Annotated in this window: 103 protein-coding genes, 1 other RNA gene and 3 pseudogenes (2 of these 107 only partly in view); 96 read left to right on the forward strand and 11 right to left on the reverse strand. The window is 35.7% G+C overall.

Going from position 1 to position 115,343, the window contains the following annotated elements:
- The 3 genes from flgK to AC4BBX_RS11770 form a co-directional block, all read left to right on the forward strand.
- Positions 1 to 254, forward strand: partial view of a flagellar hook-associated protein FlgK gene (flgK, locus tag AC4BBX_RS11760; protein WP_490454011.1) — the 3' portion only. 1,213 nt of this gene lie to the left of the window's left edge; 254 of the gene's 1,467 nt are visible here — the last part of the coding sequence; the start codon falls outside the window, past its left edge; it ends in the stop codon at positions 252 to 254.
- 4 nt (positions 255 to 258) lie between these two features.
- The gene (flgL, locus tag AC4BBX_RS11765; RefSeq protein ID WP_490454012.1) at positions 259 to 1,293 is read left to right on the forward strand and encodes a flagellar hook-associated protein FlgL; all 1,035 of its coding nucleotides are present in this window, start codon (positions 259 to 261) and stop codon (positions 1,291 to 1,293) included.
- 283 nt (positions 1,294 to 1,576) lie between these two features.
- Positions 1,577 to 2,731, forward strand: a complete 1,155-nt coding sequence (locus AC4BBX_RS11770; RefSeq protein WP_490454013.1) for a flagellin N-terminal helical domain-containing protein — start codon at positions 1,577 to 1,579, stop codon at positions 2,729 to 2,731.
- Positions 2,732 to 3,309: 578 nt separating this feature from the next.
- Here AC4BBX_RS11770 and AC4BBX_RS11775 read toward each other — a convergent pair.
- Complete coding sequence (locus tag AC4BBX_RS11775; RefSeq protein ID WP_490454014.1) at positions 3,310 to 3,414, reverse strand: putative holin-like toxin; 105 nt, start codon at positions 3,412 to 3,414, stop codon at positions 3,310 to 3,312.
- A 284-nt stretch (positions 3,415 to 3,698) separates the two neighbouring features.
- Between AC4BBX_RS11775 and fliD the strand changes: the two genes are divergently transcribed.
- The 35 genes from fliD to AC4BBX_RS11950 all read left to right on the forward strand — a co-directional run bounded on the left by fliD (position 3,699) and on the right by AC4BBX_RS11950 (position 39,441).
- Positions 3,699 to 5,108: a flagellar filament capping protein FliD gene (fliD, locus tag AC4BBX_RS11780; protein WP_490454015.1), complete on the forward strand. Its 1,410-nt coding sequence runs from the start codon at positions 3,699 to 3,701 to the stop codon at positions 5,106 to 5,108.
- Positions 5,109 to 5,423 (forward strand): hypothetical protein, encoded by a 315-nt coding sequence (locus AC4BBX_RS11785; RefSeq protein WP_490454016.1) that lies wholly within the window; start codon positions 5,109 to 5,111, stop codon positions 5,421 to 5,423.
- 16 nt (positions 5,424 to 5,439) lie between these two features.
- The gene (fliS, locus tag AC4BBX_RS11790; RefSeq protein ID WP_490454017.1) at positions 5,440 to 5,805 is read left to right on the forward strand and encodes a flagellar export chaperone FliS; all 366 of its coding nucleotides are present in this window, start codon (positions 5,440 to 5,442) and stop codon (positions 5,803 to 5,805) included.
- A gap of 237 nt (positions 5,806 to 6,042) precedes the next feature.
- Positions 6,043 to 6,810: a MotA/TolQ/ExbB proton channel family protein gene (locus tag AC4BBX_RS11795; RefSeq protein WP_490454018.1), complete on the forward strand. Its 768-nt coding sequence runs from the start codon at positions 6,043 to 6,045 to the stop codon at positions 6,808 to 6,810.
- Positions 6,811 to 6,825: 15 nt separating this feature from the next.
- Positions 6,826 to 7,599, forward strand: a complete 774-nt coding sequence (locus AC4BBX_RS11800) for an OmpA family protein (protein ID WP_490454019.1) — start codon at positions 6,826 to 6,828, stop codon at positions 7,597 to 7,599.
- 51 nt (positions 7,600 to 7,650) lie between these two features.
- Positions 7,651 to 8,493, forward strand: a complete 843-nt coding sequence (locus AC4BBX_RS11805) for a C39 family peptidase (RefSeq protein ID WP_490454020.1) — start codon at positions 7,651 to 7,653, stop codon at positions 8,491 to 8,493.
- 285 nt (positions 8,494 to 8,778) lie between these two features.
- Positions 8,779 to 9,207, forward strand: coding sequence for an RrF2 family transcriptional regulator (locus tag AC4BBX_RS11810; RefSeq protein ID WP_490454021.1), 429 nt, complete (start codon positions 8,779 to 8,781; stop codon positions 9,205 to 9,207).
- A gap of 55 nt (positions 9,208 to 9,262) precedes the next feature.
- Positions 9,263 to 9,574 carry a hypothetical protein gene (locus AC4BBX_RS11815; RefSeq protein ID WP_490454022.1) on the forward strand — a complete coding sequence of 104 codons (312 nt, stop codon included), beginning with the start codon at positions 9,263 to 9,265 and terminating at the stop codon, positions 9,572 to 9,574.
- A gap of 16 nt (positions 9,575 to 9,590) precedes the next feature.
- On the forward strand, positions 9,591 to 11,240 hold the full coding sequence (locus AC4BBX_RS11820) for a V-type ATP synthase subunit I (RefSeq protein ID WP_490455810.1): 1,650 nt from the start codon (positions 9,591 to 9,593) through the stop codon (positions 11,238 to 11,240).
- Complete coding sequence (locus AC4BBX_RS11825) at positions 11,241 to 11,714, forward strand: V-type ATP synthase subunit K (protein ID WP_490454023.1); 474 nt, start codon at positions 11,241 to 11,243, stop codon at positions 11,712 to 11,714.
- A 38-nt stretch (positions 11,715 to 11,752) separates the two neighbouring features.
- On the forward strand, positions 11,753 to 12,337 hold the full coding sequence (locus AC4BBX_RS11830; RefSeq protein WP_490454024.1) for a V-type ATP synthase subunit E: 585 nt from the start codon (positions 11,753 to 11,755) through the stop codon (positions 12,335 to 12,337).
- 555 nt (positions 12,338 to 12,892) lie between these two features.
- Positions 12,893 to 13,894 (forward strand): V-type ATP synthase subunit C, encoded by a 1,002-nt coding sequence (locus tag AC4BBX_RS11835; protein ID WP_490454025.1) that lies wholly within the window; start codon positions 12,893 to 12,895, stop codon positions 13,892 to 13,894.
- Positions 13,887 to 14,201 carry a V-type ATP synthase subunit F gene (locus tag AC4BBX_RS11840; protein ID WP_490454026.1) on the forward strand — a complete coding sequence of 105 codons (315 nt, stop codon included), beginning with the start codon at positions 13,887 to 13,889 and terminating at the stop codon, positions 14,199 to 14,201. Before AC4BBX_RS11835 ends, AC4BBX_RS11840 begins: the two co-directional genes overlap by 8 nt.
- Before the next feature lie 40 nt (positions 14,202 to 14,241).
- Positions 14,242 to 16,017, forward strand: coding sequence for a V-type ATP synthase subunit A (locus tag AC4BBX_RS11845; RefSeq protein ID WP_490454027.1), 1,776 nt, complete (start codon positions 14,242 to 14,244; stop codon positions 16,015 to 16,017).
- A complete protein-coding gene (locus AC4BBX_RS11850) occupies positions 16,017 to 17,396 on the forward strand; it encodes a V-type ATP synthase subunit B (protein WP_490454028.1) in 1,380 nt (459 codons plus the stop codon). The genes AC4BBX_RS11845 and AC4BBX_RS11850 overlap by 1 nt, the downstream gene beginning before the upstream one ends.
- A 3-nt stretch (positions 17,397 to 17,399) precedes the next feature.
- On the forward strand, positions 17,400 to 18,038 hold the full coding sequence (locus AC4BBX_RS11855; RefSeq protein WP_490454029.1) for a V-type ATP synthase subunit D: 639 nt from the start codon (positions 17,400 to 17,402) through the stop codon (positions 18,036 to 18,038).
- A gap of 269 nt (positions 18,039 to 18,307) precedes the next feature.
- Positions 18,308 to 19,069 carry an alpha/beta fold hydrolase gene (locus tag AC4BBX_RS11860; RefSeq protein ID WP_490454030.1) on the forward strand — a complete coding sequence of 254 codons (762 nt, stop codon included), beginning with the start codon at positions 18,308 to 18,310 and terminating at the stop codon, positions 19,067 to 19,069.
- A gap of 441 nt (positions 19,070 to 19,510) precedes the next feature.
- Positions 19,511 to 20,464: an oxygen-dependent tRNA uridine(34) hydroxylase TrhO gene (gene trhO, locus AC4BBX_RS11865; RefSeq protein ID WP_490454031.1), complete on the forward strand. Its 954-nt coding sequence runs from the start codon at positions 19,511 to 19,513 to the stop codon at positions 20,462 to 20,464.
- A 227-nt stretch (positions 20,465 to 20,691) separates the two neighbouring features.
- Positions 20,692 to 21,201 carry an LURP-one-related/scramblase family protein gene (locus tag AC4BBX_RS11870; protein WP_490454032.1) on the forward strand — a complete coding sequence of 170 codons (510 nt, stop codon included), beginning with the start codon at positions 20,692 to 20,694 and terminating at the stop codon, positions 21,199 to 21,201.
- Positions 21,202 to 21,361: 160 nt separating this feature from the next.
- On the forward strand, positions 21,362 to 21,844 hold the full coding sequence (locus AC4BBX_RS11875; RefSeq protein ID WP_490454033.1) for an LURP-one-related/scramblase family protein: 483 nt from the start codon (positions 21,362 to 21,364) through the stop codon (positions 21,842 to 21,844).
- 420 nt (positions 21,845 to 22,264) lie between these two features.
- Complete coding sequence (locus tag AC4BBX_RS11880) at positions 22,265 to 23,350, forward strand: BMP family lipoprotein (RefSeq protein ID WP_490454034.1); 1,086 nt, start codon at positions 22,265 to 22,267, stop codon at positions 23,348 to 23,350.
- Positions 23,351 to 23,434: 84 nt separating this feature from the next.
- A complete protein-coding gene (locus AC4BBX_RS11885) occupies positions 23,435 to 24,370 on the forward strand; it encodes a nucleoside hydrolase (protein ID WP_490454035.1) in 936 nt (311 codons plus the stop codon).
- 605 nt (positions 24,371 to 24,975) lie between these two features.
- Positions 24,976 to 25,842, forward strand: coding sequence for an AraC family transcriptional regulator (locus AC4BBX_RS11890; RefSeq protein WP_490454036.1), 867 nt, complete (start codon positions 24,976 to 24,978; stop codon positions 25,840 to 25,842).
- A 338-nt stretch (positions 25,843 to 26,180) separates the two neighbouring features.
- A complete protein-coding gene (locus AC4BBX_RS11895; protein WP_490454037.1) occupies positions 26,181 to 26,942 on the forward strand; it encodes an amino acid ABC transporter permease in 762 nt (253 codons plus the stop codon).
- Positions 26,939 to 27,745, forward strand: coding sequence for a transporter substrate-binding domain-containing protein (locus tag AC4BBX_RS11900; protein ID WP_490454038.1), 807 nt, complete (start codon positions 26,939 to 26,941; stop codon positions 27,743 to 27,745). Before AC4BBX_RS11895 ends, AC4BBX_RS11900 begins: the two co-directional genes overlap by 4 nt.
- Before the next feature lie 15 nt (positions 27,746 to 27,760).
- Complete coding sequence (locus AC4BBX_RS11905) at positions 27,761 to 28,471, forward strand: amino acid ABC transporter permease (protein WP_490454039.1); 711 nt, start codon at positions 27,761 to 27,763, stop codon at positions 28,469 to 28,471.
- Positions 28,468 to 29,220 (forward strand): amino acid ABC transporter ATP-binding protein, encoded by a 753-nt coding sequence (locus AC4BBX_RS11910; RefSeq protein WP_490454040.1) that lies wholly within the window; start codon positions 28,468 to 28,470, stop codon positions 29,218 to 29,220. Before AC4BBX_RS11905 ends, AC4BBX_RS11910 begins: the two co-directional genes overlap by 4 nt.
- 28 nt (positions 29,221 to 29,248) lie before the next feature.
- Entirely contained in the window at positions 29,249 to 30,475 is a 1,227-nt protein-coding gene (locus AC4BBX_RS11915) for an aminotransferase-like domain-containing protein (protein ID WP_490454041.1), read from the forward strand.
- 249 nt (positions 30,476 to 30,724) lie between these two features.
- Positions 30,725 to 31,702, forward strand: a complete 978-nt coding sequence (locus AC4BBX_RS11920) for an NAD(P)-dependent oxidoreductase (RefSeq protein ID WP_490454042.1) — start codon at positions 30,725 to 30,727, stop codon at positions 31,700 to 31,702.
- Positions 31,703 to 31,717: 15 nt separating this feature from the next.
- A complete protein-coding gene (locus AC4BBX_RS11925; protein ID WP_490454043.1) occupies positions 31,718 to 32,467 on the forward strand; it encodes an amino acid ABC transporter ATP-binding protein in 750 nt (249 codons plus the stop codon).
- 29 nt (positions 32,468 to 32,496) lie between these two features.
- The gene (locus tag AC4BBX_RS11930) at positions 32,497 to 33,666 is read left to right on the forward strand and encodes an MFS transporter (RefSeq protein ID WP_490454044.1); all 1,170 of its coding nucleotides are present in this window, start codon (positions 32,497 to 32,499) and stop codon (positions 33,664 to 33,666) included.
- Positions 33,667 to 33,753: 87 nt separating this feature from the next.
- Complete coding sequence (locus AC4BBX_RS11935) at positions 33,754 to 34,203, forward strand: Lrp/AsnC family transcriptional regulator (protein WP_490454045.1); 450 nt, start codon at positions 33,754 to 33,756, stop codon at positions 34,201 to 34,203.
- A 41-nt stretch (positions 34,204 to 34,244) separates the two neighbouring features.
- A complete protein-coding gene (locus AC4BBX_RS11940; protein WP_490454046.1) occupies positions 34,245 to 35,930 on the forward strand; it encodes an ammonium transporter in 1,686 nt (561 codons plus the stop codon).
- A 242-nt stretch (positions 35,931 to 36,172) separates the two neighbouring features.
- A complete protein-coding gene (locus tag AC4BBX_RS11945; protein WP_490454047.1) occupies positions 36,173 to 37,798 on the forward strand; it encodes a glycoside hydrolase family 13 protein in 1,626 nt (541 codons plus the stop codon).
- A 29-nt stretch (positions 37,799 to 37,827) separates the two neighbouring features.
- On the forward strand, positions 37,828 to 39,441 hold the full coding sequence (locus tag AC4BBX_RS11950; RefSeq protein ID WP_490454048.1) for an alpha-glucosidase: 1,614 nt from the start codon (positions 37,828 to 37,830) through the stop codon (positions 39,439 to 39,441).
- Positions 39,442 to 40,013: 572 nt separating this feature from the next.
- Here the strand turns inward: AC4BBX_RS11950 and AC4BBX_RS11955 are convergent.
- Together AC4BBX_RS11955 and AC4BBX_RS11960 are read right to left on the reverse strand one after the other, a co-directional pair.
- On the reverse strand, positions 40,014 to 40,994 hold the full coding sequence (locus AC4BBX_RS11955) for a LacI family DNA-binding transcriptional regulator (RefSeq protein ID WP_490455811.1): 981 nt from the start codon (positions 40,992 to 40,994) through the stop codon (positions 40,014 to 40,016).
- A gap of 11 nt (positions 40,995 to 41,005) precedes the next feature.
- Positions 41,006 to 42,496: a sucrose-6-phosphate hydrolase gene (locus AC4BBX_RS11960; protein ID WP_490454049.1), complete on the reverse strand. Its 1,491-nt coding sequence runs from the start codon at positions 42,494 to 42,496 to the stop codon at positions 41,006 to 41,008.
- A 215-nt stretch (positions 42,497 to 42,711) separates the two neighbouring features.
- Here AC4BBX_RS11960 and AC4BBX_RS11965 point away from each other — a divergent pair, with 215 nt between their 5' ends.
- Positions 42,712 to 44,646, forward strand: coding sequence for a sucrose-specific PTS transporter subunit IIBC (locus AC4BBX_RS11965; protein WP_490454050.1), 1,935 nt, complete (start codon positions 42,712 to 42,714; stop codon positions 44,644 to 44,646).
- Between the two features lie 102 nt (positions 44,647 to 44,748).
- Here the strand turns inward: AC4BBX_RS11965 and AC4BBX_RS11970 are convergent, their stop codons facing one another.
- Positions 44,749 to 46,932, reverse strand: a complete 2,184-nt coding sequence (locus AC4BBX_RS11970; protein ID WP_490454051.1) for an alpha-galactosidase — start codon at positions 46,930 to 46,932, stop codon at positions 44,749 to 44,751.
- Positions 46,933 to 46,990: 58 nt separating this feature from the next.
- Here AC4BBX_RS11970 and AC4BBX_RS11975 point away from each other — a divergent pair, with 58 nt between their 5' ends.
- The 16 genes and pseudogenes from AC4BBX_RS11975 to abc-f all read left to right on the forward strand — a co-directional run bounded on the left by AC4BBX_RS11975 (position 46,991) and on the right by abc-f (position 62,867).
- The gene (locus tag AC4BBX_RS11975; protein WP_490454052.1) at positions 46,991 to 47,827 is read left to right on the forward strand and encodes an AraC family transcriptional regulator; all 837 of its coding nucleotides are present in this window, start codon (positions 46,991 to 46,993) and stop codon (positions 47,825 to 47,827) included.
- A gap of 221 nt (positions 47,828 to 48,048) precedes the next feature.
- Complete coding sequence (locus tag AC4BBX_RS11980) at positions 48,049 to 49,122, forward strand: Gfo/Idh/MocA family protein (RefSeq protein ID WP_490454053.1); 1,074 nt, start codon at positions 48,049 to 48,051, stop codon at positions 49,120 to 49,122.
- Positions 49,123 to 49,223: 101 nt separating this feature from the next.
- A complete protein-coding gene (locus AC4BBX_RS11985; RefSeq protein ID WP_490454054.1) occupies positions 49,224 to 49,973 on the forward strand; it encodes a sugar phosphate isomerase/epimerase family protein in 750 nt (249 codons plus the stop codon).
- Entirely contained in the window at positions 49,970 to 50,680 is a 711-nt protein-coding gene (locus AC4BBX_RS11990) for a ThuA domain-containing protein (RefSeq protein WP_490454055.1), read from the forward strand. Before AC4BBX_RS11985 ends, AC4BBX_RS11990 begins: the two co-directional genes overlap by 4 nt.
- A 2-nt stretch (positions 50,681 to 50,682) precedes the next feature.
- Complete coding sequence (locus AC4BBX_RS11995; protein WP_490454056.1) at positions 50,683 to 51,651, forward strand: sugar phosphate isomerase/epimerase family protein; 969 nt, start codon at positions 50,683 to 50,685, stop codon at positions 51,649 to 51,651.
- A gap of 28 nt (positions 51,652 to 51,679) precedes the next feature.
- Positions 51,680 to 52,711 (forward strand): Gfo/Idh/MocA family protein, encoded by a 1,032-nt coding sequence (locus AC4BBX_RS12000; RefSeq protein ID WP_490454057.1) that lies wholly within the window; start codon positions 51,680 to 51,682, stop codon positions 52,709 to 52,711.
- Positions 52,712 to 52,792: 81 nt separating this feature from the next.
- Positions 52,793 to 53,305 carry a PTS sugar transporter subunit IIA gene (locus AC4BBX_RS12005; protein ID WP_490454058.1) on the forward strand — a complete coding sequence of 171 codons (513 nt, stop codon included), beginning with the start codon at positions 52,793 to 52,795 and terminating at the stop codon, positions 53,303 to 53,305.
- A gap of 537 nt (positions 53,306 to 53,842) precedes the next feature.
- The gene (locus AC4BBX_RS12010; RefSeq protein WP_490454059.1) at positions 53,843 to 54,571 is read left to right on the forward strand and encodes a GntR family transcriptional regulator; all 729 of its coding nucleotides are present in this window, start codon (positions 53,843 to 53,845) and stop codon (positions 54,569 to 54,571) included.
- 10 nt (positions 54,572 to 54,581) lie between these two features.
- Positions 54,582 to 55,967 (forward strand): PTS transporter subunit EIIC, encoded by a 1,386-nt coding sequence (locus tag AC4BBX_RS12015; protein ID WP_490454060.1) that lies wholly within the window; start codon positions 54,582 to 54,584, stop codon positions 55,965 to 55,967.
- Entirely contained in the window at positions 55,964 to 57,154 is a 1,191-nt protein-coding gene (locus AC4BBX_RS12020) for an SGNH/GDSL hydrolase family protein (protein WP_490454061.1), read from the forward strand. The genes AC4BBX_RS12015 and AC4BBX_RS12020 overlap by 4 nt, the downstream gene beginning before the upstream one ends.
- Before the next feature lie 353 nt (positions 57,155 to 57,507).
- On the forward strand, positions 57,508 to 58,593 hold the full coding sequence (gene serC, locus AC4BBX_RS12025) for a 3-phosphoserine/phosphohydroxythreonine transaminase (protein WP_490454062.1): 1,086 nt from the start codon (positions 57,508 to 57,510) through the stop codon (positions 58,591 to 58,593).
- The gene (locus AC4BBX_RS12030; protein ID WP_490454063.1) at positions 58,594 to 59,778 is read left to right on the forward strand and encodes a 3-phosphoglycerate dehydrogenase family protein; all 1,185 of its coding nucleotides are present in this window, start codon (positions 58,594 to 58,596) and stop codon (positions 59,776 to 59,778) included.
- 119 nt (positions 59,779 to 59,897) lie between these two features.
- Positions 59,898 to 60,341 (forward strand): annotated as a pseudogene (locus AC4BBX_RS12035) (DUF3290 family protein).
- Positions 60,342 to 60,353: 12 nt separating this feature from the next.
- Positions 60,354 to 60,982: pseudogene (locus tag AC4BBX_RS12040) on the forward strand (DUF421 domain-containing protein).
- A gap of 78 nt (positions 60,983 to 61,060) precedes the next feature.
- Positions 61,061 to 61,219 (forward strand): hypothetical protein, encoded by a 159-nt coding sequence (locus AC4BBX_RS12045; RefSeq protein WP_490455829.1) that lies wholly within the window; start codon positions 61,061 to 61,063, stop codon positions 61,217 to 61,219.
- An 82-nt stretch (positions 61,220 to 61,301) separates the two neighbouring features.
- Positions 61,302 to 62,867 carry a ribosomal protection-like ABC-F family protein gene (abc-f, locus tag AC4BBX_RS12050; RefSeq protein WP_490454064.1) on the forward strand — a complete coding sequence of 522 codons (1,566 nt, stop codon included), beginning with the start codon at positions 61,302 to 61,304 and terminating at the stop codon, positions 62,865 to 62,867.
- Between the two features lie 59 nt (positions 62,868 to 62,926).
- Here the strand turns inward: abc-f and AC4BBX_RS12055 are convergent, their stop codons facing one another.
- Positions 62,927 to 63,205, reverse strand: coding sequence for an amphi-Trp domain-containing protein (locus AC4BBX_RS12055; protein ID WP_490454065.1), 279 nt, complete (start codon positions 63,203 to 63,205; stop codon positions 62,927 to 62,929).
- A gap of 120 nt (positions 63,206 to 63,325) precedes the next feature.
- Positions 63,326 to 65,668, reverse strand: a complete 2,343-nt coding sequence (locus tag AC4BBX_RS12060) for an ABC transporter ATP-binding protein/permease (RefSeq protein ID WP_490454066.1) — start codon at positions 65,666 to 65,668, stop codon at positions 63,326 to 63,328.
- A gap of 217 nt (positions 65,669 to 65,885) precedes the next feature.
- On the opposite strand from AC4BBX_RS12060, the gene AC4BBX_RS12065 reads away from it, so the two are divergent.
- From AC4BBX_RS12065 to AC4BBX_RS12125, 13 genes are all read left to right on the forward strand, one after another.
- Positions 65,886 to 66,371, forward strand: coding sequence for a MarR family winged helix-turn-helix transcriptional regulator (locus AC4BBX_RS12065; RefSeq protein ID WP_490454067.1), 486 nt, complete (start codon positions 65,886 to 65,888; stop codon positions 66,369 to 66,371).
- 94 nt (positions 66,372 to 66,465) lie between these two features.
- A complete protein-coding gene (gene pulA, locus AC4BBX_RS12070) occupies positions 66,466 to 68,532 on the forward strand; it encodes a type I pullulanase (RefSeq protein ID WP_490454068.1) in 2,067 nt (688 codons plus the stop codon).
- A 519-nt stretch (positions 68,533 to 69,051) separates the two neighbouring features.
- Positions 69,052 to 70,785, forward strand: a complete 1,734-nt coding sequence (locus AC4BBX_RS12075) for a glycoside hydrolase family 13 protein (RefSeq protein WP_490454069.1) — start codon at positions 69,052 to 69,054, stop codon at positions 70,783 to 70,785.
- Between the two features lie 11 nt (positions 70,786 to 70,796).
- Positions 70,797 to 72,071 (forward strand): extracellular solute-binding protein, encoded by a 1,275-nt coding sequence (locus tag AC4BBX_RS12080; protein ID WP_490454070.1) that lies wholly within the window; start codon positions 70,797 to 70,799, stop codon positions 72,069 to 72,071.
- Between the two features lie 80 nt (positions 72,072 to 72,151).
- A complete protein-coding gene (locus AC4BBX_RS12085) occupies positions 72,152 to 73,453 on the forward strand; it encodes a carbohydrate ABC transporter permease (protein ID WP_490454071.1) in 1,302 nt (433 codons plus the stop codon).
- A gap of 3 nt (positions 73,454 to 73,456) precedes the next feature.
- On the forward strand, positions 73,457 to 74,293 hold the full coding sequence (locus tag AC4BBX_RS12090; RefSeq protein WP_490454072.1) for a sugar ABC transporter permease: 837 nt from the start codon (positions 73,457 to 73,459) through the stop codon (positions 74,291 to 74,293).
- A 100-nt stretch (positions 74,294 to 74,393) separates the two neighbouring features.
- A complete protein-coding gene (locus AC4BBX_RS12095; protein WP_490454073.1) occupies positions 74,394 to 75,098 on the forward strand; it encodes a hypothetical protein in 705 nt (234 codons plus the stop codon).
- A 267-nt stretch (positions 75,099 to 75,365) separates the two neighbouring features.
- Positions 75,366 to 76,034: a response regulator transcription factor gene (locus AC4BBX_RS12100; protein ID WP_490454074.1), complete on the forward strand. Its 669-nt coding sequence runs from the start codon at positions 75,366 to 75,368 to the stop codon at positions 76,032 to 76,034.
- A gap of 101 nt (positions 76,035 to 76,135) precedes the next feature.
- Positions 76,136 to 77,059 carry an ABC transporter ATP-binding protein gene (locus AC4BBX_RS12105; RefSeq protein ID WP_490454075.1) on the forward strand — a complete coding sequence of 308 codons (924 nt, stop codon included), beginning with the start codon at positions 76,136 to 76,138 and terminating at the stop codon, positions 77,057 to 77,059.
- Positions 77,052 to 77,855, forward strand: a complete 804-nt coding sequence (locus AC4BBX_RS12110; RefSeq protein ID WP_490454076.1) for a hypothetical protein — start codon at positions 77,052 to 77,054, stop codon at positions 77,853 to 77,855. Before AC4BBX_RS12105 ends, AC4BBX_RS12110 begins: the two co-directional genes overlap by 8 nt.
- A gap of 108 nt (positions 77,856 to 77,963) precedes the next feature.
- Positions 77,964 to 78,866, forward strand: a complete 903-nt coding sequence (locus AC4BBX_RS12115; protein WP_490454077.1) for a sensor histidine kinase — start codon at positions 77,964 to 77,966, stop codon at positions 78,864 to 78,866.
- A gap of 429 nt (positions 78,867 to 79,295) precedes the next feature.
- The gene (locus AC4BBX_RS12120; RefSeq protein ID WP_490454078.1) at positions 79,296 to 81,056 is read left to right on the forward strand and encodes a glycoside hydrolase family 13 protein; all 1,761 of its coding nucleotides are present in this window, start codon (positions 79,296 to 79,298) and stop codon (positions 81,054 to 81,056) included.
- Positions 81,057 to 81,474: 418 nt separating this feature from the next.
- Positions 81,475 to 82,527: an aspartate-semialdehyde dehydrogenase gene (locus AC4BBX_RS12125; RefSeq protein WP_490454079.1), complete on the forward strand. Its 1,053-nt coding sequence runs from the start codon at positions 81,475 to 81,477 to the stop codon at positions 82,525 to 82,527.
- 564 nt (positions 82,528 to 83,091) lie between these two features.
- On the opposite strand, the gene AC4BBX_RS12130 is transcribed toward AC4BBX_RS12125, so the two are convergent.
- The gene (locus AC4BBX_RS12130) at positions 83,092 to 83,394 is read right to left on the reverse strand and encodes a hypothetical protein (protein WP_490454080.1); all 303 of its coding nucleotides are present in this window, start codon (positions 83,392 to 83,394) and stop codon (positions 83,092 to 83,094) included.
- 638 nt (positions 83,395 to 84,032) lie between these two features.
- Here AC4BBX_RS12130 and AC4BBX_RS12135 point away from each other — a divergent pair.
- From AC4BBX_RS12135 to AC4BBX_RS12205, 15 genes and pseudogenes are all read left to right on the forward strand, one after another.
- Positions 84,033 to 84,800, forward strand: a pseudogene (locus tag AC4BBX_RS12135) (dicarboxylate/amino acid:cation symporter); the annotation flags it as partial.
- Positions 84,801 to 84,864: 64 nt separating this feature from the next.
- Positions 84,865 to 85,935, forward strand: a complete 1,071-nt coding sequence (gene allD / locus AC4BBX_RS12140) for an ureidoglycolate dehydrogenase (RefSeq protein WP_490454081.1) — start codon at positions 84,865 to 84,867, stop codon at positions 85,933 to 85,935.
- Positions 85,936 to 86,161: 226 nt separating this feature from the next.
- Positions 86,162 to 86,647, forward strand: coding sequence for an SRPBCC family protein (locus AC4BBX_RS12145; RefSeq protein WP_490454082.1), 486 nt, complete (start codon positions 86,162 to 86,164; stop codon positions 86,645 to 86,647).
- 297 nt (positions 86,648 to 86,944) lie between these two features.
- A complete protein-coding gene (locus AC4BBX_RS12150) occupies positions 86,945 to 88,624 on the forward strand; it encodes a ribonuclease J (protein ID WP_490454083.1) in 1,680 nt (559 codons plus the stop codon).
- Between the two features lie 332 nt (positions 88,625 to 88,956).
- Positions 88,957 to 90,372: a PTS mannitol transporter subunit IIBC gene (locus tag AC4BBX_RS12155; RefSeq protein WP_490454084.1), complete on the forward strand. Its 1,416-nt coding sequence runs from the start codon at positions 88,957 to 88,959 to the stop codon at positions 90,370 to 90,372.
- Positions 90,373 to 90,466: 94 nt separating this feature from the next.
- Positions 90,467 to 92,542 carry a BglG family transcription antiterminator gene (locus tag AC4BBX_RS12160; RefSeq protein ID WP_490454085.1) on the forward strand — a complete coding sequence of 692 codons (2,076 nt, stop codon included), beginning with the start codon at positions 90,467 to 90,469 and terminating at the stop codon, positions 92,540 to 92,542.
- Positions 92,543 to 92,936: 394 nt separating this feature from the next.
- Positions 92,937 to 93,377 carry a PTS mannitol transporter subunit IIA gene (locus AC4BBX_RS12165; protein WP_490454086.1) on the forward strand — a complete coding sequence of 147 codons (441 nt, stop codon included), beginning with the start codon at positions 92,937 to 92,939 and terminating at the stop codon, positions 93,375 to 93,377.
- Positions 93,378 to 93,379: 2 nt separating this feature from the next.
- Complete coding sequence (locus tag AC4BBX_RS12170; protein WP_490454087.1) at positions 93,380 to 94,516, forward strand: mannitol-1-phosphate 5-dehydrogenase; 1,137 nt, start codon at positions 93,380 to 93,382, stop codon at positions 94,514 to 94,516.
- A gap of 114 nt (positions 94,517 to 94,630) precedes the next feature.
- Entirely contained in the window at positions 94,631 to 95,263 is a 633-nt protein-coding gene (locus AC4BBX_RS12175; RefSeq protein WP_490454088.1) for a GyrI-like domain-containing protein, read from the forward strand.
- A gap of 226 nt (positions 95,264 to 95,489) precedes the next feature.
- The gene (gene nagB, locus AC4BBX_RS12180) at positions 95,490 to 96,191 is read left to right on the forward strand and encodes a glucosamine-6-phosphate deaminase (RefSeq protein WP_490454089.1); all 702 of its coding nucleotides are present in this window, start codon (positions 95,490 to 95,492) and stop codon (positions 96,189 to 96,191) included.
- A 668-nt stretch (positions 96,192 to 96,859) separates the two neighbouring features.
- Positions 96,860 to 97,537: a metal-dependent hydrolase gene (locus AC4BBX_RS12185; protein ID WP_490454090.1), complete on the forward strand. Its 678-nt coding sequence runs from the start codon at positions 96,860 to 96,862 to the stop codon at positions 97,535 to 97,537.
- 7 nt (positions 97,538 to 97,544) lie between these two features.
- On the forward strand, positions 97,545 to 98,876 hold the full coding sequence (locus AC4BBX_RS12190) for a DRTGG domain-containing protein (protein WP_490454091.1): 1,332 nt from the start codon (positions 97,545 to 97,547) through the stop codon (positions 98,874 to 98,876).
- A 19-nt stretch (positions 98,877 to 98,895) separates the two neighbouring features.
- The gene (locus tag AC4BBX_RS12195) at positions 98,896 to 99,846 is read left to right on the forward strand and encodes a DHH family phosphoesterase (protein ID WP_490454092.1); all 951 of its coding nucleotides are present in this window, start codon (positions 98,896 to 98,898) and stop codon (positions 99,844 to 99,846) included.
- Between the two features lie 332 nt (positions 99,847 to 100,178).
- Positions 100,179 to 102,128 carry an N-acetylglucosamine-specific PTS transporter subunit IIBC gene (nagE, locus tag AC4BBX_RS12200; protein ID WP_490454093.1) on the forward strand — a complete coding sequence of 650 codons (1,950 nt, stop codon included), beginning with the start codon at positions 100,179 to 100,181 and terminating at the stop codon, positions 102,126 to 102,128.
- 91 nt (positions 102,129 to 102,219) lie between these two features.
- Complete coding sequence (locus AC4BBX_RS12205; RefSeq protein WP_490454094.1) at positions 102,220 to 102,735, forward strand: GNAT family N-acetyltransferase; 516 nt, start codon at positions 102,220 to 102,222, stop codon at positions 102,733 to 102,735.
- A 112-nt stretch (positions 102,736 to 102,847) separates the two neighbouring features.
- Here AC4BBX_RS12205 and AC4BBX_RS12210 read toward each other — a convergent pair whose 3' ends face one another.
- Positions 102,848 to 103,525, reverse strand: a complete 678-nt coding sequence (locus AC4BBX_RS12210; protein WP_490454095.1) for a hypothetical protein — start codon at positions 103,523 to 103,525, stop codon at positions 102,848 to 102,850.
- Positions 103,526 to 103,756: 231 nt separating this feature from the next.
- Between AC4BBX_RS12210 and AC4BBX_RS12215 the strand changes: the two genes are divergently transcribed.
- Complete coding sequence (locus AC4BBX_RS12215; protein WP_490454096.1) at positions 103,757 to 104,314, forward strand: class I SAM-dependent methyltransferase; 558 nt, start codon at positions 103,757 to 103,759, stop codon at positions 104,312 to 104,314.
- 53 nt (positions 104,315 to 104,367) lie between these two features.
- On the opposite strand, the gene AC4BBX_RS12220 is transcribed toward AC4BBX_RS12215, so the two are convergent.
- Positions 104,368 to 104,946: a polymer-forming cytoskeletal protein gene (locus AC4BBX_RS12220; protein WP_490454097.1), complete on the reverse strand. Its 579-nt coding sequence runs from the start codon at positions 104,944 to 104,946 to the stop codon at positions 104,368 to 104,370.
- Between the two features lie 243 nt (positions 104,947 to 105,189).
- Here AC4BBX_RS12220 and AC4BBX_RS12225 point away from each other — a divergent pair, with 243 nt between their 5' ends.
- From AC4BBX_RS12225 to AC4BBX_RS12245, 5 genes are all read left to right on the forward strand, one after another.
- Positions 105,190 to 106,218, forward strand: coding sequence for a 3-deoxy-7-phosphoheptulonate synthase (locus AC4BBX_RS12225; RefSeq protein WP_490454098.1), 1,029 nt, complete (start codon positions 105,190 to 105,192; stop codon positions 106,216 to 106,218).
- Positions 106,219 to 106,470: 252 nt separating this feature from the next.
- Entirely contained in the window at positions 106,471 to 106,833 is a 363-nt protein-coding gene (locus AC4BBX_RS12230; RefSeq protein WP_490454099.1) for a hypothetical protein, read from the forward strand.
- Between the two features lie 116 nt (positions 106,834 to 106,949).
- Positions 106,950 to 107,318, forward strand: a complete 369-nt coding sequence (locus tag AC4BBX_RS12235; protein WP_490454100.1) for a YxeA family protein — start codon at positions 106,950 to 106,952, stop codon at positions 107,316 to 107,318.
- A 193-nt stretch (positions 107,319 to 107,511) separates the two neighbouring features.
- Complete coding sequence (locus AC4BBX_RS12240) at positions 107,512 to 107,643, forward strand: hypothetical protein (protein WP_490454101.1); 132 nt, start codon at positions 107,512 to 107,514, stop codon at positions 107,641 to 107,643.
- A 125-nt stretch (positions 107,644 to 107,768) separates the two neighbouring features.
- Positions 107,769 to 108,770 carry a Gfo/Idh/MocA family protein gene (locus tag AC4BBX_RS12245; protein WP_490454102.1) on the forward strand — a complete coding sequence of 334 codons (1,002 nt, stop codon included), beginning with the start codon at positions 107,769 to 107,771 and terminating at the stop codon, positions 108,768 to 108,770.
- Positions 108,771 to 108,824: 54 nt separating this feature from the next.
- Here the strand turns inward: AC4BBX_RS12245 and dapB are convergent, their stop codons facing one another.
- The gene (gene dapB, locus AC4BBX_RS12250; RefSeq protein WP_490454103.1) at positions 108,825 to 109,580 is read right to left on the reverse strand and encodes a 4-hydroxy-tetrahydrodipicolinate reductase; all 756 of its coding nucleotides are present in this window, start codon (positions 109,578 to 109,580) and stop codon (positions 108,825 to 108,827) included.
- A 10-nt stretch (positions 109,581 to 109,590) separates the two neighbouring features.
- A complete protein-coding gene (gene dapA, locus AC4BBX_RS12255; protein ID WP_490454104.1) occupies positions 109,591 to 110,472 on the reverse strand; it encodes a 4-hydroxy-tetrahydrodipicolinate synthase in 882 nt (293 codons plus the stop codon).
- Positions 110,473 to 110,680: 208 nt separating this feature from the next.
- Between dapA and lysA the strand changes: the two genes are divergently transcribed.
- The 7 genes from lysA to AC4BBX_RS12290 form a co-directional block, all read left to right on the forward strand.
- Positions 110,681 to 111,979 (forward strand): diaminopimelate decarboxylase, encoded by a 1,299-nt coding sequence (gene lysA, locus AC4BBX_RS12260; RefSeq protein WP_490455812.1) that lies wholly within the window; start codon positions 110,681 to 110,683, stop codon positions 111,977 to 111,979.
- Positions 111,980 to 112,200: 221 nt separating this feature from the next.
- Positions 112,201 to 112,533 carry a zinc ribbon domain-containing protein YjdM gene (locus AC4BBX_RS12265; RefSeq protein ID WP_490454105.1) on the forward strand — a complete coding sequence of 111 codons (333 nt, stop codon included), beginning with the start codon at positions 112,201 to 112,203 and terminating at the stop codon, positions 112,531 to 112,533.
- 115 nt (positions 112,534 to 112,648) lie between these two features.
- A complete protein-coding gene (locus AC4BBX_RS12270; protein WP_490454106.1) occupies positions 112,649 to 113,356 on the forward strand; it encodes a zinc metallopeptidase in 708 nt (235 codons plus the stop codon).
- A gap of 127 nt (positions 113,357 to 113,483) precedes the next feature.
- Complete coding sequence (locus tag AC4BBX_RS12275; protein WP_490454107.1) at positions 113,484 to 113,798, forward strand: hypothetical protein; 315 nt, start codon at positions 113,484 to 113,486, stop codon at positions 113,796 to 113,798.
- A gap of 365 nt (positions 113,799 to 114,163) precedes the next feature.
- Entirely contained in the window at positions 114,164 to 114,682 is a 519-nt protein-coding gene (gene tadA / locus AC4BBX_RS12280; RefSeq protein WP_490454108.1) for a tRNA adenosine(34) deaminase TadA, read from the forward strand.
- Between the two features lie 9 nt (positions 114,683 to 114,691).
- Positions 114,692 to 114,790: signal recognition particle sRNA small type (gene ffs / locus AC4BBX_RS12285), an RNA gene on the forward strand.
- Between the two features lie 190 nt (positions 114,791 to 114,980).
- A protein-coding gene (locus AC4BBX_RS12290; protein WP_490454109.1) for a bifunctional metallophosphatase/5'-nucleotidase crosses the window boundary here: on the forward strand, positions 114,981 to 115,343 show its beginning. The gene runs 1,017 nt beyond the window's last position; the window shows 363 of its 1,380 coding nt (coding positions 1-363); it begins with the start codon at positions 114,981 to 114,983; its stop codon lies off the right edge, out of view.

Consider the following 115,343-nt stretch of genomic DNA (forward strand, 5'->3'; position numbering starts at 1 on the left):
TGACCTTTGCAGAAAGTTATAACAATATCGTAACCAAAAACGGAATTTCCAAGCAACAAGCAGATAACACTGCTGCAGCACAATTAACTTTATTAAACCAATTAGAATACAAAAACGAATCTGTTTCTGGGGTTAATATCAATGAGGAAGTATCCGATGTTATTCGTTTCTCACAAGCTTTCCAAGCGAATGCTCGTGTCATTCAAACCATTTCAGAAATGTTAGATACATTAATAAACCGAACAGGAGTGTAAGAAGATGAGAATTTCTAGTAATGCAACGTATAATGACTTCATCAAAAATCTGGGATCAAATGCTGTCAAAGTACAAAAAACATTAAACCAAATTTCTAGTTTGAAAGAAGTTAGTCAATCTTCTGATAATCCATTGTTGGTTTCTAAAATTATGAATTTGAATGTATCAATTGCTAAAAATAAAACTTTTAATTCAGAGATTAAAGACAGTCAAGGATGGGTGGATACTCAAGCCTCTGCTTTAAAAGGAATCAATGATTCTATGGGAAATATTCGCCGTCTAATCTCTCACTCTGCCAATGGCACACAAGGTGTGGATGAAATTAAAGCCAATAAAAATGAAATCCAACAAGAAATTCAAGGAATGGTTGAAGCCTTGAATACCAACTTTGATGGTCGTTATATTTTTGGTGGGGTCAATACAACTGAACAACCTTTTTCTGTTGTGCGGGGAAATTTTGACGAAAATGGTGATATTGTAGAAGCTCCAGATGGAGAAGAGATTATTGGAATTAAGTATAACGGATCAGATAAAGAAATCACTCGTGAAATCGCAGATGGAGTCAATCTAGTCTTACCAACCGATGGGGGGAAAATTATCGGTGTAGTAGATCCAAATGATTCTGACAAACCATCAGAGATGAATACCTTTTTTAATGATTTGATTGCAAAAATGAATACCTATATTGATGTTGATTCATCAGGTATTCCAAATGATCCAAGTGATCCAGATAGTGAAAAAATTCCAAGAGATAGTCTACTGAGTGGTCTATCAGACAAACTAGATGAACTTGATAAATTAAGTAATACAGTCATTGATTTCCAAACCCAATTAGATGCGATTGCAGTCCGCTTGCGTTCTGCAGGAGATCGTAATGAAGCAGACAAGTTATCATTAAATACCACACTTTCAGAACGTCAAGATGTCGATGTTGCTGAAAAGTACATGGAGTATCAAAACCAAATGCTTGCTTATCAAGCAACTATGTCTATGGGAACTAAAATTATGCAGACATCTATCTTGGACTATGTTCGTTAATTAAAGATAATTTAGAATGTCCTACTTGTGATGGAATCATCACAAGTAGGACATTCTTATTTTTCTAATTAATCGCAAATAAAATAGAAAAAAATAAAATTAACTATTAAACTATCTCAATATGCTCCGATAATTAATAACAGAGGTTAAGCTTCAATAGTATCGCCAAAAATTATTTTAAGAAAATAGAAATTAACTATTAAAACTTAAAAAAAGCTACCGATATTACATATCAGAAGGGTAACCTTAGAAAAAGTGAAAGACAAATTAGGAGGAAACAAACATGAGAATTAATACAAATATCTCAGCTATGAATACTTACGGTCGTTTAACTAACGCTAACGCTTCTAAAAGTAATTCATTAGCGAAATTATCATCAGGACTACGTATCAACAAAGCTGGAGACGATGCTGCAGGTTTAGCAATCTCTGAAAAAATGAAAGGCCAAATTGGTGGATTAAAACAAGCAGTACGTAACGCACAAGATGGTGTGTCATTAATTCAAACAGCTGAAGGTGCTTTAAATGAAACTCACTCTATTTTAGGTCGTATGCGTGATTTAGCAGTACAAGGTTCTAATGGAACTTTAAGCTATGATGACCGTACAGAGATTGATAAAGAATTCAGTCAATTAAAAGATGAGTTGACACGTATTTCTGATACAACAGAATTTAATACAAAAAAATTATTGAATTCAGACGGTCAAAAATTCTCACTTCAAGTTGGAGCAAATAGTGGTCAAACAATGGAAGTAACCATTAATAAAATGGACGCTAAATCATTAGGTTTAGATACAACTGTCTCATTATCTGCAAAAGCTACAGATGTAGCAGATGCTAAAGTTGATTTAGCATCTGCAAAAGGTGCTCATGAGACTGCGCACAAATTGTACTTTGGTGATCCAGAAGGTGCTGATGATGTAAAATTAGGAGCAAAAGGAACTTTTGAAGCGGCTAAAATTGCTTATGAAACAAGTGATAAAGATGCTGCTGCCGAAACTGCTTGGAAATCAGCTGTAGAAGCTCACGAACTTGCTTATAAAGCGTACTTCGGTGATCCAGAAGGTTCAACACCTGCTGAAATAGGAGGAGCAAAAGGAGTTTATGATGATGCTGTTAAAGATTTCAATGAAGCAGTTGAAAGTCCAGGTCGTAAAAATTCATCTGAAGCAATTGATAAATTAGATAATGCAATTGCACGTGTTTCAGCACAACGTTCTGACTTAGGTGCTGCTCAAAACCGTTTGAACCACACTGTTAAAAACTTGACTACAACTCAAGAAAACTTAGCTGAAGCGAACTCACGTATCCGTGACGTTGATATGGCTGAAGAAATGATGGAATTCACTAAGAACAATATTCTTTCTCAAGCTGCTACTTCGATGTTATCTCAAGCAAATGCTATGCCAAACAGCGTATTAGGTTTGTTACAAGGTTAATAACAATTTTTAAAAGCTGGTGGGAAACTACCAGCTTTTTTCTATACATATTTTTTGATAGCTAGAATCTGAGTAACTGTTCAGGAATTGGTAAACTTATTTGAAGATAACAGATGATGGACGTATGTCCTGTATGGTTATATGGTAGGGAAGATAAAAAATGCCGACAAAAAAATCGAAGGAACTGAATACAGGATTTCCCAGTCTAGAAATAGGAATGTTAAAACTGCTTCTACAGATGTAAAGGAAACCTTAAGCATAAAAATGGATGAACCCATAAATTTTGTTGATTTGGGTAACGAAAGGTCAGAGAAAAGCTGAAGAATGGACGATTGATTAATTGATTGATAAATTAGTGCAACGGTATCATGTATTGTTATCTAAGGTAGTTCAAGCTTAATTGGTAAAGTTCTCATCTTATTTGATTATAACGGTTGACGCTTTGTAGTTTTATTTATATAATAAAAATGTAAAGAGGAGTTGCGCTAACAACTCCCCTAACAGCACCGATTAAAGAACGGTGACCTTTAAACTGAATATTTCAAAAAGAAATAGCTAGTTCTCGGTTAAAGTGACGGCTATTTCTTTTTGTCATTTTTAAGCAATTCGACAATCAGCTTAATCAAAGCAATGGTAAACATACCAAAACTTAGAATCAACTGAATTGTTTCCAATGCAGACAAAAGGCGTCTCCCTCAGTTTTTGAAAGTACGATCATACGCACCACCTCACTTTCAATGGATAGCCACCGTCATTAAACTTTACTGTCTACTGTAGTATAACAGAATGACAGTGGTTATAAATAAAATTAAGAGAAAAATACTTCTAAAATAATAAAAAAATTTGGGTTGAGAAAAATTGTCTGCTAAACACAGCGTTTCTCAACTTTTTTTATTTCCTCCTTTAAAAAGAAAAAGAAATGACCGATAATAGTCTTAAGAGATTACATGGAGAGAGGGATATCGATATGGCAAGTATCACAAGTTCATCCGGTATTAGCGGATTATTAGGACAATTTTCAGGCATTGGTTCTGAGCAAATCGACAAGTTATTAGAGGCAGACGCGATTCCCAAAATGCGGGTGCAAAATCAAATTACGGAAGTACAAGGACAAAAGACTGCGTGGAGTGATATCAAAACACGCTTAACTAATTTAATGAAACGAGTGGAAGATTTACAAAAACCAGCGACGTTTCAAAGTAAAAAAATTACCAATTCTGACGATAAAAGCGTCACTATTTCTGGAACGGCTTCGGCTGCAGAAGGAAATTACCAATTAAAAATTAATCAACTAGCAACTTCTAGTAGTTTGCGTAGTACGATTAGACGGGATTCTTCCACAGACGCTATGGCAGTTGCGGGAGAATTACGTTTGACAACTGCCGAATTAAATGAAGATGGGACAGCTAAAGAATTTACCTTTGACATTGCATCAGGCGATTCTTTAAAAGCTGTGGCAGATAAAATCAATGCACAAACGAAAGACTCAAATATTACAGCTAATATTATTGACAACCAATTAGTCTTAACTGACAGACAAACGGGTGAAAGACAGTTTAGTGTTTCTGGAAGTGCAGCAAGTGAATTGGGATTAGATTCCGAGAATTTAACTGCGGGTCAAGATGCGAAATTTACTTTAAACGGGATTGAAATTACTCGTCAATCAAATGCTGTGGATGATGTGGTTGATGGTGTCACTTTCAATTTATTACAAACGACAGAATCTAATGTGTCTCTTTCATTAAAAAATGATACAGCTAAAATTAAAACAGCCGTTAAAGACTTTGTGACACAATACAATAGTTTAATGTCATTAGTTAGTGAAAAAAGTGATGTAGGTGATCCAAGTGCAGATGGCAATAGTACAGGAGCCTTGTCTGGCGATACGACACTGACTCGTTTACAAACAGAATTACGTAATTTGGTGGCACCTTCTTATACGCTAGGTTCTGATCTTCGTGCTTTCCAAGTAGGGATTTCAATTTCTGATCGTCAAGGAACCTTAGCTTTAGATGAAGCAAAATTAGATGAGATGTTAGCCAAAGACCCTCAAGGCGTACAAGATTTCTTCTACAAAAGAGAGACTGTGGACGGAGAAACAAAAACAACGGGTTATTCAGAAAATCTAAGAGTGGTTACCGATAAATATCTTTCTGAAAGATCCGAGAATAAAGGGATTTTAGCAACGAAGTTTGATTCTTATGAAGCAACAATCAAAGATTTAAACCGCCAAGTGACTCGAATTGATGAAATGATTGAAGTGAGAAAAGCACGCTATGTAGATATGTTTAGTCGTTTAGATCAAGCAATGATGAAGGCAGAAGAACAAATGGGCTTTTTGATTAATCAAATTAATTCCTTTAATGGTGGCAACTAGATGGAAGAAACAGATTACGGTAACCGTTTAGCAGAGTTGCTGGTCCAACTGGAAGAAGCAAAAGAAATTAATGCCATTGAAGCGGTACTGGAAGTTAGTGCAGCAACAATTAAAGAGCTTTTTAGCCAACCCGAAGTCTTGCAAGAACATCAAGCAGTTATGAAAAAAATTGTTCATCGTTATCAAGAGATTTTGAAAGAATTGGCAGTGAAAAAACAGGAAGTGACCAAAGAATTGAGTCGCCTAAATAATCCAGCAAAAAAAGCAAATTCGTATCAACAACCCGTCTCTTCAGATTATGAATTTTACTATTGAAAGTAGGCTATCAAAAATGTATCAAAATATGCAAGAAAATTATTTGAAAAACCAAGTGATGAGTGCGTCTCCCAATAAATTGATTGAAATGTTATTGGAAGGGGCAATCAAGAAAATACGTCTAGGAAGTCTAGCGATTGAGAATAATAATATGGCTCAAGCTAGCGAACAAATTATTCGTTCTCAAGATATCGTGATGGAGTTACGTTATTCGATTAATACAGAAGTGGAAAGCCAAATTCCTCAAGACTTAATTGATTTATACGAATATATGTATGATCGTTTAGTACTAGCCAATATTGATAAAGACGTTACAATCTTGGCAGAAGTTCAAAACTTACTTACTGAATTACTGGATACATGGAAACAATTATCGATTTAATTCAATAAAAAAGCTAAGCAAAAACAAGATAAAAATATCCGAACGAGATAGAATGAGTTCTTACTAATTCTAGGTGAAGCTGTGATCAGGAACAATTGGATCTCAGAAGCACTCTTCTATCGTTCGGGTATTTTACTGTAAAAAGCTCAAGTAAGAGTCTATTTTGAAAAATACTTAAAGAAGAAAGAAAGTAACCGATAGTGTTTATAGTAAACATAATCAGGAGGATTAGAAGAAATGGATGTCGTTTTAGTAATTGGTTTTATCTTAGGATTAGCAACACTGCTCTTAGGAACAGTTTTTAATGGAGTTGCTTTAGGAATGCTAGTCAATCCTGCTGCAATGTTTATCGTATTCTTAGGAATTATTGCCGTAATGGTAAGTAGTTATTCAACAAAAGAATTGGCTCGTTTACCTAAAATTTTTGGTGTATTATTTCGTAAAGAAGAAGAAAAGCCAGAAGCTGTCGTTGGTCAAATTGTAGAATTAGCCAATATGGCGAGAAGAGATGGCTTGTTATCTTTAGAAAATAGCGTTCAAAATTTAGAGAATCCTTTTTTGAAAAAAGGAATGGAAATGGTTGTGGATGGAGTTAATCCAGAGCAAATTCAAGAAATTTTAGAAAATGAGATTTCGAGTCTGGAAGATCGTCACTTATCAGCAAATAAAATGTTTAAAACTGCCGGTGCAACTGCCCCGACATTAGGAGTGCTAGGTTCTTGTACGGGGATGATTGCCGCATTAGGTAATTTAGAAGCCGTTGGAGAATTAGGTGGTTTGATTTCTTCTTCTTTTGTTTCCACAGTTTACGGGATTGCTGTAGGGTATTTGATTATGATTCCTATTTCAACTCGACTGGCTGCAAAATCGGAAATAGAAGTACAAGAAATGTATATGGCTATTGAAGGTGTTATGGGAATTCAATCCGGACTTTCACCAAAAACAATCGAACAAAAATTATTCAGTTTAATTGAACCGGACAAACGTCCAGCAAATGAAGCATAAAGGTTGTGAAAGAAAATGCCAAGAAAGAAAAAGCGAGAAGAAGAACTAGATGAACGTTGGATGTTGCCGTATTCTGATATGATGACCTTGTCGCTGTCGTTGTTTATTGTAATGTTTGGTGCCGTTGCTGCAGGTGGGGATCAGTATGATCAGCTAAGTGAACACTTAGGAGACTATTTCGGTGCCTCAACGGGTGGAGACTCGATTTTAGGAAATATTGTGAATCTAGGTCAAACTTCTACAGGAGCGGGTACAGGAGAAGGTAATGGTGCTGCTGATTCAGAACGAACTATTTCATCAGAAACTGCAAAAGAAGCGCAACTATCACAAAAATTAGAAGATCAGAAAATGGCTGAAACACGTGAAAATATTAAAACGGCTTTTGAAGATGCTAATTTAGCAGATGATGTGGAAGTTTCTTTACGTTCTAATGGTATTTATATTTCACTACAAGATAGTATTTTATTTGATGCTTGGAGCGATGAATTGACATCTGCTGTCGAAAAATATTTAGATGTTGTTTCAAATGAAATTAAGGATTTGGATAAAGATATTGTTGTTGCAGGTCATACAGCAGACTTTCCAAGTGCGACAGTTTCTGGATGGGAATTAAGTGCCAATCGAGCGATTTCTGTGATGGAATATTTAGTAGATCAAGAGGGTGTGAATCCAGATCGAATTTCTATCCAAGCTTTTGCTGAAAAACAACCTATCGATAGTGAGCAAACTGAAGAAGCATTTTCTAGAAATCGACGAGTGGAAATCATCGTTAACAAAGATTATGAGTAAAAATTTTTTACAATTTATCGAATACTGTCCTTATATTAGGAGGATTCAGACATGAAAAAAATAGGTATGTTAATAGTGATTCTTGGTCTAGGAGCTGTTGGAATGTATTTTTGGTTTCGAGGAGATACAGATGAGGCAGCGACAAATGAGACCGTTGTTACAGAGGTAGCTGAGGATGAAACGGTTCAAGAACCAGGAAAAGAATTTAAAGAAGAAGCCACTTATACGAGTGACGACCAAATTGTGATTGTACCAAGAGATGAAGCGACAGAAGTTAAAGGGGCACGTAAATTTATCAAAACGATACTTTTAGATGTTCCAATGGAAAAACAATTAGATGAACCCGCTTTAGAAAATGGTGGTGGTGTAACGGCTTTATCTATGTTACTTAGATATTATCGTTTTGACACAACTAAAAATGAACTAGCAGAGATGCTTCCTACTGTTCCGCTTGAAGCAGAAAATGGTTTACACGGAGATCCCACAGAAGCATTTGTGGGCAATATCGCTTCAGGAGAGGCTTTAGGGGTGTATGCTAGTCCGTTAGCCCGAATCGCCCAAGAAGTAGTAGGAGAAGAGTATCATGTGATTGCGGGTGAAATGACTCCCTTTGAAGAGCTATTGGAACAAGTACAAAGGAACCGTCCAGTATGGATAGCAGTGAGTAAAGATTTAAAAATTCCCGATCAGCGCAAAAATAAAACATGGGAAACAGAGAACAAGGTGTTGACTGTTCCTGAATATGTTCATGGTGTTTTGATTGTTGGGATGGATCAGTACCGTGTGTATGTGAACGATCCGTTAACAGATAAGGAAATAGAAATCAAAATTGATGAGATGAAAGAAATCTATCAAAAGATGGGGAGTCAGTCTTTATATTTACGAAGAGGATAAGCAGAAAGCTAAGTCGTTAGACTGAGTTGTCTGCTTTTTTTGTTTTTTTAAGCAAATTAAGACATAAATTTTAAAAAATTACATATATATAGGAAGAAAAAATTTATTTTTTTCGGAAACTTCCTTGACGGTCTTTTTTCTATCCGTTATGCTTTATTTATAGATATTATTTGTCCTCGAAAGAAAATCAGTTATAGGTATGAGCTATCTGAGTGAAAAAAGATCGTTGGAATTGTTTCAACAAGCTTTTTCATGAGCAGATAAATGGATGAAGGAGTAACAAAAATGAAATTGAAAAATAGTTTAGAAGAAGCTTTATATGTTCTTCTAATTTTGTCAAAGGAGACAGAAAATTGTCCGATTAAAGGGGCGATGATTAGTCAAAAGCTAGGCGTTTCTGATTCCTATCTGAAAAAAATTCTACGGAAACTTGTCATAAGCGATATGGTGAACTCGAGCATCAGTAAAGGTGGCGGCTTTGTTTTGGCTAGACCTTTACATGAAATCAGTGTGCTTGATGTTTTTTATGCCATTGAAGGACAGGATTCTTATATTCGTACACAAAATTTAGCAAACCGGGTATACACACATTCTGAAAAAGCAGGTCGAGTAGAGAATAATCTGCTATTGCTTTTTCAAGAAGGAGAAAATTTGTTGAGAAATCATTTGGGGAACCACTCTGTTGCTGATCTATTGAAGAGGTACGAAGAATAATCGTATGTAATTTTTAGTATCACATTTACCGAAATAAAGAGAAGGAGCGAAAAGTATGAATATAGATGTCATTCAGCAATTAGAAAAAGCCGAAGTCGAAGCGTCAAGAATTATTCGTGAAGCAGAAGATCATTTACAACGTTTACGTGATGAAATTCCTGAGACACTTGAAGGTTATTCTAAAGAATTGATGGAAATTGAAAAAGAACGACAGCAAGAAATTACCGAACGTGCGGAAAATGAATTTTCAAGTTTTAATGAACCTCTAGAAAGTCAAACCAAATCTGAAATTCATCAGCTACACAATATTGCTCCTGAGAAAAGAGCGTTGGCGCTTAAAACAATCGTAGAAAAGGTTGTGAATTAGTATGGCTATTGTAAAAATGCAGAAATTTAATTTGATTACTTTTGATGAATTTCAAGAGGATTTATTAGAAAAATTTCAAGATTTTCAAGAAATAGAATTACTTCTTGCAGAACCTTTCTATGAAGGATTGAGCACGCCATTCTCTCGAGTAGAAGTCGATGAAGACTCCAAAGAGATTGAAAAGCAGATTAGTCAAATTAATTGGGCTAGAAGATTTCTAGACCAATACCTTCCTAAAATGAGTATGCTGGCCGCTTTAAGACACCCCCCTAAAAGTTATACTTTACGAGAACTTTCCGAACATACGCAAAACTACGACTGGAAAAAAATTCATAGTGAATTAAGACAAATGGATAAACGTTTACGGTTGATTGAGCAGGACCGTCGAGATACATCAACGGAAAAGTCTGAGGCATTGGCACAGGAAGAAGCATCAATAAAAGAGCAACTTCGAAACAAACGAGAAGAGTATGAAGCGTTAGGTTTAGTTGCCGAATACTTTACTGATTTAGCTATTCGTCGAGATAGTCATGAGTATTTATTAGAATCTAATCATACCGTGAACATCGCTGGTTGGATTCCAGTTGATAAAGCAGAACGATTGAAAAAAACCATCGAATCAATTACGGAAGACAGCTACTTTTTAGATTTTGCTGAAGTAAGCGAAGAAGAGATTGATGATGTGCCTATCTTGTTAAAAAATGGACCGTTAGTGAAACCTTTCGAGGGATTAGTTGAAATGTTTAACTTACCCAAATATGATGAAATGGATCCGACTGCCTTTATGGCACCTTTTTATGTCTTAGCTTTTGGTATGATGGTAGCCGATTTTGGTTATGGATTGTTACTGTTTTTAGCAACAACAATTGGAAAAAAAATCTTTAACTTCAAATCAGGATTACGAAACAGCATCACGATGTTCCAAATTGCTTCAGTACCAACGATGATGTGGGGCTTGATTTACGGAAATATTTTTGGATTTGAATTTTCATTCCAATTATTATCTGCAAGCCAAGATATCACTGAAATTTTAGTATTGGCAGTTACCTTTGGTTACATCCAAATGATGTTTGGTTTGATGTTAAATTTCTATGTGTTATGGAAAAAGAAAAATGATAAGTTACGAGCGATCTTACAAGCGGGCTCATGGATGTTTTTCTTAATCAGTGCCTTAGTGATTGTACTAGGCATGGTCGTTTTGAATAATAGTGATCTACAACGTATGGGTGTTATTGGTCTGATTATTAGTTTAGTTGTTATCGTCATCGGTGGTTCTCTAGATGGAAATACTTTTGCAGGTAAAATTGGTACCGGTTTATATGCTTTGATGGACGTAACTAACTACTTAGGAGATTTAATCAGTTATACACGTTTGATGGCTTTAGGTGTCGCTGGGGGAAGTATCGCAGCAGCTTTTAACTTAATCATTGGGTATTTACCAACACCAGCAAGATTTACAATTGGAATTGTTTTGTTCGTATTATTACACGGATTGAACATTTTCCTAAGTTACTTGAGTGCCTATGTGCATGGTATTCGTCTACAGTACCTAGAATTCTTCGGAAAATTCTTTGTGGGTGGCGGACGTGCATTTAAACCAATTAAAGCAAGTGAAGAATACGTTGAAGTTATATCAGAAGAAAAACAACAGCAGGGGGAAGAATAGATGGAAAACTGGATTACTTTTTTTTATGAGAATGGTGGAATGATTTTTGCGGCCTTAGGAGTTGCAACAGCGACAATTTGTGGAGGAATTGGTTCTACAATTGGTGTAGGTTTAACAGCGGAAGCAGCGGCAGGATTAACAGCAGAGCAACCAGAAAAATTTGGTCAAGCCTTAATTCTTGAATTACTTTCAGCAACACAGGGTTTATATGGATTCGTTATTTCGTTCATGATTTTTTTACAAATGACTGGCGATATTAGTTTAGATCGTGGATTATTCTTATTTGTTGCCTCATTGCCAATTGCCTTTACAGCGATTGCTGCAGGTATGTACCAAGGACGCGCTGCTTGTGCGGCAATGCAAATTTTAGCTAAAAAACCTGAGCACGTAACGAAAGGGATTGTATACGTAGCGATGATGGAAACATATGGGATTCTAGGATTCGTTATTTCATTCTTACTTGTTATGAACTAGGATGCCCGTTCCACTTATTATAAATGAGGAGGGGTAAGATGTCGGATATCACAAAGTTAACAGATAAGATTATCCAAGATGCCCAAGCGCAAAAAGAAAAAATCATCCAAACTGGACAAATAGAGATTGATAATCAAATAGATTCACAGAAAAAACAGTTGGATCAACAATTAGAAGCACGTTTAATGCGTTACGAAAAAAAAGTCCAAGCCGATTTGAATCTGCGTAAATCGGATGCGAATGTTCAATCAAGAAGTCAAATCTTGTCAACAAGACAAGATGTTTTGGATGAAATTTTCTCAGAAGCAAGAGAAAAATTAGCCAATTTATCGACGGAAGAATTTACTCAATTTGTAAAGCTCAATTTAGCAAAAGCTGGCTTTGAAGGAGAAGCTGAATTAATTTTAGGTTCTCACAGTCAAAAACATGCGACAAAAGAAGCAATTGAAGAATGGAAATCTGCAACAGACTTGAACTTAAAAATCAGTTCTGAAGTGATTCCAAATAGTCATGGATTTGTCTTAAAACAAGATTATTTAGAATTAAACTTTCTATTCGAGGCACTTTTAAATGCTTCAGAAGAAGAACTAAGTGTTGAATTATTAAAACTAATTTTTGCATAAAAAAAGACTATTGTTTCGTTAGTGTGACTTATTTTGCTAACGAAACAGTTGAAATGCTATGCAAGAAAATCACAAGGAAGTTTGTAGAACAAACTTTCTTACATTATTATGAGCGAGGTTGCCAGTTCCACTTTGCCAGTCTCACATACTAGGACCTCTAAACTAGTGAGATGGTATGCGAAGAGAGGATCGAATTTAAATTTTCGTTTTTTGAAAATTTAAATACACTAAACCGACCTAGCACTAGGAATCGTAAGCTAGTGGAATGGTATCCGTAGCGAAAAACAAAGAAAGTTTTGTTTTGTAAAACTTTCATACATTAATATGAGCGAGGTTGCCACTCCTACTTACTAGGAACTTCAAACTAGTAGGATGGTATCCGTAGCGAAAAACAAAGAAAGTTTTGTTTTGTAAAACTTTCATACATTAATATGAGCGAGGTTGCCACTCCTACTTACTAGGAACTTCAAACTAGTAGGATGGTATCCGTAGCGAAAAACAAAGAAAGTTTTGTTTTGTAAAACTTTCATACATTAATATGAGCGAGGTGTAAAAATGAAAGACATTCAGTTTAACACCGTCAATACACGTATTCGTACTTATGAAGGACAACTGTTAGGAGAGGCAGTTTATGAGAGACTGCTGACCGTTTCAGACCCTAGCGAGATTTACGGTATTTTAGAAGATACGCCTTATGGAGACTTTATCTATGAAGGACTGAAGATACAAGATTTTGAAGAAGTTTTAAATGCTGAACAAAAAAGAATGTATGACAATCTGTATGATATTTCTCCAGACCGTCTAGTCATTGATTTGTTTTCATTAAAATATGACTATCAAAATCTAAAGGTATTGGTAAAAGGAGTATACAATAAAGAAGATTTATCTTCCTTGCTGATTCCTTATGGTTCTGTTCCTTTGTCAGAATTAAAAGATTTAGTTGAGAATCGTCGCAATCAAAATGTTCCTAAACAGATGAATGAGTGTATTAAAGAAGTTTTTGAGTACATTGAATCTTATCAAGCACATCAATCTCTTGATATTATCTTTGACAATCACTATTGGCAACATATGCGTTCGATATCAGAGTCTGAAAAAAGAGAAGAGTTAGTGACTTTGGTTAGCCGAAATATTGATGTTTTTAATATTTCAACAGCCTTACGCAGTCATTTACTAGATCGCCATTTAGGCTTTATCAGTGCCGTTTTAGCTGAAGGTGGTACACTTTCTACTGACAACATATTGGATACAATTGGTGAATCATTAGATACTTTCGTTAATTATTTAATGGATACACCATATAAACGATTGATTAAGGAAAGTTACGAAGAAATTACAACTCAAAAAACCTTAAATAGTATTGATTTACTTAAGGATAACTTCATGATGGAACGTCTGAAAGAATTAAAAATTGTTCCTTTTGGTCCAACGGCAATTATTGGATATATTTATGCAAAAGAAACAGAAATTAAAAATTTACGTATTTTACTAGTTGGTAAAATCAATCAAATCCCTGAGGAAATTTTACGAAGTCGGGTGCGTGATATCTATGTATAAAAAGATTGGAATGTTGGGTGGGAAAAACTCTATCTTACCTTTTAAAGGTTTAGGAATTGATGTTTTTCCTATTACCAGCTTAGAAGCTGCACGAGAACTTCTGATTGAAATGGCGGAAGACTACGGAGTAATTTTTATTACCGAGCGTTTGACCGAACAATTAGAAGAAACCATTGCTCAATTTGATGATCGACCAACACCAGCAATTATCCCAATTCCTAGTAGTACAGGGAGTTTAGGTATTGGCTTGGCTCGTATTCAAAAAAATGTAGAAAAAGCAATTGGAATGAATATTTTAGACGACTGAATGAACGCGTTCCATTTATTAGGAACAAGGAGGAGATTTTTTGGCAATCGGAACAATCACAACAGTTTCCGGTCCTTTAGTTACTGCTCACGGACTTCAAGGTGCAAAAATCCATGAAATCTGTAAGGTCAGTGACAAAGGCTTAATCGGAGAAATTATTGAATTAAGAAAAGGTGTTGCATCCATTCAGGTATATGAAGAAACTGCTGGAATCGGACCTGGTGAAGTTGTTGAGACGACAGGCGCACCATTGTCAGTAGAACTGGCTCCCGGTTTATTAACGCAAATGTTTGATGGAATTCAACGTCCTTTAGATAAATTTATGGCACAAACCAACAGTGAATTTTTAGAGCGTGGTGTGTCGATTGAACCTCTTGACGGCGAGAAAAAGTGGGCATTCACTGCGACAAAAGCTGTAGGAGATAAAGTTGTTTCTGGAGATATCTTAGGAACTGTTCAAGAAACAAAAGCGATTGAACATCGTGTAATGGTTCCTGATAAAGTTGAAGGAACCATCAAAAAAATTAGAAGTGGTGAATTTTCAATCCATGAAATGATTTGTGTATTAGACACAATCAATGGGGAAAAAGAAATCACTATGATGCAACGCTGGCCAGTTCGTAAGCCACGTCCTTTCAAAAGAAAATTAACACCAGGTGAACCATTGGTAACTGGACAACGTGTAATTGATACATTTTTCCCAGTAGCAAAAGGTGGCTCGGCTGCCGTGCCAGGCCCTTTTGGTGCCGGTAAAACCGTCGTTCAGCATCAAATTGCTAAATGGGCGGATGTAGACATCGTGGTTTACGTTGGTTGTGGTGAACGTGGGAATGAAATGAAGGATGTAATTAATGAATTTCCTGAATTAGTGGATCCTGTAACAGGAGAATCAATTATGGAAAGAACTGTTTTAATTGCCAATACTTCAAATATGCCAGTAGCTGCCCGTGAGGCTTCGATTTATACTGGAATTACTATTGCTGAATATTATCGTGACATGGGATACAGTGTAGCAATCATGGCGGATTCTACTTCACGTTGGGCGGAAGCATTACGTGAAATGAGTGGTCGTATGCAAGAAATTCCAGGCGATGAAGGATATCCAGCCTACTTAGGTAGTCGTTTGGCAGAGTACTATGAGCGTGCAGGACGTTTCCAAACAGTTGGAACAGAGCCCAGAGAAGGTAGTATCACTGCAATTGGTGCGGTTTCTCCAGCTGGAGGAGATATTTCAGAGCCAGTTACGCAAAATACTTTGCGAATTGTAAAAGTATTCTGGGCTTTAGATAGTGTCTTGGCGCAAAAACGTCATTTCCCATCAATTAACTGGATTAATTCTTATTCATTATATGAAGATGAAATGAACGATTATTTAGATTCTATTTTAGGTGATGAATGGTCAAAAGAAGTCAATGAAGCAATGTCTATTTTACAAGAAGAAAGCCGTTTGGAAGAAATCGTGCAATTGGTAGGTATTGAGTCTCTTTCTCAAAAAGACCGTATCACAATGATTACAGCACGTTCTTTACGTCAAGATTACTTACAACAAAACGCTTTTGATGATGTAGATACGTTTACTTCAAGAGAAAAACAATTCAAAATGTTAAACAATATTTTATTCTTCAATCAAGAAGCGCAACGCGGCATTCAATTAGGAGCTTACGTGAATGAAATTATTAACGGAACAGTTTCGATTAGAGAAAGAATTGCTCGTAGTAAATATATACCTGAAGAAGAAATGGATCGTTTAGATGAAATTCATAATGAAATCCATCAAACCATCCAAACAATTTTAGAGAGAGGGGGAATGAACTAATGTTAAAAGAGTACCGTTCCGTCTCAGAAATTGCCGGTCCTTTAATGGTTGTTGAAAATGTTAAAGGAGCAAAATTTGACGAACTAGTTGAAATCCGTACTGACAGTGGCGAACTTCGTCGTGGACAAGTATTAGAAATTACGGACGACAAAGCTGTTGTCCAAATTTTTGAAGGAACAAGTGATTTAGGCGCAGAAGAAAGTAAAGTTCGCTTCTTAGGAAATGGTCTAACTTTGGGTGTATCTCCTGATATGTTAGGTCGTGTATTTGATGGACTAGGTCAACCAAAAGACAATGGTCCACGTATTATTCCTGAAAAACGTTTAGATGTAAATGGTGAATCAATTAACCCTGTCGCTCGTGACTTTCCAGATGAATTTATTCAAACAGGAATTTCAACGATCGATCACTTGAACACTTTAGTTCGTGGACAAAAGTTACCAATCTTTTCTGCATCTGGTTTACCACATAATGAAATTGCGGCTCAGATTGCTAGACAAGCAACTGTACCTGGAGATGAAGGAAACTTTGCGATTGTCTTTGCAGCCATTGGAATTCCTTTTGAAGAGTCAGAATTTTTCATTAGCGAATTTAGAAAAACGGGAGCATTGGATCGTTCTGTCCTATTCTTGAACTTAGCCAATGATCCAGCGATTGAACGGATTGCGACACCTCGTATGGCTCTAACAGCAGCAGAATATTTAGCCTTTGAACGTGATATGCACGTACTAGTAATTATGACTGATATGACTAACTACTGCGAAGCGTTACGTGAAATCTCTGCCGCTCGTCGTGAAGTACCTGGTCGTCGTGGTTATCCTGGTTACTTGTATACGAACTTGGCTACCTTGTACGAACGTGCAGGTCGTGTAATCGGGAAAAAAGGATCTATTACTCAAATTCCGATTTTAACCATGCCTGATGGAGATAAAACTCATCCAATTCCTGACTTAACCGGATATATTACTGAAGGACAAATCATTCTTTCTAGAGAACTAGATAAGAAAAATATTAATCCACCTTTAGATATCCTGCCAAGTTTGTCTCGTTTGAAAGATAAAGGAACGGGTGAAGGTAAAACACGTGAAGATCATGCGTCTACGATGAACCAAATCTATTCTGCTTATGCGGATGGAAAAACAGCTAAAGAATTATCAATTGTTTTGGGTGAGTCTGCCTTATCTGAACAAGACAAAAAACTAGCTCGTTTTGCGGATCTTTTTGAAAAAGAATATGTCAATCAAGGCTTCAATACCAATCGTTCGATTGAAGAAACTCTTGATTTAGGTTGGAAATTGTTAGCTACCCTGCCAAAAGAAGAACTAAGTCGTATTAAGGAAGAATTTATTGAGAAGTATCTCCCTGAAGGAGTTGAGTAATTCATGGCAATACTAAATGTCAATCCGACACGAATGGAGTTAAGCCGACTACGAAGACGATTAACGACTGCGACCAGAGGACATAAGTTATTGAAAGATAAGCAAGATGAATTGGTTCGCCAATTCATTCTGTTAATCAAAAAAAACCAAGAATTGCGTACCAAAATGGAAGTTGCTGTGCAAGAAGGCATGGAAAATTATGTGCTTGCATCAAGTAGTATTCCAGACAATGTTTTACAAGAAGCTTTTGTGATTCCTCATAATAAAATTTCATTGGATGTTCAAAGCAAAACAATTATGAACATGGACGTACCCGTTCTAAATGAAGTTTATGAAGAAGACAATGTGGATGATACATTCTCTTATGGTTTTGTGAGTACCACAAGCGAATTAGACTTATCACTAACTCATTTAGAATCAATCTTGCCACTGATGTTACAATTGGCTGAAATTGAGAAAACCTGTCAGTTGATGTCGGATGAAATTGAACGTACTCGTCGTCGTGTTAATGCGTTAGAGTACATGACAATTCCGCAACTAACAGAAACAATTGCTTATATTGAACGAACATTAGCCGAAAGCGAACGTGGAAATCTAACTCGTTTGATGAAAGTTATTGACGTTATCGAAGCAGCTGAATAAAAAAATCCTTGTGATACCCATTTAGGTGGGAATCATGAGGATTTTTTGTATTCCACGAAAGTAAACTTTATCCACCATTCGAAAAAGTAAGAAAATGAAACAGAGGAGTGCTCCACCGTTCGAAAAAGTTGAAAAATGGAACACAAGACCAATCTCCTATTCACAAATATTTATCTAGCGATGTCATTTTTTAACATAGTTAGTTTTCCAATCTTCATCTAGGTATCTTTTTCTAAAATCACTTATACTAGAATTTGGAGGATGAGGCAATGAAACTTGAAATCAGACATCGAAAAATTGGCAACATTCCAATCTTGGAAGTTGTTGACCAAGAAAAAATATATGAAAAACTACCATTGATTATTTACTATCATGGTTGGCAAACACAAAAAGAATTGGTTCTAACACAAGGTAGAAAATTAGCGAAGCAAGGTTTTAGAGTGGTCTTACCCGATGCTGCGAATCATGGCGAACGTAAAACTGAAGTATCGGCAATTCCTTCATTGACTTTTTGGCAGAGTATTCATACCAATTTATTTGAATTTTCCTTTATTGTTGATTTTTTTAGACATATGGATTTAGTAGACTGGATTGGAGTGGGCGGAGTTTCTATGGGAGGAATGACGACTTGTGGTCTTTTGGTCCATCATCCAGAAATTTCAGTTGCTGCTTGTGTGATGGGTTCACCAGATTACTTAGAGTATCGAGCAGCCCTTAAAAAAAATATCATTCAAAGAGGTTACTCTCTACCTATAGATTATGATTTGCTGACTGGTTGGATTGAAGACTATGATTTGAACTCTCTTTATTCAAAGGTATCTAAACGTCCGTTATTATTTTGGCATGGAACAGAAGACGAAAAAATTCCCTATGAACAAGTTGCAAACTTTGTAAATCAAAATCAAGGAGATGAAATTAGTTTCCACACTGCTAATGAAAGACATCTTGTCAAAGGCGAGACGATGGATTTAGTTACAGATTTTTTTGTAACACAATATCAACAATCACAGAATGAAAAAAGTTCAAAGTAGACCGTCTATTCTTTGAAAAAAAGTGAAAAATCGTAGAAGTAGGCTGTTTGTTCTTCGAAAAAAGTAAAAAATCGCAGAATAAAGCCGTTTGTTCTTCGAAAAAAGCAAAAATCAAAGAACAGACGGTTTATTTTCTTGAAATCGTAAAAGGTGTTTCAAAATCATTTAGTTGGGTAGATCGATTTCTTTGTCGCGATGATAAAATTGGCGATCATGGTCATTGATTTCTCGCAAGATACGACAAGGATTGTCGACTGCAACAACATTATTTCTAATAGTTAAGCTATATTGTTTTCTAATTTAAGTATACAGAATTCTTTTGAGAAAAAAGCCTCTGAGATTACCTTCTATTGTGTAATTGATAACAAGCAAAATAATCGTTTTTGAAAGAAAAATTTCATATAATATCTGATGTATGACTTGAAGGAGGAGTAACAAGAAATGGATTATCGCGTATTACTATATTATAATTACACAACTATCGAAAACCCTGAACAATTTGCTAAAGAACATTTGGCATTCTGCAAATCTATTGGCTTGAAAGGACGTATTTTAGTCGCTGAAGAAGGGATCAACGGTACTGTTTCAGGAACGATTGAAGCAACAGATGCTTACATGGAGCACATGCATGCGGACGAACGTTTCAAGGATACATGGTTCAAAATTGACGAATCAGAAGGACATGCTTTTAGAAAAATGTTTGTTCGTCCACGTCGGGAATTAGTGGCTTTGAACTTAGAAGATGATATTGATCCACATGAATTGACTGGTAAATATTTAGATCCTAAAGAATTCAAAGAAGCGCTACTTGACGAAGACACGATTGTTTTGGATGCACGTAATGACTATGAGTTTGATTTAGGTCATTTTCGTGGCGCTATTCGTCCAGATATTCGTAGCTTCCGTGAATTACCTCAATGGATTCGTGAGAACAAAGAGAAATTTATGGATAAAAAAGTGGTCACTTACTGTACTGGTGGTATCCGCTGTGAAAAATTCTCTGGTTGGTTATTGCGTGAAGGTGTAAAGGATGTTGGTCAACTACATGGTGGGATTGCGATGTACGGAAAAGATCCTGAAGTAAAAGGTGAACTATGGGATGGCAAGATGTATGTCTTTGATGATCGCATTAGTGTTGAAATTAATGACGTTGATAAACAAGTTATCGGTAAAGATTGGTTCGATGGAACACCTTGCGAACGCTATATTAACTGTGCAAATCCTGAGTGTAATCGTCAAATTTTAGCTTCAGAAGAAAATGAAGAAAAACATCTAGGGGCATGTTGTTATGAATGTGCAGCCAACGAAAATAATCGTTATGTTGTTGCTCACAATATTTCACCAGAAGAACGTGAAGCACGTTTAGCAGCTATTGCTCCAGAAGTAACTGCATAATTAAATACAGAAAACAGGTAGTGACTAAAATGATAGTCACTATCTTTTTTTCAAAAATCCAACTACCGTCTGATTTCACTTTTTTTAGAATATGATATATTATGTATTGAAAGCGAATACTTAAGGAGTGTTGTTTGGCAAATTTAATTTCAAATTTTGAAGATAGGTCTATTTTGTAGAGCTGGTTGACGTTTGTTATTAATCGTGTTAAGCAGGAGGTTCTAATTATGAAAAAGTTATATATCAAACAAAAAGTATGGGGCGTTGGCGAAAAGTTTACTGTTATGGATGAAGATCGCCATCCAAACTATTATGTAGAAGGTAGCTTTCTGAAGTTACCGAAAGAATTTCGAATTAAAAACAATTATGGAAGACAAATTGGAACGATTACTAAAAAGGTATTTTCAATGTTACCGAAGTTTTATATTGAGGTTAGTGGGAAAGAACCCATTATTTTAGAAAAAGAATTTACACTTTTTAAAGCCAAATATTTGGTTGTATCAAAAGGTATTCGAATTGAGGGAAATTTGTGGGATATGAATTTCTCAGTATACACTTGTGGAAAACAAGTCGCAACCATTGCTAAGCGTTGGTTTAGTTGGGGAGATACCTATGAAGTGACGATTTTAGATGAAACAATGGAAGAAATAGTAGTTGCTTTAGTTGTGGCGATTGATTGTGTGAAAGCAGAAGAAAATGCAGCAGCTAATACTGCCTCCGACAGTTATATGTACTAAGAAAGAAGTCAGACGCTAAAATCCTTTTTTAAAAGTTTAAGAAATTGAGAGTGCTCATTTGAGGGGACTACCTAACAATTCAGACTTTTGACTGAGCAACTTTTTTAAATCTAGGATATACTTAAATTAGAAAAAGTGCGAAATAATGGGGGTTTTTGTTATGAAACAATTGTATATTAAGCAAAAAATGTTTACTTTATCGGAAAAATTCACAGTTACTGATGAGTTTGAAATGCCACAATATTATGTGGAGGGAAGTTTTTTCAAAATCCCAAAAGAGTTTATTGTAACAGATCAATTTGGTTCGGAAATCGCTCGAATTACGAAAAAATTTTTAAGCTTCTTACCAAAATTTTTCGTTGAAGTGAGTGGAGAAGACCCAATTGTGTTAACAAAAGAATTTACTTTTTTTAAAGCGAGATATTCTATCGATGCCAAAGGAATTAATGTTGAAGGTAACTGGTGGGATATGAATTTTTCGGTTTATGTAGGTGGCCGTCAAGTGGCTATAATTGATCAACGTTGGTTTAGTTGGGGAGATACTTATGAAGTTCAAATTTTAGATGAATCTTTGGAACATCTAATTATTTCTTTGGTTATTGCGATTGATTGTGTCAAAGCAGATGAAAGTAATAATGGATAATAGTATTTCCAAAAGGGAAGTGAGCTGTGTTTAATGGCTCACTTCCCTTTATTTTTTAAAAATGGCTGCTAGTTGATATAACTCAATTGAAGGTTAAATCCTACTTAATTAGCCAATATTTAGAGTATCTCACGTCAGAAACTAGTTTTATTGTTCGGTATTTACTTGCTAAAAATCAGAGTAAAGTTAGATTTCACAAAAATAATAAAAAGAAAACGGTTGTTTGACGAACAATTGCAAATTTTCTTTCGGATTTAGTAAACAAAAAGATTTACTTTTATCTATCGAGGTGTATAATCTTCTTGTGGGTCGATATTAATGTACGTGTTTTGGTATCGAATTTCTATTTTTAATTCATATTTTGTATTTTTGTTACATGAAAACGAAATATATAAAACTATTCGGAGGGAATAAAAAAAGATGAAAATCAATAAGTTTATGAAATTAACATTGGCAGTGACAGGTGTTTTAGCAGTAGCAGGTTGTGGAACTGGTGGAAGCGATAGTTCAAGTGCTTCTTCTAACTCAACATCTGCAACAGAAACTGAGGTTTCAACTGTAGCTTTAATCACTGACGGAAATGGCGTAGACGATCGCTCTTTCAACCAATCCGCTTGGGAAGGAATGGTTGCTTGGGGAGAAGAAAATGGTATTTCAGAGGGAAATAATGGTTACAAGTATTTCCAATCTTCTGGTGAATCTGATTTTATTCCAAATATTGATCAAGCGTTAACTGCTGGTTTTGATACTATTTTTGGTATTGGTTTTAAATTACAATCAGCAATTGAAGAACAAGCAACTGCAAATCCAGACACAAATTTTGTTATCGTTGATGAAGTAGTAGACGGTTTGGATAATGTTGTTTCAGCAACTTTTAAATCAAACGAAGCTTCTTACCTAGCTGGTGTTGCGGCAGCTTATTCAACAGAAAGCAATGTTGTTGGCTTTTTAGGTGGGATGGAAATTTCATTAATTCAAGCATTCGAAGCTGGTTTCAGACAAGGAATTGCTGATACAGCGGAAGTTTTAGGAAAAGAAATTGAAGTTATCAGTCAATATGCTGGAGATTTCTCAGCTCCTGATAAAGGAAGAACGATTGCTTCTGCGATGTATGCACAAGGAGCAGATATCGTATACGGTGCAGCTGGTGCAACAGGAAATGGTTTGTTCCAAGAAGCGAAATCTTTAAATGAAACAAGAGATGAAAAAGTTTGGGTAATCGGTGTTGACCGTGATCAAACAACTGAAGGAAACTATAAAAACGGCGATGAAGAGGACAACTTTACTTTGACTTCTACTTTAAAAGAAGTGGGAGCAGCGGTAAAAGATTTATCTGAAAAAGCAAATGCAGGTGCTTTCCCTGGTGGAGACCATATTGTTTATGGTTTAGAAGAAAACGGTGTTGGTGTGACAGATGGACAATTATCTGATGAAGCGAAAACAGCGATTGAAGAAGCCCGTGAAAAAATTATTTCAGGTGAAATTGCTGTAGACGAAGCGTTATAATAGAAGAAGATGAAGTTTGCGACACAGATGAAGTTCGCTTTTATCTGTGTCGCTTTTTTAATGTCAAATAAAAAGGAGAAGATTATGCGAAAAGTATACTTAAATCACGATGGTGGCGTTGATGATTTGGTCACGTTATTCTTAATGTTGCAAATGGAAGAGGTGGAATTAGTTGGAGTGGGAGTTATTCCTGCCGATTGTTATTTGGAACCAGCTGTTTCTGCTAGTCGAAAAATTATTGATAAATTTGGTAAAGGACAACAAATTGAGGTTTCTGCTTCAAATTCTCGTCCACAAAATCCATTTCCAAAAGATTGGCGTATGCATGCTTTTACAGTTGATGCTTTACCTATTTTAAATGAAAGTGGCGAAGTAGTAACTCCTTTAGCTGAAACTTTTGCTCATCAACATTTAGTTGATACATTACAAGCTCAAGAAGAAAAAACAGATTTAGTGTTTGTAGGTCCTTTAACGGATTTATCAAGAGCTTTAGAACTTGATCCAACTATTGAAGAAAAAATTGGCACATTATATTGGATGGGTGGCACTTTCTTAGAAAAAGGCAATGTAGAAGAACCTGAACATGATGGTACGGCAGAATGGAATGCTTTCTGGGACCCTGAAGCAGTTGCTAAAGTCTGGGAAAGTAAGATTGAAATCGTTCTGGTTGCTTTAGAAAGTACTAATATGGTGCCTTTAACTAATGATATTCGTGATATGTGGGCTAGAAATCGTAAAGATGAAGGTATTGATTTCTTGGGTCAAGCTTATGCAATTGTTCCTCCGCTGGTTCATTTCCAAACGAATTCTACCTATTTCTTATGGGATGTCTTAACTGCGGCGACGTTTGGTAAAGAAGAGATAGTGAAGAAAGAAACAGTTTTATCATCGGTAATTGCTAGTGGAGTGAGCCAAGGGAAAACTGTTCGAGACGAGCAAGGAAGACCTGTCGAATTGGTTTACCATGCCGATCACGACATCTTCTTCGACTACATCACAAACCTAGCAAGACAAGCTTAAACTTTTAGTTATAGTTAAGATGTATGAAACTTGAAAACTTCCAGAGCCAAGCTGCAAAAGTCTTCTAGTTGTGTGAGACCGCCACGAGCCTCTTACGAGTCTCTTAGGCTGCTGACGTTCAAACGCTGACTAAGTTTCACTAAGTCAACGTAATTCATTCAGCTCTTTAACACACGACAAGGAACTTTCTCCGCTTGGCTCTTCCAGTTTCAGCATTATTTATTTTTAATAAAAGTTGAATACAGTCTTTTTGATAAGGTATAGAAAAGTATTGTTAAAACTGGAGGTTCAACTGGTAGAAAAAACCACTCATTGCAGGTTAAAGATGAGGATGAATTACACCGTGTTGGAAGTAGCGAATTTCTACTTCTTACACGGTGTTTGAACGCCGAAAGCTTTGAGACTCCTGAGAAAAAGGAGGCTCAGAGCGGTCTCCTGTAATGAGTGGTTTTTTGGACAGATGAATCGGAAGTTTCACTCTTGCTGAATATTCTTAAAAGAAGGGCTGGATTTCCGCCCTTTTTCTATTTACAATAAAGGAGAAATATTATTTTGTTACTTTATGGAAGAAAGTTTTCGTGGAGTAAAATCGAAGGATGACGTGAATGAGTTTATATTTAGAAATTCCTGACTTAAATCAACAATTTCCTTACCGTTGTTTCTTAAATGATGGCATGGGGATTGTCTATCCTCATTGGCATAAAGAAATTGAAATTATTTATGCAAGTCGTGGACAAGTGAACATTGGTGTGGGCGAGACTGTTGTGACTCTTGAAGAAGGAGAAGTCATCTTTTTTGCTAGTGGAGAACCGCATTATTTTCTTTCTTCGCCAGATAGTGAACGCTACGTCTACCAATTTGATTTAAAACTGTTTGATGAATCTAGCTTGCGTAAGAATCAGACGAGTTTATTAAAGCTGTTTGAACGAGGCGAAGGACATAGTCGCCATTGGCCAGAACCTTTTCGATCAAAAATCATTGAGTTGCTTGTTGAATTGTATCAGCTAGGCAGTGAGCAACCAGTGGGGGAAAACTATTTGATTATGAGTAATTTGTATCGATTGGTGGGTGAATTCTATCGCTACTTGCCACAAAAGACGCAAGAAGTGAAAGTTACACCCAAAGCTGTTCATCGAAAAGAAACCTTGGAACGTTTGAATCAGGTCTTTGAATATATTGAAAATGAATACCGTGAAGCCATTACCGTAGATGAAGTAGCTAAGTATGTAGGTTTTAGTCCTTATTATTTTACTCGATTTTTCAAGAAGAATACTGGACAAACTTTTATTCAATTTTTGACAGAGTATCGTGTCAATCAAGCCAAATTTATTTTAGGGAACGAAAAATTGCCAATGGCGGAAGTCGCAGAACTATCAGGATTTTCAAGTGTCAAAACCTTCCATCATGTGTTTAAGGAAGCTGTCGGACAATCTCCCTTGCAATACCAAAAGACTATGACGGAACCACAGTAATTGGCAAATAACTAAATGACGTATATTTTTGATATTTATTTTAAAAATATCTTAAAAAGACGAATAATTCTTTCTTTATTTTTATTAAAAAGAGGGATTGTCCGTCTTTTTTTGTATTTTGAGTGCTTTATTTAATAAGCTTGAATTCGTTTTATTTTTTAGATTATTTTGCCAAAACGAATAAATGCAAAATGGTTAGAGGAAACACTGACTATCTATTGTTATTTGTCTCTGAGATGTTTATTGTATCCTTATATTCAGAAGTTTCAGACAATTAAAAAACTGAGATGACTGATATTACTTGTTTCAAGAAAATAAGAGTAAGGGAGGAAAAGAAAATGGGAAATTTTTTCAGCTGGCAATTGATTTTTGAGTATTTCCCGAATATTTTAAGTGCGTTACCTGTTACCTTGATGATTGTTGGTGTTTCAACGATTATCGGTTTGCTGCTAGGAAGTGCCATTGCATTCATTCGAGTAGAACAAATCCCTTTACTCGGTCAAATTAGTGCAGTATTTGTTTCATTTATTCGAGGAACACCCATTTTAGTTCAACTTTACGTTGTGTACTATGGTATTCCGATGCTAATGCAAGTGATTGGGATTGATGTAGGTTCGTGGGATAAAATTATTTTCATCTATATTACCTATGGATTAAACACAGCAGCTTTCCAATCAGAAACGATTCGAGCCGCAATTTTAAGCGTTCCGACTACACAAAAAGAAGCCAGTATAGCCTTTGGGTTAACAAAGTATCAAATGTATACAAGAGTCATTTTTCCACAAGTTGTGCGTGTCGCTCTTCCTTCATTTGGAACAACAACAGTGGCACTCTTACAAGATACTTCTTTAGCCTTTACGATTGGAGTTATTGATGTGGTGGGGAAAGCCCGAGCGATTGGTTCTGTTACTTTCCACACATTAGAAGGATACATTGGAGCCGCAATTATTTTTATCGTACTAAGTATTGTATTAGAACGAATTTTTGCTTCTTTAGAAACACAAATGAGTTTCGAGCAAAAACGCTCGTTTGCTTTTAAAAAACCAAGATTGACTTTATTTAAACGAAAACAGAAATTAATTGAGGGGGAAACAAGATGAAAAAGACAAAATGGATGGTTATGGGATTAGTAACAATGGCTACGTTATTGGTGGCTTGTGGAAATAGTGGTGGTTCTACTGGTGGCGAAGAAGGAACTGAAATTAAAGTCGGTACCGGAAATGATGCTTTACCTTACGCATATTTAGATGCAGATGGAGAACTGGATGGCTACGATGTTTCTGTATTAAAAGCAATCGATGAACGTTTAGAAGACTACTATTTTGTCTATGAAGGTGCCGATTTTACAACGACACTATCAAACTTGGAAAGTAATAAAGTAGCTATGGCTGCTTACGAATATGAAATCAATGCAGAACGACAAGAGAAATTTATCTACGGAGATGTAGGTTACTCTGTGTGGGATACGTATATTATTTTTGATCCAGCTGCTGGCGATGTTTATGATAGTTTTGATGATTTAGTTGATAAAAAAGTTTATGTATCAACAGCAACAAACCAGGCAGTTATGGCAGAAACGTATTTGGCGGAACATCCAGATGCTTTTGAACTGATTTATGGTGAGTATAACAATGAACAAATTGTTCAAGCAGTCACTTCAGGAGCGGTAGATGCGACATTAGCTCCACAGTATCAGTTGGATAACTGGAACAATTCTTTTGGAACTAGTTTAGAACGTGGTAGTGATCCTGTGCATAACTCAGATGCCTACTTGTTATTCAATAAAGCAACCGATCAAGAATTTATTGATGCAGTCAATCAAGCGTTGCAAGAATTAGTGGATGAAGGAGAAATTACTAAGTTATCTGAAAAATATCTTGGTGGAGACTATGTACCTAAATAAGAGAGGATGATCGGTATGAGTTTTAATTTTAGTATTATGCTAAATTCTCTAAGAGTGGCTAGTCAATATATTGGAACGACACTATTCATGGCGATTTTCTCACTAATCATTGGAATTGTCTTTGGTTTAGGCATTGCCTTGATTCGATTTTATAAAGTACCTGTATTGGCCTCGTTTTTTCAGATACTAACGACAATACTAAAAGGTATTCCGATTGTCTTGATTATTTTGAGTATGTATCTAATTACTTCTAGACAATTGGATGGTTGGGCAGAAGCGTTAGGTTGGTCCCTGCGCTTCCGAGATTTCAACATGGTATGGATTGCGATTATTGCTTTAGGTATTCTATCTACCATCAATAGTAGTGAAATTTTTCGAGGAGCATTTTCTTCCATCAAAAAAGGACAGTTAGATGCAGCTAAATCAATTGGTTTATCTAGTGTTCAAACGATTCGACGCATTTTGTTGCCACAAGCCATTCCAGTTTCTTTACCAATGTTTAGTAATTTACTAATTAGCTTGGTGAAAGCCTCAGCATTAGCATCAATGGTGAGTGTGGTGGACGTGTTTGCAGCAGCTAAAATTTCTGCTCAACAAAATTATCGATTTTTAGAAGCTTATGTAGCTGTAGCGATTATTTATTGGGGCATTAGCTTGTTAATTGAATATGGAACGAAATTCCTAGAAGAACGGATGACTAGAAAACTAAGGAGGGCGACGACATGATAACGATGCAAGTACGTAATATTCATAAACGCTTTGGCAAAAACGAAGTGTTAAAAGGCATCGATATGGATGTTAACAAAGGTGAAGTTGTTGTCTTGCTCGGACCTAGTGGATCAGGGAAAACAACTTTCCTCCGTTGTCTAAATTTTTTGGAACAAGCCGATCAAGGACAAGTCATTTTAGCAGGTGTTGAGACAGATGTAGTATCAGCTAAAAAGAAAGAAATTTTACAACATCAACGTAAAACAGCGATGGTTTTCCAAAATTATGCTTTATTTTTAAATAAAACAGCCAAAGATAATATTATGTTACCTTTACTTTTAACGCAAAAAAAATCAAAAGCAGAAGCAGAGAAAATTGCTTTAGAATTATTAGAACAAGTGGGTTTATCTGATCGAGCAGATTTTTATCCAAGTCAAATGTCAGGTGGGCAACAGCAGCGAATCGGAATTGCAAGAGCCTTGGCTTTGAATCCAGAAGTTATTTTGTTTGATGAACCAACTTCAGCACTGGATCCAGAGCTAGTGGGACAAACCTTAAGTTTGATGCGTGACATTGCGAAAACAGGAGCAACAATGGTTCTCGTGACTCATGAAATGAAGTTTGCCTATGAAGTAGCGGACAAAGTGATTTTTATGGAGAATGGCAACATTGTTGAGCAAGGTACGCCAAAAGAAATCTTTGAACAACCGAAAGAAGAACGAACGCAAGCCTTTTTATCTCGATTTACTAGTCAGCTTGCGGGTTAATGATAGAAATATAATTGGAGGGAATTACATGGAGTATCAATTTGCCAATCGAACAAAAGGGATGATTGGATCGCCTTTAAGAGAAAATGCTAAGAAAAATATGGATCAAAAAGAGATCATTTCTTTTGCTTATGGCTTCCCGCCAACTGAAGCTTTTCCAATGGAAATATTAAAAGAAATTTCACAAAAAATTTATGCAGAGATTGATCCTCAGGTACTTCTGCAATATGGAGCGACAGAAGGATATGCTCCTTTGAGAAAACTGATTAAAGATCGTCTAGCAACCATTAATAATTTAGACAACGATGAAGAGATTATGGTCGTTTCTGGTTCTACACAAGCAATGGATGTTGCAGTCAAAGTACTTTGTGATGAAGGGGATATCGTCTTGTGTGAAGAAATGACCTTCTCTGGAGCGGTCAGCGCCATTAAAGGTTATGGGGCAGTTCCGATGGCTGTGCCAATGAATATTGAAGAAGAATCGATGGATTTAGTAGAGTTGGAAAAAATGTTACAAGCGGATATCCACAATAGAATCAAAATGTTGTATATTATCCCGACTTTCCAAAACCCTTTAGGAACGTCAATTCCTTTAGAGAAGCGTCAAGAAATTTACAAGATTGCTCAAAAATATGATGTCATTATTTTTGAAGACGATCCATATGGTGACTTGCTTTATGAAGGTGATCCAATTCCAAAAATTAAGGAAATGGATGTTGATGGTCGCGTCATTTATGCAGGTTCATTTTCTAAAATTTTGGCTCCGGCTACTCGTCTAGGTTTTATCATGGCAGCAGATGCTTTGTTAGAAAAATTAATTTTTGCCAAACAAGTTTCCGATTCTCATAGTAATTTTTATTGGCAAGTAATGTTGGCTGAGTTTATGGAAAATTATCAGTTTGAAAAACATGTTGATTTCCTTAAAGATTTATATAAAGAGAAATTAACAACTATGATGCATAGCCTAGACTTATTACCAAAAGACAAAATCAGCTATATTCCTCCAACAGGTGGTTACTTTATCTGTTGTAAATTATCCGAAACAGTAGATATGGAAAAATTTTATCAATATTTGGATGAATACAATGTTGCAGTGATTCCAGGGAATTTAATGAGTGTGGAAGGTTATGGTTATGAACACTATATTCGTTTGAATTTTACTAAACCAACTTTAGTTGAAATTTTAACAGGAATTAAATTGTTAGGTGAAGCCTTAACTAAAGCAAGTAGTAAAGCTGTTTCCCGAGCAAGCTAAGTAATGGAAATTACAAAAATAAGTATTATATACAATCAAACACGAAAATGAAAACTTCAAACAACTGTCCACAAAGTACAGAGATTGTGGTTGAACAACCCGAGCCTCTTCAAAAGAGGCTCGTGGTGTTCTTGCACTTTTGGAGCTTTGCTCTGGAAGTTTTACGTTTCATTAAGATTTGGCTGTCAATCGTAACTAAAAATAGTTCGTTTGAAAATATTTGATGAATAGGAAGGAATGGAGCAATAAATGAAATTACTTTATTACAATGTCAGTGAGGAAGAACGACCATTTATTCAAAAATGGTCATTTGTGAATCAAATTCCTGTTCGAATGGTGTCAGAAGGACTCACTTCAGAGAATGTTGCTTTAGCAGAAAAATATGATGGTGTTTGTTTGTATCCCAGTGTTGAAATGCAACAAAGTGATGAGCTTTACCGTCGTTTAAATGAGTATGGTATTCGCCAACTGTCGATCAAATCTACAGGAGTAGATGGAATCAATTTTGAATGGGCCAAAAAATACCAGTTAGCGATAACTAATGTACCTGGGTATAGTCCAACGTCAGTCGGGCACTTTGCATTAATGTCAATTTTACTTGTCTTAAGAAATGTTTCAGATGTTTTTTCTCCGTCTCATACGATGGAAAGAAAATTTAACATTGGACGTGAAATCCAAGATGTCACGATAGGTATCTTAGGAACTGGTCGAATTGGTTCTGTTGTCGCCAAAGGCATTCATGCTTTGGGTGGAAAGGTGATTGCGTACAGTTCAAGACCAAATCCTGAATTAAAAGGGATTGTGACTTATGTGCCTTACGAGCAATTCTTACAGACATCAGATGTGATTTCGATTCATATTCCATTGAGTGAGCGTTCGATGTATCAGTTTTCTGACGAAGCGTTTGAAAGTATGAAAGACAAGGCGTGTATTGTCAATACAGCCCGTGGCAAGATCATTGATACCAAGGCAATGATTCGTTGGTTAGCTTCTGGAAAAGCTGGCGGAGCGACATTGGATGCGATTGAAGATGAAGAAAAATACTTTGTTTCAGGTTGGAAAAACAATCCTTATTACCAAGAACTAAGTCAGTTTTCGAATGTGTTTATTACACCACATATTGCCTTCCATACAGAACTTGCTGTCAAAGAAATTACAGAAACAGCTTTAGACAATGCCAAAGAATTTATTTTACAAGGTGAATCGTTGAATTTAATTTCGGTATAGAAAGTAGGGATGACCATGATTCAAGCACAAATTAAAGGATTAAAGAAAAAATTCGGCAAAAATGAAATCTTAAAAGGTATTAGTATGACTGTCGAACAAGGTGAAGTGATTTGTATTATCGGTCCGAGTGGTTCGGGTAAAACAACTTTTCTTCGTTGTTTAAATTTATTGGAACGTCCAGATGCAGGTAGTTATGTATTGGGTTCAATGAATTATGCTTTGAACCGGATTGGAAGTAAGCAACGAAGAGAAATTGCCTTGAAAACAGCGATGGTTTTCCAATCTTACGAATTGTTTCAACATATGACTGTTTTGCAAAATATCATTGAGGGCCTAATCGTTCCTCGAAAGATGAATAAAAAAGAAGCCAAGGCAATTGCGATGGATATGTTAGAAAAAGTTGGCATGGCGGATAAAGCGAAGATGTATCCAGTGCAGCTTTCTGGTGGACAACAACAACGTGTGGGAATTGCTCGTGCAATGGCTTTAAGTCCAGAATTGTTATTGTTTGATGAACCAACTTCTGCATTAGATCCGGAATTGGTTGGTGATGTTTTAGAAGTAATGAAAGAAGTGGCTGGTACGGGTCAAACGATGGTGATTGTAACCCATGAAATGCAATTTGCTTATGAAGTAGCAGATAAAGTTATTTTTATGGCGGATGGTGTAGTTGTTGAAGCGGGAACGCCAAAAGAAATTTTCCTTCATCCAAAAGAAGAACGTACTCAAAAATTCCTTTCTCAAATTAATATGAAAACTGCTTAAAATGAGTAAGAAGTGAAAGGAGGAATCGCGTGGAGGTTTCTCATCAAAAGGTTCGACTATGGACCAAAGATTTTATTTTATTATTATTAATTACCACCTTGTCTATGACGGCAATCACTACTCAAATGGGTACTTTACCTTTATTGGTTGCTCAAATCGGAGGATCAAAAGCCATCTCTGGAGCGATTGTAGGTGTATTAGGAATTGCTGCTTTATTTGTTCGTTTTCCCATTGGACTGATGTTAGACAAATATGGTCGGAAAATCCTTTTACTTATCGGTTTACTTATTTTAGTCATCGACTTTACGCTATTAAATTTTTTACAGACGTTGTTATCTTTATTTTTACTACGATTGGTTCAAGGAGTAGGTAATAGTGTACAAGCAACTGCTTCAGCAACTATGACAGCAGATTTAATTCCAAAAGAAAAACTCTCGATGGGTTTAGGATATTTTAGTATTGCTCAGTCTGTGCCCAGTGCGATTGGACCTTTAATTGGACTGACAGTCGTGCAGAATTACGGTTTTGAATCGTTATTTAGAGTAGCCTTAGTTTTAACAATTATTGCTTTCATTCTCAGCTTGTTTGTTAACGAAAGTTTGTTAGTTAGAGAAACTATCCCACAAACAGAGGTAGATACTTCCTTATTAAAGAATCCGGGTGTAATATTTCCAAGCTTGATCATGTTCATGATTTATTTAGCCCAAGCAGGTGTGGTTGCTTTTATTGCTCAACTAGCTTTGGAAAGAGGAATATTAGGAGCGGGTTATTATTTTACGCTAATGTCTTTAGTTTCGGTAACGGTGCGGTTATGTTTTTCTTCGATTCTCTTTAGATTAAAAAGAAGTCTAGTTATTCATGTCAGTATTTTTTTCATCATCATTGCGTATGGCAATATCGTCTTTGCTTCCAGTATAATTTATTTACTGATTTCGGCGATCTTGTTTGGTATTGGAATAGCTAATCTAATGCCTTTGATGAATACGATTGTTTTACAAAGTGTCTCAGATTCCCAAACAGGTAAAGCTACAGCTATTTTTATGTTATCGCTAGATGTTGCTTATGGTGGTGGTGCCGTTATCTGGGGGATAATCGCCTCAGTCTTTGGCTTTGAATGGATGTATTTCTTCTGTGCAATGAGTGGTGTGATAGCATGGTTGATCTATTTTTTTCATCAGAAAAAATTTGATATGTCATAAAATATAACATGAAGTGGCATTAAAAAGTTGCAATCCTTAATTTTCATCTGTATGATAAACAAATAGATGAAAAAAGGGGAGATTTACATGGATATGTTGGACTTGAAAATTTTGAATATTTTACAAAAAAACGCACGGGTAACAGTGAAACAAATTGCGGAAGATTGTTTTATTTCCTCTCCGTCTGTTTCTACACGTTTGCAAAACCTTGAAAATAATGGGTATGTAAAATCTTATCAAGCGATTGTTGATTATCAGAAGTTAGATTTTTCAATTAAGTCATATATCCAATGTGCTGTAAACGCAAAAATGAAAAATGAATTTTATGACTACGTGGACAGTGTTCCCAATGTGGTGGAGTGTGATTGTATAACCGGAGATTTTTCGATGTTGTTGAAGGTTTTTTTTGTTAATACCATTGAATTGGATGAGTTTATTAATGAATTACAACGTTTTGGTGATACAAAAACTCACATTGTGTTTTCGACAAATGTCGGTCCAAGGGGAGTAGAATTTAATATAGATAAAGACGTGTAAGTTTTTATTACATGTAAAAAATAAAAGGAGTGTGTTTGGTTATGTATTCATCAATTGATGTAGTTTGGACTTTGGTAGCAGCGTTTTTAGTATTTTTTATGCAAGCAGGATTTACTTTAGTAGAATCTGGTTTCACAAGAGCTAAAAATGCTGGAAATATTATTATGAAAAATGTTATTGATTTTTGTTTTGGTTCGTTGTTGTATTGGATTGTTGGGTTTGGCATTATGTTTGGAACACAAAGTGCTTTTTTCGGGGGAATTCATTTTTTTGCTAGCAATACATTTAGTTTTGATTTACCAACTCCCGCATTTTTATTTTTCCAAACAGTATTTTGTGCTACAGCCGCAACGATTGTTTCTGGTGCGATGGCAGAAAGAACTGAATTTAAAGCGTACTGTATCTATAGTGCAGTTATCTCTATGTTGATTTATCCAATCTCAGGCCACTGGATTTGGGGTGGTGGTTTCTTAGCTGAAATGGGCTTCCATGATTTTGCAGGCTCAACTGCCGTTCATATGGTGGGTGGTGTAGCTGCCTTTGTTGGTGCAGCTATCTTAGGCCCTAGAATAGGAAAATATACAAAATCAGGGAAAAGCCAAGCAATTCCTGGTCATAACCTAACTTTTGCTGCATTGGGTGTATTTATTCTTTGGTTCTGTTGGTTTGGATTTAATGGTGGATCAACAACGTCAATGACAGGAGATGAAACGTTATTAGTAGCATCGAATGTTTTAGTGAATACGAACTTAGCTGCAGTTACAGGAACACTTGCGGCTTTAGCATTGTCATGGGTTAAATATGGTAAACCAGATGTTTCATTAACATTGAATGGAACTTTGGCTGGTTTAGTCGGAATTACGGCTGGATGTGATATTGTTTCTCCAATTGGTGCAGTTATCATCGGGACGTTATCAGGAATTTTGATGTTGTTTGCTGTTGAATTTATTGATCAAAAATTAAAAGTTGATGATCCAGTTGGTGCAGTTGCTGTCCATGGTGTTTGTGGTGCTTTTGGTACAATCATGACCGGTTTATTGGCATTAGATGGTGGTTTGTTCTATGGTGGCGGAGTTTCGTTACTAGGTGTACAAGCATTGGGTGTGGTAGTAACAGCGGCTTGGGTTGCTGTAACCTCAGCATTATTATTCTTTGCAATTAAACATACTGTTGGTTTGAGAGTTTCTGAAGAAGCAGAAACTGCTGGTTTAGATATTGAAGAACATGGATTAGTTACTGCTTATTCTGGTTTCCACTTGGTTCCTGACACAACTGTGGCTGAAGAAGTTGTTACTCTAGGAGATTCAGCAGCAAGTTTTGCGACTGAACCTGTGAAAAAAGACCTAGGTGAGCGATTAATTTCTGAAAATAAATTAACAACAGTTTCAGTTATCATTAATGAAAAAAATCTAGATAAATTGAAAAAAGCTTTGGATAATATTGGTGTTGAAGGGATTACAGTTACCTCAGTAATGGGTCATGGGATTCAAAAAGGGCAGACTGAATTTTATCGTGGGGTAGCTATTCCAACGAAATTGTTACCGAAATTAAAAGTCGATGTAACAGTAAGTCGAATTCCTGTCTCTTTAGTTGTTGAAGCTCTTAAATCTGTCTTATATTCAGGTCAACCTGGAGATGGTAAAATTTTCATTACAGATGTAGAGAACGTGATTCGTATTAGTAATGGTGACGAAGGCGATGCTGCATTACAAGGATATAATAAGTAGAAAAAGATCCGGATAGTAAAAAGCAATGAGGAGAGAAATTGCCTCATTGCTTTTTTTATGGATAAAAACTGACAGAACTAGACATCAAATGTGAAGCAATATCGATGAGAGCATTTTTATAATAAAATCGTCTAATATACTAGACGAATAATTGATAAATGTGATATGGTATCAGTTGCATATCAAGTGACGCAATCGGTTGTTTTAAATAGATAAATAACTATTATAAAGGGGTGGAAAAAATGACAAAACATTGGTGGCAAGAAGTCGTGGTCTATCAAATTTATCCACGAAGCTTTAAAGATAGTAACGGCGATGGAATCGGTGATATCCGTGGCATGATTAGTGAATTGGATTATTTAAAAAAATTGGGCATTGGCGTGATTTGGTTGTCGCCAGTTTATCAATCGCCTAACGATGACAATGGTTATGATATTTCTGATTATCAAGCGATTATGGATGAATTTGGCAATATGGCAGATATGGACGAATTTTTAGCGGAAGCCAACAAACGTGACATTAAAGTTGTGATGGATTTAGTGGTCAACCATACGTCTGATGAACATCGTTGGTTCGTTGAAGCCAAAAAAGGCACAGACAATCCGTACCGAGATTATTATGTCTGGGCAGATCCGGCAGAAGATGGTGGCGTGCCGAATGGCTTACGTTCAACTTTCTCAGGAACGGCTTGGGAATTGGATGAAACAAGTGGCCAATATTATTTGCACTTATTTAGTAAAAAACAACCGGATTTGAATTGGGAAAATCAAGAGATGCGCCAAGCTGTCTATGACATGATGAATTTCTGGATTGACAAAGGTATTGGTGGGTTCCGTTTAGATGTAATTGATTTAGTCGGAAAAATTCCGATGGAAGGCATTACTGGTAATGGACCTAAATTACATGAGTATTTACAAGAAATGAATCAAGCGACTTTTGGCAAGCATGATTTGTTAACGGTAGGTGAAACGTGGGGAGCCACACCAGAAATTGCTAAATTGTATTCCAATCCTGAACGCAAAGAATTATCAATGGTCTTCCAGTTTGAACACATCGGCTTGGACCAACAAGCAGGAAAAGAAAAATGGGATTTAAAACCTGTTGAAATTGCCGAATTAAAAACGGTTCTAGCCAAATGGCAAACTGAATTAGGCAACGAAGGTTGGAACTCTCTGTTTTGGAATAATCATGATTTACCCCGCATGCTTTCTCGTTGGGGCAATGACCAAGAATATCGTGTCGAAAGTGCCAAGATGTTAGCGATTCTTTTACACATGATGAAGGGTACACCTTACATCTATCAAGGGGAAGAAATCGGGATGACCAACACGGCAATTACCGATATTTCTCAAGCCGAAGATATTGAAACAGTGAATATGTACAACGAACGACTTGCGCAAGGCTATGAAAAAGAAGATATTATTGCGTCAATTAATGCCAAAGGTCGAGACAATGCTCGTCGTCCAATCGCTTGGACAGCCAGCCTTAATGGTGGTTTCACGGATGGTACACCTTGGTTGGCTTTGAATAAAAATTACCAAGAAATCAATGTTTCTCAAGCTTTAGCGGATAAAGAGTCGATTTTTTATACTTATCAAAAATTGGTTCAACTACGTAAAGAGCATCCAATTATGATTTGGGGCGAGTTTGAATTAGTGGAAACAGCGGATGAAGTATTCAGCTATACCCGCAGCTATCAAGGAGAGCGTTGGTTAGTGGTGACGAACTTCTCGAATGACAAGCAAACTTTCTCTTCAAACGAGGAAGTCGAAAAAGTAATTATTCAAAACACAGCAACAGAAATCACTTCATTGCAAGAAATGACCTTAACCCCTTGGCAGGCATTTGTAGTGAAGATAAAAGAATAAATTAGAGATTAAAGGCAGGATAAATAAAGATGAACAAATGGTGGAAAGATGCGGTAGGTTATCAAATCTATCCAAGAAGTTTTAAAGATACTACTGGTGACGGCTTAGGTGATTTAAATGGTGTACGAGAAAAAATCCCTTATTTGAAAGACTTAGGTGTCGATTTTGTTTGGTTAACTCCTTTTTACGAATCGCCAGATGTAGACAATGGGTACGATATTTCAAATTACCAAGCTTTGTCAAAAGATGTGGGTACAATGGCTGATTTTCAAGAGTTAGTGAAAGAAGCGAAGCAAGCTGACATTAAAATAATTTTAGATTTGGTGATTAATCATACTTCAGATCAACATGAGTGGTTCCAAAAATCTCGTGAAGGTCATGAAGACTACAAAGATTTTTATATTTGGCATGCACCAGTTGATGGCAAGGAACCAAATGATTGGCAATCAATTTTTGGTGGGTCCGTTTGGGAATTTGATGAAGGACGTGGAGAGTATTACTTCCATGCCTTTGCTAAAGAACAACCTGATTTAAATTGGGACAATCCAGTGATGAAACAAAAAATCTTTGAAATGATTGAGTGGTGGGCGCAACAAGGGATCGATGGTTTCCGAATTGATGCGATTTCCCATATTAAAAAAGATGCTTGGGATAAACCAGCAGAAGCGACTAGTGTAGCAAAAAATTATATGAACATTGAAGGCATTGATGAATACTTAAACGAATTAAGTGACGTTTTAAGAAAAAACAATTTGATGTCTGTGGGTGAAGCTTCTGGTGTAACTTCTGAAGAAGCAACAACTTGGGTCGGCGATGACGGCTACTTTGATATGATTTTTGAATTTGAGCATATTAATTTATGGAATTCAGGCACTGAAGGTGGTTTCGATATCGTTTCCTTTAAAGATGCCTTAATTAGATGGCAGGAAGCTGTCGCAGATGATAAAGGTTGGAATGCTCTTTACATGGAAAATCATGATGTCCCTAGAAGTATTTCGGTCTTTGGAGATGACTCTGAAGAATTCCGTGAAATTTCTGGAAAAGCTTTAGCTACCGCATTTATGCTTTTACAAGGCACACCATTTATTTATCAAGGGCAAGAAATTGGCATGATTAATAATCAATTTGATTCAATTGAAGATGTGGATGCAGTCGATTCGAGAAACTTATACAAACGTTTGTTGGCAGATGAAATGTCATCAGATGAGGCGATTAGAATTGTTTCTAATACGACACGAGATAATGCACGAACACCAATGCAATGGGATGACAGTCAATTTGCAGGATTCTCTAGTAGCAAACCGTGGTTAACGGTCAATAAAAATAATACTTGGCTAAATGTGGTTGCGGAACAAAAAAATGAAGCTTCGATTTATCATTTTTACAAGCAGTTAATTGCGCTGAGAAAAGAATATCCAGTGTTCATTGATGGCAGATTCAAGTCGATTGAAACACCAGATTCTGTGTTTGCTTATACACGTGAAGATGCATCGGATAGTTTTACGATTATCGTCAACTTAGGAGATACCGTTCAAGAAGTAGCACAGTTATCAGACTTAGCAGAACAAACCCTAGTATTGAGCAACTATTCAGAACAACAAGCTGCCCTACAGCCCTTTGAAGCCAGAGTATACAAAAAGTAATTTTCGCTGTTAAAAATTAATATAAATTGAATCTTCTAGAAAAAAACTCCAAAAGTTTCCTTGTTGTGTGAGACCGCCAAGAGCCTCTTTTCAGAGTCTCTTCGGCTGCTGACGTTCAAACTTTGAGTAAAGTGTTTTCACACTAACTCAAAGTAATTCATTCAGCTCTTTTAACACACGACAAGGAACTTTTTTCCGCTGTGTTCTTCCAGTTTCTACAAAAATTTCTTTCTGACAAAAAGATTGTATTATTTGGTAGGATTAAGCAATTATGATAAAAACTGGAGATTCAGCTGGGAGAAAAAGTACTCATCGCAGCTACTAAAGATGAGGATGAATTATACCGTGTTAGAAGTAGTGTTTTTCTACTTTTTACACGGTGTTTGAATGCCGAAAGCTTTGAGACTCCGAAGAAACTCAGAGCGGTCTCGCTGCAATGAAAGACTTTTTTGGACAGTTGAATCGGAAGTTTTCTTTATCCAAGTTTGAGTTAAAATCAAAAACAACGAATTTTTTAGAAAGTAAGGATACTTTTTAAGAAACTCGTTGTTTTTTTTGATTAAAATTGAAATTTAGCTAGTTTGTCCTTGAAGGACGCGAACGGGTAGTTTGTAGCTAGGTGCGACGGATTTGTCTGGATGGGTAATACGTTGAATCAAAAGATTAACTAGTAATTCAGCTAATTCTTCAATCGGTTGGACCACGGTCGATAGTTGTGGGTAATGATTTTGAATAAATTGTGTTCCATCATAACCAATTAATTTAAAATCAGCAGGAATAGCAAGGTTCATCTCCATGCTATTATTCTTAACCAATAATGCGGTCAAATCATCTGTACAAAATAACCCATCGATTGGTTCTGCTAAGATTTGCTTTATTTTCATGTTTTTTAAAACAGAAGTATTTTCAAAGGCTTCAAAATGAAAGACTCTGTACTCTAATTGATGTTCTTTTAAAAAATCGAGATACCCATTTAAACGGTCATTTGTTGGTGAATCAGAAGCATTACTTCCGGTAATAATGCCAATTTTTCTAGCACCTTGTTGATAGAGATGCTCTGTCGCTAGATAACCACCTTGGTAATTGTCACTGCCGACAATGGGAATACGCTCAGCTAAAGATCGGTCAAAAGAAACGATGGGTAAATTAAGTTCTTCATATTCTTGAATCCCCAGATTATGCGCACCTGCCACAATCCCGTCGACTTTATTAGCAGCCAACATATTTAAATAGTTTCGTTCTTTTTCTTTGTTGTTAGCACTATTACATAAAATCGATTTATAACCTCGTTCAAAAAATTTTCTTTCCAATTTTTCGACTAATTCGCCAAAAAATGGATTAGCAACCGAGGGAAAAATTAAGCCAATTAGCTGAGTATTTTTTCCTTGTAGAGATCGAGCCAGAGAATTAGGTTGATAATTTAGCTCCTTCATCGCTGCATGAACTTTATCGATTGTTTTCTGACTGAGTGAACCATAATTATTGATTACTCTTGAGACAGTAGTTGGGGAGACGCCAGCTTTTTTTGCTACATCTGTGAGTTTAATCGCCATCATTCTACTCCTTAATTTTGTGAGGTAGACCTTAGCTCCCAATAATGTCCTTCATAGCTTCCTTGATTTCCTTCAATGAAGAGTTGTGTTTCTTCTATTTTTGGAAATACTCGTGATGTAAACACGGAATGTCCATCATTCACGAAAATTTCGCAGATTGATTGGTCGACAAAAATTTGTAATTTCAGCGTAGTTTCTTTTTCTAAAGAAATAGAACGTGTGCTACCAAATTCTTCGGCGAAAGGTAAGCTAACTTGGGAACGATCTAAAGTAATCTTACCATGTTTTGTATCAAAATGAAGCGCTAAGCTATGTTTATTTTCAGCATCTGCGAATAAGTGCAAGGTTCCTTGACTATTTTTTGTAATTGTTAGTTCAAGTTCATAAGAATTCTGTTGAGGATTATCAACAAGAGTTTGTAATTCTTGGATGTTCCCTTTAAATTGCTGTTCTTTTTGGCGTAAGTCTATATGTTCACCAGTAGGTTTTTGATATAGGTGCCCTTCTTTTAGGCTCAACTCTCTGACTAAAGTTAAGCAATGAGCCCAATCTTCTGTATCTGTTGGATAAGCTATTTCTGGTAAACCTGCCCAACCAATACTTAATACTCGTCCATCGGGTGCCTTGAAAGCTTGCGTGGCATAAAGATCAAAACCATGATCTAAATTTTGCAAGGCTTTAGGTTGAACAATAGTTTGTATTTCAGAATCAAATGCTTCACCAACAACGACCATATTTGGATAAATATTATCATAAGGAGTAACCGACTTTTCCATTCCTTGAGGGCAAAAGATTAAGACAGGTTGTTCATCAATAAATAACATATTTGGACATTCAATCATGTAGCCCATAGCATCTTTTGTGAAATCTAAAGGACCTAATAAGGACCAATCTGTCAAGTTTTCACTTTGATAAACCAACACTTCGCCAGTTTCTTGTTCTGTTTGTGCGCCGATAAATAATAGATAGCCATTATCGTAAGGAATCACCTGTGGATCACGAAAATGATGGGTGTATCCTTTAGGTGGTGTCGGAATTAAAGGTGTGTCGATTTTTTCGATCTGCTGGTCGGTATCCATCCAAGCACCCATTTGATAGGAAGCACGTTCACCATTTTTATCACGAACATTTCCTGTATAAGCTAATAACAACTTATCAACAATAGGTAGTGCTGTCCCAGAATAAACACCGTGACTGTCGAAAGGGGTATCTGGTAAAAGTCCATAACCGTGTTCTTCCCAATCAAGTAAATTAGTTGAAGACAGGTGATACCATGATTTTAAACCGTGAACTGGGCCAAAGGGATAAAATTGATAAAACAAGTGCCAACGACCATTAAAGTAAGAAAAACCATTGGGATCATTTAATAATCCTGAAGTTGGTTGAATATGATAATTCATGTGCCAAATTGAATTCTGTTTAGTTGTCATTAGTTTTTGTAGATAGGCTGAATCCCATTTTTCGTAGGGACGATAGCGCATTTCTGTTGTCCATTTAAGCATAATATAAACCCCTTTTGTAAGTGTATTCTTACTACTAAAGATAGCGTAATTTTCATATTATGTCAAACGTATAACAATTTTAATAAGGTTGATAAATCAATATTGAATGCGTATTTATAGAAACCGAAAAATAATTTTGATAAACGTTTGACAATTTGTTTGAATACGTTATAATGAGAATCAGAAAAAGCGATTACATTCGAGGGGGAAATAAAATGGATCACAAAAAAGTTGCGTTAGAAGTTATTGCTGCTGTCGGAGAAGACAATCTGGTTGCTGCTGCCCATTGTGCGACACGCCTGCGTTTAGTTTTGAAAGATTCAAGTAAGATTGATCAAGCTGCATTGGATACTAATGATGATGTGAAGGGGACTTTTGAAACTAACGGTCAGTATCAAATCATCATTGGACCAGGAGATGTAAATAAAGTCTACGCAGAAATTGTTCAAGCAACAGGAGTCAAAGAAGCATCAACAGATGATTTGAAAGAAATTGCTGCCGATGGGAAAAAACCAAATCCAGTAATGGCATTGGTTAAAATATTATCTGATATCTTTGTACCATTAATTCCAGCTTTAGTTGCTGGTGGTTTATTGATGGCGATCAACAATGTCTTAACGTCTCCAGGTTTGTTTGGGGCACAATCTGTTGTTGAAATGTTTCCAGCAATCAATGATTTAGCAAGTATTATTAATTTATTAGCTGCTGCACCGTTTGCTTTTTTACCAGTTTTAGTTGGATTTTCGGCAACTAAACGTTTTGGTGGAAATGGTTATCTAGGAGCAGCGATGGCGATGGCAATGGTTATGCCAGATCTTGTAAACGGTTATGGAGTAGCCAATGCTATTGCGGAAGGTACCATGCCTTACTGGAACATTTTTGGTTTGCAAGTAGCTCAAGCTGGTTATCAAGGTTCTGTTTTACCTGTTATAGCCGTTGCTTATATTTTGGCGAACTTGGAAAACTTCTTCCATAAACGCATTCCGAAAGTATTTGACTTTACTTTCACGCCAATGTTGGCAGTGATTATTACTGGATTCTTGACCTTTACGATTGTAGGTCCTGTGATGCGTACGGTATCTGACGGTTTAACGAATGGTTTAGTTTGGTTGTACAACACAACTGGAGCGGCTGGATTAGGCTTGTTCGGAACATTCTATTCATCAATTGTTATTACTGGGTTACACCAAAGCTTCCCAGCAATTGAAACTACCTTGCTGGCCGATGTAGCAAGAACTGGAGGCTCATTTATTTTCCCAATCGCTGCAATGGCGAACATTGCTCAAGGAGCAGCGACCTTTGCGATTTTTGTTTTGACAAAAGATGAAAAACAAAAGAGTTTAGCTTCTTCTGCAGGGATCTCTGCGATGTTAGGAATTACAGAACCAGCGATCTTTGGGATTAACTTGAAATTAAAATATCCTTTTGTTTGTGCGATGATTGGTGCGGGTATTTCAAGTATCTTTATTGGTTTGCTTCATGTTTTAGCAGTTTCTATGGGACCAGCAGGGATTATTGGTTTTATTTCAATTGCTGTCGACTCAATTCCAGGTTTCTTGATTAGTGCAGTGATTAGTTTTGTGGTTGCTTTTGTGTTAACGTTTATTGTGGGTAAAAAGAAAGTAGCTGAACAAACAGTAGTTAATACAACCCCTGAAGTTCCAGTTACTCCTGCTTCAGAATCTACTGCAAACGTCGTAGAAAAAATTAGTGCACCTGTCAAAGGACAAACTGTTGCTTTATCAACTGTCAATGATCCTGTATTTTCGAGCGAAATGATGGGCAAAGGAATCGCGATTGTTCCTGAAAGTGATGAAGTTTATGCACCTGTGGATGGCACTTTAACGGTCGTTTATGATACCAAACATGCATATGGCATTGAATCAGCTGATGGTGCAGAAATCTTGATTCATATTGGGATTGATACAGTGAACTTAGCAGGTGAACATTTTACAACTGCTAAACAAAATGGCGATACCGTGAAAAAAGGCGACCTATTAGGAACCTTTGATCGGGCAGCGATAAAAAAAGCAGGTTATGACGATACAGTAATGGTTATTGTTACGAATACCGCAAATTATGGTGGCGTAGCTGCTGTAGGACAAAGCGCTGTGAATCACGGAGAAGAGATTTTAGAAATTACCGAATAGATAGAATTTGAACCTTCAGTCTCGACTGGAGGTTCATTTTTGTCATTTGCAATACATAAAAGAACCTCCGAAAGAAAAATTTTCGGAGGTTGGAAATCTTGTTTATTTATTATTCACTTTTATCCAATGGAAGACACTCGTATAAAAGTCTTCTCTTACTCGAGGAATCAAGATTCCGGCTTGATTTAATTCTGTGCCAGAAAATTGTTGTTGTGTGTCTACCTCTTGATAGATTGCTTCGGCATCAAGATAGCGCATTTTCAAATAGCTGATTGGCATCGCCGGTCTAGATAAGCCCTGGAAGTAAATGGCAATAGCTTCCTCTTCGTTGGTGAATAACCAGGCACTAGCGAAATGAGCATTAGGTGCTTGTAGACGATAAAATTGTCCGAATTGGAACAATTGGCGGTGTGCTTGATAGAATTTGATTTGTTCTTGCACGATTTGTTGTTCTTCTTCGGACAAGACTTGTAAATCTAATTCATAGCCAAAATTCCCGCTCATCGCTAACCAACCGCGAGTTTCCAACGGAGTGATTCGCCCAACTTGATGGTTTGGTGTGACGGAAACATGCGCACCCATCATAATTGGTGGATACAAGTAGCTATACCCATATTGGATGACGCTGCGGCATAGTGCATCGGAATTATCGCTGGTCCATGTTTGTGGCATGTAATACATCATACCAGGATCGAAACGTCCGCCCCCACTTGAACAATTTTCAAGGAGACATTCAGGAAAGTGTTCGTTTAAGTAATCTAAGACTCGATAAAGACCTAGAACATAGCGATGGCTAACTTCTTTTTGTTTATCCGCTGGCCAAAGTATGCTGCCAACTTCCGTCAAATGGCGGTTCATGTCCCATTTGATATAATCAATCGCACCAGTTGATAAATATTCTGTAAAGACTTCAATTAAATAATCTTGTACGGCTGGCTGGCTTAAGTCGAGGACATATTGTTGACGGCTTTCCGTCATTGGATAGTCAGGGACTTGAATCGCCCATTCTGGATGTTTCTCAAATAGTTGGCTATATCTGGAAATCATTTCTGGTTCAAACCACAAACCGAATTTCATCCCTAATTCATGGACTTTACCTGCTAAACCAGCAATCCCATTTGGTAATTTTTCTTGATTTACGACCCAATCTCCTAATGAGCGATCATCAGAATTACGTTCACCAAACCAACCATCATCTAGCACAAATAATTCAACCCCAAGTTCGGCTGCTTTTTCTGCTTGTTGAATTAGTTTTTCCTCGGTAAAGTCAAAATAATTGGCTTCCCATTCATTTAAAAGAATGGGACGCTCTTTGTCTTGCCAATACGTTGGTGCAAGGTGTTCTTGATAGATTTGATGGAAGCTTTGCGACATGCCATTTAATCCTTGGTCTGAATAGTTTAATACTACTTCAGGTGTATGGAATTGTTCGTTTGGCTCTAAGTGCCATTCAAAATGGTCAGGGTGAATCCCCATCTGTACTCGCGTTGTTTTGTATTGTTCTACTTCAACTTGAGCTACAAAATTCCCGCTATAGACGAAATGAAAAGCGAATACTTCTCCCTGGAATTCAGAAGTATAAGGGTCAACCAATGCCAAGAATGGTTGATGTTGTGGGCTACTTGATCCACGTGTGCTTTCCAAACGTTGGATACCCGAACGAATCGGTTGGCGTGTGAGATTTGCTTCGTTGGTATGTGCCCCATCTAAAGAAATCATTTCGAAATTATCTTGAGCAATATCAATCGACATCGATCCAGCATTTTCCAAGATAACTGACTCTTCACCCGAATTCGCATAAATCACTCGGCGAGTAATAATCGGATAGTCTTCAAATAAATGATAAATTAAGCGCATTTCCAATTGTTGAACAGCATCTTTTAAAAGTATCTCTAATGTGGTCACTTTTGCCGTATCTCTTAAACTAGGTAGGCCCGGGATGGCTTCTTTTCCTTCATATACGCGGTACGAATCGTAATAGAAATTAGTCACCGTATGTCCTTTGGGAGAACGTATTTGGTAATTGGCAACGCGGTGATCTCCCGTCCCTTGGGTGCTCGTTTCAAAAGGGAGACCATTGAGTGAGAATCTGCGGTCTTCAGGGAATGGATTTGATGCAAATCCCCAATCTTTAAAGTTTAATTGATTGCTCCCAGCGTAGGATGGTAATTTTTTCCCCCAATAACGGTGAACAAGATAACGTCCCCTTTCGATTCCAATAATGTAACTGATTTGTTGATTGCTTAAATGAAAGCACTGCATGTTTTCGTCAAAATAAATAGACATTTGGACTCTCCTTTTATTTTATTTTTAGTTATACTATAAGCATAGAGGAGGAGAGGGAATGAAACAAGACGAAATAATTGAAGAAACTAGCACAAAATTGCATCGTGCTTTCGCCCATCAATTTCAGCTTACTTCCTCAGAACGTTTGCCCTATCTACGTGGCTTTGGAGTGGATTATTCTCCACAGGAATATTATTGGGATGCCAAAAAACGCCAAGATTCTTTATTGGTTTTTCAATATACCATTAGTGGTACCGGTTATTTAGCAACAGAAAATAAAATTTATGAATTAGGTGCAGGTAGCTTTTTTTTAGCGGAGTTGCCGAATAGCTTTAGTTATTATCGTGGGGAAGAAGAATGGAATTTCTTTTATATTGAATTCTCCAAAGAGTTTTTTCAATGGTTGAATGTTCCGTTGCAAATTGGTAGTTTTTCAAAGGAATATGTAGATCAGATGTTGTATCAGTTACATCAATTAACTGACAACCCAGCTGAGATATATGAAAACTCTCGCTGTGCCTATAATTTGTTTTTGACAATTAAAGCAGAACTAGAAAGCAAGCCAAGTTTGATGTCATCCATCAAAGACTATCTAGAAACTCACTATAAAGATAGTGTTTCTTTGGATGATTTAGCAGCAACTTTTCATCTATCCAAATACAAATTGATTCGGGCTTTTGAAAAAGAGTATCAGCAAACGCCAATTAATTACTTGAACAATTATCGGATGGTCCAAACGTTACGTTATTTAAGAGAAAATCGGACGATTAAAGAAATTGCTGAAGCTGTGGGGATTTATGATGTAAATTATTTTTCGCGTGTCTTTAAAAAAAGGATGGGACAGACACCAACAGCCTATCGTAAAGAAATTCTTAAACAAGATGAACTTTTTTAGTAGAAAGGAAGTCTTGTTTTTTTTAGCCAAATTTGGAGAGATAGCAGTTCTTTTGAGCTTTTTAACTTAAATTAGAAAATTTTAGCGCAATATCTGGGAACTTTTTAGATGAAATGTAGGAAGAATCCATTAATGGAATTCGTTATAATAATCTTGTAGAAAAATAAAACGTTTTCAATAAAACGTAAAAAATAAAACCTAATATCTAGGAGGAATTAAGTATGTCAGTCAAAGTTGCGATTATCGGTTGTGGAGGAATTGGAACAGCCAAACATTTACCATCCTTATCAAAAGTAGAAGAAGTGGAAGTAGTAGCATTTTGCGATATTATTATCGAACGTGCAGAAAAAGCTCGTGAAAAATTTGGAACAGAAGATGCCAAAGTTTATACAGACTATAAAGAAATGTTAGCTGAAGGTAGCTACGATGCAGTTCACGTTTGTACTCCAAACTCTTCTCATGCAGAATTATCGATTGCTGCTTTAGAAGCAGGTAGTCACGTAATGTGTGAAAAACCAATGGCTAAAACATCAGAAGAAGCTCGCGCGATGATTGAAGCTGCTGAACGTACGGGTAAAAAACTAACGATTGGTTATCAAAACCGTTTCCGTACAGACTCAACTTATTTACATGCGGCCTGTGAAGAAGATGAATTAGGAGAAATCTATTCAGCGAAAGCTCATGCTATTCGTCGTCGTGCTGTTCCGACATGGGGTGTATTCTTAGATGAAGAAGCTCAAGGTGGCGGTCCATTAATTGATATTGGTACGCATGCCCTAGATTTAACTTTATGGATGATGAACAACTACAAACCAAAATATGTTGTAGGACAAGCCTACCATAAACTTTCTGGAACAAAAAATGCAGCAAATGCTTGGGGACCATGGGATCCAGATAAATTTACTGTAGAAGATTCTGCCTTTGGTTTTGTGGTAATGGAAAATGGAGCGACTATCTATTTAGAAGCAAGCTGGGCATTAAATAGCTTAGATGTCAAAGAAGCAAAAACAACGTTAATGGGTACTAAAGGTGGAGCAGACATGAATGATGGTCTGACAATCAACGGTGAAAATCGTGGTTTATTATACGAAAATAAAATTGAATTAGAAACTGGCGGAGTCGATTTTTATGATGGAGAAGGTTCTGATCCAGCAGATATTGAAGCACGTTCTTGGATTGATGCAATTATCAATGATACCCAACCAGTTGTAAAACCTGAAGAAGCTTTAGTTGTTACTGAAATTTTAGAAGCTATCTACAAATCTTCTGAAACAGGCGAACCTGTCTTTTTATAAAATTTGATAAGTGACAGTTGTTAGCTCCTATGGATAGTGTCAAGTAATCGATAGGAGTCACACTGTTTACTAACGAATTTAACAACAATAGGAGGATTCAAATGAAACCGAAAATTGCATTGCAACTTTGGAGTATTCAAGAAGAATGTAAAAAAGACTTTGAACATGCTTTGCGTCAAGTCAAAGCGTTTGGTTATGACGGTGTAGAATTTGCAGGCTATTATGGTAAATCAGCGGAAGAAGTCAAGACGTTAATTGATGAGCTTGGTTTAGAAATTGCCGGATCACATGTTCCTTACGACAACTTGCGGGAGGATGTAGAAGCTACCTTAGATTTTGAAGAAAAAATCGGCAACAAACGAGTAATTGTTCCTTATGCTAGTTTTTCAACCTTGACAGAATGGGAAGAATTTATCGAACAAATGAAAGTGCTATCTAAAGAAATTACAGCTCGAGGAATGGCATTGTATTACCATAATCATTCTCATGAGTTACTAGAAATCCCAGATACAGATATTTTAGACTTATTGGCTCGAGAAGTTGATGACTTAAAACTAGAAGTTGATTTGTATTGGCTGACTCATGCTGGAGCGGATGTCAAAGCATGGATTGAAGCACACAAAACAACTATTGGTTTGTTCCATATGAAAGACAAGCAAATGGAACCAGAGGAAAGTACAGAACTTGGCTCAGGAGTTTTACCTTTAGCTGATTATGTCGAATTTGCGAAGGAACTTTCTTTGCCATGGTTAGTCGTAGAACAAGAAGCTTTCCAAAAATACAGCCCAATGGAAGCAGCAAAAATCAATGTAGCTAAATTAAAAAAAATTGTAGAGGAGGTCCATCAATGACTCAAGTAACTGTTTGGAACGAGTTTCGTCATGAGAAAGAAGAGGAAGTTGCTAAAGTTTATCCAGAAGGGATTCATGCACAACTGGCTTCTTTTATCGGCGAAGAATTTACAGTAAGAACGGCAACTTTAGATGAACCAGAACATGGTTTGACAGAAGAAGTATTGTCAGAAACCGATGTCCTACTTTGGTGGGGACATATGGCACATGGCGAAGTTTCAGATGAAATTGTTGATCGTGTGCACCAACGAGTTTTAGAAGGAATGGGATTGATTGTTTTGCATTCAGGACATTTTTCTAAAATCTTCAAGAAATTAATGGGTACATCTTGTGATTTAAAATGGCGTGAAGATGGCCAACATTGCCGCATTTGGAACGTTAATCCAAGTCACCCGATTGTGGAAGGTATCGGCGAATATTTTGAATTAGAACAAGAAGAAATGTATGGCGAGCACTTTGATATTCCAGCACCGGATGAATTAGTTTTTGTTAGCTGGTTCCCTGGAGGAGAAGTCTTCCGAAGTGGTTGTACTTACCGTCGTGGTAATGGAAAAATTTTCTATTTCCAACCTGGACATGAAACCTATCCGAGCTATTACAATGACAAAGTTCAACGTGTCATTAAAAATGCGATTCGTTGGTGTGAACCAACCGAAAATACTTATCCAACTTATGGACACTATGAAGCAAGAGAAGGAGCGAAATAATTATGAAATTAGGCGTATTTACCCCGTTATTTAACAACTTAAGTTTTGATGAAATGATTGAAGAAGTAGCTAAAAAAGGCTTGCAAACAGTAGAAATCGGTACAGGCGGTTCTCCAGGTAGTGCCCATTTAGATATTGATAAATTATTGGCTAGTAGCGATGAAAGAAAAGAGTATTTACGCAAATTATCCGATAAGGGCTTAGAAATTTCTGCTTTGAGTGCCCATCATAATCCAATCTCTCCAATTAAAGAAGTGGCAGAAGAAGCGGATGAATTATTACGCAAAACAATTAAATTAGCGAATTTAATGAATGTACCTGTCGTTAATGGTTTCTCTGGTGTAGCTGGTGGGAATGCGACAGATACGCAAGTTAACTGGCCTGTTTTACCTTGGCCAACAGAGTACAACGATAGTTACGAATACCAATGGGATCAAAAATTAATCCCCTATTGGAAAGGTATCAATACCGAAGCAGAAGCTGCTGGTGTGAAAATCGGAATTGAGTTACACGGTGGTTTCTTAGCCCATACTCCTTATACGATGTTGCGTTTACGTGATGCGGCAGGAAAAGCGATTGGTTGTAACTTAGATCCAAGTCATTTATGGTGGCAAGGAATTGATCCAGTTGCGGCAGTCAAAATTTTAGGAAAAGAAAATGCAATCCATCATTTCCATGCAAAAGATACGTATTTAGATCAAGACAATATCAACATGCATGGTTTAACCGACATGCAGCCATATGGCAACGTTAAAACACGTGCGTGGACTTTCCGTTCAGTAGGTTGTGGACACGACTTGCAAGTGTGGTCAGATATTATTTCTGCTTTACGCATTTATGGCTACGATTATGTCTTAAGTATTGAGCATGAAGATCCAATCATGTCAATTGATGAAGGATTAACACGTGCGATTACCAACTTGAAGAGCATCATGATTAAAGACCAACCAACTGATATGTGGTGGGCATAAAACGAAGGAGTACAAAGGAGCATACAGAATGTCAGCAATTAATTTTGTCATAGTGGGTTATGGTGGAATGGGTTCGTACCATGCACATACCTTAATGACGAGCAAAAAAGAAAAAATTAACCTTGTCGGTGTCTATGATGTTTTAGAAGAACGTCGAATAGTAGCACAAGGCAATGGATTAAAAGCCTATGATAGTTTTGAAGCAGTTTTGGCAGATGAAACGATTGAAGCCATTTTAATTGCGACACCAAATGATAGCCATAAGGAGTTAGCGATTCGTGGCTTACAAGCAGGTAAACAAGTCATTTGTGAAAAACCAGTGGCGATGAATGTCGCAGAATTTGATGAAATTTTAGCGGTGGCTAAAGAAACAGGCAATACCTTCATGGTTCATCAAAACCGTCGTTGGGACCCTGATTTTCTGGTGGTGCGTGACTTATATCAAAACAATCAAATTGGTGAGATTTTCCAATTAGAATCTCGTGTTCAAGGCGCAAATGGAATTCCTGGCGACTGGCGTCATTTACCCGAACATGGAGGCGGTATGTTATTAGACTGGGGCGTTCATTTATTAGATCAAATTCTTTGGTTGGTAGACAGCCCAATTAAAAACGTTGTCGTTGATTTCAGTTACGTTTTAGGCGATCAAGTCGATGATGGTTTTATTAGTTATATTACCTTTGAAAATGATGTAAAAGCTCTTGTGGAAGTCGGAACAAGTAACTATACTAGCTTACCTCGTTGGTATGTAAAAGGATATGAAGGAACGGCCCGGATTGATGATTGGGATATTTCAGGGGAACTGATTCGTGCAACTAATGCCGAGGACGTTTCTGCACCAAAACCAATCCAAGCAGGTGTTGGTTTAACGAAAACTATGGCACCACCTTCTGAAGAGGCGATGGAACGCCTAAGTTTCCCAGAGGCAAAAGCAGAGTATTCTTCATTTTATGCAAACTTCTTTGATGTGGTTAGAAATGAAGCCACACCAATCGTTAAAAATGAGGAAGTTCGTCAAGTTTTAGCGTTAATTGATCACATGTTTGAATTAGCAAAATAAGTGTTAAAATCCAGATGGCTGAAAATGTTGTCTGGATTTTTTATCTATCTATTTCCTAATAGCTAAAAGTGTGCTAAAGTTATGTTAACGTTTACAACAGGAAATAAAAAAGAAGGGGGAAGCTACTTTCGTAAACGTGTAGCGATAAAGACAATGGTTAAAAAAGAGATTATGTATCATACAAATTTCCAAACAAAAGACGAACTTTTTGAAGGAGTTACGGCATTTTTGGTAGAGAATGATTTAGCAACTGCTGAAATTGAAGTAGCGTTGAAAGAAAGGGAAGAAAAATTCCCAACTGGACTACCTACAATTCCAGCTTCAGCCATTCCTCATACAGATGGGACCTATGCTAAAGACGATGTCATCTTATGTGTATTAAATGAAACACCCCTAGATTTCTACCAAATGGGTAGCAACAAAGAAAAGGTTGTCGAAGCACAAGTCATTTTTATTTTGATGATGCGAGACATCGTGACACATTTGGATCAGTTGCAGCATATTATCGAAAAAGTAAGAAACACAAATTTTGTTGCAGAACTAGTCAAAGCCGATGAAGCAACATTTACCTCTTTGGTTAAAGATCAACTGTAAGAAAGTTGAATGTTACTCAAATAACAAAACAATGAATAAATTTACCAGAAGCACAAGATCAAAATCTTGTGCTTTTTTTGATGTGAAATGAAGTTTTATTTCGATCAATGTGCTATGAGTTTGACTATTTTATAAAATTTCAACTAAGCAAGAAAATAACTAGAGTTACTCAAAACTTTAATTTTGACTATGTTTAAAAAATAAGAATAAGCATATTTCTTCTAAATCTATATTGAAAATCATTTATTAAAAGCTGAATATATATTATAATTATCTATAGTACAATCTTTTGTATTGGTCTTGGTTTTAATTTTCCAAGTTTCAGTATAAAGGATTTTTTTGTTTCATAGATTAGCTTTTATTTTGTCAGTTTTTTAATGGATAATCTAAAAATATAAACTATATTTCAGGTGTGAAACCTTTATATATTAAGTTTTCAAAAATAATTTTCAAACCTGTTTAAACAGGTTGTTGACTTGGAGGAAAAGAGTATGTATAATCAAAAACAAGAGAACGTTTTCCAGGGAGGCGTTTCCGATGGTAGAAACTAAATTTGAAAATATCTATTTAAGTATAAAGCATGATATTCTCAATAATAAGTATCAACAATCTCAACGATTACCTTCTGAAAATGAATTGGCCGACATTTATGGATGTACTCGTAATACCATTCGAAAAGCAACCCGACTGTTAAATGAAGAAGGCATTGTTTATAGTGCCAAAGGGAAGGGAGTTTTTATCCTAAAACCTATCGAACAAAATATAGTTGCCTTTAATATTAGCAACTTCGAAGGGCTAAGTACGCTTTCTCAGAATTTAGATGATTACAAAATTGAGACAAAGCTCTATAGTTTTAAAGAAGTGTTAGTTGATCGATTTTTGAGTAATATTATCGAATTTGACGAAGGAGAGACTGTTTATGAAGTCATTCGTATTCGTTTAAAAAAAGAAAAGGCAATTATGTATGACCGCGCTTATTTTAGTAAAGAGATTGTAGGTGAATTGAATGAAACTATCGTTACAGGTTCAATTTATGAATATCTCAAGGAGAAACAACATATAAAAATCGCGGCATCAAGAACTTTTAATAAGGTTTTGGGTGCTAATGAAATGGATACCGAATTATTGTCTTTAGAAAAATATAATTGTATTGGTGAGTTCATCAATATTGTTTATGATGATTACGGTCGTATTTTTGAACATACATTTACACATTATGTACCTAATGAACACGTATTGGTATCCTTTAATATCAACAAAGAATAAGGGAGAAAATATGGATAAAAAGAAACTGGCCAAGGATATTATTAAATTAGTAGGTGGCGAAAAAAATATTGATAATGTTTTGCATTGTATTACACGCTTAAGATTTTATGTTTATGACGAAAAACTTGTTCATACCAAAGAAATTGAACAATTAGATGGAGTACTTTCTTTTATTAGAGGAAATGGGCAACAACAAGTAGTAATTGGTAATCAAGTCGGAGAAGTGTTTACCGAAGTTGTAAACTTATTACAATTGGAAAATAAAGAGAAAGTGAAAATCGAACAGCCTGAAAAACCAAAATCTTTTGTTGATTATCTGAATCTCTTGATAGGTACCTTAACAGCTTCAATTCAACCAGTTGTTGGACTCTTGGCAGGTGGTGGGATAATAATTGGACTATTAACAGCTCTTTCAACATTTGGTTGGATTTCGACTGATTCTGATATTTATTTGTTTGTCGATACGGCTGCACGGTCTGCTTTCCACTTTTTACCTGTTCTTATTGGAATAGCAGCAGCAAAACGTTTTGATATTAATCCTTATGTAATTGCGGCTGTAGCTGGGTTTCTGGTTCATCCTAATATTACTGCAATTGCAGATGGTGAATCAGGTATGATTCATTTATTCGGTATAGCATTTGGAGTTACGAATTATACTTATTCTGTATTTCCAATCATTGTAGCAGCCTGGATTGGAAGTTATTTAGATAAGTTTTTAAATAAAATAATTCCTGCGGTTATCAAATCTTTGTTGATTCCAATTTTAGAAGTTTTGATTCTATCTGTATTAGTCTTGACTGTAGTGGGACCAATTATTACTTTAATTGCAAGCGGAATTGCGAGCGGAATTGAAGTAGGTTTTGGATTCAGTCCTATTATCGGTGGTGCATTGTATGCGGCATTTTTCCCATTGTTAGTTATGTTTGGCATGCATTGGCCTCTGATTACCTTGATTGTTAATGATTTAACAGTCACAGGATACAGCATGATGAACGCGTTCTCATCTGTTTTGATGTTAGGAATAGCTGGTGGTGTTCTTGCAGTTGCCTTGAAAACACGAAATACAAAGTTAAAACAAATTAGCATCGCTGCTACTCTTTCGCAAGTTTGTGGTGTTGGGGAACCAGCTATTTTTGGAGTGCTTGTTAAATATAAGAAGGTTTTCTATATGGTAACCATTGCAAATTTCTTTGCAGGGGGATTGGCAGGTGCTTTACGTCTGTTAAGTTATGGATTCTCAGGAGGATTAGTTGGATTTGCTTCATTTATTGATCCAACGCAGGGGATTACAGCCAATTTTACAAACTACTGGATTACTCATCTCACAGCATTTATATTGGCTTTTGTCCTAACTTATCTTTTTGGATATAAGGACGAGGAAGGAATTTCAGTTTGATTAAGAAAAAATTTATAATGGCATTTAATCAAGCTTTTTCTGATTATGGAGTATTAACATTTCCTGTTAATACCTATACAATTAAGTTAATATTTCAAAATATTATTCCAGGTGAAGTAGTCAAATTTGAATTTGGAAATGAGTTTGATGATCAACCTTTAAATGTCATGTCAGCGAAAGTTAACTATTGTGATGATGAATCATCAGCTACCGCTATTACTTTTAATCAAAAGCAAAAGTTCCAAATACAATCTGGAACTAATTTATGGAGTGACAATATTTTTCTAGAAAATAGAGAAGGTAGTCCTTTATATGTATACTTGAAACTAAGTAATAAAGATAATATCCTAAAAAGTTCCGCTAATCTATTTAATGATACTCGTCTAAATATTGAGTATTTTCCTGAATTTACTCATGAATTTTTAAACAGTGATATTCAATTACTTGTTGGTATTAAATCGGTTGCAGTAGTTACGCCAAAATTCTATACTACTATTTCTTTTTTTGGTGATTCTTTAACAAACCATGCGTATTTCGCCAATCCTTTTATCGACTATTTAAATAGTGAAAATTTTACTGTAATTGGATTAAATGCAGGTATTTCTGGAAATAAATTATTGAGCTCTGGCGAGGAAAGTATCTCGAAATGGAAATTTAGTTTCGGGAGTGCTGGAATTCGACGTTTTGAAAAAGATGTTTTGCAAACTCAACCAGATATAATAGTTTCTTTAATTGGTGTGAATGACTTATTTCACCCAGGTACTAACGAAGCTGCAAGTAGATTGCCTACTGCGTTGGATTTAATTGACGGTATAAAACAACTGATGCAAGTTTCACAAGTTAGAAATAGTTTGTATATACCAGTAACGCTTCCTCCTTTTCAAGGAGCTTTGAATAATGAGATAGAAGCTTGGAATGAAGTCAAAGAAACTATTCGTCAAGAAGTTAATTTATGGATACGTCAGCAGTTGAGTTATATTGATCTAGATTTATTTGTAAGTGATGAAGCGAATAAACAAAAGTTGAGTAGTCAATATGATGGGGGTGACCATATTCATTTTTCACCTTCCGCTGGGGAAAAAATTGGAAAGTATATGGCACAGAAATTTCTCGAAATATTGGATTCGAATAAACAATCGAAAAAAAATTTGAATATAATAGACATGAGAAAAGGGTTTGAGGATTAAAGATATAGAGTAGAGGGTTATAGAAGAGATGATATTTATTTTTAGATATACTCAAGAATGAATGCAACATCAGTGAATGTTAGTTAGAATATTGATAAATTTAAGAAGGACTTAGGTTCTTCTTTTTTTATCTTCAAAAATAGCCATGTTGAAACAAGAAAGTTTTTGTTCGAGAGAAAGTAAATAACAAACTATTTTTCAGAAAATTATGAATTCATACGGATTAAATCTTTCTAATTTAAAATGGTTCTGCTATAATGAAAATCACATCTTGAAAATGTACTAAAATCTTCAAGATAGTGAACATCTATTCAACTTGTCAAAAGGATTAAATTAAAGGAGTGTAAGAAAGTATGACAGTGTATAACTTTTCAGCTGGTCCTGCCGTGTTGCCAAAAGTAGTTTTAGAAAAAGCTCAAAAAGAATTAGTGAATTATCAAGGTAGTGAAATGTCCGTAATGGAAATGAGTCATCGTTCCTCCTTGTTTGACAAAATAATGAAAGATGCAGAACAACTACTAAGAGAATTAATGGAGATTCCAGAAAATTATAAAGTCCTTTTTCTTCAAGGAGGCGCAAGTTTACAATTTTCGATGATTCCCTTAAATTTAGCTGTAGGTAAAAAAGCCTTGTATGTCAACACAGGATCATGGGCAAAAAAAGCCATTAGTGCTGCAAAAACAATTGAAGGTGTTGAAGTGGAAGTGATTGCTTCAAGCGAAGACCAACAATTTACCTATATTCCAGAAATTACTAAAGAAATGATTGATCAAGAAGCTGCTTATCTACACATCACTACAAATGAAACGATTGGCGGAATCACTTATCAAAGTATTCCTGATGCTGGTGACGTCCCAATTGTCGCAGATATGTCATCTAATATTTTAGCAAATAATTACCGTGTAGAAGATTTTGGTTTAATCTATGCTGGTGCACAAAAAAATATTGGTCCGTCTGGTTTGACTGTAGTGATTATTCGTGAAGATTTATTAAATACCGAACCGATTTTTTCACCGATATTAGATTTTGCTGTACAAGCAAAAAATAATTCATTGTACAACACACCACCAACCTATGGCATTTATATAGCTAAATTAGTTTTTGAATGGTTAAAAGAACTAGGTGGAGTACCGGAAATTTTAAAATTAGATCAAGAAAAAGCCCAACTTTTATATGATACGATTGATTCTTCATCTTTATTTATCAGTCCAGTGGCGGAAAAAGACCGCTCGATTACCAATATTCCTTTTATGACTGGGAATGAGGACTTAGATAAAAAATTTAATCAAGAAGCATTAGCACAAGGTTTTCAAAATTTAAAAGGTCATCGTTCAGTAGGAGGCATGCGAGCTAGTTTGTATAATGCTTTTCCTAAAGAAGGTGTTGAAGCCTTGGTCGCTTTTATGAAAAAATTTGAAGAAGAGAATGGAGCGAAATAAATGTTTCAAATTAAAACGTTCAATGCGATTGCACCTGAGGGAATGAATCGTTTTGAAAAAGAAAAGTATGCCATTAATCAAAGCAAAGAACCAGTTGGTATTATGTTGCGAAGCCAAAAGTTACATGACTATGATTTTCCAGCTTCTGTTTTAGGTGTCGCACGTGCAGGGGCAGGGACCAATAACATTCCAGTTGATAAATGTACAGAACAAGGGATTGTGGTTTTTAACACCCCGGGAGCAAATGCCAATGCCGTGAAAGAGTTGGTAGTAGCTAACTTACTATTGAGTGTTCGTCCAATTTTGCAAGGTGCGATGTGGGTTCAAAATTTAAGTGGTAATGATATAGAAGAACAAGTAGAAGCCCATAAAAAACAATTTGTTGGAACAGAATTAGAAGGAAAAAAATTAGGGATAATTGGTTTAGGTTCTATTGGAGCAATGGTTGCAAACGATGCTTATCGTTTAGGAATGGAAGTTTTAGGTTATGATCCTCATGTATCAGTGGACACTGCTTGGACGATTTCTCGTCGTGTCAAACGAGCGAAGGAAATCTCTGAAATTTTCACCACTTGTGATTTCATTACCGTTCACGTTCCGTTATTGGAACAAACAAGAAATTTAATCAGTGATCGTGAATTAGCCATGATGAAACCAACAACTAAATTATTCAATTTTTCTCGTGGAGAGATTGTTGATAATGAAGCAGTTTTGAAAGCTATTAATGACGGTTATCTTGCAGGATTTACGACTGATTTTGCAGACGAGCGTTTATTGAATAATGAAAAAATTGTTGTCTTGCCACATTTAGGTGCTTCGACAGAGGAAGCCGAAATTAATTGTGCGAAGATGGCCGCCCGTACTTTAAAAAAATTCTTGGAAACAGGAGAAATTAAACGCTCTGTAAACTTTCCAACTGTTGAAATGAGCTTTTATTCTCCGTACCGTTTAACAATTATTAACAGAAATATTCCCAATATGTTGGGAGTTATTTCTTCAACGATTGCTAATGCAGGAATTAACATTGATAATATGATTAACCGTGGGCGTGGTAATCATGCCTATACCTTAGTTGATATTAATGAAGAAGATGAGGCAAAAATTGCTAATGTGCTAAATCAATTAGAAGCTACTGAAAATGTTTTGCGAGTTCGTTCAATTAAAAATCCAGAAAAAAGTTATTAAATGAAATTAATTAAAAACATCTGACCCTTAGAAATGACTAAGGAGCAGATGTTTTTTATTTATTAAAAAAATTTTTTCAAGTAAACTAAAATTAAACGACAATTGAGGTGAATAGAACAATGAATTTTTATGGAATCAATTATTTAGAAAATCGAGGAACAATCAATGACGTGATTAAGTATATTATTATTTTTGCAATTTTAATTTTCTTTATCTTTGTTTTTGTTCGTTACTTACGCTCTCGCTTACAAACAAAATATCGTGATTTGAGTTTGATTTTATTTTTGAGTTTATTATTTTTCTTGGGAACACAATATACACAATATCAGCAAGCTGAGGCGTAAGATGAAAGTACTTCTCAAATGGCAGGTTTTCTTCAGACGGTAGCGGATCAACTTTCGGTTCCGGTAGAAAAATCCTATACCAACAGTTTATCTATTTCAGATGAAATTTTATTTTTAGTAGATGAAGAGTACTATGTTTTACGCTTGAGTAATGATCAAAACTCATTTCGTTTAGAACAAACTTATTTAGTTAATAGTCACATTAATATTGTCGAATAGAGGAGGAGAAATATAGGGGCATATAGTCCGATTATTATAAAACTTGCTTTAGGTATATTATGTTTGATTGCCCAAATCAATATCATGGGAAAAGGGAATCTAGCGCCTTCTTCTGCGATGGATCAAGTTCAAAATTATGTACTTGGTGGAATTATTGGTGGGGTCATTTATAATGACGCAATCAGTGTCTTACAGTTTATTTTGGTATGGATCGTTTGGACAACACTGGTTTTAACCGTGAAATTTGCTAAAGAACATAATCGCATGTTAAAAGTATTATTGATGGTAATCCAACTACCTTGATTCATAATGGTAAAATTGATATTGCTACTTATTTAAAATACGGAATTTCTGCCAATCATTTGATGTTTAAGCTACGTAGTAATGGCATTTATGAAGTTGCTAAAGTCAAAAGAGCTGTTTTAGAGCAAAACGGACAGCTGACGATTATCGAGCAAGGAGATGAAAATATCCGCTATCCAATTATTATAGATGGTCAAATTAATGAAGATTTGCTAGATATTATTAATAAAGATGAAGAGTGGTTACTATCCAAAGTCCATGAATTAACTAGCAAAGAAGTCTCAGATATCTATTTAGGGGAATATATTTCTGGTGAGATTAAATTGTATGAATACTAAGTAAATGGCAAGGTTGTCATTTATAAAAAAATTCGCTATACTCAATTTGAAAGACAAGAAAAGGGGGGAACGTACTAAATGGTGTGCTTGGCTAAAAAAATAACAGCAACTGAAGAGTATCAACGATATCATATCAGTTTTAGTCATGCGATTGGTTTTACTGAAACGACCAAAGGGATAAGTATGTCCAAAAATAGTCGAATAAGTATAAAATCAATGACCAGTCAGTATGTTTAATCTTTTTTAAGAGTAAATAAAATAACAAAAGGTCATGGATACCCATGGTCTTTTTTGATTGGTCTTATAAGGAGTGCAAAGAATGTATATTCAAGCAAATAAGATCAGTAAAAACTTTAGTGGAAGTCCATTATTTGAAGAGGTTTCCCTTCAAATTAATGAGCAAAATAAAATTGGTTTAGTCGGACAAAACGGAGCAGGGAAAACGACACTACTTCAAATTCTTTTGAAAAACGAAGGAGTAGATCAAGGCGTTTTAGCACATAAAAAAGGTTTGACTGTCGGTTGGATTCCACAAAATCTAGTAAGTGATTCGGAAACAACATTTTCTTACATCTATCAGAGTTTTACCGAGCTGTCTGAAATAAGAGAACAGTTACAAAAATATGAAATACAAATGATGGATTTAGATGAAGAGATGGAAAAAGTCATCTTTTTATATGGTAATCTACAAGAAAAGTTTGAGGAAAAAGGTGGTTATCAATTAGAAGACCGGATTCGTTCTACGATGAAAGGTTTAGGTTTAGAGGACAAGCTTGTTTCTCCCTTAAATCACCTCAGTGGCGGGGAACGAGTGCGAGTAGAGTTAGCCAAGATTTTAACTCAGGAAAAGGATGTTTTATTTTTAGACGAACCAACCAATCATATAGACTTGCAAGGGATTGAGTGGTTAGAAAATTATTTAAAACTAACCAAAAGTGCCTATATTGTCATTTCGCATGACCGAGCTTTTTTAGATCAAGTGACTACAAAAATTATTGAGATTGAGGATCAACAACTAATTGAATATCCAGGAAACTATAGTACGTATCGTAAATTAAAGAAAGAACGAGATGTTTCAATCCAGAAAAGTTATGATCTACAACAGAAAGAAATTCAACGGATTCGTAAAATGATTCGCCGATACCGTCAATGGGGAAACGAAGGAGATAACGAAGACTTTTTCCGAAAAGCCAAGGAGTTGGAACGTCGTTTGGAAAAAATGACCTTAGTGAAACCACCTCAAGAAGTTTCTTCACGCCTCAGTCATATTAATCAAGCAGGTACTTCAGGCAAAGAAGTCGTTATTGCTGAGGGAATTGGTAAAATAATGGGCGAAAAAATTCTCTTTTCCGAAAGTAGCTTTCAAATTTTTCGTGGGGAACGTATCGCAATAATGGGGGAAAATGGTTCTGGGAAAACAACCTTACTCAATCTTATTTTAGGGCATGAAACTTTGGATGAAGGGAGTTTGAAAGTAGGGGCAAGTGTTAAGATTGGTTATTTGCCTCAGAAGTTAATTTTTGATGATTTGAATCAACGTATTCTATCTTATGTAATGAATAGTCTACCCAATGAACAAGAGGCTAGGCGTCAGCTAGCTCACTTTGGATTTTTTAGTATGGATGTGACAAAGCGCATCAAAGATTTATCTGGAGGAGAACAAGTCCGATTGTATCTATTACAATTACTTCAGAAAAAAATAAACTTTTTAATTTTAGATGAACCTACTAATCATTTAGATATTTATGCCAGAGAAGAAATAGAGGAGCTATTGGCTACTTTTACAGGTACGCTACTTGTGGTGACTCATGATCGTTACTTTCTAGAAAAGAATTTCACTCAAGCTTTATTGATTGAAGAAGGCATTCAAAAAATAGACATTTAAAAAACAGGGAGTCTCAATTGACCTATGATTGAACATAGGAATCGAGACTTCCTGTTTTTTTATTGAATAGACATTGATTGTGGGCCTTTTTGACCTTCTTGCCATTCTAATTCAATTTCAAAGGAATGCTTGGCACCTTTTTTCTCATACTTATATTCAGCAACAATTTGTTCTGGCGGGTTTATTGGAATAGATTCCGTTCCTTGGACAAATTCAAAATGACCCTCTTCTTTTAATTTTTTGGCGATAGTTTCTAAAGTAGTGGCAAATGCGACAAGTGTTTGTTTTTCTTCGTGGTCAATCAATACTTCTGTAACGGGTTTATTTGGGTCACGCATGGGAAAAACCTCCTTGTGTATTTGTTACTTTTATTATAAATCATTACGAAAGTTATTTAAATGGCAATGAAAAAAATGCGACCGTGAATGAAGTCGCACTCTCTTTGGTAAAAATATAGATTAATCTGCTCTTAAAGCAATTGCAGCATCTTTTTTAGCAGCCATTCTAGCAGGGATATGTCCACCGATAATTGTTAGAATTGTACTAATTACAATTAGAATGAACCCGTGGACTGGGCTTAATATCGCTACATTTTCCAATTCAGTTAAATTGTATAAAATAGCATTAATTGGGAGAGTCGCCATATAAGCAATGAAGACACCAAGTACACCTGATGCAACTCCTAAAATTGCTGTTTCTGCATCAAATACGCGAGTGATATCTTTTTTACGAGCACCTAAAGCTTTCAAAACACCAATTTCTTTTGTACGTTCTAGAACAGAAGTATAAGTAATAATCCCGATCATTATCATACTAGTGACAAGAGAGATTCCTGCAAAAGCAATTAAGACGTAAGTGATGGCATCCATTAATCCGCCTGTTAATTGGGTCATTGTGCCAGCTAAATCACTGTAAACAATCATATCTTCTTTATTTTTACCTTCATTATAGTCGTCTAAATAATCTAAGATTTGATCTTTTGAACTAAAATCATTTGGATAAATCATAATACTATAAGGAATAGCACTACCACCTAGATAGTCAATCAGGCTACTTTTGCTTGTTTCATCTAAAGGTTCATTCGTCATAACATTTAAATCACTATCATTTTGAGCTTGGACAATTGCTGAATCTTGATTGTTGTCAATTACCTTTTGGGCAAGGGCATCGCTATAGGCAATTCCTGGTGCTAATAAGTCCATAGTTGAAGAATTATTAATTCTCAAAACCCCTGTAATCGTCAATTCTTCATTTCCTTCATGAGTATAAATTTCTTCTAACTCTTGATTTGGAATGAAGTTCCCTGTTGGCAATTCTGTATAAACAGCATCGTTATAAGCTAAGGTAATTTTGGTTCCAACAATTTCAGAAAAAGGAATGGATTCGCCATTTTCTACGTCAAAACCTAAGTTTGTTAAGGCATTAATATTGGTTGTATTTCTATCATCAACAATTAAAACTACATCATTGGTTTCTTTAGGATAACTACCTTCTAAAACAGTATAGTTGTCTTCTAAATAATTCCCTTGGTTGTCATCTAATTGTTGTGGGAAAGAGGAAACTCCGACACCAGTTTGAGCAGCCATCATAGACATCATCGAACCTGTTTGACTACCTTCAGAAGAATCATTTGAAAATTTGACTTGCTCGATTTCACCATCAATATCTCTGAATAAATTCATGTTGACTAAGCGAGAGTATCCAATGTTGTTACTTAATTCAGGATTAATATTTTGAATATAATCGATGTATTCTTCGTCAATTTTATTTGTGTGTTGAGCTAAATCGGCCTCGCTTGTTTTAGCAACCACTTCGTTAGTGTCTGGGAAAGTTTCTCCTGACGCTTGATTTCTAAAGACTTCTGGATCTTGTTCAGCTGCAATTTGAGAAATCGTAATTGGAAACTGCGACAAAGTTTCAGATTGGGTTTGATTGATTTGGTTTTGAAACCCATTTGATAAGGACAAAACAATCGCAATACCAATAATTCCAATACTAGAAGCAAAGGAAGTTAAGAAAGTTCGTCCTTTTTTTGTACGAATGTTGTTAAAAGATAAACGAAGAGCGGTTGAAAATTTCATCTTCGTTTGTTTTAGTTCAAATAAATCTTTCTTTTTCCCTTCGATATGTGGATTTGAATCATGTTGAATTCGCCCATCTGAAAATTCAATGATGCGGTCGGCATATTGATTAGCCAATTCAGGATTGTGGGTAACCATTACAACTAATTTCTCTCTAGAAAGTTCTTGAATAAGTTCCATAATTTGAATACTAGTTTCTGAATCCAATGCGCCTGTCGGTTCGTCACAAAGTAAGATGTCAGGATCATTCGCCAATGCTCTGGCAATAGCTACACGTTGCATTTGTCCTCCAGAAAGTTGATTAGGACGTTTGTGCATGTGTTCTTTTAATCCTACACGAGTCAAAGCACTTTCTGCTTTTTTGCGACGTTCATCTTTAGAGACACCACTTAAGGTCATACCTAATTCCACGTTATCAATAATTCCTTGATGACTAATTAAATTATAACTTTGGAAGACAAAACCGATGGAATTATTACGGTAAGCATCCCAGTCAGCATCTTTAAACGTTTTCGTTGATGTACCATTGATAACCAAATCCCCAGAATCATAGGTATCCAATCCACCAACTACGTGTAACATCGTCGTTTTTCCTGATCCACTTGGACCTAAAATCGCCACAAACTCTTGCTTACGGAAAGCGACAGAAACACCATCCAATGCTTTAGTTGTTGTCCCACCAACTTTATAATATTTTTTTATATCTTTAATTTCTAACATATATTCACTCTTCTCTTCTTAATTTACCAACGGACACCTAACATATAGGTCATTTTTCAAGTTATCATAACAGTTAACAAAAATCAACAATCAAAGATTGATTATTTTGTGAAGATAAATTAAACTATTGCTATTCACATCAAAGTTGACAAAAGCAGACTTCGTTGTGTAGTGTAGCGAATGGTGACATAAACTATATGTGAAAAGAGGGAAAGGTATGGAACCAACATCAATAAATATCTCTGTATTTACAGACACTTTTGCTTTTTTAAGTAGACTTATTTTTCAAGAAATCGATACAGATTTAGAGAGTATTAAGTTAACGAAAATGGAGCTGCTCCTTGTTTTGATTGTTGCGACAAAAGAAGGAATTACTATGACGGAGTTGGCTAATCAAGTAGGAACGTCTAAAGTTCAAATCAGTCGCTCAATTAGTCGCTTAGAAAAAAATCATATGGTACAACGAATAACTAATCAAGACAATCGACGAATTGTTAATGTCCACATGACGGAGGAAGGAAAAATACTTTTTCAGTATAAAGAAGAACGAATTAAAGAAAAACTTGCAGCTACCTTTGCTATCTTAAAACCAGAAGACTATCAAAAAATTATGAATAGCTTTAAGGACATATTTGCTACTTTGATAAAGTATCCAGAATTTCAAAAATTCCATAAAGAAATTCAACCAGAAAATCCTGAGTGACAACTGGTTGAATTTTTTGTGTGGGCTTATGTAGCGAACTTGTCTATTCTAGTGTATGATGAAAAAGTATCAATATAAATGGGGAGGAACCAAAGTGAAGAAAAAAGTGACATTAGGACTTCTAGGAGCAGCAACTTTAGGAACAGGAGTGTTACTGGCTAAACGTTTTTTGAAAACGCCTACTTTATATAAAAAAGATTTTGCAAGTATCGCTGAAAAAATTAATGAGCTAGAAAATTACGCCTATGATCGTAATGATTTGGGTGTGCAATATACTTCAACTCGTTCTATTTTTAAAATGTGGGCACCTGATGCCAAAGAGGTAAAGCTTCATTTATATGCAACAGGTGATGTGGATGAAGATTCACGGGTAGCCACCTATAAAATGAATTATCAAAACAATGTTTGGAATGTGACGGTCAGAAAAAACTTGGAAGGTCTATTCTACACTTATGAAGTTACAAGAAAAAATGGAACGGTGGAAGTTGTAGATGTCTATGCCAAAGCAGTTGGTGTGGATGGAAATCGTGGCGCCATTATTGATTTTACTAAAACCAATCCAGAAGATTGGGAGATAGATCAGCAAATTCCGCATAGATCAATTACAGACTCTTACATATGGGAGGTTCATGTAGATGATTTCAGTTCAGCGGAAAACAGTGGTGTATCTGAAAAAAATCGTGGGAAGTTTTTAGCCTTTACTGAAAAGGACACGACTTTAAATGCGGAAGGGAAAATTCCGACAGGTGTCAATTATCTGAAAGAGCAAGGGGTGACCCATGTTCATTTATTGCCAGCCTTTGATTCTGATAATGAAGAAGAAGGGACTGCTTATAATTGGGGCTATGATCCTAAAAACTACAATGTACCGGAAGGGCGTTATGCAACCAATCCCCGCGACCCTTATTCACGGATTCGGGAATTCAAAGAAATGGTTCAAGCGTTACATCAAGAAGGAATTGGTGTTGTTTTAGATGTAGTTTATAATCATACTTCTGCTGCCGAAACGTCATGGTTAAACTTAAATGTACCTGATTATTATTATCGACAAGATGAAAATGACTATTTTGCGGATGGTTCGGCTTGTGGGAATGAAATAGCTTCTGAGAGAAAAATGGTTCGAAAATATATCATTGACTCTATTTTGTATTGGGCAAAAGAGTACCATTTAGATGGTTTCCGTTTTGATTTAATGGGTTTACATGATGTGGAGACCATGAACCAAATCCGCCAAACCTTAGATGACCATGGTCTTTCACATGTGTTAATGTATGGGGAACCTTGGGATGCTGGTACTAATCAAATAAAAGAACCCAATGTTCCTGCTAACAAAGTGAATGTTTCGCTGCTATCTGATCGTATTGCTATCTTTAATGATAATCTTCGAGATGGTATGAAGGGCTATGTTTTTGAAGATGAAAATAGTGCATTTGTTCAAGGGATGAATGGGGAAGAACAACCAATTAGAACTTTTTATGATTGGGAATTAGAACAGAGTATTCGAGGAAATCTTTTGTTCGATGAGCCGAGTGAAGTTCAGTGGGCAAAAAGCCCTTCCCAAGTAGTGAGTTATATTTCCGCTCATGATAATTTAACTTTATGGGATAAATTGGTAGCAACAACCTCAACAGTTGGTTATGAACGAAACGAAAGACTTGTTCAAATGAATAAATTAGCTGCTACCGTTCTGTTTACAAGTTCGGGTGCCATTTTCATGCAAGCAGGAGAAGAGTTTGCCCGCACAAAATTTGGCGATGAAAATTCTTATATCTCTCCAAGGAAAATTAACCAGCTTAATTGGGAACAGTTAGTGACTTTTAACGATTTACGAAAATTCTACCATGGTTTATGGCAAATACGAAAAGCTTACCCACCATTACGAGATATTACTAGAGAAACAGCGATGGCTATTCAAGTAGTAGATAATCAGGAAAATATGTTAGCCTATATTATTCCGAATAATCTAACTACAGGATGGAAAAAAATGGCAGTAGTTGTTAATAGCAGTCCATTTGAATCCACTGTTTCATTAGGAGAAGGGCATGAAGAGTGGTCTATCTTGGCAAGTAATGAGGGAGCAGGAATCGAGAGTCAAGGAATCCACGTGGGGAACCAAGTGACAATTTCTGGTCAAAGTTTGTTGATTTTAGTGATTGAATAAGACTCTACGTTAATGAAAAATTCACTCTCTATTATGTAGATAAATAACGAACAAAGGATTATTTGGTTAAGTTTATGACGTCTATGAATAAGTCTCAAAGCTTCAAGGAAATCTCTTATAACGAGATTTTCTTGAAGCTTTGAGCTTTTTTGTTTTAGAAATAAGATATGTTATAATATCCTGCTAGAGTATTTCCATTAACTAAGAAAGAATAAAAGTAGTCAAATTAGTGAAATATTTCAGAATATTCTCGGCAATCGGTTGCGTAAAATAGTTAGCGGATCCGATGCCTGGAAAAGGAATTTTTTGCAAATAGAAGAAAGATGAAGGATTAAAGTTAGCTATATTCATAAGATTTTTATTCGAAAATTAGAAAAAAAGGAAAAAAGTAAAAATAGTGCTTGACTATTGTCGCAAGCGGTTGCATAATTAACTAGTAAGGAACAAGTCCTTACTTAACAAAAAGCAATAGTTATTTGTTTTTAGTGATATCAGGATCTTTTTGCAAGGAGGAGTTACATGGATAAACAAGCAATCATGCATAAGACAAAAAGCAATTATGCGTATGCTTATGATGCAAATACACTACATTTTAGAGTACGAAGTAAAAAAAATGATTTAACTTCGGTAACCTTAGTTACTAATCATGAAGATGGTTGGATTCGTAATGAAGAAGGCGTCTACATGTGGCAGAAAAGACAAATTCCAATGAAAAAAGAGTTCTCAACAGAACTTTATGACTATTGGTTTACTGAGGTAGAGCCGGTAGATTTAATCGCCAGATACGGTTTCTTAGTTAATGACGGAGAAACAGAAATGGTATTTACAGAGAGAGGTTTTTTCTCACCAGAGGATACCTTCGTTCAAAACGATATTAATAGCTATTTTTCATTTCCATATATTCATCAAGACGATATTTTCCAAGCACCTACATGGGTGAAAGAAACTGTCTGGTATCAAATTTTTCCAGACCGTTTTGAAGACGGAGATGTTACTAATAATCCAAAAGAAGCACATAAATGGAATAGCACATCAGAAGCTGCTTTAGGTCAAGATGAGTTTTACGGTGGTGACTTAAGAGGAATTATTAATAAATTACCTTATCTATCTGAATTAGGTATTTCAGGCATTTATATGACACCTATTTTTAAAGCACCTACTTCTCATAAATATGATACAGAAGATTATTTTGAAATTGATCCACATTTTGGAACAAAAGAAGATTTACGAGAACTAGTTGATAAAGCACACCAACTAGGCATTCGAATTATGTTAGATGCAGTATTTAATCATATTGGTAGTACCTCGTATCAATTTAAAGATGCTTGGGAAAAACGTGAAAAATCAAAATATTATGATTGGTTCTTCTTTAAAGGGGATTCCTATTTAAACTTTTCACCGAATATGCCTAAATTAAATACAAGCAATCCAGAGGTTATTGATTACTTGATTCGAGTAACTAAATATTGGATTCAAGAAACAGATATTGACGGTTGGCGATTAGATGTAGCCAATGAAGTGGATCACAAATTTTGGCGTTTGTTCCGTGAAGCCGTTAAAAGTGTGAAAGCGGATGCTTATATCTGTGGAGAAATTTGGCATGATAGCCAAGCTTGGTTGAATGGCGATCAATTTGACGGTGTTATGAATTATCCATTAGCAAAACCGATTCAAGAATGGGTTGCGACAGAAAGAATCAATGGGAAAGACTTTGTCGAACAATTTGTTCATGCTTATACACGCTATCCTAAAAATCAAAACTTTGGCATGATGACTTTACTCGATAGTCATGATACGCCAAGAATTACGACCAATGCAGGAAATGATTTCCGAAAAGTCGATATGTGTTTTGCTTTGTTAGCAACAACACCAGGATCTGTCTGTTATTACTATGGCAGTGAGATTTATCATGAAGGTCATGATGATCCGGATAATCGTCGTTGCATGGATTGGCAATCAACGAAACAAAGTAATTTAAAACAATTAACATCCTTGAGAAAAGAATATCCGGTATTCAGTTATGCAGGGGACTATGATTTCTTGTTGACGGAAGAAAATACAGTGATTTTCAAGAAATACTCAGAGGATGATGTATTGTACTTTATTTTTAATACCCAGGGTAATAACGAGATTGAAGTGCCAGATGAAATGAAAGGAGGAAACTTTGTTGATTTAATCAGCCAAGAAACAATCTCGATAGAACAAAATATAGCATTAAAAGAATATAGTTATTTCATTATGAAAACAAATTAGGGGGAAAAACGATGAAATCAAATTGGAAAAAACTTAGCTTTTTAGGAATATCTGCATTATCTTTAGTGGCTTTAGCTGCTTGCGGCGGGGGTTCTGATAATGGAACAGGATCAACAGATGCGGCATCAGGTGGAGATAACGGTGGCGATAAGACATTAACTGTTTCTGTAGGTCTTGACTATGTGGACTACGTAAATGAAGTAAAAGCAGCCTTTGAAGAAGAGCACGGCGTATCAATTGAAGTAGTTGAAAAAGATATGTTTGAACAATCTGATGCTATGCCATTAGATGGACCTGCAGGCTTAGGCCCAGACGTAACAATGACACCATTTGACCGTGTAGGACAAGGTGGCGCTCAAGGATACTACGCTGAAATGACATTACCAGATGATGGTCGTTTTACTGAAATTGACCAACGTCAAGTAACTTTAGAAGGTACAGTTTATGGACAACCGGCAATGGTTGAAGCATTAGTATTATTCTATAACAAAGACTTAATTTCTGAAGCTCCAACAACTTTTGCTGAATTAGAAGCATTAGGTCAAGATTCTGCTTATGATGTAGATGGCGGAAATGTTGGTTTCTTAGCTAAATGGACTGACTTCTACTTCACTTATGGTTTACTTGCTGGTTACGGTGGTTATGTATTCGGTGAAAACGGAACAGATCCATCAGATGTAGGTTTAAACAATGCTGGTGCGGTTGAAGGAATTGCTTATGCAACTGAATGGTTCCAAAATGTATGGCCACAAGGTATGTTAGACGTTACAGCAAACAGCAACTTAATTACTGACTACTTTACTTCAGGTCAAACAGCTGCAGTTATTGATGGACCTTGGAATGCAAGTAACTTTAAAGAAGCTGGTTTAGATTTAGGTGTTGCTAAGATCCCTACTTTAGACAATGGTGAAGAATATGCAACATTTGGTGGTGGTAAAGCTTGGGTTGTAAGTAACTTCTCAACTGAAAAAGAATTGGCTCAAGAATTTGTTGACTTCTTAACAAATGAAGATAGCCAAGACAAATTGTATGAAATGAGAAATGATGTTCCTGCGAACTCTCAATCTCAAGCGAAAATCGTTGACGGTGGTGGCGATGAAGTTTCTGCTGCAGTAATCGAACAATACCAAGTTTCTGAACCAATGCCAAACATTCCACAAATGGCTGAAGTTTGGGATGGCGGACAAAACATGTTATTCGATGCTGGTTCAGGTAACATGACTCCTCAAGAAGCTGCGGATAACGCTGTAAATACAATTAACGAGTCTATCGAAACAAAATACTAATCTTAATTATAAGGAATTGGGGATAATTTCATTATTCCCAATTTCCTATATTTATTTTAGGAACTACACAGAAAAGTTAGGTGAGAACAATGGAAACATCAAAGAAAAATCCAGGTCTTGCAGCACTCTTGTCAATTATCCCTGGTTTGGGTCAATTTTATAATCGCCAAGTGTTAAAAGGAATTCTATTTTTAGCAATTGCTATTGGTTTTGTCGTTGAACTTTTGTCATTTGGTTTTGAAGCATTTCATGGCTTTATTACACTAGGTACAACTCCAATGGTTGATCATTCATTGTTTTTGATGATTTATGGGACACTACAAATTATTGTTACAGTCATTTTTATCATTTTTTGGGCAATTAACATTCGTGATGCTTACAAAATTGCCAAAAATTGGAATGAAGGAATTAAAGTCAACACTAGTGTTAAAGATATGTTGTTTAATGTTTATGAAAATGGATTTGCATATCTCTTAACTATTCCGGCATATTTAGTTATGACGATTTCAATTATCTTCCCGGTATTAGTAACAATTTTCATGGCATTTACAAATTATGATTTTAAACATATTCCACCGGCAAGCGTGTTGGATTGGATTGGTTTTGGTAATTTCACTAATATTTTTACTTTAGCATCTTATAGAGCGACTTTTGTAAAAGTATTTCAATGGACAGTTATTTGGACATTGTTATCAACAACACTACAAGTTTCTCTTGGAATACTTTTAGCGGTTGTAGCTAATCAAAGTTTTATTAAGTTTAAACGTATTTTTGGGGTAATTTTCTTATTACCATGGGCAGTTCCTGCGTTCATTACGATTATGAGTTTCTCGAATATCTTTAATGATACTGCTGGGGCAATCAATACCCAAGTTATTCCAATGCTTAATAATATTCCTTTTGTTGATATTGGTCAGATTGCTTGGAAAACTGATCCGTTTTGGACAAAAACAGCAATTATTTTAATTCAAGGTTGGTTAGGCTTCCCGTATATTTATGTGATGGTAACCAGTATTTTACAATCTATTCCTGAAGATTTATATGAAGCAGCAAAAATTGATGGTGCAACAGCGATTCAACGTTTTTCAAATATCACATTACCGTCTATTTTCTTAGTTGCAGCGCCAACATTTATCACTCAGTACACAGGGAACTTCAACAACTTCTCGATGATCTACCTCTTCAATGATGGAGGTCCAGGAAGTTTGGGGAATAACGCTGGGAATTCAGATATTCTGATTTCTTGGATTTATAAATTAACAACAGGTGGTTCTCCTCAATACTCAGTTGCAGCAGCAGTTACTTTGATTATCTCGGCGGTCGTTATTACAATCTCAATGTTTGTATTCAAACGTACCAACGCCTTTAGTATGGAGGATTAAGCGATGAAAGAAAAACACAAACGATTATTAAATAAGATTGCTACTTATGCCTTTTTAATTGCTATCTCTATAATTGTTATTTACCCTTTGTTAATCACAGTGACATCAGCCTTTAAGGCAGGGAATTTACTGGCCTTTAGACTTGATTTTACTAGTGAATGGACGTTAAATAACTTTAGACGATTGTTTAATGAAACCTTATATTTGACTTGGTATAAAAATACCTTGATTGTAGCTATTTCAGTAATGATTATTCAAGTAACAATTGTCACTTTAGCTGGTTACACTTATAGCCGCTATCGTTTTACTGGAAGAAAACAAAGTTTGATGTTCTTTTTAATCATTCAAATGGTTCCAACAATGGCCGCTTTGACTGCCTTCTATGTTATGGCATTATTGTCAAAAGGTTTGGATCAATTCTGGTTCTTAACACTGATTTATATTGGTGGAGGAATTCCAATGAATACATGGTTAATGAAGGGCTACTTTGATACAGTTCCAATTGACCTAGACGAGTCGGCGAAATTAGATGGTGCAGGACACTTCCGAATTTTCGCTCAAATCGTTACACCACTTGTTCGTCCGATGATTGCAGTACAAGCATTATGGGCGTTCATGGGTCCTTTTGGTGATTTCATGCTAGCACGTTTCTTATTACGATCACCAGAAAAAATTACAGTAGCAGTAGGTTTACAAACGTTCATCAATGATTCAAGAAATCAACGGGTCGCATTATTTGCGGCAGGTGCGATTTTAATCTCACTACCGATTGCCATTTTATTCTTCTTCTTACAAAAGAACTTTGTATCAGGCTTAACTGCTGGAGGTACGAAAGGTTAGGTAAACAATGAATAAGCACTTTCCGATAAATTTTTTTAGTTCGCTATTTTCTGTCAATAAGATGTTTGTCAATCGCGACAAATATAACTGGGCACAACTCTTGTTAATTTTTGTTTTTGTTAATTCCTTACTATTGATTCCTTTGTCGCTTTCAGTGACACAAAGAGGAAGTGAACTAGTAGATGAATTAATTCCACAAGAATTTGTTTTACAAGAGTCAATTGTTGAAGCAATCAATGCTTTGTCTTTTGAAGACTTTCAACTAGTGACGGATCACTCAGAGGTTATTGAAGAAAACCCAGAATTAATCGTAGGAACAAATTTGACTGAAGAAACAATTAATCATCGAATGGGATTAAATTTCCAAAAAGATATTCTTGATGTCATTCTTTTAAGAGATGGTGAAACATATGCTATTCAGTTAGTTTATTCAGACAATCTTATCGGGAATTTGAAGCAAGAGGATATTTTAACAGGGATTAAAGAAGAAGTCTTCAGACAAAACGCTGGTGCAATTTCCTTATCTAGCATCTTGAATTTGGGATTCATTATTCTGATGATGAACGTCTTGTTGCTAGCCGGAGTAGCTGTCGTTTTCTTCTTAACCAAAAAAGCTTCTGCCATCAAAAATTTTAAAGAAAGTGTGACGATTGCTTTAAGTCTAATGACTGGCGGGACAATTATCGCTACATTGGCTTCAATTATCACAAAAGATATATTTGTCCTATTTGGTATTCAATCACTTTGGATGGTCGGTCTAACTATTTTCATGTATGTTAGCACACGGTTTAAAGAAACAGAATAAAATAAGAAGAGTTGTGACGTCGATCACAACTCTTTTTTTGTGGTCTTGAAAGCAAGCTTGCTGTAATGTTTAACCCCCAGAATTACAGGGGAAATAAATTATTATTTTCTTAAAGAAGTGAGCTCACACAAAAAGGAGAGCAGAAAGTGAAGCAATATCGCTAAAGATAAATGATTGGTTTATTCGATAAATAAAGGTAAACTAATTGATAGAGAGTTATCAGAATACAAAATCCACAATAGCATAAAGAGGGGAGTTAAAAATTACATGCAAAAAATTTTGGTGATTGAAGATGATGATACAATCAATCGTTTATTGTTTGATTTGCTTAAGGATAGGTATGATGTGACACAAGCTTATGCTGGAACTGAGGGGAAAAGACTACTTGAAAGTGAGTCCTTTGACTTATTGTTATTAGACTTAATGCTCCCTGGAGTGTCGGGAGAGGAGCTCATTTCAACAATCAGAGAGCAATCGTCAGTCCCTATTATTGTGATTACTGCCAAAGCGGAAGTAAATGTGCTAGCGAATGTTCTAAAAATTGGGGCTAATGATTATATTGCTAAACCGTTTAATTCAATTGAGGTGTTAGCACGTGTAGAGGCGCGATTAAGAGGTACGGATAGTCAAGTCGTATCCCAACAATTGTCTCTTGAAGATATACATATGAATGAAGAAAGTCATCAAGTGATTATCAATAAACAAGAAGTTTCCTTCACTCAAAAAGAATACGAGCTGTTGAAATGTTTTCTCGAACACCCTAAAAAAGTGTTTACCAAAGCTAATTTGTATGAAACAGTCTGGAATGCGCCTTTTTTAGGTGATGACAATACGGTAACTGTCCATGTCTCCAGATTGAGAAATAAAGTCAATCAGTACAGTCAAAAAGAATGGCTACAAACCGTTTGGGGCGTAGGATTTAAATTTCAAAAATAAAACGAATCGATTTAAGACTTTTGTAAGACTTTCGACAGAAGAATGAAAAGGTTGTTCTATATACTTTGTTTGTAAGATAAATTTTTGTTGGAGGGAAAAAAATGGACAATATTATTGAAACAAGACAATTGACAAAACGTTATGGAAAATATCAAGCGTTGGAAAATGTGTCGATTAAAGTTCGTAAGGGTGAAATTTATGGTTTGATTGGTAAAAATGGTGCAGGTAAGTCCACTCTATTTAGAGTATTGATGGGTTTATCATCTAGTACAAGTGGTGGGATGGACATTTACGGCAAAGAAACAGCGAGCGGATTAAATGAAAGTCGCCATAAAATTGGTTTTATGATGGGGGCCAAATTTTTCCCTTATTTAACAGCAGAAGAAAATTTGAATTATTATCGAAAAGTTAAAGGGATTTCTGACAAAAAAGAAGTTGAGCGAGTACTAGAACTGGTTGAAATGGCTGACGTTAAGAAAAAATTCCGAACTTTTTCGATGGGAATGAAACAAAGGGTAAGTATCGCAAATGCCTTACTAGGAAATCCGGATACTGTTCTTTTAGATGAACCGATCAATGGACTTGATCCACAAGGAATTGCTGATTTCAGACGATTAGTTCAAAAGCTCAATCGTGAACGGGGCATTACTTTTGTGATTTCTTCGCATATATTAGGTGAATTAGGATTGATGGCGACCCGCTTTGGTTTTATTCATGAGGGAAAGTTACTTGAAGAAATTAATCGAGAAGACATTCAGAAAAAAACACAAGAACAAATAATCATTAAAGTAGATCAACCTGAAAAAGCTGCCGTGATTGTAGAAGAACATTTTCCGGGAGTTCGTTATACTATTAATGGGGATCATGAATTGTTAATCATGGATATGACCGACCAAATCAATGAAATAGCCAAACTTTTAGTGAACAATCATCTTGAATTGTATAAACTGATGGCGCAATCATGTTCATTAGAGGAGTACTACCTAAATTTGATTGGCTACAAAGGGGGAGAAAACAATGATTAATTATATCAAAGCAGATTTATTTCGTGTGTATCATAAAAAGTCAAATTATGTTTTTTGGAGTGTGATTGTTGGTCTGTTTATCCTGATTGTTTCACTAACAGTCAGTCAAATGATGGGTGAGGCAGCGGATTTAGGTGGATTTTTAACAGAAACTGTGAAATTTGTTTTGTTACAAATGGGAATCTTAATTTTTGGTGGGCAGGCATATTATACGGTGTATCTGGACGATTTATCGGCAAGCAACTATCCGAATTTGTTTAGTACAGGCATCTCGAAATTACAATTTGTGTTAGCAAAAATCATTATTTTAGTCACCTATTTGTTGTCTTTGTTTATTGCCGGAGCGCTAGCCTTTTTTGCAGTTGCAGGCGTCCTTACTTTATTCTTGGGAAATATCCATTTACCAATAAGCGAGATTTTATTGATTGGTAAAATTTGTGCAATGATTTTATTAGGCACGCTAGGTTACGCAGCACTTGCTAATCTCATCACTTTTTGGAGCCAAAAAGCCAATTTATCCACTGTCTTCTTCTTTTTATTGATTATCAGCTTGATTAATCAAATGGCTAAAATGATTTCAACAATTCCTGGATTAGACTTTTTGGAAAAATGGTTGGAGTCTACTTTGTCTTCATCTCTTGGAGAAGTATCAGTAAATGCTATCACTGGTGCACCGCTAGCTAATCTGACGCAATCAATTAATCACGTATGGCTGACTGCACTTATTTATGTCCTTATTTTTAGCAGTTTATCCGTCTTGCTATTACAAAAAGTAGAAATTAAAGAATCAAACTAATTGCTACCATTCACAGTTATCTTTTTAAACTACTCGCTGCACTACACAAAGAAGTCTGCTGTAAATAGTAACAACTAATTCCGTGAAAGTTTAGAATGGAGGCACAAAATGATTATTTTATTTGTTATCAGTCTGTTAGTGAATGGATTTTTTCTAGTGTATATCATAGGGATGAGACGGGGAATGAAACGTTCTACTGAACATCTAAGTCAAGTGACTGATGGCAATTCAAGAATGTCTTTGCCACTTTCAGGAAGTGCGACTTTTGACGAATTTATTGGAGAAGTGAATCGTTTAATGGAACAAATTAACCAACAAACGATTGAATTTAAACAAGCCATCGATGAAAATAAGCGGATGGTTTCGTCCATTTCTCATGATTTCCGTACCCCGCTTACTTCGATGTTAGGCTATGTGCAGCTGATGAAACAAAAAAATCAAGACCCAGAAAATCAAAAATATTTATCAATCATCGAAGAACGTACCCAGTTATTGGGTAACTTGGTTGAAGATTTTTACACTTTGAGTTTACTTAATTCTGAGGAATCAGGTCAAGATAGTGAATGGCTTAACCCGATTATCTTGGTGCAAGAACAATTGGCAACCTATTACGAAGAATTAGAGACTCATTTTAATCATATAGATATCCAGTTGGATACTCATGCAATTTGGACGGAACTAAGCAAAAATGATTTTCAACGATTAATGAGCAATCTAATCAAAAATGCGATTCAACATGGGACAGAATCTTTTAAAGTGTTACTGATGATGCTAAACGATCAAGCGATCTTTTACTTTGAAAATAAAGTGACTCATCCAGAAAAAATTGAGGTTGACAACCTTTTTGAACGAATGTATCAGGCTGACGAAAGCCGTAGTAATCATTCTTCTGGTTTGGGATTAGCTATCGCTCTAAAAATTGCAGAACAAGCTGGTATGGCGTTATCAGCAAGACTCAATGGTAATACATTGTCATTTGTGTTAGAGATGACGATTGTCAAAGAAAAATAGAATGGTTTGTTTTTTGATAGGATGAGTGTATATAGTTAGACTTTAGGTATAGGGAATCATCTTAGCGAGTTAAAGATAGAAGAATTATACAGCCTAGATAGCAGATATTTCCTGCTATCTAGGCTGTATTTGAATGTCAGCAAATGAATATCGGGTGTTAATGAAGGGGTTTCAAAGGTTTATTGCGGTCTCTTAAGATTAGTTGATTTTCTGTAAAGTAAGTTTCTTGAAGTTTTTCAATAGCTTATAGAAAGAGTAGTGATTTTTTTATTATTAAAGCAATCGATTGCTCTGTTGGTTGTATATTCTGTTAAAAAACCATGACAAAAGAGCTTTTACTAATGCAATCGGTTGCTTTATAACTTGAAAATTGATTTCTTCTATGGGATAATAAATTGATTGATTTTTAATATAAAGGAGAAATTATTTATGAATACCGCAGCAATTTATCATCGACCAGAAAGCGAGTTTGCTTATCTATATACTACCGATACCATGCACATCCGTCTAAGAACAGCTAGAGGAGATGCTCGTTCAGTGTCTCTTTTACATGGTGATCCTTATCTATTGGGGAAAGAGCAATGGTATAAAGAACCATCTACTATGATTCAAACTTTAACGACAGATTTATATGATTATTGGTTTATTGAAGTCACAGCGCCATTCAAACGTTTATCTTACGCATTTGCTATTGAGGGCTTTGACGGGATTTCTATGTTTTATGGAGATCATGGTGCATTTCCATTAACTCGTGAATATTTAGAAATGGCTAATAATTATTTTAGAATGCCTTTCTTTCATGAAGTGGATCGTTTTAAAGCGCCTGATTGGGTAAAAGAAACTGTCTGGTATCAAATTTTTCCAGAACGTTTTGCTAATGGCGATCCTAGCAATGATCCGGAAGGAACCTTGGCTTGGGGTTCGAAAGATCCTGGCGTGCAAGATTTTTTTGGTGGAGACTTACAAGGTGTGTTAGATCATTTGGACTACTTGGAGGATTTAGGAATTAATGGATTGTATTTCTGTCCGATTTTTGAAGGTTTCTCTAACCACAAATACGATACAATTGATTACTTTAAAATTGATCCCGCATTTGGAGATGCCGAACTGTTTAAAAAATTAGTTGATGAATGCCACAAACGAGGCATGAAAGTCATGTTAGATGCTGTATTTAATCATATGGGTGATACGTCTCCACAATGGCAAGATGTTTTAGAAAATGGCGCAGAATCAAAATATGCGAAATGGTTCCATGTAAATGAATTTCCAGCAACCTATACGGAAGCTTCGTTCTATGAAGAAGCAACAGATTTAACTTATGATGTTTTTGCCTTTACTCCACATATGCCTAAGTTGAACACAGCCAATCCAGAGGTTCAAGCCTACTTATTGGAAATTGCTCGTTATTGGATTGAAGAATTTGATATTGATTCATGGCGTTTAGATGTAGCTAATGAAATTGATCATGCTTTTTGGAAGAAATTCCGTCAAGTTTGTGATGAAGCTAAGGATGATTTTTATATCTTGGGAGAAATTTGGCATTCTTCTCAAAGTTGGCTTCAAGGAGATGAATTTCATGGCGTGATGAATTATGCTTTTACGGATGCCATTATGGGATACTTTATTAAGAATGAACTAACTATGAGTAAAATGGTTTCTGAGATGAACAATCAGTTGATGCTTTATCGAGATCAAACCAATCAAATGCAATTTAATGTATTAGATTCTCACGATACACCACGTTTGTTGAGTGAAGCAAATGGCGACAAAGAGTTGATGAAACAAGTAATGGCCTTTACCTATATTCAACCTGGCGTTCCTTGTTTGTATTATGGGGATGAAATTGGTATGGATGGAAAAATGGATCCTGATTGTCGTAAATGTATGGTTTGGGAAGAAGAACAACAAGATTTACAAATGCTTGAATTTATGAAAGAATTGATTGGTTTGCGTAGAAACAAACAAAAAATCTTATCAGAAGGTACTATCTATTGGAAAAAAGCGGATGAGGAAACAGGTGTGATTGTTTTTGAAAGAAGACTAGCAGATACTGTACTCAAAGGGGTCTTTAACACTGGACAGGAACCTGCATATATTGAAAAAGAAACGGTCGTGTTTTCTAATCTAGTAAATGCTGGAGAACAACTAGAAATTCAACCACGAGGATTCGCTATTATCATAACTGAATAAAAAAGATAAAGGAAACAAGGATAATCATTCTTGTTTCCTTTATCTTTCATCATTAAATAGGAGTAAATTCCTATACACGTTGAGAAGAATCTTCCCCAAAATTCTTCTTATCCTAATTATAGAACATGAAAGGGGTTTTTCACAAATAAAAACCTAAAAAAATTCAAAAAACATTTTTATTTGTTTCCTAAATAGGCAAAAAGTGACTAATTTATTTAGTCCAAAGAGACGCTTCTAAGGCATAAGAACAGGAACTTTTGATTTTTCATGCTAGACTACTTGGCATTTAGTAGAAATGTGATAGAATGATTAAAATGTTTTAATTTAATAGTTGATTAAGTCTCTGTCCATATACTTGGGGAAGGAATCAGAGCAATCAATCAAATTAAATGATTAAGAAGAACGAGGAGTTGTTGAAATGAATATTGGATATCGTATTGCAGTGGTAGGTGCTACAGGTGCTGTTGGAACAAAGATGATTGAGATGTTAGAGCAAACTAGCTTGCCAATCAAAGAAGTGAAATTATTGGCTTCTAAACGCTCAGCAGGGAAAACAGCTACTTTTAATGGAGATACACTAGTGATTGAGGAATTGGTTCCAGAATCATTTGAAAATATTGACATCGCACTATTTAGTGCGGGAGGGGGCATTTCTAAAATATTTGCACCTGAAGCAGTCAAACGTGGAGCAGTTGTTGTAGATAATACTAGTCATTTCCGTATGGATCCTGAAGTTCCTCTGGTTGTTCCAGAAGTGAATAAAGAGGCATTAAAAGAACACAAAGGTATTATTGCGAATCCAAATTGTTCGACCATTCAAATGATGGTAGCCTTAGAGCCAATTCGTCAGAAAGCTGGCTTAGATCGTGTCATTGTTTCGACTTACCAAGCAGTTTCTGGAGCAGGTGCAAGTGCTATTCAAGAGTTGGAAGAACAATCAAAGGCTTATTTAGCAGGAACACCTGTAGAAGAAATTAAAGCAGAAATCTTACCTTGTGGAGGAGATAAAAAGCATTATCCATTAGCTTTTAATGCTTTACCACAAATTGATGTGTTTGCTGAAGAAGGCTATACTTACGAAGAGTGGAAAATGATCAACGAAACGAAAAAAATTATGGAAGATAATGCCATTAAAGTTTCAGCGACTTGTGTACGAATTCCAGTTGCAAGTGGTCACTCTGAATCGGTTTATATTGAAACGAAAGATGCTTTAACGGTGGCAGAAATCCGTGAATTAATGGAAGCAGCGCCTGGAGTAGTTTTAGAAGATGATCCAAGTCAACAAATCTATCCACAAGCATTAAATAGTATTGGTAAAAAAGAAACATTTGTCGGACGTATCCGTAAAGATGTTGACGTTGATAACGGTGTCCATTTATGGGTAGTTTCTGATAATCTATTAAAAGGGGCAGCTTGGAATTCTATTCAAATTGCTGAGACCCTACATGAAATGGACTTAGTAAGAGTATAAAACTCCAATTTTCATCAATAACTAAAAACGCATGGAATCACTGTTTTTAAAATAGATTCCATGCGTTTTTGTTTATTTTTTTGCTACAATGTATAATCAGAATTCATTGAGACTTGAAAACTTCCAGAACAAAACTCCAAAAGCTCATTGGTCATGTGAGACCGCAAAGAGTCTCTTACAGAGTCTCTTTAGCTGCTGACGTTCAAACTCTGCCTAAGTGTGAGACACTAAGGCAGAGTAATTCATTCAGCTCTTTAGCACACGACCAATGACTTTCTCCGTTTTGTTCCTCCAGTTTTAGCGAATGAAACATTGATACATTTGATGAGAAAAATCCGTCAAAACTGGAAAGCCATCTGGGAGAAAAGACAGACATCGTGAGTTAAAGATGAGGATGAATTATGCAGTGTTGAAAGTAGTGACAGCTACTTTCTTACACTGCATTTGAACGCCGAAAGGTCTGAGACTCAGAAGAGGCTCAGACTGGTCTCTCACAATGTCTGTGCTTTACGGACAGATGGATTGGAAGTTTTTCGTGTTTTTGTTTAAGTGTAAATGATGAGTTTATTTAGCCAGGCCTCGTTTAAGCATTTCTTCTTCATAAATAAAGTAGACAGAGTTTAAATATTCAAGATAATGCTTATAAAAAAAGAACCCCATAATATAAATGGCTAAAAATTTGTTGTGACGACTTTTAGAAACATTATAGAATCGTCTTTTTAAGGTTTTATCTGAAAATTTGTGGACTCTTTTCGCTTCTCTTTTTGCGTTTGTTTGATAAATTTTAAGTAACAATAAACGTAAAAGAATCATAAAAACAACAAAAGATAATAAAATACTAATAATCACAATCCATTCATTATTCATTTTTTTCCTCCATAAGTTCTTTTCTTTCGATCAAATTATTCAATCCTTTTTCATATGCTAATTTTAAAAGAGTGAGTGGGTTTGGTAAAGCTATTTGCCTAGTTTAACCAGTCTCTCAATTTTTGAAAAACATTTTAAACTTGAGTATTTTCAGGTTGTTTTAAAAAATCATGCTCTAAGTCGTAGACAGGTACAAATTTGGTTTCTGGAACAAGGCGTTTCAATGACTTGCTATATCGAAAGGGAACTTCGTCATCAGTTGTGCTAGCGGTACTAAAAGTTCGCGGAAACTGTTTGAGAATATTAGGCTTAATGGCAAACTCATCAATATTCTTATCAGATAATTGATAGAATTCAGCCAGTTTTTGATGTTGCAATGCATAAACATATAGGAGATATCGTTACATTAAAGGATCATCCCAAATTATTTGACTCTGGTCGATAGTTTTAATCATTTCTAATGAAATATTTATCTCGGTAGTAAAGGTCCGCTCTTGTATAAAATCTAAATCATAATAACCATAAAAATGTACGAGTTCCTGAGGCAGTGCTTTAATTGCAGTTGTTTCAATTCATCAGGAATTACTGCTTCTAATTGATCCAAATGCTCTTCTTCTATAAAAAATTGAAAAATTCCTAAATATTTAATGGAGAAAAATCCTAAATCACAATTAGCTAAAACGATTGTGGATTTTAATGAAGTAATTTTAACAATCATTCGTTATGTCATGATTACAGCACCAATCGGTATTTTTGCTTTGATTTCTTCAACAATCAGTAATTTAGGGGTTCAAATTATTTTACCGTTGCTGAAATATTTAACTGTCTATGCCTTTGCTACTTTACTTTTTTTACTACTGTGGATTTTATTTATCACTCTTTATGCTCGTGTAAACCCATTAAGATTGGTAAAAAATATGAAGAATATGTCAGTCACGGCACTAGCAACCACATCTTCGGCGATTACTTTGCCAGTTGCGATGGATGAAACACGTAACAAATTAGGCTTAAGTGATCGAATTACGAATTTAGTTCTACCCTTGGGCATGTCTTTGAATAGTAATGGTTCTGCAATGCATATGGCAATTACGGTGACAGCAATCTCACAAATGTATAATATTGAGTTTGGTGTTCAACAGATATTTTATGCAGCGATTGCAGCGACATTTATCTCACTGGGAAATGCAGTTGTACCTGGAGCTGGATTGGTTTCATTAGCCATCATTGTTCCCCAAATGGGTTTACCGATTGAAAGTATTGCCATTTTTGCTGGTGTTGAATGGTTTGTTGGCATGTTGCGAACAATTTTAAATGTTAATTCAGATGTTTACACAGCAATTGTTGTAGCAAAATCTGTTGATGAATTGGATTACGATATTTTCAACGGAAAAAAACAAGGAGTTTAATGTAGTGGGTTTTGAAATTCGAATAAAGGATTTCAAAACTCATTTTTTGAAAGGAGATAAAAAAATGGAAAATACAGTGACTGTACAACCACAGGAACTACACCAACTCATTCAAACAAAATTGGAAAAAGCTGGCTTACAAGAAGAACATGCCTATAGTGTAGCGGAGCATTTAGTATTTGCTGATGCAAATGGCATTCACTCTCATGGAGCTGTACGGGTGGATTATTATGCAGAACGAATCGCTAAAGGTGGTGTCAATTTAGAGCCAGAAATTACTTTTGAAAAAACCGGACCTAGTACAGGAATTGTCCACGGAGAAAATGGAGTAGGGCAATTTGTGGCGTTAAAAGGATTAGACTATGCCATAAGTATGGCAAAAGAATCTGGCGTTGCTGTCGTAGGTATCCGTAAAATGAGTCATAGTGGTGCTTTGTCTTTTTATGTTAAAAAAGCAGCCAAAGAAAATCTAATAGCTTTGTGTATGTGCCAATCAGATCCAATGGTTGTGCCATTTGGTGGGACAGATAACTATTTTGGTACCAATCCGATTGCTATTGGCGCACCAAGAAAGCAAGTAGAGCCAATTGTCTTTGATATGGCAACTACGGTACAAGCATGGGGGAAAATCTTAGACGCTCGCTCCAAAAATCAACAGATTCCAGAAACTTGGGCTGTTGATGAGAAGGGGCAACCAACAACCAATCCTCATGATGTTCATGGTTTGTTACCAATATCTAGTCCTAAAGGTTTTGGTTTAATGATGATGGTAGATATCTTGTCGGGGATGCTTTTGGGCTTACCCTTTGGTAAACATGTTTCTTCCATGTATACTGACTTAACAAAAGGTCGAGATTTAGGTCAAATTTTTATTTTGATTGATCCGCAACGTTTTACTGATTTGGATACTTTTAAAGAAAATATTGAAACAATGGTAGAAGAGTTACATGACATTCCAGCTGCAGAAGGATTTAAGCAAGTGTACTATCCAGGTGAGATTAATCAACTTAATTTTGAAAACTATATGCAAAATGGCATTCCAATTGAAAAAAATATTTATGAGTATCTAAAAAGTGATACTGTGCATTTTAATCAGTACGGTGGCGCAAATGCTTTTGCTGAAAAAGAAGAATAATAGGAAAATGGAGTCCTGATTTTCCAAAAACCAAAGTATATTTTGAAAAAAACATATTCCTAACCAAAAAGGCAAATTCTGACAAGCTATGTTAAGAATTCGTCTTTTTTAGTGAAGAAAAATTAATTTCACTGGAAGAGTATGTTTCTGGTCTATTCTATAGAAGAATAAGTTAATCAATAATAGATTTTTCATGTTAAAATAAAAAAGGCAGTGGGAGGATATTATGGAAAAACAATTTTATATAAAAAATGAGACATTACATGTGAACTATCGTTTAACAATTCCAAAAGAAGTGTCGAAGGTTTGGCAGTATTTGACTGAAACGACAAAAATACAAGAATGGTTTAAAGAGATTGAAGTGGGTAGTTTACAAACTGAGGGTTATCTCATCTTTAAGTTGCCTGAACAAAATATAAGAATGAATATTTTATCCTTCGAGCCAGAAAAAATAATTTGTTTCGAATGGGGAACGGGTAGTGTTCAATTTGAATTAACAAATGAATCAGTAGGTACGCAACTAAACTTTTATGAAGTTCTTCCAAAAGATTTTGATCATCCGGTTCGTGATATAACTGGTTGGTATCTTCAATTAGAAGGTCTTTTGGCTACAATAAAAGGTGAAGAGACTTCTTTTGATATGAATAAATTCCAAGAAACCCAAGTCAAATTTGAAAAATTGATTCGTGAGTTGAAAGAAGAAAAAGCTTAAGCTGTCTGATAATAGAAGGCAAATGTTAAATATTTGATGGATAAAGCTTCATTGTCTTTACAATTATCTACAAACAGAACCATTCATTTTCCTAAAGAACAACTTTCGCAAGTAGTCAATGTTTTGTAACAGTCTGGGATATGTTATACTATATTAGAATCTTTTAGCAAGAAGCTAACTGTGAACTTCCCTCATTGGAATGTAGATAAGGGAACGACTAAGCGTGCTATTCATGATTGTTCAGAGACAACATCCATACTTGCAAGAAAAGTAAATAATTATTGAGAGGTGAAAATTTTGAGTAAAATCAAAATTATTCCCCTTAGTGGTATAAGAGAGAATGGAAAAAATCTTTATATCGCTGAAGTGGGAGAGGATATTTTTGTACTAGACTGTGGTCTACGTTATCCTGAAAATGAATTATTAGGGATTGATACGGTTATTCCTGATTTTACGTATTTAGAAGAAAATGCGGAACGAGTGGCTGGAGTTTTCTTGACTCACGGACACGCGGATGCTATTGGGGCCTTGCCTTATTTCTTAGAAAAAGTTCAAGTACCAGTTTTCGGAACGGAATTGACCATCGAATTAGCCAAAATGGCGGTTCATCGTTATGAACAAACGAAAAAATTTAAGGAATTCCATGTGATTGATACAGGTTCAGAGATTGATTTTGGTTCAGCTGTTATCAGCTTTTTCCCAACAACGCATACAATTCCTGATTCTGTAGGGATTTGTTTAAAAACGGACGAAGGAAACCTTGTTTACACAGGAGACTTTAAATTTGATCAAGCAGCAATTCCAATGTATCAAACAGATTTTGGTCGTTTAGCTGAAATTGGCAAAGAAGGGGTCTTAGCTTTATTAAGTACTTCAAGTAATGCCGAAAATCCAGCAACGGTTGCTTCAGAAGCACAAATTGCAGATGAAGTGTTCGATACAATTCGTTATTGGGAAGGTCGTATCATTGTGGCTTGTGTGGCAAGCAATCTTCAACGCGTGCAACAAGTTATTAATGCAGCCTACCATTCAAATCGAAAAGTTGTTTTGACTGGTCAAGACTTTGGTAAAATTATTCGTACGGCAATGCGTCTAGGTAAATTAGAAATGCCTGATGAATCTATACTAATTACACAAAAAGAGATGCGCAACTACAATGATGAAGAAATCATTGTTTTAGAAACAGGACGAATGGGCGAACCGATTAAAGCTCTACAACGGATGGCCAGTGGAGCTCATCGTAGTTTGAAAATCAAAGAAGGCGATTTGATTTATATCACCACTACACCAACGATCGCGATGGAAACTTTTGTTGCCAAAACAGAAGACATGATCTATCGTGCAGGTGGAACGGTACAAAATATTTCTGATAACTTACGAGTATCAGGTCATGCTAATCCAAATGATTTACAATTGATGTTGAATTTGATGAAGCCAAAATACTTTATTCCTGTACAAGGAGAATATCGTTTATTAGCCGCTCATGCAAACTTAGCACAAGAGGTTGGTATGTCTGCGGATCATATTTTCATTACAGCTCGTGGCGATGTTTTAGAGTATGCCAATGGTGAGCTAAGTCCAGCTGGTTCGGTACCTGCAGATAATGTCATGGTAGACGGTATTGGCGTTGGTGATATTGGAAATATTGTTTTGAAAGATCGTAAAGTATTATCGGAAGATGGTATTTTTGTAGCGGTGGTAACGATTAATCGTCGTGAAAAAAAAATTGTTTCCAAACCGCAGATTACTTCTCGAGGTTTTGTTTATGTCAAAGCAAGTCGTGACTTAATCCGCGAAGGTGGAGAAATGGTTGAAAAAATTGTCGAAAAACATTTACATGATGATGAATTTGAATGGAGTAAATTAAAACAAGATATACGTGATCAACTAAGCCGTTATTTGTTTGAACAAACAAAACGTCGTCCGGTAATTTTACCTGTGATTATGGAATCCAGTCAAAGACATCGTAGAAGATAACAAAATGAGAACTATTCAAATGGTAGAAAATGAAAATTCATCCTATCGTCTGAATAGTTCTTTTTTATAAGTTAGTATGGTATAGGATTGGTCGAATCTTAGAAATAGCCCATTTATCCAGTGTATAACAAAACTTTTATCTCCTAAATAGTTCTTATTTATGGTTGAAGATAGAAGTGACAGCTTTTTACTTATTTGTTATTTAAAATTGGAATGATGGCACTTTAAAATGTGCCAAACCTCTATCTAGAAAAGATTGAAAACCCTATCATTTTCCCTTAAACTAAGTGTGTAAAGAAAAATAAATTATATTTTGAGGGGAGAGAACGAACGTGGCTACAGAGAAAAAAGGATTAAAAGCCAAGGTTCAACGTTTAGGCAGCCATTTAAGTGGAATGGTGATGCCGAACATCGGTGCATTTATTGCATGGGGAGTTATTACAGCATTATTTATTGAGACAGGTTGGTTACCAAATGAACAACTCGCAGCTTTAGTTGGTCCAATGATTACTTATTTATTGCCATTATTAATCGGTTATACAGGCGGGAGCATGGTTCACGGACAACGAGGAGCAGTCGTAGGGGCAATCGCTACGATGGGGGTTATCGTCGGAGCAGACGTACCAATGTTCATCGGCGCAATGATTATGGGTCCTTTAGGTGGATGGGTTATCAAGAAATTTGATGATATGTTCGCAGACAAGATTCGTGCTGGTTTTGAAATGTTAGTGAATAACTTTTCAGCAGGTCTTTTAGGTTTTGCCTTAGCAGTTTTAGGATTTTATGTAATTGGTCCAGTTGTTGCGACATTGACAACAATGATGGGAAATGGTGTAGAGTTCATTATTAACGCTAGATTGTTACCTTTAGCGAATATCTTCATTGAACCAGCAAAAATCTTATTCTTAAACAATGCAATCAATCATGGTATTTTGACACCGTTAGGAACAGAACAATCTGTTGCAACAGGAAAATCAATTTTGTACCTACTTGAAGCAAATCCTGGTCCAGGTCTAGGTGTATTGTTAGCCTTCACTTTATTCGGAAAAGGTTCAGCAAGATCATCAGCACCAGGTGCAATGATTATTCATTTCTTGGGTGGGATTCATGAAATTTACTTCCCATATGTAATGATGAAACCATTGTTATTCTTAGCAGTAATCGCAGGTGGTATTTCAGGAACATTTACTTTACAGTTATTTAATGCTGGTTTACAAGCAGCCGCTTCACCAGGTTCTATCTTCGCTATCTTAAGTATGACGCCAAGAGGATGGATGAACTATGTGGGAGTAATTGCCGGAGTCTTAGTAGCAACAATCGTTTCATTTTTAGTGGCAATGATTATTCTGAAAAGCGATAAATCAGTAGAAGAAGATTTATTAGCTAAAACACAAGCAGCCGTTGCAGCTGAAAAAGCTGCAAGTAAAGGTCAAGCAACAGTAGCACCAAGCGCTTCTTATGCTAAAATTAATAAAATCATCTTTGCTTGTGATGCTGGAATGGGTTCAAGTGCAATGGGTGCTTCTGTCTTACGTAATATGGTGAAAAAAGCTGGAGTAAACGTGCCAGTAACTAACTCAGCTATCAACAATCTAAAAGATGATCCACAAGCCTTAGTGGTGACACAAGTTGAATTAGTTGAGCGTGCAAAACAAAAAGCACCATCTTCTGAATTTGTAACAGTGGAAAACTTCATGAACAGTCCGCGTTATGACGAAGTTGTTGAACGTATGAAAAATAATAACTAGCGAGCACCTATTCGCTAAGTAGATTAAAGGGGAATTCTTAAGCAGTGGGGCTAAATCCCCACTGCTTTTACCCGTTTTTTTAGGAGGTGAGAAAATGTATTTCTCCATTCGAGAAAAGCAAATCTTGAAACTATTAGTTGAATACCAAGAGGGACTCAACCCTCAGAAAATTCAAGATCAATTGCAAATTAGCAAGCGGACATTGTATCGAGAAATGTCCAGTATTGAAAAAAGTTTAAAGGCTTTTGAAATACAGCTAGTTAAACCCAGAGGTAAGGGATATCGTTTGGTTGGAGAGGAACAACAAATAGCAGAAATCAAACAGCTTGTACAAAAAGAAGAAAGCCTTCCTTTAGATACGATTCATCGACAGAGTGCGTTAGCAGCTAGCTTACTACTAACAGATGAAGAACAGACTATCGAAGGATTATCTTTAGATTTTGAGGTGAGCCCAAGTACTATCCATACAGATTTACAAGCAGTCGAAGAAAGCTTAAAAGAGTATTCTTTAAATTTGGAACGTCGTAAGGCCCGCGGTGTTCTAATCACAGGTGGAGAGTATGAACGCCGTCAAATTTTGAGTAATTTAATTTATAGTGGTGTGAGTGAATATGGATTTTTTAGTTATTTATCAAGTTTGAATAAAGATGGTATGAAGGCAAATACCAGTAATTTCTTTTTAAACTTGATCACACCAATGTCGTTCTTTTTTGCTAGAAAAGTCATTTTAGATAACCTTCAACAGCTTTTTATAGAGGTAACCGATAATCAATTACAACAGGTGATAACTAGTTTGGCTTTATCAATTGATCGGGTGAAGTTTGGTTATCATTTGGAATTACGACAAGAAAAAAACGCTCTTTCCAGTGAAGTATATCAGCTTGCCCAACAAATTTTAGGAGAAATTACAAAAGAATCAAGAGTAGTACTTCCAGAAGAAGAATGTATCTTTTTTGCTAGACAGCTTGAGGGAGTAAATTATAAAAAACCACAAAATATTTTCTTAGAAAATTTTGATGTGGAATTATCTTATCAAGTCAGAGAATTAATTCGTTTGGTCTCTAAGCAAACGGAAATAGATTTTCGAGTAGATGATACTTTGTATTATGATCTATTAACACATCTTTCTGCTGCTTTCAAACGAATGGATAATTTAGTGCAATTTTCTAATAATCCACTTTTAGAAAAAGTAATGGAGGAATATCGATCGTTGGCTATAGCTATTCGTGAAAACCTAAGTCAATTGTTTCCGGAAATGCACTTTTCCCAAGATGAATTAGCTTATATTGTGATTCATTTTGCAGCATCATTGGAAAGAAACCCGAGTAAAAAAGATATTTCAACCCTTGTTTTATGTTCAAGTGGAATTGGTACAGCAAAAATATTGGAAAGTCGTATCCGCAAATATATTCCAGAAATTGATCATATTGAAGTAGTAAAAATCTCTCAAATGAGTCATTTGGATTACAAAGAGTATGATTTAATTTTATCCACCATTTTTCTACCAGATTTTGATTTGCCCTATAAGTTAATTTCTCCATTGCTATTGGATGACGAGATTCGTAAAATCAGACAAGAAATAAGAGAAAAACAATTTGAAGCCAAAACGGTTGTTCCGACTTTAGTATCAAAAGAATCTGAAGGCTCTTTCGAACAAGTTTATGAAGTGATGCGTGTCGGAAATGACCTTTTAACCCAGTTCGATGTAAAAATGATTCAGACATGTCAAACCTTAGAAGAGACGGTTCTCCAAGTTGTGGCAGAATTGGAAGGAGTACTAGTTGAAGATATCCAAGAAGTCAGTCGCTTAGTAATTGAACGTCATCAGTTGGCACCAATTGGCATACCAAATACAAATTTTGCTTTATTTCACAGTGCAAATCCGTATGTGAAAAGAGGGTATTTCGGTATTTTTGATTTAAGTCGTCCAATGCCTATTTTGGGAATGGATCGCAAACCAATGGCGCTTACTCGAATGTTATTAATGCTAGCGCCTGAACCAATTGTCGCTGCAGAAGAGAAGCTGATGGGATTAATCAGTGCGTCAATTATTGAAAGTGACTTAAATATGGAAATTTATCAAAATGGAGACAAAGAAACCATTTATGAGTTAATTAGCTCGTTGTTTGTTAATGAGATAAGAGCGATTGAAAATGATGATCTTATTTAAAAGCTTACTATCTTGTAGAAAATTAAAACCGCAAAAAATAGGCTAATCAAATAGTATACGGTATATCAATCAGACTAAAATTGTCGGTCCTACTAATCAGGAACTTTAAGTTAGTAGGATGGTATGCGTGATGAGAATAGAATTTAAATTTTTATTTTTTGAAAATTTAATTGCATTAAACCGACATAGCACTAGAAACTTATAAATTAGTCGTATAGAGAATCAAACTTAAATTTCGTTTTTCAGAAATTTTAACACTTTATTAGAAATAAGGATGCCAGTTCCACTTATTAAGACTTGACAGTTAGTGGAATGGTATACGGCATTTCAATCAAACTAAAATTTCGTACTTCAGAAATTTAAATACATTATTAGAAATAAGGAGAAATAAACAATGAAATTACAAAAAGACATGATTTTATTAGGTCAAGCATATGAAACAAAGGAAGAGGCAATTCGAGAGAGTGGTCGACTTTTAGCAGAAGCTGGTTGTGTAGATGAGGCTTATGTCGATTCAATGATTGAAAGAAACAATTTAGTTTCAACCTACATGGGAAATTTCATCGCTATTCCCCATGGCACAGATGAATCAAAAAAATATGTAAAAACAAGCGGTATTTCAATTATTCAAGTACCATCAGGTGTTGATTTTAGTACCGATGATGTGGAAGAAAAATTAGCGATGGTTGTTTTTGGTATCGCTGGAGTAGATAATGAACATTTAGATATTCTTCAAAAAATTGCCATTTTCTGTTCAGACGTTGAGAACGTGGTGAAATTAGTGAGTGCTTCTTCAGAAGAAGAAATTATTGCGTTACTTGAGGAGGTTGAATAAAGATGAAAGCAGTTCATTTTGGTGCCGGAAATATTGGTCGTGGATTTATTGGTGAGATTTTATTTAATAATGGATTTTCAATTGATTTTGTAGATATTAATGCAACGATTATTGACGATTTAAAAGCACGTAATGCTTATGAAATTGAACTAGCAAGTGAAGGGAAAGAACGAATTGCGGTCAGCAACGTGAATGGTTTAAACAATCAAACAGAGCCAGAAGCTGTCATCGAAGTAATTGCTGCAGCTGATGTAGTGACCACTGCAATTGGACCAAATATCCTACCTTTTATTGCGGAATTAATTGCTAAAGGGATTCAAAAACGTCGTGAAACAAATGTTGAACAACCTTTAGACGTAATCGCATGTGAAAACATGATTGGTGGTAGTCAATTTTTACTTTCTAAAGTCCAAGAGTTTTTAACTGAAGAAGATACAAATTATGTAGATAAGTACGTAGGTTTTCCAAATGCGGCGGTTGATCGAATTGTTCCGATTCAGCATCATGATGATCCATTGTTTGTTTCGGTAGAACCTTTCAGTGAATGGTTAGTAGACGAAACACAATGCAAAAATACGGAACTCCGTTTAGAGGGCGTAGGTTATGTAGCTGATTTAGAACCATATATTGAGCGCAAACTATTTTCAGTTAACACAGGTCATGCAACAACAGCTTATACTGGAAGTTTTTATGGTTATCAAACGATTGGTGAAGCGATTCAAGATGAGCGTGTGTTAAACCAACTTAAGGAAGTTCTACAAGAAACAGGTGCATTGTTAATTGCCAAATGGGATTTTGATGCAGAAGCTCATGATAAATATATCAACAAAATTATTGATCGTTTTGCGAATCCACATATTTCTGATGATATTTCACGTGTAGCGCGTACACCAATGCGTAAACTAGGTTTTGATGAACGTTTTATTCGTCCGATTCGTGAAGCAAAAGAAAGAGACTTGTCTTACAAACATCTATTAGAAGTTGTGGCAATGATTCTACAATACAACGATCCAGAAGATTCAGAAAGCGTAGAATTACAAAAACGTTTAGCAGAAGAGTCTTTAGAAACTGTAGTTAAAAGTGTAACTAGCTTGGAAGACGAAGAAATTTTAGCAGAAATTCAAGATTTATTGGCTTAATATAGAAGAAGATTCTCTTCTTAAATCTCTGATATACTAAGGTATAGGAGATTTTAGAGAGAATCTTTTTGAATAAATGAACGGATTAAATAAGAATTGAAAAGAGGAATAAAGATGATTGTGGACTTCAAAAAATTGTATAAAGAGCAATATCTTCCTAAAAAAGTCCCTTCAGTAATTGAGATGCCTTCTGTGAATTATCTTGCAGTTCGTGGAAAAGGTGATCCTAATCAAGCAGGGGGAGAATACCAGCAATCGATTGAATTATTATATGGTGTAGCCTATAAGTTGAAAATGAGCTATCGAAGTGAGTATCAAATAGATGGTTTTTTTCAGTATGTCGTTCCGCCGCTAGAAGGTTTTTGGTGGATAGATGGTTTACATGGTATGGATGTTACGAGAAAAGAGGAGTTAAATTTTATTTCTCTCTTGCGATTACCAGATTTTATACATGAAAAAGATGTGCAGTGGGCAAAAATAGAAGTGTCTAAAAAGAAGAATAAAGACTATGCAAAAGTAGAATTTTTTACTTATGACGAGGGCTTATGTGTCCAATGTATGCATATTGGTTCCTATGATAGTGAATTTGAGACAACTGAAAAAATGGCAACTTTTGTGGAAGAAAATGGTTTTGCTCTAGATATCAATGAATCTCGTTTTCATCATGAAATCTATATTTCTGATCCTCGAAAAACCGCTTTGAATAAACTCAAAATAGTTTTACGACATCCGATTAAATCGAATTAGACTAACACTAAAAGATATTGAAATACTTAGAAAATAGGATTTCTTAACGTTTTAAGTTTTAGTCCAATATATAATTTCCAGAGAAGCACTTGAATTTTTGCGTTAGATTTAAAATATTCCTTCTTTTGTTGGAGATTTTAGAATTCTCGCTTTGACAATCTTGCATTAATGACTAAAAGATGTTAAAATTGGTGTATACCAAAATAAAAACAAGGGAGAGTTTCTCATGAATGTTATTCGTGTAAATAATGCCGATGAAGGTGGAAAAAAAGCTTTTGAAATTATCAAAGAAGGCATTGAAAAAGGTGCAACAACATTTGGATTAGCAACAGGAAGTACACCAGAAGCAATGTATCGTTATATCGTAGCAAGTGATTTAGATTTTTCTGATAAAACTTCGATTAACCTAGATGAATATGTAGGTTTAAGCGGAGATAATGAACAAAGCTACCGTTACTTTATGAATAAACATTTATTTAACGAAAAACCTTTCAAAGAGACCTTTATTCCTAATGGAAAAGCAGAAGATTTAGAAGCAGAATGCAAACGTTACGATGAAGTAATTGCCACTCACCCAATTGATATCCAAGTATTAGGAATTGGCCAAAATGGACATATTGGTTTTAATGAACCTGGAACTCCTTTTGATGTAACTACTCAAGTTGTTGAATTAACGGAATCAACTATTAATGCGAATAAACGTTATTTCGAAAAAGTAGAAGACGTTCCAACTCATGCATTATCAATGGGTATTGGTTCAATTATGAAAAGTAAAAAAATTATTTTAATGGCATTTGGTGCTACTAAAGCAGAAGCCATTAAAGGAATGCTTGATGGAGAAATAACCACAGATTTACCAGCAAGTATACTACAAAATCATCAAGATGTTGTCGTTATTATCGACGAAGAAGCAGCAAGTAAATTATAATAATTACGTATAATTTTTAAAAGGATAGAAAGCCTATTTTAATAGGCTTTCTATCCTTTTTTTGTTTGTCCACGTAGAACCATAAAAAGCAGACTCTTTACAGTTAAATCAAACTTGACGCTACACTGTGAGCGAGGCTTGCTTAGGTCAGCCCGGAACCGCTCCAAGCCTGTAGTCTTGGAGCTTTCAAGCTTCACACGCACAGTAACCAATCAATTAGCAACTGTGCGTAATTCACATTGAATTCTTTTCGTGTCGACAACGCAAGCCTCTCTCAACGTTTACGCTGAAAGTTAATTGATGAGCATGAACTATTGTACTAATTTCCGCTATATCGTTTAACATATAAGACTTTTGAAAGCTATCTAGCGTAACGGAACAACGCAAGCTGCGCTGTCATCGTGAAAAAGGAGCTAATGTGAACTGTTTTGAATCACTACGATTGGCTCCAGTTGGTTCCACGGTCGACAAAAGCAGATTTCGTTGTAGAGTGTAACGCATGGATTAGAAAAAATAGCTGTAAACAGTAACAACCAAGCCGTTTCTTCCTCTATTTTGGGAAGTTCTTTGTTTTTTTATCTGTTATTATCTGTTACAATAAAGGTGTTATACTGTATCAACTTTTTGGAGAAGAAAATAAGTACTTTCGAGAAAGGAGTCACAGGAAAATGAAGCTTAAATACCATGGACATTCCGTCATTTCTGTTGTATTAGAGGATGGTACGAAATTATTGTTTGACCCGTTTATCACTGGCAACCCTGTAACAGATTTGAAGGCAGATGAGGTAAGGACTGATTATATTTTAGTTACTCATGGTCATAGTGATCATGTAGGAGATATGATCCCTATTGCCAAAAATAATCAGGCGACAATTATTAGTATTGTTGAAATTTGTCAATTTGCAGAGAAACAGCAAGTGGAGAAAACACATGGCATGAATATTGGAGGAGGATTTGATTTTCCTTTTGGACGAGTTACGTTTACCCATGCGCAACATAGCTCTGGTTATCAGCAAGATGGTGAAATCATTTATATGGGAGAACCCGCGAGTATCTTGTTAGAAGCTGAGGGAAAAGTCATTTATCATGCTGGCGATACAGCGGATTTTAGTGACTTGGCTCTATTGGGAGAAAACTACGAAATTGATGTAGCATTTTTACCGATAGGAGATAACTTTACGATGGGTCCGAAAGCTGCAGTACGGGCAGCGAAACGTTTGAAAGCAAAACAAGTGGTTCCGATTCATTACAATACTTTTAAACTGATTCGTCAAGATCCAACGCTTTTTACAGAAAATGTAACAGGCGGCAAGATCATGGCAGTCGGAGAAACAATCGAGGTGTGAAGAAAACATGGCAACAAAACATGATTTGATTTTGGCTCATATTGAAAGCTTGCCAGTTGGCGAAAGAATTTCAGTTCGTGGAATTGCGAAGGATTTAGAGGTAAGCGAAGGAACAGCCTATCGAGCTATCAAAGATGCGGAAAATATTGGACTGGTTTCAACCATTCAACGTGTGGGGACCATTCGTATTGAGCGTAAATTAAAGAAAAATATTGAAAAACTAACTTTTGGTGAAGTCGTCCAAATTATTGAAGGCGATGTATTAGGTGGGGCTTCAGGTTTAGAAAAAGACCTGAATAAATTTGTCATTGGTGCGATGAAGGAGAGTGCGATGGGACGTTATATTACTCCTGGCTCACTAATGATTGTCGGAAACCGTGAAAATGTCCAAAGGTTAGCGCTGAAAGAAGGAGCAGCCGTATTAATTACCGGTGGCTTTGAAACAACCGAAGAAATTCAGCAAATCGCTGATGAGATGGCGTTACCAATTTTACGGACAACCTATGATACCTTTACGGTTGCGACTATGATTAACCGAGCATTGAGTGATCAATTGATAAAAAAAGATATTTTATTAGTCAGCGATATTTATATGCCACTGGAAAAAACCAAATATTTGTCAACTAGTGAGACGGTAAAAAATTACAAGCATTTGTCTGAAGATACGCAACATTCTCGTTATCCAGTAGTTAACCGAAACATGCGAGTGGTAGGGATTGTAACAGCCAAAGATATTTTGGAAAAACCTGATACGCAATTAATCGAACGAGTGATGACAAAAGATCCTCGAATGGTAAAAAAAGAAATGAGTGTGGCTTCTGTTAGTCATCAAATGATTTGGGATGGTTTGGAAGTAATGCCAGTTGTTGCTGATGATTTATCTTTGCTTGGGATTGTCACAAGACAAGATGTGATGAAGGCGATGCAATTAGTGCAACGCCAACCACAAGTATCAGACACGATTTCTGATCAAATCACAGGTCAAATTCATTCGATTGATACGGATTTTGAAGGAAATAAATTAGAGCAACCACAATTCCGTTTCACAGTCTCTCCTCAAATGGTGGATGAGTTAGGAACGATTTCTTTTGGTGTCTTAAATGAAGTTATCGCCAATGTTACTAAACGAACAATGATTGCAAATCAACGAAGAAATACTTGGATCGAACAAGTTAACTTGCATTATTTCCGTTTAATTCAATTAGAGAGCGAAATTATGTTGCAACCAAAAATCTTAGATCTAGGTAGACGTTCAGCAAAGCTGGATATTGAAATTTTTATTGAAAATTCTTTAGTGGGTAAAGCCTTGGTCGTTTGCCAAGTGATGGAACGACCATAAGAATGGAAGGAACGAGTTAATGACTGTACAAGAAGAAATTTTACAAAAGATTAAAGAGTATGAAACGATTATTATTCACCGACATGTGCGACCGGATCCAGATGCTTTGGGTTCACAAGGCGGTTTAGCTGAATTATTACGAAATACCTTTCCTAACAAAAAGGTATATCATGTGGGAGGCCCTGTGGATGATTTAGGTTATCTATCTGAAATGCAAGAAATTTCAGATGAGACCTATCAAGATGCTTTGGTAATTGTTACGGATACTGCTGATACGCCACGTGTCAGTGACAAGCGTTTTAACAAGGGAAAATTCTTGATTAAAATTGATCATCATCCGAATGAAGATCCTTATGGTGATTTGTTATGGGTGAACACAGCTGCTAGCAGTTGTAGTGAAATGATTGCGGAATTTTGGCAAATGTTCCGAGAAGAATTGAAGATGAATGAAGAAGCTGCTCGCTTGCTTTATGCAGGAATTGTTGGCGACACAGGCCGTTTCCTTTATCCTTCTACTACTTCAAGAACTTTAGAGCTTTCAGCAAAGTTGTTGAACTTTGGCTTTGATGCTGGAAAATTAAACCGTCAAATTGAACAGATTACACGGAATGTAGCCAAACTTTCTGGTTATATTTATCAAAATTTAGAAATAGATGAAAACGGTGCGGCTAAAATTATTATCAGCTGCGAACTGATGAAAGAGTTTGGTGTCACTGAGGCTGAAGCTTCAGGAATTGTTTCTTTACCTGGTGCGATTGAAGACGTTTGTGCATGGGGAATCTTTATTCAACAACCTGAAGAAACTTATCGTGTAAGTCTACGATCTAAAGGCCCGATCATCAATGAATTAGCGAAACACCATAATGGTGGCGGACATCCTCTTGCAAGTGGTTGTAAAGCTGCTAATGAAGAAGAAATCAAGGAAATCTATCAAGAAATCCAACGATTATGTCTAGAATATACCAAATAATTGAATAAAATAAGGTTTTGTATAAACGCTCTTGACAAAAAAATCAGAGATACCTACAATAAATAAATACTTACTGGTTGTCGTGAATCAGTAGATAAAGGCACAGGAAATTTTTTAAAGGTGTAATTTGCACTTTTAAAAAATTTTCTATGCTTTTTTTGTTTGTTGGCTGCAAACATTCTTAGCAAAGATGACCATTTGCAAAAGCAAGCTTGTTAGAAATGAGTGAGCGTAGGAGGACGGTTATCTTTATTCTAACAATTAGTTGGAGCATTTGGTTACTCAGTTATTCATTGCGAATGACTAAAAATAGTGAAAACGGAGGAATCAAAATGAAAGCATACATGCAACGTATGGGACGCTCATTAATGCTCCCAGTCGCAACTTTACCAGTAGCCGCATTATTTATGGGGATTGGTTACTGGATTGACCCAAGTGGTTGGGGTGGTAATAATCTTTTAGCTGCTTTTCTAATCAAAGCTGGAGGAATAATTTTAGACAATTTAGGTGTTTTGTTTGCCGTTGGTTTAGCCATTGGAATGTCTAAAGACAAAGATGGTTCTTCTGCATTGGCTGGTTTAGTCGCTTTTCTAACCCCAATGACTTTAGTCAATTCGGAAGCGGTGGCGATGTTTACCAAAGTCGAACTAGATCAAGTGAATATTGCGTTTGGTGCGATTAACTTTAAAAATGTTTTTATCGGTATTTTATCCGGTTTAATTGCCGCAGCACGGTACAATCGTTTTAGTCAAGTCAAATTACCGCTGGCCTTGTCTTTCTTTAGTGGCAAACGGGCAGTTCCAATTCTTACTGCTCTAGTGATGGCGGTTATTTCCGCGGTATTAATTTTTATTTGGCCCCCAGTATATAATACTTTAGTTTCTTTTGGTGAACTTATTTCAAGCTTAGGGGCAGTAGGTGCAGGGTTGTATGGTTTCTTCAATCGTTTGTTAATTCCAACTGGTTTGCATCATGCATTAAACAACGTGTTTTGGTTTAATTTAGCAGGAATTGATGACATTGGTAAGTTCTGGGCAAGTGAGGGTGTCAAGGGTGTGACTGGTATGTATCAAGCGGGTTATTTCCCAGTGATGATGTTTGGTTTGCCAGCAGGAGCTTATGCCATGTATCGCAACGCTCGTCCTGAAAAGAAAAAAGAAGTGGCTTCTTTAATGTTAGCAGCTGGTTTCGCTTCTTTCTTTACAGGGGTGACTGAACCACTTGAATTTTCATTTATGTTTGTTGCATGGCCATTATATGTGGTTCATGCTGTATTAACAGGTATTTCCATGTTTATTGCGGCAACTTTCCAATGGACAGCTGGTTTTAACTTTAGTGCCGGTTTAATTGACTTTATACTAAGTCTACGAGTACCAATTGCTAATCAGCCTTTGATGTTACTAGTCTTAGGTATAGTAATGGCGATTGTTTATTATGTAACCTTTACTTTTGCGATTAAGAAGTTCAATTTAATGACACCAGGTCGTGAAGAAGACATGGTTGAGGAAGTGGTACTGGCAACGGGAGATGACCGTTTTGTAGCAATGGCCGTCCGAATTTTTGAAGGTTTAGGTGGAACAAATAATTTAACCGCTGTCGACAACTGTACAACTCGCTTGCGTCTGCAAGTAAAAGATACAGAGATTATTGATCAAGGGAAAATCAAATCTACAGGTGTTCCCGGATTAAAAGTGATCGATAAAACCAACATTCAAATTATTGTTGGAACAGAAGTCCAATTTGTTGCGGATGAATTATCCCGCATTTTAACAGGGGGTCCAGTTGCACAAGCCACAGTTCAAAGGACTCAAGTTGAGGTGACAGCAACAAAAAATGATATTTATGCAGTAGCAAATGGAGAAGTTGTGGCTATTACTGAAGTTGCAGATGAAGTATTTTCTCAAAAAATGATGGGGGATGGATTTGCCGTCCTACCTACTACTGGTGAAATTTTTGCACCGGTAGCTGGTACAATTATGAATATTTTCCCAACTAAACATGCTTTAGGTATTCAAACTGATGCTGGAATTGAAGTCTTACTGCATATGGGAATTGATACGGTCAACTTAAAGGGAGCACCTTTTGAATTATTTGTCCAAGAAGGTCAAACCGTTGCTCGTGGACAGTTAATTGCAGTCGTTGATCTAGAAGCGATTTTAGCCGCAAATCGCAAAACCGATATGATTGTTGTATTCACGAATCCAGATGATATTGCTTCACTAGAAGTATCAACTGGAAGCTACACAGCAAATACAGTTATTGGATCTGTGGAAGCAAAATAAATCAAAGATCGAAAAAGAAGTGTACGCTTATTGAAAGTGCGCTTCTTTTTTTATGCTAAAATAATCAAAAAGACTTATTGGGAGGTAAAATATGATTCGAAAGGCAACGATCAAAGATAGTTCACAACTACAAAAAATGTTTACACAAGCCTATCAAACCACCTATCAAGAGTTGTTACCCATTACAATGATTCAAGAAGACATTCAAAATTTCTACAATCAAGAAAGAATTATCAAAGATATTGAGCCAGCTCTACCGGCGTGGTCAGGTTATTTGGTAGCTGAAGAAGAAGGACAAATCGTAGGAGCCATTGGTGGTGGTTTACTTAATGCAGAAGAATGCGAAGTGTTTGTACTATATTTAAATCCAGAGAAAAAAAGAAAAGGGTATGGATCGGCTTTGCTGGCTGAACTTACAGAAATTTTTCTTAATTTTGGAGCAAAAAAACAATGGGTATCCGTTACGAAAGACAATCAAATGGGCATACCATTTTATGAGAAGCAAGGTTTTATTTTTCAGCATGAACGACCAGCTTATACCCATGAAAAAAGTAATCGAACATCATTAAGGTGCCTCAGAATGTTAACAAGAAAAAAGGCGAGATAAGTAAAAACAAGACAACAATACCCTGACAACAGATTTTATGGAAACTAATCTATTTTGTCAGGGTATTGTTCTGTTCAACGACTGATGTTACCGTCTTTTGTTTTATGATTTCTCATATTTTTAGTAATAAAAACAAGTTTTTGGTATAAAACCAGACATTAGGAGTGTTAAAAATAGTGATTAAAGAGAATATAAAAATGGCTAGTGAAAAGATACCAGCGATTTTCTGACGTTGAGTACTTGAGAGTCGATGTTTTTTGTTAAACACATGCACAGGAGACCATAAAATGTTTAAATAAAGAACTGCACCTGTCAAATACAATAAAAAAGGACTATCCCAAAAATCAATCAATAAAGTAGAACTATTCTCTTTAGCAAATGAAACTTGCGGTAAATCATTTGCCCATTGCAAGTGAACAAGCAAAAACCACCCTGTCAAAAAGGCTAGTGAATAGTAGAAAAGTTTCTTTAATTCTTGCTTAGAAGATGCTTGCTGACAATATTTTAAATAGGAAGAATGTTGCAAACGGAATTTTAACAATGAAAACATGATTCCGACAGCGAACGAAAAGAGTAGGTATTTTATACTGTAATCTAAGTCATAGGTTTCTAAAAGTAATAATTGTCTTTTTTGAAAAAAATAACGTAGTAAAAATAAGGAAAATAGATTAACATAAAAAATATTTAGACTCCATTTTAGTAATGCTTTTTTTCTTTTAAATGAGTTTGTGCATTTTAATTCCAACCAAGTAATCAATGAACCGGTGGCAAGAAAACAAATGAACATCATAGCGAAACGTCCTTTCTGATGGAAGCAAGTTTGAATTTTGAGTTAAGAATAAATTATTGCTAATTATCTTGTTTATTTAAAAATTGAAGCGAATTTGATTATAGCAACTTTTTGTTATTTGTAAATGAATTGTTTTAAAAATGAGAATCAGTTAAGAAAGGTATGATACACTTACTATTGTAGAGATAGAATTTATGGATTTTAGTTGTGAGAAAGCGAGGTAGGTTTGTTATGAAAATAATTATTGGCTCAGGGGAGAATTCATATGAAGGGTGGATTTCGACTAATCAAAATGAAATAAATTTGTTGGATCGAGATTCTTTTGTTCGTTTTTTGGGTGATCAAAAAGTAACAGCAATCTTGGCAGAGCATGTATGGGAGCATTTAACTTTGGAAGAGGGATTTTTGGCTGCTAAAAATTGTTATGAATTTCTAGAACCAGGAGGCTATATTCGAGTGGCTGTCCCAGATGGTAATTTTAAAAATCCAGAATTTCAAAATCTAATAAAAATAGGTGGACCGGGACCAAAAGATCATCCAGCGTATTCTCATAAAATAGTGTATGACTACCAAACATTTGTTAATGTGTTTGAACAAGCCGATTTTGATGTTCATCTTTTGGAGTATTGTGATGAACAGGAAGTATTCCATTATAAATATTGGAATGCTGAAGATGGTCATATTGGCCGTTCGTTGCGTTATGATACAAGAAATTCTCGAGAAAAAATAGGTATGCCCTCCATTATTTTAGATGCTTATAAACCCTTTAAATTAAAGACGAAAGAATAAAAAACTGAAAAAAGTCATCTCAAAAATTTTGAGATGACTTTTAAATCAATTAATTATTCAGCGACAGTTACTTCACCAGTAACAGAACCGCCATCTTGATCTAATGTAGCAGAATCAAGTTGTTCTTGTGTTTCAAAAGTAACATTTCCTTCAACAGTTGCTCCGTTTAATACGAAACCATTTGCTTTTACTTCAACGTCACCTTGAACAGTACCATGAACGATATTGAAGTTTTCAGATTCTACAACTAATTTAGGAACAGTAATTGTAAATTCGTCTGTAACTACACGATCGCTATCTTGAGCATATAAAGCAAATTTACGGTAGATATCTCCTGAAGCGTCATCTTGATTGTGGAATTCGCCAGCAACTGTTACATCGTTTGTGAAAGTAACATCAGCTGTTGTAGCAATAATCCAGTTACCATCTGCGCTTAAAGCTGCTTCAAGAACGTCTGCTTGATCACTAACTGAAGCTGTTGAAACAACATCTTCACTGCTTTCTACTACTTCTGATGAAGCCGCTTCAGAGCTTGATGCTGCAGGTGTTTCTTCGTCAGAACTACATGCTGCTAAAACGCCGCCGCTGACAACTAATGTAGCTAATAAAGCTGTAAATTTAAATTTCTTCATAGTGCATTCCCCTTTGATAGAAAAATTTTTTTAGTGTTCCTTTGAACAAACTAATTTTAACACAAGATAGGAATTTTCGCTCATTTTAATAAAAAAATTTTAACAAAATTAAGGTAACATGGGAAAGTAAAAATTTTTTTGAGATAAAACGTCAAAATATTCCCAAAATTATGAAGAAATCTGTTAAGATAGACGAAATAGAAAAAGCTGTTTTATTTATATGACAATCAAGGAGAGAAATATATGAGTTTTAAAGCACTAAGCCAACATATCAATTTAGATACTGTAAAATCTATTTCCAAACTAACTGAGGAAGAAAAGGCAACAAAGGCTGCCAGAGATGCCGAGTTAAAAGAAATCATAGAAGGAACAGATCAACGCTTCTTATTAGTGATCGGTCCATGTTCTGCAGATAACGAAGCTGCAGTTCTAGAATATGCCAAAAGATTAGCAAAATTACAAGAAGAAGTCAAAGACAAGATATTTATTGTTCAACGAGTTTACACGAACAAACCGAGAACCAATGGAGATGGCTACAAAGGTCTACTTCATCAACAAGATCCTTCTGGTGAAATTAATTTAGTTCGAGGAATGGTTGCAGTTAGAAAAATGCACAAACGTGTTTTGACAGAAACAGGTTTAACGACAGCAGATGAAATGTTATACCCAGAAAATCTAGAATTTATTGAAGATCTAGTTAGTTACCATGCTGTGGGTGCACGCTCTGTAGAGGATCAACAACATCGTTTTGTTGCAAGTGGAATTGATCATCCAACAGGTTTGAAAAACCCAACAGGTGGAAATATCAACGTACTGTTTAATGCTGTACATGCAGCCCAACAAAAACAAGAACTGATGTACAATGGTGCTGAAGTAGAAACAAGTTCTAATCCATTAGCCCATGTGATTTTAAGAGGAGCAGTTGACGAAAAAGGACAAATCAGTCCAAACTACCATTACGAAGATTTACTAAAAGTTATTGCTGCTTATAAAAAAGGTAATTATAAAAATCCTTTTATTATGGTAGATACGAACCATGATAATTCTGGTAAACAATACGATGAGCAAGTTCGAATTGTCCAAGAAGTGTTGACTAATCGCACTTGGAATGAAGAAATCAAACGTTATGTTCGTGGTTTTATGATTGAGAGTTATTTGGAAGATGGTCGTCAAGAACCTGGTGGAGATGTGTTTGGTCAATCAATCACCGATCCTTGTCTTGGCTGGGATAAAACTGAAAAATTAGTTCACTATATCGCTAAAAATGTTTAAGAAACGAGGAAACTCGTTTCTTTTTTTGTTTTAGAAGTAGAATTCCTTTTTAAGCTAAAACACACCACTGAAAAAAACGAAAAGTATAACCTCGGTAGAATACTCTAGTCAAAAATGGTCGAAGATATATCTAATATATAAGTCACTTTAATTCATTTTAAATTAGTTATCTCCTAAAATTATAAGTAGGAATAGTTTGAGTATTCTAAAAAAGATCTTCAAAAATATAATTTTTAATGGGAGGTAATAAAAATGAGATGGGTAATTAAGCAGAACGATTTAGATCAAATGAAAGCAAAACATGGGAGTCCAGATAGTGTTGTGGGCTATGCGGATGAATTCAAGATTTTAGCCATTCCAGTTCCCAAAATGTATGTTGTGATTATTGATGATCGTCAAATTAAATTGATTCAATTAACCATGAATATGGAAGAAAAAAATATCGAAACCATTCCTATTAGTAGTGTCCAAGAAGTAAAGGTTAGTGGAGTAGCTGTGAAAAAAGTTGTACTAACTATACCAACTGGTAAGGTGAAGTTATCAGTTAAACCGTTAGCAGTGGGAATTCAAGATTCTCAAAAAGCATTACTGGATAAATTCAAGACATTAAAATAAAGAGAATGACTAGTTTGTTATTTCAGATGACAATAATGTAAGTAAAATGCCCCGTCTTTCACTAGCGAATCTAAAGAGATGTCGCTAAAATGTTAAACAGAAAGAGGGGGAAAACAATGAGAAAATTAGTAAAAATCTTAGGAAGTATTTTTTTATTGTTGGCTATTGCAGGAGGCGGATTTTTATATTACATCACGACTCCGACAGCTTATTATACGCAAATTACTGAAAAAGGAACTGAAATTACTGGAACTTACGATAATACAAATGAAATTTATGTACAATATGAATACGATCAAAGTGGATATGATAAAGATGGTAATGAAAAAAAATTAGCATTTATGACCCATCCAGATTTAGGTCGTCCCTTCAAAACGGATGCATACCTAAAAATATCTGTGACCAGACTGAAAGGTGAGAATGGTTATGAAGAAGTTCAAAAACAGGATATTCCTCAGAAGGCTTTGGACAATTTAGAGCAATAACCATTTCATCTAAATAATGCTACATTTAAGAGTGCATCATTGTGATGCCTCTTTTTTTGTCTTAAATTTAACTAAGGGAATCTTGTTATTTATAATAATTTAGTAAGAAAAAGTGTAAAATAAAGTTTCCGCTTGTTAAATTAAGTACAATGATGACGAAGTACGAATTTCTTGTAGAAGTGAGGAAAAAACGGTGGAAAAATTAGATTGGAAATTGAAAATTGCTTTGGGATTCTTAGGTTTGTTAACCATTTATTCTTTACCACTATTTTCAATTGTTCTAGGTGCAGTTTATGTAGGTTATTTAAATCGCAATGTTGCCTAATGATAAAGAGGATCTGTGACTATAAGTTACTGTTAAAGTACTTATGGTTGCAGATCCTCTTTATTTGTCAACTCAAGCAAGCTATACTAGAGAGGAAGTAAATGAAAGAATCAGGAGGAAATCAAATGAAGGTTGCGTTAATTTCATCATGGCATGTTCATACGAATAAATTTATGGAGCTCTTATTAGCTAAAGAGGTAGAGTGTCTGTATGTCTGGGATTTCGATGAAGAGAGAGGTCAGCAAGCTGCTGAAAAATTCCATAGTCACTATGAAGCAGACTATCAAGTAATTTTGGCAGATCCTAAAGTGGATGCGGTCATTATTGAAGCACCGACGACTATGCACAAGGAATTAATCGTTCAAGCGGCTCAAGCAAAAAAACATATTTTTAGTGACAAAGCCTTAGCTTTATCGACAGAAGAATGTCTTGAAATTGAAGAAGCAGTTCGCAAAAATGATGTGAAATTTATGTTGTCTTTAGAATCCTTTGCCATCAATAGTTATCAACATGCATTAAAATTAGTGGAAGAAGGATTGTTTGGAGAAATTACGAGTGCTTATTTCCGTCGTTCTCATGGTGCAGTTATTCGTAAAAATTTACCAGCCTATTGGTTTGATAGAACACAATCTGGCGGTGGAGTTACTTTAGATTTGGGTTGTCATGGTTTTTCATTATTACCTTTGATTGGAGGAACACCAAATAAAATTGCTTGTGTTATGAATGAAGGCTTTGGCAGTGGGGTCGATGAGCGTTCAACCACCACGATTGAATTTGAATCTGGGATGATTGGAACAGCGGTGACTTCTTTTGTAGGACCAACTTTAGATAATTATTTAGAAATTATCGGTACGCAAGGTTCTATTCAAATAATCGGAAATGAACATGAAAAACAAACTATTTTTATCCAAAGCAATTTAAAAGAAGAGTATCAATATAAGACACTTGTTACATCTGATGAGATTCAGAAAACGAATGCTTTTCCAATTGAGTTATTTGTAGACTTAGTGGAGCATTCCGAAGATAAAGAGTTACCTCTGTATAGCTTAGAAGCTGCTAAACGTCTAACAAGAATTATCGAGTGTGCCTATCAATCGGCAGAAACTGGTGAAGTAGTCAGTTATTAGAATATGATAATGAAAAGACGTAAGATAGCTTAAGCTATTTTACGTCTATTTGCTTTAGTTATTAAGTAAATCAGACATACTGTAAAAGCCAACTTCTTGTTCTGATAAGAAAACACCGGCTTTTAAAGCACCATTGGCAAAGATATCACGAGAAAGAGCGGTATGTTTTAACTCGATGATTTCATCATCTCCGGCATAAATGACCGTGTGCTCACCTGGGATTGTTCCACCACGTACGGCATGAATACCCATCTCGCTTAATTTATTCTCATTGTCATTGCCTGAACGGCCATAAATATACTCTTTTTTCGTATCACAAACATCATTGATGCTGTCTGCTAATAATAAGGCAGTTCCACTTGGGGCATCTTTTTTCTGATTGTGATGTTTTTCGATGATTTCAATATTAAAGTCATTTTCAAGAGCGGGTGTAATTGCTTGTAACGCTTTTACTAAAACGTTAATTCCAAGAGACATATTGGCAGAATAGAAGACTGGAATTTCTTTGGCAGCTTCATTTAATAAGCTTTTTTCTGCATCTTCTAGCCCAGTTGTTGCGACAACCACAGGGATTTTTTTGTCGACTGCAAAACGAATTAAAGCAGGTGTAGCAGTGTAGTGTGAGAAATCAATAATGACATCTGCAGACTCAATGACTTCATCGGGTGTTCCATAAACTGGAAAATCAGGATTTTCACTTGGTACATGATCAATTCCTGCCACCACTGTTAATTCTGGATTGGCTTTAATTGAACGTTGCAAGACCTGACCCATTCGACCATTACAACCACTAAGGATAATTTTTTTCATGTAATTCCTCCTATAAAAGTCCGTAAGCTGACATTTCACGTTTTAATAACTCGATAGTAACTTCTTCTGGTGCGCCTAAAGGCAAACGATAAGTCGTATCGCATTTTCCTAAGAGTGAAACAGCGGCTTTGACTGGCACTGGATTTACTTCACTGAAAATCGCTTGGATTAATGGAATTTGTGCTAATTGGGTTGTTTTAGCGGCTTCAAAATTTCCATCTAAATAATTATGCACCATTTCAGAAGTATCTTTAGGTGCGATATTCGCCACTGTTGAAATAACTCCAGCACCACCAACTGAAAGTAAAGGTAATACTTGATCGTCATTTCCAGAATACAAGGCAAAGTTTTCATCCACCAATCGAGCAATTTCAACAATTTGTGAGATGTCTCCACTAGCTTCTTTTATTCCTTGGACATTTGGGATTTTTTTCAATTCAGCTACCATGTCGGTAGTTAAATTCATTCCTGTACGAGATGCAACCGAATATAAAATAACAGGAATCTTGACTTGACTACAAATCGCTTCATAATGAGCCACTAAACTTTTTTTCGTTGCTTTATTGTAATAAGGAGTTACCACTAATAAGGCATCCGCTCCCACGCGTTCTGCTTCTGTTGATAAATGAATCCCATGTTGTGTATTATTTGAACCAGTTCCACCAATGACTGGAATACGACCATCTACTTGTTTTACAACAGCTTCAATCACTGCAATATGTTCGTCATCATCCAACGTAGAGGCTTCACCAGTTGTGCCACAAGCAATAATTGCATCTGTTCCTTGTTCGACGTGCCATTCTGCCAATTCCTTCAACTTATCGAAATCCACCGAACCATCTGTATGCATTGGAGTAACAAGCGCAACGCCTGAACCTTTAAATATTGCCATTTTTACACATCCTCTCGAATTTACTGTATTTATTATCATTATTTCTTAATCTATGCAGAAAAAAACTGGAAAACAAGAAGTTTTTATATAGATTATGAAAATTATATACTATAATATTAGAATAATTCAATGGTTACTAACAAATTAATGAGGGTTAATGGAAGAAACGTTCATTAATTTTAACTTATTAAGGAAAAGGGGCAAGTTTATTATGAAAGAAATTAAGAATAATCACTTATATTGGGATGGTTGTGATACTGTCACGTTGGCGAAAGAATTTGGAACACCACTTTATGTGATTTCTGAAAATGCAGTGGTCAAAGAGTGTCAAGCACTCCAAGCCTCTTTCATTCAAAAATATGAAAATGTACGAGTAGCATATGCTTCAAAAGCTTTTAATACATTAGCCATGCTTAAAATTGTTGAACGAGAAGGCTTGGGCGTGGATGTTGTCAGTGGAGGAGAACTGTATACAGCCATTCAAGCGAATTTTCCAGCAGAACATATCGAATTTAATGGAAACAATAAATCGTTAGAGGAATTAGAAATGGCGATTGATTATGGTGTTGGTCGAATTATTGTCGATGGGATTCAAGAAATTGATTGGATTCGGGCAATTTGTCGTGAAAAAGGAAAAGTGGCTAATGTCTTATTTAGAATTACACCAGAAGTTAATGTATCTACCCATGAATTTATTTCTACTGGTCAAAAAGATTCAAAATTTGGAATCCCTTTAGATGAGGAAATTCTATTTCCAGTGATTGAAGAAGCGATTGCCGCGCCAGAAATTAATCTTTACGGCATTCATTTCCACATTGGTAGTCAGTTAGAAGACAATAGTACCCATTTAGCGGCGGCTCGTGTCGCTTTAGGTTTGGTATTAGAAATTAAGAACCGCTTAAATTATGAAGTCCAAGAATTAAATTACGGTGGCGGTTTTGGTGTAACCTATACTAAAGAAGATAATCGTCAACCTTATAGTTATTTCTTAGACCCATTGATGGAGTTAACCGAAAGTTTTTGTCAGGAAAATCAAATTTCTCGTCCAGCAATTGTTATTGAACCTGGCCGTAGTATTGTGGCAGAAGCAGGTATTAGTTTGCATTCTATCGGTACAATTAAAGATTTACCAGGGATTAGAAAATATGCCTCAATTGATGGAGGAATGACTGATAATATTCGTCCAGGTTTATATCAAGCCAAATATGAAGGAATGCTAGCGAACAAAGCAGAAGATGCGTTAACTGAAACAGTAACGATTTCTGGAAAAGCCTGTGAAAGTACGGATATTTTAGTCAAAGATATCGAAGTACCCACGATTGAAACAGGTGATATTTTTGCTACCTTTGCTACAGGAGCCTATGGTTACTCAATGGCTAGTAATTATAATAAATTGCAAATTCCTGCAGTAGTATTGGTCAAAGACGGGCAAGCAGAAGTGATTGTAGAACGTCAAAGTTATGAACAAATCATTCAAAATGAACGAATTCCAGATTCATTAAAATAGGAATAAGAATTTCCTCACAATGACAGTTATTCACACCAATTATTCTATACTATTAGTATAATTAAGTGGAGGAGTCTTTACTTAATTTAAGCAAATCAGTCGAATGATCCTCGAAGAAGTTGTTATCTTTTGGATTATTCGACTTTTTTGAAATAATCCAGATTATGGCTAAAGTAGTCAACTAACAGAGAACTAAAATTTATACGAAGGAGGAATGGAATATGGTAGATACACCAAAATGTCCAGAATGTAGCTCGGAATATGCTTATGAAGATCGTGGCTTATGGAACTGTCCAGAATGTGGTCACGAATGGGAGGCCAAGAGTAATTCTAACGAGGAATTGACTGTTTACGATGCTAATGGCAATCTCTTAGCAGATGGCGATGCTGTTTCTGTGATTAAGGATCTGAAAGTCAAAGGAGCATCGAATCCATTGAAACAAGGAACAAAAGTAAAGAATATTCGTTTGGTTGAAGGAGATCACAATATTGATTGCAAAATTGATGGTTTTGGTCCAATGAAATTAAAATCTGAATTTGTTAAGAAGTTGTAATTTTTCGGATTGTCTTCATGGAAAATTCACGAGAAGCTGATAAAATAGTTTTTGTAGGAGTTTCTGATCTTTTTACTTTTAAAGAAACTTGAATGAATCAAAGGAGGAATAGTTTATGTATGGTTATGGATACGGATTTTATTTTGATCCAACTTATGTACTAGTCATTATTGGTATGATTATTTCGATGGCAGCTTCGGCCTACGTCAACAGTACGTTTAAAAAATATGACCAAATTAGAAGTCGAAATAATGTGACTGGTACACAAGCAGCCCAATTTATTTTAAATAATCAACAAATTAATGATGTTGGTGTGCAAGGAATTGCAGGAAATTTAACCGATAATTATAATTCAAAAACAAAAATGTTGAGTCTGTCTCAAGCAACTGCCCAATCAACTTCGGTAGCAGCAATTGGTGTAGCTGCTCATGAATGTGGACATGCGGTGCAAGATGATCAGGATTATTTTCCATTACGTCTTCGAGCAGCGATTGTACCTGTGGCTAATTTCGGTTCTGTGATTGCGATGCCATTAATTTTAATTGGTTTACTTTTAAGTGGTCCTATTCTAATCAATATTGGAATTATCGCTTTTTCAACAGCCTTTCTTTTCCAATTGGTCACATTACCTGTAGAATTTAATGCTTCACGTCGCGCCTTAGCGATTCTTGAAGATGGTGGTTTATTAACCAAAGAAGAATTACCAATGGCTAGAAAAGTATTAACTGCAGCGGCACTAACTTATGTTGCGGCAGCGATTAGTACACTACTACAATTACTTCGTTTATTGATATTATTTGGGAACAATAGCCGACGTAATTAACTAAAAACAAAAGCACACTGTTATTAAAAACAACTATTTTTTTAGCGAAGGCTATGCGAATAGTTGTTTTTCTTTTTGATGTCATGATATGATAGATATATGAAAAAGAGAAGGAGATGTGCATAATATGAAAACGTCAACTAAAGTAACGATTGGTTTGAGTATTGCTGCAATCGCAGGAATCGCAACAGCCGCTATCGTTTCAGAAAAAGTGGTTAAGAAAGTAACTTCTATGTCTAATCGTCGCAAAGTAAAACATTTTGTAAACGATAAATTTGGTGGAAATGAAACATTGTTAAATGTTGTAGACAAACTAGAAGACAAAGAAATTAATTCATTAATGAATGTTGCCAATAAAGTACATGATGGCAAAGACAAAGTTGTTGATTACGGACAATCAGTAAAAGGTAAAATTGACGGATTTGTAGACAACATCTTTTAAAACAAAAACATCTCTAAGCGAAAAGTTTAGAGATGTTTTTTTAATGTTAAAGGAAGAACAAATGTTTACATGGTATGATAGTTTTTTATCACTTTTCAATTGTTCATGAATAAAAACAGGTTCTATTCAAAGTACATGAAACTTTCAGAACAAAGCTGCAAAAGCTCTTTGGTCGTGTGAGACCGCCACGAGTCTCTTCCAGAATCTCTTAGGCTGTTGAACGTTCAAACGCCGAAAAGTTTAAGAGGTCCAGACCTACCTCTCACAATATCTATTCTTTGCGGACTGATGGCTTGAAAGTTTATTAGTGTTGCTTTTTTTATTTCTATTTAATTATTTCCATGCTAAAGTAAGTTGAGGTGAATTTGGTGAAGCGAAGTACATTAACACAATCTGAAAAAGAATTTTTTATGAAAGAAGCCATTTTAGAGGCGAAAAAAGCCGAAGCCATTGAAGAAGTTCCGATTGGCGCAATTGTAGTAGTTGACGGAAAAATTGTTGGTCGCGGTCATAATTTAAGAGAAACCACCCAACAGTCGATTGCTCATGCTGAGATGAAAGCTATTGAAGAAGCTTGTGCAACATTAGGAAGTTGGCGCTTAGAAAATAGTCAGTTATTTGTAACGCTAGAGCCTTGCCCAATGTGTAGTGGAGCAATCATGCTTTCAAGAGTAGAAGAAGTGTATTTTGGCGCCTATGATCCTAAAGGTGGAACCGTAGGAAGTCTGATGAATTTATTGGAAGATCAGCGATTTAATCATTGGAGTTATGTAGAGTCAGGAATTTTAAACGAAGAATGTGGACTATTATTAACTAATTTTTTTCGCCAATTAAGAAAACAGAAGAAAATAAAAAAACAGGAAAAGACTAGCCAAAACGATTAAAATACGTTATACTATTTTTTGGGCAATGGGAATATTGTGAAGCGTGTCAGATCTGGAAGGAAGCAGCACTAAGCAATGATTCTCATGTGCCTGTACATAGCGTTGATAGACTAGTGTTTCTAACTAGCAGAATCAACACAAATAGTTAACGTAAGAATAACCTAGGACTGGTCCTGGGTTATTTTTATTTTAACAAGCCAAACCATCGTATTGCTTGTATTGAGTATGTTTTAAATATTCACAGAAAACTTTTCTTTTGGTACACTTAAACCATATGAATGAAGAAAGAAGTTGCAGTATGGAGAAAATTAGTATAATACACACCAATGATTTACATTCACATATTGAGAATTGGCCAAAGATTCGTCGCTTTATTCAACAAAAACAACAGCTAGATAATAAGGTCTTCACCGTGGATCTAGGAGATTTTTGTGATCGCTGGCATCCGTTGACAGAAGCTCTGGATGGTCAAGGAAATATTGAACTGATGAATCAAGTTCATTATGATGCAGTGACGATTGGAAATAATGAAGGGATTGGAAATTCTAGAGAAGTCTTAAATCACTTGTATGACCAAGCAAATTTTGATGTAGTTCTGGCGAATTTGTATGATCGTCAAACCTTGCAACTTCCTACTTGGGCCAAACAATGGAAAATTCTA

The organism is Enterococcus sp. AMC1157 (assembly GCF_058216555.1).

Coding starts and splice junctions, on each gene's coding strand:
- flgL (WP_490454012.1), top strand. CDS start 259: ATGAGAATTTCTAGTAATGCAACGTATAATGACTTCATCAAAAATCTG.
- AC4BBX_RS11770 (WP_490454013.1), top strand. CDS start 1,577: ATGAGAATTAATACAAATATCTCAGCTATGAATACTTACGGTCGTTTA.
- fliD (WP_490454015.1), top strand. CDS start 3,699: ATGGCAAGTATCACAAGTTCATCCGGTATTAGCGGATTATTAGGACAA.
- AC4BBX_RS11785 (WP_490454016.1), top strand. CDS start 5,109: ATGGAAGAAACAGATTACGGTAACCGTTTAGCAGAGTTGCTGGTCCAA.
- fliS (WP_490454017.1), top strand. CDS start 5,440: ATGTATCAAAATATGCAAGAAAATTATTTGAAAAACCAAGTGATGAGT.
- AC4BBX_RS11795 (WP_490454018.1), top strand. CDS start 6,043: ATGGATGTCGTTTTAGTAATTGGTTTTATCTTAGGATTAGCAACACTG.
- AC4BBX_RS11800 (WP_490454019.1), top strand. CDS start 6,826: ATGCCAAGAAAGAAAAAGCGAGAAGAAGAACTAGATGAACGTTGGATG.
- AC4BBX_RS11805 (WP_490454020.1), top strand. CDS start 7,651: ATGAAAAAAATAGGTATGTTAATAGTGATTCTTGGTCTAGGAGCTGTT.
- AC4BBX_RS11810 (WP_490454021.1), top strand. CDS start 8,779: ATGAAATTGAAAAATAGTTTAGAAGAAGCTTTATATGTTCTTCTAATT.
- AC4BBX_RS11815 (WP_490454022.1), top strand. CDS start 9,263: ATGAATATAGATGTCATTCAGCAATTAGAAAAAGCCGAAGTCGAAGCG.
- AC4BBX_RS11820 (WP_490455810.1), top strand. CDS start 9,591: ATGCAGAAATTTAATTTGATTACTTTTGATGAATTTCAAGAGGATTTA.
- AC4BBX_RS11825 (WP_490454023.1), top strand. CDS start 11,241: ATGGAAAACTGGATTACTTTTTTTTATGAGAATGGTGGAATGATTTTT.
- AC4BBX_RS11830 (WP_490454024.1), top strand. CDS start 11,753: ATGTCGGATATCACAAAGTTAACAGATAAGATTATCCAAGATGCCCAA.
- AC4BBX_RS11835 (WP_490454025.1), top strand. CDS start 12,893: ATGAAAGACATTCAGTTTAACACCGTCAATACACGTATTCGTACTTAT.
- AC4BBX_RS11840 (WP_490454026.1), top strand. CDS start 13,887: ATGTATAAAAAGATTGGAATGTTGGGTGGGAAAAACTCTATCTTACCT.
- AC4BBX_RS11850 (WP_490454028.1), top strand. CDS start 16,017: ATGTTAAAAGAGTACCGTTCCGTCTCAGAAATTGCCGGTCCTTTAATG.
- AC4BBX_RS11855 (WP_490454029.1), top strand. CDS start 17,400: ATGGCAATACTAAATGTCAATCCGACACGAATGGAGTTAAGCCGACTA.
- AC4BBX_RS11860 (WP_490454030.1), top strand. CDS start 18,308: ATGAAACTTGAAATCAGACATCGAAAAATTGGCAACATTCCAATCTTG.
- trhO (WP_490454031.1), top strand. CDS start 19,511: ATGGATTATCGCGTATTACTATATTATAATTACACAACTATCGAAAAC.
- AC4BBX_RS11870 (WP_490454032.1), top strand. CDS start 20,692: ATGAAAAAGTTATATATCAAACAAAAAGTATGGGGCGTTGGCGAAAAG.
- AC4BBX_RS11875 (WP_490454033.1), top strand. CDS start 21,362: ATGAAACAATTGTATATTAAGCAAAAAATGTTTACTTTATCGGAAAAA.
- AC4BBX_RS11880 (WP_490454034.1), top strand. CDS start 22,265: ATGAAAATCAATAAGTTTATGAAATTAACATTGGCAGTGACAGGTGTT.
- AC4BBX_RS11885 (WP_490454035.1), top strand. CDS start 23,435: ATGCGAAAAGTATACTTAAATCACGATGGTGGCGTTGATGATTTGGTC.
- AC4BBX_RS11890 (WP_490454036.1), top strand. CDS start 24,976: ATGAGTTTATATTTAGAAATTCCTGACTTAAATCAACAATTTCCTTAC.
- AC4BBX_RS11895 (WP_490454037.1), top strand. CDS start 26,181: ATGGGAAATTTTTTCAGCTGGCAATTGATTTTTGAGTATTTCCCGAAT.
- AC4BBX_RS11900 (WP_490454038.1), top strand. CDS start 26,939: ATGAAAAAGACAAAATGGATGGTTATGGGATTAGTAACAATGGCTACG.
- AC4BBX_RS11905 (WP_490454039.1), top strand. CDS start 27,761: ATGAGTTTTAATTTTAGTATTATGCTAAATTCTCTAAGAGTGGCTAGT.
- AC4BBX_RS11910 (WP_490454040.1), top strand. CDS start 28,468: ATGATAACGATGCAAGTACGTAATATTCATAAACGCTTTGGCAAAAAC.
- AC4BBX_RS11915 (WP_490454041.1), top strand. CDS start 29,249: ATGGAGTATCAATTTGCCAATCGAACAAAAGGGATGATTGGATCGCCT.
- AC4BBX_RS11920 (WP_490454042.1), top strand. CDS start 30,725: ATGAAATTACTTTATTACAATGTCAGTGAGGAAGAACGACCATTTATT.
- AC4BBX_RS11925 (WP_490454043.1), top strand. CDS start 31,718: ATGATTCAAGCACAAATTAAAGGATTAAAGAAAAAATTCGGCAAAAAT.
- AC4BBX_RS11935 (WP_490454045.1), top strand. CDS start 33,754: ATGGATATGTTGGACTTGAAAATTTTGAATATTTTACAAAAAAACGCA.
- AC4BBX_RS11940 (WP_490454046.1), top strand. CDS start 34,245: ATGTATTCATCAATTGATGTAGTTTGGACTTTGGTAGCAGCGTTTTTA.
- AC4BBX_RS11945 (WP_490454047.1), top strand. CDS start 36,173: ATGACAAAACATTGGTGGCAAGAAGTCGTGGTCTATCAAATTTATCCA.
- AC4BBX_RS11950 (WP_490454048.1), top strand. CDS start 37,828: ATGAACAAATGGTGGAAAGATGCGGTAGGTTATCAAATCTATCCAAGA.
- AC4BBX_RS11955 (WP_490455811.1), bottom strand. CDS start 40,994: ATGGCGATTAAACTCACAGATGTAGCAAAAAAAGCTGGCGTCTCCCCA.
- AC4BBX_RS11960 (WP_490454049.1), bottom strand. CDS start 42,496: ATGCTTAAATGGACAACAGAAATGCGCTATCGTCCCTACGAAAAATGG.
- AC4BBX_RS11965 (WP_490454050.1), top strand. CDS start 42,712: ATGGATCACAAAAAAGTTGCGTTAGAAGTTATTGCTGCTGTCGGAGAA.
- AC4BBX_RS11970 (WP_490454051.1), bottom strand. CDS start 46,932: ATGTCTATTTATTTTGACGAAAACATGCAGTGCTTTCATTTAAGCAAT.
- AC4BBX_RS11975 (WP_490454052.1), top strand. CDS start 46,991: ATGAAACAAGACGAAATAATTGAAGAAACTAGCACAAAATTGCATCGT.
- AC4BBX_RS11980 (WP_490454053.1), top strand. CDS start 48,049: ATGTCAGTCAAAGTTGCGATTATCGGTTGTGGAGGAATTGGAACAGCC.
- AC4BBX_RS11985 (WP_490454054.1), top strand. CDS start 49,224: ATGAAACCGAAAATTGCATTGCAACTTTGGAGTATTCAAGAAGAATGT.
- AC4BBX_RS11990 (WP_490454055.1), top strand. CDS start 49,970: ATGACTCAAGTAACTGTTTGGAACGAGTTTCGTCATGAGAAAGAAGAG.
- AC4BBX_RS11995 (WP_490454056.1), top strand. CDS start 50,683: ATGAAATTAGGCGTATTTACCCCGTTATTTAACAACTTAAGTTTTGAT.
- AC4BBX_RS12000 (WP_490454057.1), top strand. CDS start 51,680: ATGTCAGCAATTAATTTTGTCATAGTGGGTTATGGTGGAATGGGTTCG.
- AC4BBX_RS12005 (WP_490454058.1), top strand. CDS start 52,793: ATGTTAACGTTTACAACAGGAAATAAAAAAGAAGGGGGAAGCTACTTT.
- AC4BBX_RS12010 (WP_490454059.1), top strand. CDS start 53,843: ATGGTAGAAACTAAATTTGAAAATATCTATTTAAGTATAAAGCATGAT.
- AC4BBX_RS12015 (WP_490454060.1), top strand. CDS start 54,582: ATGGATAAAAAGAAACTGGCCAAGGATATTATTAAATTAGTAGGTGGC.
- serC (WP_490454062.1), top strand. CDS start 57,508: ATGACAGTGTATAACTTTTCAGCTGGTCCTGCCGTGTTGCCAAAAGTA.
- AC4BBX_RS12030 (WP_490454063.1), top strand. CDS start 58,594: ATGTTTCAAATTAAAACGTTCAATGCGATTGCACCTGAGGGAATGAAT.
- AC4BBX_RS12045 (WP_490455829.1), top strand. CDS start 61,061: ATGGTGTGCTTGGCTAAAAAAATAACAGCAACTGAAGAGTATCAACGA.
- abc-f (WP_490454064.1), top strand. CDS start 61,302: ATGTATATTCAAGCAAATAAGATCAGTAAAAACTTTAGTGGAAGTCCA.
- AC4BBX_RS12055 (WP_490454065.1), bottom strand. CDS start 63,205: ATGCGTGACCCAAATAAACCCGTTACAGAAGTATTGATTGACCACGAA.
- AC4BBX_RS12060 (WP_490454066.1), bottom strand. CDS start 65,668: ATGTTAGAAATTAAAGATATAAAAAAATATTATAAAGTTGGTGGGACA.
- AC4BBX_RS12065 (WP_490454067.1), top strand. CDS start 65,886: ATGGAACCAACATCAATAAATATCTCTGTATTTACAGACACTTTTGCT.
- AC4BBX_RS12075 (WP_490454069.1), top strand. CDS start 69,052: ATGGATAAACAAGCAATCATGCATAAGACAAAAAGCAATTATGCGTAT.
- AC4BBX_RS12080 (WP_490454070.1), top strand. CDS start 70,797: ATGAAATCAAATTGGAAAAAACTTAGCTTTTTAGGAATATCTGCATTA.
- AC4BBX_RS12090 (WP_490454072.1), top strand. CDS start 73,457: ATGAAAGAAAAACACAAACGATTATTAAATAAGATTGCTACTTATGCC.
- AC4BBX_RS12100 (WP_490454074.1), top strand. CDS start 75,366: ATGCAAAAAATTTTGGTGATTGAAGATGATGATACAATCAATCGTTTA.
- AC4BBX_RS12105 (WP_490454075.1), top strand. CDS start 76,136: ATGGACAATATTATTGAAACAAGACAATTGACAAAACGTTATGGAAAA.
- AC4BBX_RS12110 (WP_490454076.1), top strand. CDS start 77,052: ATGATTAATTATATCAAAGCAGATTTATTTCGTGTGTATCATAAAAAG.
- AC4BBX_RS12115 (WP_490454077.1), top strand. CDS start 77,964: ATGATTATTTTATTTGTTATCAGTCTGTTAGTGAATGGATTTTTTCTA.
- AC4BBX_RS12120 (WP_490454078.1), top strand. CDS start 79,296: ATGAATACCGCAGCAATTTATCATCGACCAGAAAGCGAGTTTGCTTAT.
- AC4BBX_RS12125 (WP_490454079.1), top strand. CDS start 81,475: ATGAATATTGGATATCGTATTGCAGTGGTAGGTGCTACAGGTGCTGTT.
- AC4BBX_RS12130 (WP_490454080.1), bottom strand. CDS start 83,394: ATGAATAATGAATGGATTGTGATTATTAGTATTTTATTATCTTTTGTT.
- allD (WP_490454081.1), top strand. CDS start 84,865: ATGGAAAATACAGTGACTGTACAACCACAGGAACTACACCAACTCATT.
- AC4BBX_RS12145 (WP_490454082.1), top strand. CDS start 86,162: ATGGAAAAACAATTTTATATAAAAAATGAGACATTACATGTGAACTAT.
- AC4BBX_RS12160 (WP_490454085.1), top strand. CDS start 90,467: ATGTATTTCTCCATTCGAGAAAAGCAAATCTTGAAACTATTAGTTGAA.
- AC4BBX_RS12165 (WP_490454086.1), top strand. CDS start 92,937: ATGAAATTACAAAAAGACATGATTTTATTAGGTCAAGCATATGAAACA.
- AC4BBX_RS12170 (WP_490454087.1), top strand. CDS start 93,380: ATGAAAGCAGTTCATTTTGGTGCCGGAAATATTGGTCGTGGATTTATT.
- AC4BBX_RS12175 (WP_490454088.1), top strand. CDS start 94,631: ATGATTGTGGACTTCAAAAAATTGTATAAAGAGCAATATCTTCCTAAA.
- nagB (WP_490454089.1), top strand. CDS start 95,490: ATGAATGTTATTCGTGTAAATAATGCCGATGAAGGTGGAAAAAAAGCT.
- AC4BBX_RS12185 (WP_490454090.1), top strand. CDS start 96,860: ATGAAGCTTAAATACCATGGACATTCCGTCATTTCTGTTGTATTAGAG.
- AC4BBX_RS12190 (WP_490454091.1), top strand. CDS start 97,545: ATGGCAACAAAACATGATTTGATTTTGGCTCATATTGAAAGCTTGCCA.
- AC4BBX_RS12195 (WP_490454092.1), top strand. CDS start 98,896: ATGACTGTACAAGAAGAAATTTTACAAAAGATTAAAGAGTATGAAACG.
- nagE (WP_490454093.1), top strand. CDS start 100,179: ATGAAAGCATACATGCAACGTATGGGACGCTCATTAATGCTCCCAGTC.
- AC4BBX_RS12205 (WP_490454094.1), top strand. CDS start 102,220: ATGATTCGAAAGGCAACGATCAAAGATAGTTCACAACTACAAAAAATG.
- AC4BBX_RS12210 (WP_490454095.1), bottom strand. CDS start 103,525: ATGATGTTCATTTGTTTTCTTGCCACCGGTTCATTGATTACTTGGTTG.
- AC4BBX_RS12215 (WP_490454096.1), top strand. CDS start 103,757: ATGAAAATAATTATTGGCTCAGGGGAGAATTCATATGAAGGGTGGATT.
- AC4BBX_RS12220 (WP_490454097.1), bottom strand. CDS start 104,946: ATGAAGAAATTTAAATTTACAGCTTTATTAGCTACATTAGTTGTCAGC.
- AC4BBX_RS12225 (WP_490454098.1), top strand. CDS start 105,190: ATGAGTTTTAAAGCACTAAGCCAACATATCAATTTAGATACTGTAAAA.
- AC4BBX_RS12230 (WP_490454099.1), top strand. CDS start 106,471: ATGAGATGGGTAATTAAGCAGAACGATTTAGATCAAATGAAAGCAAAA.
- AC4BBX_RS12235 (WP_490454100.1), top strand. CDS start 106,950: ATGAGAAAATTAGTAAAAATCTTAGGAAGTATTTTTTTATTGTTGGCT.
- AC4BBX_RS12245 (WP_490454102.1), top strand. CDS start 107,769: ATGAAGGTTGCGTTAATTTCATCATGGCATGTTCATACGAATAAATTT.
- dapB (WP_490454103.1), bottom strand. CDS start 109,580: ATGAAAAAAATTATCCTTAGTGGTTGTAATGGTCGAATGGGTCAGGTC.
- dapA (WP_490454104.1), bottom strand. CDS start 110,472: ATGGCAATATTTAAAGGTTCAGGCGTTGCGCTTGTTACTCCAATGCAT.
- AC4BBX_RS12265 (WP_490454105.1), top strand. CDS start 112,201: ATGGTAGATACACCAAAATGTCCAGAATGTAGCTCGGAATATGCTTAT.
- AC4BBX_RS12270 (WP_490454106.1), top strand. CDS start 112,649: ATGTATGGTTATGGATACGGATTTTATTTTGATCCAACTTATGTACTA.
- AC4BBX_RS12275 (WP_490454107.1), top strand. CDS start 113,484: ATGAAAACGTCAACTAAAGTAACGATTGGTTTGAGTATTGCTGCAATC.